At 73.1% G+C, this 85,665-nt stretch carries 75 protein-coding genes and 3 pseudogenes (1 of these 78 running past the window's edge); 47 read left to right on the top strand and 31 right to left on the bottom strand.

All coding sequences use genetic code 11. The annotated features are described in order from the left end of the window. Nucleotides 1-285: 285 nt before the first annotated feature. The 5 genes from COO58_RS24260 (at nt 286) to ung (ending at nt 5,257) form a co-directional block, all read left to right on the top strand. Nucleotides 286-1,755, top strand: a complete 1,470-nt coding sequence (locus tag COO58_RS24260) for an NAD(P)H-hydrate dehydratase (protein WP_098747296.1) — start codon at nt 286-288, stop codon at nt 1,753-1,755. Nucleotides 1,756-1,828: 73 nt separating this feature from the next. Beyond that, nucleotides 1,829-2,947, top strand: coding sequence for an alanine racemase (gene alr, locus COO58_RS24255; protein ID WP_091570271.1), 1,119 nt, complete (start codon nt 1,829-1,831; stop codon nt 2,945-2,947). Then, on the top strand, nt 2,944-4,029 hold the full coding sequence (locus COO58_RS24250; protein ID WP_091570275.1) for an alpha/beta fold hydrolase: 1,086 nt from the start codon (nt 2,944-2,946) through the stop codon (nt 4,027-4,029). Before alr ends, COO58_RS24250 begins: the two co-directional genes overlap by 4 nt. Continuing rightward, nucleotides 4,020-4,502, top strand: a complete 483-nt coding sequence (gene tsaE, locus COO58_RS24245; RefSeq protein ID WP_098747404.1) for a tRNA (adenosine(37)-N6)-threonylcarbamoyltransferase complex ATPase subunit type 1 TsaE — start codon at nt 4,020-4,022, stop codon at nt 4,500-4,502. Before COO58_RS24250 ends, tsaE begins: the two co-directional genes overlap by 10 nt. A 53-nt stretch (nt 4,503-4,555) precedes the next feature. Next, nucleotides 4,556-5,257, top strand: coding sequence for a uracil-DNA glycosylase (ung, locus tag COO58_RS24240; protein WP_098747294.1), 702 nt, complete (start codon nt 4,556-4,558; stop codon nt 5,255-5,257). Here the strand turns inward: ung and COO58_RS24235 are convergent. Beyond that, nucleotides 5,246-5,968, bottom strand: a complete 723-nt coding sequence (locus tag COO58_RS24235; RefSeq protein ID WP_098747292.1) for a helix-turn-helix domain-containing protein — start codon at nt 5,966-5,968, stop codon at nt 5,246-5,248. The two genes, ung and COO58_RS24235, sit on opposite strands and share 12 nt — an antisense overlap. Nucleotides 5,969-6,286: 318 nt before the next feature. Here COO58_RS24235 and tsaB point away from each other — a divergent pair, with 318 nt between their 5' ends. The 4 genes from tsaB to COO58_RS24215 are packed head-to-tail and all read left to right on the top strand — an operon-like array spanning nt 6,287 to nt 8,728. Beyond that, complete coding sequence (tsaB, locus tag COO58_RS24230) at nt 6,287-6,964, top strand: tRNA (adenosine(37)-N6)-threonylcarbamoyltransferase complex dimerization subunit type 1 TsaB (protein WP_091570288.1); 678 nt, start codon at nt 6,287-6,289, stop codon at nt 6,962-6,964. Then, nucleotides 6,961-7,404 carry a ribosomal protein S18-alanine N-acetyltransferase gene (gene rimI / locus COO58_RS24225; protein WP_091570292.1) on the top strand — a complete coding sequence of 148 codons (444 nt, stop codon included), beginning with the start codon at nt 6,961-6,963 and terminating at the stop codon, nt 7,402-7,404. Before tsaB ends, rimI begins: the two co-directional genes overlap by 4 nt. Before the next feature lie 5 nt (nt 7,405-7,409). Then, complete coding sequence (tsaD, locus tag COO58_RS24220) at nt 7,410-8,456, top strand: tRNA (adenosine(37)-N6)-threonylcarbamoyltransferase complex transferase subunit TsaD (RefSeq protein ID WP_091570297.1); 1,047 nt, start codon at nt 7,410-7,412, stop codon at nt 8,454-8,456. Between the two features lie 17 nt (nt 8,457-8,473). Beyond that, nucleotides 8,474-8,728, top strand: a complete 255-nt coding sequence (locus COO58_RS24215) for a hypothetical protein (protein ID WP_091570300.1) — start codon at nt 8,474-8,476, stop codon at nt 8,726-8,728. 45 nt (nt 8,729-8,773) lie between these two features. On the opposite strand, the gene COO58_RS24210 is transcribed toward COO58_RS24215, so the two are convergent. The 7 genes from COO58_RS24210 to COO58_RS24180 all read right to left on the bottom strand — a co-directional run bounded on the left by COO58_RS24210 (nt 8,774) and on the right by COO58_RS24180 (nt 16,059). Beyond that, nucleotides 8,774-9,511, bottom strand: coding sequence for a DUF4142 domain-containing protein (locus COO58_RS24210; RefSeq protein ID WP_091570304.1), 738 nt, complete (start codon nt 9,509-9,511; stop codon nt 8,774-8,776). 94 nt (nt 9,512-9,605) lie between these two features. Then, complete coding sequence (locus COO58_RS24205; RefSeq protein ID WP_091570309.1) at nt 9,606-10,781, bottom strand: ROK family protein; 1,176 nt, start codon at nt 10,779-10,781, stop codon at nt 9,606-9,608. 31 nt (nt 10,782-10,812) lie between these two features. After that, nucleotides 10,813-12,072: a sugar ABC transporter permease gene (locus COO58_RS24200; RefSeq protein ID WP_091570312.1), complete on the bottom strand. Its 1,260-nt coding sequence runs from the start codon at nt 12,070-12,072 to the stop codon at nt 10,813-10,815. Continuing rightward, on the bottom strand, nt 12,069-12,887 hold the full coding sequence (locus tag COO58_RS24195; RefSeq protein ID WP_091570317.1) for an ATP-binding cassette domain-containing protein: 819 nt from the start codon (nt 12,885-12,887) through the stop codon (nt 12,069-12,071). The genes COO58_RS24200 and COO58_RS24195 overlap by 4 nt, the downstream gene beginning before the upstream one ends. 104 nt (nt 12,888-12,991) lie before the next feature. Further along, entirely contained in the window at nt 12,992-14,095 is a 1,104-nt protein-coding gene (locus COO58_RS24190) for a sugar ABC transporter substrate-binding protein (protein WP_091570320.1), read from the bottom strand. Between the two features lie 195 nt (nt 14,096-14,290). Continuing rightward, entirely contained in the window at nt 14,291-14,770 is a 480-nt protein-coding gene (gene ybaK / locus COO58_RS24185) for a Cys-tRNA(Pro) deacylase (RefSeq protein WP_091576954.1), read from the bottom strand. 56 nt (nt 14,771-14,826) lie between these two features. Further along, a complete protein-coding gene (locus COO58_RS24180) occupies nt 14,827-16,059 on the bottom strand; it encodes a methyltransferase domain-containing protein (protein WP_098747290.1) in 1,233 nt (410 codons plus the stop codon). 254 nt (nt 16,060-16,313) lie between these two features. Between COO58_RS24180 and groES the strand changes: the two genes are divergently transcribed. The 4 genes and pseudogenes from groES to COO58_RS31280 form a co-directional block, all read left to right on the top strand. Beyond that, nucleotides 16,314-16,628: a co-chaperone GroES gene (groES, locus tag COO58_RS24175; protein ID WP_088998427.1), complete on the top strand. Its 315-nt coding sequence runs from the start codon at nt 16,314-16,316 to the stop codon at nt 16,626-16,628. A gap of 70 nt (nt 16,629-16,698) precedes the next feature. Further along, nucleotides 16,699-18,345 carry a chaperonin GroEL gene (gene groL / locus COO58_RS24170; protein ID WP_098747289.1) on the top strand — a complete coding sequence of 549 codons (1,647 nt, stop codon included), beginning with the start codon at nt 16,699-16,701 and terminating at the stop codon, nt 18,343-18,345. A 124-nt stretch (nt 18,346-18,469) separates the two neighbouring features. Next, a pseudogene (locus COO58_RS31285) lies at nt 18,470-18,904 on the top strand (molybdopterin-binding oxidoreductase); the annotation flags it as partial. Between the two features lie 222 nt (nt 18,905-19,126). Then, a pseudogene (locus tag COO58_RS31280) lies at nt 19,127-20,197 on the top strand (molybdopterin-dependent oxidoreductase); the annotation flags it as partial. A gap of 786 nt (nt 20,198-20,983) precedes the next feature. Here COO58_RS31280 and COO58_RS24160 read toward each other — a convergent pair. After that, entirely contained in the window at nt 20,984-21,367 is a 384-nt protein-coding gene (locus tag COO58_RS24160; protein ID WP_091576957.1) for a WhiB family transcriptional regulator, read from the bottom strand. Nucleotides 21,368-21,619: 252 nt separating this feature from the next. Between COO58_RS24160 and COO58_RS24155 the strand changes: the two genes are divergently transcribed. Continuing rightward, a complete protein-coding gene (locus COO58_RS24155) occupies nt 21,620-22,429 on the top strand; it encodes a response regulator transcription factor (RefSeq protein ID WP_091570335.1) in 810 nt (269 codons plus the stop codon). Between the two features lie 15 nt (nt 22,430-22,444). Here the strand turns inward: COO58_RS24155 and COO58_RS24150 are convergent, their stop codons facing one another. Next, a complete protein-coding gene (locus COO58_RS24150; protein WP_091570338.1) occupies nt 22,445-22,849 on the bottom strand; it encodes a DUF5319 domain-containing protein in 405 nt (134 codons plus the stop codon). Between the two features lie 197 nt (nt 22,850-23,046). Between COO58_RS24150 and guaB the strand changes: the two genes are divergently transcribed. The 4 genes from guaB to COO58_RS24130 all read left to right on the top strand — a co-directional run bounded on the left by guaB (nt 23,047) and on the right by COO58_RS24130 (nt 28,768). Further along, a complete protein-coding gene (gene guaB / locus COO58_RS24145) occupies nt 23,047-24,609 on the top strand; it encodes an IMP dehydrogenase (protein ID WP_091570342.1) in 1,563 nt (520 codons plus the stop codon). Between the two features lie 34 nt (nt 24,610-24,643). Then, the gene (locus COO58_RS24140) at nt 24,644-25,762 is read left to right on the top strand and encodes a GuaB3 family IMP dehydrogenase-related protein (RefSeq protein WP_091570345.1); all 1,119 of its coding nucleotides are present in this window, start codon (nt 24,644-24,646) and stop codon (nt 25,760-25,762) included. Nucleotides 25,763-25,831: 69 nt separating this feature from the next. Continuing rightward, nucleotides 25,832-27,220, top strand: a complete 1,389-nt coding sequence (locus COO58_RS24135; RefSeq protein ID WP_098747285.1) for a M1 family metallopeptidase — start codon at nt 25,832-25,834, stop codon at nt 27,218-27,220. Between the two features lie 90 nt (nt 27,221-27,310). Next, a complete protein-coding gene (locus COO58_RS24130; RefSeq protein ID WP_091570351.1) occupies nt 27,311-28,768 on the top strand; it encodes a M1 family metallopeptidase in 1,458 nt (485 codons plus the stop codon). A 4-nt stretch (nt 28,769-28,772) separates the two neighbouring features. Here COO58_RS24130 and COO58_RS24125 read toward each other — a convergent pair whose 3' ends face one another. After that, nucleotides 28,773-29,873 carry an LCP family protein gene (locus tag COO58_RS24125; protein ID WP_091570356.1) on the bottom strand — a complete coding sequence of 367 codons (1,101 nt, stop codon included), beginning with the start codon at nt 29,871-29,873 and terminating at the stop codon, nt 28,773-28,775. Between the two features lie 144 nt (nt 29,874-30,017). On the opposite strand from COO58_RS24125, the gene COO58_RS24120 reads away from it, so the two are divergent. Continuing rightward, nucleotides 30,018-31,700, top strand: a complete 1,683-nt coding sequence (locus COO58_RS24120) for an FAD-dependent oxidoreductase (protein ID WP_098747284.1) — start codon at nt 30,018-30,020, stop codon at nt 31,698-31,700. 119 nt (nt 31,701-31,819) lie between these two features. Beyond that, the gene (gene guaA / locus COO58_RS24115) at nt 31,820-33,376 is read left to right on the top strand and encodes a glutamine-hydrolyzing GMP synthase (RefSeq protein WP_091570365.1); all 1,557 of its coding nucleotides are present in this window, start codon (nt 31,820-31,822) and stop codon (nt 33,374-33,376) included. 7 nt (nt 33,377-33,383) lie between these two features. On the opposite strand, the gene COO58_RS24110 is transcribed toward guaA, so the two are convergent. Further along, on the bottom strand, nt 33,384-33,701 hold the full coding sequence (locus tag COO58_RS24110; protein WP_091570370.1) for a PspC domain-containing protein: 318 nt from the start codon (nt 33,699-33,701) through the stop codon (nt 33,384-33,386). Between the two features lie 144 nt (nt 33,702-33,845). Between COO58_RS24110 and COO58_RS24105 the strand changes: the two genes are divergently transcribed. The 3 genes from COO58_RS24105 (at nt 33,846) to COO58_RS24095 (ending at nt 37,084) form a co-directional block, all read left to right on the top strand. Continuing rightward, nucleotides 33,846-34,793: an NUDIX hydrolase gene (locus COO58_RS24105; protein WP_098747282.1), complete on the top strand. Its 948-nt coding sequence runs from the start codon at nt 33,846-33,848 to the stop codon at nt 34,791-34,793. Between the two features lie 128 nt (nt 34,794-34,921). Then, entirely contained in the window at nt 34,922-35,833 is a 912-nt protein-coding gene (locus COO58_RS24100; protein WP_098747280.1) for an NUDIX hydrolase, read from the top strand. Nucleotides 35,834-36,178: 345 nt separating this feature from the next. Further along, a complete protein-coding gene (locus tag COO58_RS24095) occupies nt 36,179-37,084 on the top strand; it encodes a phosphatidylcholine/phosphatidylserine synthase (RefSeq protein ID WP_091570384.1) in 906 nt (301 codons plus the stop codon). A gap of 64 nt (nt 37,085-37,148) precedes the next feature. Here the strand turns inward: COO58_RS24095 and COO58_RS24090 are convergent, their stop codons facing one another. From COO58_RS24090 to COO58_RS24080, 3 genes and pseudogenes are all read right to left on the bottom strand, one after another. Further along, nucleotides 37,149-38,396 (bottom strand): phosphatidylserine decarboxylase, encoded by a 1,248-nt coding sequence (locus tag COO58_RS24090; RefSeq protein ID WP_091570386.1) that lies wholly within the window; start codon nt 38,394-38,396, stop codon nt 37,149-37,151. Between the two features lie 539 nt (nt 38,397-38,935). Continuing rightward, nucleotides 38,936-39,119: pseudogene (locus COO58_RS31275) on the bottom strand (hypothetical protein); the annotation flags it as partial. After that, nucleotides 39,116-40,951, bottom strand: a complete 1,836-nt coding sequence (locus COO58_RS24080) for a PspC domain-containing protein (protein ID WP_098747278.1) — start codon at nt 40,949-40,951, stop codon at nt 39,116-39,118. The pseudogene COO58_RS31275 and the gene COO58_RS24080, both read right to left, overlap by 4 nt. A 176-nt stretch (nt 40,952-41,127) precedes the next feature. Here COO58_RS24080 and COO58_RS24075 point away from each other — a divergent pair, with 176 nt between their 5' ends. From COO58_RS24075 to COO58_RS24045, 7 genes are all read left to right on the top strand, one after another. Beyond that, nucleotides 41,128-42,378 carry an ATP-binding protein gene (locus COO58_RS24075; protein ID WP_091576960.1) on the top strand — a complete coding sequence of 417 codons (1,251 nt, stop codon included), beginning with the start codon at nt 41,128-41,130 and terminating at the stop codon, nt 42,376-42,378. A gap of 2 nt (nt 42,379-42,380) precedes the next feature. Then, nucleotides 42,381-43,058 carry a response regulator transcription factor gene (locus tag COO58_RS24070; RefSeq protein ID WP_091570399.1) on the top strand — a complete coding sequence of 226 codons (678 nt, stop codon included), beginning with the start codon at nt 42,381-42,383 and terminating at the stop codon, nt 43,056-43,058. Between the two features lie 564 nt (nt 43,059-43,622). Beyond that, nucleotides 43,623-45,263, top strand: a complete 1,641-nt coding sequence (locus COO58_RS24065) for an ABC transporter substrate-binding protein (protein ID WP_098747277.1) — start codon at nt 43,623-43,625, stop codon at nt 45,261-45,263. Nucleotides 45,264-45,421: 158 nt separating this feature from the next. Next, nucleotides 45,422-46,348, top strand: a complete 927-nt coding sequence (locus COO58_RS24060; protein ID WP_091570405.1) for an ABC transporter permease — start codon at nt 45,422-45,424, stop codon at nt 46,346-46,348. Then, on the top strand, nt 46,341-47,318 hold the full coding sequence (locus tag COO58_RS24055; RefSeq protein WP_098747275.1) for an ABC transporter permease: 978 nt from the start codon (nt 46,341-46,343) through the stop codon (nt 47,316-47,318). Before COO58_RS24060 ends, COO58_RS24055 begins: the two co-directional genes overlap by 8 nt. Before the next feature lie 25 nt (nt 47,319-47,343). Continuing rightward, the gene (locus tag COO58_RS24050) at nt 47,344-48,372 is read left to right on the top strand and encodes an ABC transporter ATP-binding protein (RefSeq protein WP_098747272.1); all 1,029 of its coding nucleotides are present in this window, start codon (nt 47,344-47,346) and stop codon (nt 48,370-48,372) included. After that, nucleotides 48,365-49,381, top strand: coding sequence for an ABC transporter ATP-binding protein (locus tag COO58_RS24045; protein ID WP_091570424.1), 1,017 nt, complete (start codon nt 48,365-48,367; stop codon nt 49,379-49,381). Before COO58_RS24050 ends, COO58_RS24045 begins: the two co-directional genes overlap by 8 nt. A 65-nt stretch (nt 49,382-49,446) precedes the next feature. Here COO58_RS24045 and COO58_RS24040 read toward each other — a convergent pair whose 3' ends face one another. After that, the gene (locus tag COO58_RS24040) at nt 49,447-49,800 is read right to left on the bottom strand and encodes a chorismate mutase (RefSeq protein WP_091570427.1); all 354 of its coding nucleotides are present in this window, start codon (nt 49,798-49,800) and stop codon (nt 49,447-49,449) included. 288 nt (nt 49,801-50,088) lie between these two features. Between COO58_RS24040 and pcrA the strand changes: the two genes are divergently transcribed. Further along, a complete protein-coding gene (gene pcrA, locus COO58_RS24035) occupies nt 50,089-52,482 on the top strand; it encodes a DNA helicase PcrA (protein ID WP_098747271.1) in 2,394 nt (797 codons plus the stop codon). A gap of 61 nt (nt 52,483-52,543) precedes the next feature. On the opposite strand, the gene COO58_RS24030 is transcribed toward pcrA, so the two are convergent. Next, nucleotides 52,544-53,311: a M23 family metallopeptidase gene (locus COO58_RS24030; RefSeq protein WP_369700216.1), complete on the bottom strand. Its 768-nt coding sequence runs from the start codon at nt 53,309-53,311 to the stop codon at nt 52,544-52,546. A gap of 261 nt (nt 53,312-53,572) precedes the next feature. Beyond that, a complete protein-coding gene (locus tag COO58_RS24025) occupies nt 53,573-54,286 on the bottom strand; it encodes a M23 family metallopeptidase (protein ID WP_091570434.1) in 714 nt (237 codons plus the stop codon). A 386-nt stretch (nt 54,287-54,672) separates the two neighbouring features. Between COO58_RS24025 and COO58_RS24020 the strand changes: the two genes are divergently transcribed. The 3 genes from COO58_RS24020 (at nt 54,673) to sucD (ending at nt 57,592) form a co-directional block, all read left to right on the top strand. Further along, complete coding sequence (locus COO58_RS24020) at nt 54,673-55,077, top strand: cobalamin B12-binding domain-containing protein (RefSeq protein ID WP_091570437.1); 405 nt, start codon at nt 54,673-54,675, stop codon at nt 55,075-55,077. A 446-nt stretch (nt 55,078-55,523) separates the two neighbouring features. After that, on the top strand, nt 55,524-56,702 hold the full coding sequence (sucC, locus tag COO58_RS24015) for an ADP-forming succinate--CoA ligase subunit beta (RefSeq protein WP_091570441.1): 1,179 nt from the start codon (nt 55,524-55,526) through the stop codon (nt 56,700-56,702). Nucleotides 56,703-56,704: 2 nt separating this feature from the next. Further along, complete coding sequence (sucD, locus tag COO58_RS24010; protein WP_091570445.1) at nt 56,705-57,592, top strand: succinate--CoA ligase subunit alpha; 888 nt, start codon at nt 56,705-56,707, stop codon at nt 57,590-57,592. A 54-nt stretch (nt 57,593-57,646) separates the two neighbouring features. Here the strand turns inward: sucD and COO58_RS24005 are convergent, their stop codons facing one another. Beyond that, nucleotides 57,647-57,916 (bottom strand): hypothetical protein, encoded by a 270-nt coding sequence (locus COO58_RS24005; protein WP_091570450.1) that lies wholly within the window; start codon nt 57,914-57,916, stop codon nt 57,647-57,649. A gap of 147 nt (nt 57,917-58,063) precedes the next feature. Here COO58_RS24005 and COO58_RS24000 point away from each other — a divergent pair, with 147 nt between their 5' ends. Continuing rightward, entirely contained in the window at nt 58,064-59,401 is a 1,338-nt protein-coding gene (locus tag COO58_RS24000; protein WP_098747270.1) for a DUF6350 family protein, read from the top strand. Between the two features lie 79 nt (nt 59,402-59,480). Here COO58_RS24000 and COO58_RS23995 read toward each other — a convergent pair whose 3' ends face one another. Beyond that, nucleotides 59,481-60,002, bottom strand: a complete 522-nt coding sequence (locus COO58_RS23995) for a DUF4190 domain-containing protein (RefSeq protein ID WP_098747269.1) — start codon at nt 60,000-60,002, stop codon at nt 59,481-59,483. A 148-nt stretch (nt 60,003-60,150) separates the two neighbouring features. On the opposite strand from COO58_RS23995, the gene purN reads away from it, so the two are divergent. From purN to COO58_RS23980, 3 genes are all read left to right on the top strand, one after another. Then, the gene (gene purN, locus COO58_RS23990; RefSeq protein ID WP_098747268.1) at nt 60,151-60,771 is read left to right on the top strand and encodes a phosphoribosylglycinamide formyltransferase; all 621 of its coding nucleotides are present in this window, start codon (nt 60,151-60,153) and stop codon (nt 60,769-60,771) included. Continuing rightward, on the top strand, nt 60,768-62,336 hold the full coding sequence (gene purH, locus COO58_RS23985) for a bifunctional phosphoribosylaminoimidazolecarboxamide formyltransferase/IMP cyclohydrolase (protein ID WP_091570469.1): 1,569 nt from the start codon (nt 60,768-60,770) through the stop codon (nt 62,334-62,336). The genes purN and purH overlap by 4 nt, the downstream gene beginning before the upstream one ends. Before the next feature lie 275 nt (nt 62,337-62,611). Next, the gene (locus COO58_RS23980) at nt 62,612-63,103 is read left to right on the top strand and encodes a hypothetical protein (RefSeq protein ID WP_098747267.1); all 492 of its coding nucleotides are present in this window, start codon (nt 62,612-62,614) and stop codon (nt 63,101-63,103) included. Between the two features lie 131 nt (nt 63,104-63,234). On the opposite strand, the gene COO58_RS23975 is transcribed toward COO58_RS23980, so the two are convergent. The 5 genes from COO58_RS23975 to COO58_RS23955 form a co-directional block, all read right to left on the bottom strand. Beyond that, nucleotides 63,235-64,263: an ABC transporter ATP-binding protein gene (locus tag COO58_RS23975; protein ID WP_098747266.1), complete on the bottom strand. Its 1,029-nt coding sequence runs from the start codon at nt 64,261-64,263 to the stop codon at nt 63,235-63,237. After that, complete coding sequence (locus COO58_RS23970; RefSeq protein ID WP_098747265.1) at nt 64,247-65,284, bottom strand: ABC transporter ATP-binding protein; 1,038 nt, start codon at nt 65,282-65,284, stop codon at nt 64,247-64,249. The genes COO58_RS23975 and COO58_RS23970 overlap by 17 nt, the downstream gene beginning before the upstream one ends. Before the next feature lie 7 nt (nt 65,285-65,291). Then, nucleotides 65,292-66,248 (bottom strand): ABC transporter permease, encoded by a 957-nt coding sequence (locus COO58_RS23965; protein ID WP_091570486.1) that lies wholly within the window; start codon nt 66,246-66,248, stop codon nt 65,292-65,294. A 72-nt stretch (nt 66,249-66,320) separates the two neighbouring features. Further along, complete coding sequence (locus tag COO58_RS23960) at nt 66,321-67,259, bottom strand: ABC transporter permease (protein ID WP_098747264.1); 939 nt, start codon at nt 67,257-67,259, stop codon at nt 66,321-66,323. A 90-nt stretch (nt 67,260-67,349) separates the two neighbouring features. Beyond that, nucleotides 67,350-68,948: an ABC transporter substrate-binding protein gene (locus tag COO58_RS23955; protein ID WP_091570494.1), complete on the bottom strand. Its 1,599-nt coding sequence runs from the start codon at nt 68,946-68,948 to the stop codon at nt 67,350-67,352. A 388-nt stretch (nt 68,949-69,336) separates the two neighbouring features. Between COO58_RS23955 and COO58_RS23950 the strand changes: the two genes are divergently transcribed. Further along, entirely contained in the window at nt 69,337-70,200 is an 864-nt protein-coding gene (locus COO58_RS23950) for a bifunctional methylenetetrahydrofolate dehydrogenase/methenyltetrahydrofolate cyclohydrolase (protein ID WP_091570499.1), read from the top strand. Between the two features lie 99 nt (nt 70,201-70,299). Next, nucleotides 70,300-71,250 (top strand): malate dehydrogenase, encoded by a 951-nt coding sequence (mdh, locus tag COO58_RS23945; RefSeq protein WP_098747263.1) that lies wholly within the window; start codon nt 70,300-70,302, stop codon nt 71,248-71,250. Between the two features lie 135 nt (nt 71,251-71,385). Here mdh and COO58_RS23940 read toward each other — a convergent pair whose 3' ends face one another. Further along, nucleotides 71,386-72,177, bottom strand: coding sequence for an MBL fold metallo-hydrolase (locus COO58_RS23940; protein ID WP_098747262.1), 792 nt, complete (start codon nt 72,175-72,177; stop codon nt 71,386-71,388). Between the two features lie 132 nt (nt 72,178-72,309). Here COO58_RS23940 and COO58_RS23935 point away from each other — a divergent pair, with 132 nt between their 5' ends. Continuing rightward, nucleotides 72,310-73,527: an NADP-dependent isocitrate dehydrogenase gene (locus COO58_RS23935; RefSeq protein ID WP_098747261.1), complete on the top strand. Its 1,218-nt coding sequence runs from the start codon at nt 72,310-72,312 to the stop codon at nt 73,525-73,527. A gap of 322 nt (nt 73,528-73,849) precedes the next feature. Here COO58_RS23935 and galT read toward each other — a convergent pair whose 3' ends face one another. The 4 genes from galT to COO58_RS23915 form a co-directional block, all read right to left on the bottom strand. Beyond that, nucleotides 73,850-74,923: a galactose-1-phosphate uridylyltransferase gene (gene galT / locus COO58_RS23930; protein WP_091570516.1), complete on the bottom strand. Its 1,074-nt coding sequence runs from the start codon at nt 74,921-74,923 to the stop codon at nt 73,850-73,852. Continuing rightward, nucleotides 74,920-75,708: a DeoR/GlpR family DNA-binding transcription regulator gene (locus tag COO58_RS23925; RefSeq protein WP_091570520.1), complete on the bottom strand. Its 789-nt coding sequence runs from the start codon at nt 75,706-75,708 to the stop codon at nt 74,920-74,922. The genes galT and COO58_RS23925 overlap by 4 nt, the downstream gene beginning before the upstream one ends. A gap of 179 nt (nt 75,709-75,887) precedes the next feature. Further along, the gene (gene cysC, locus COO58_RS23920; protein ID WP_091570525.1) at nt 75,888-77,417 is read right to left on the bottom strand and encodes an adenylyl-sulfate kinase; all 1,530 of its coding nucleotides are present in this window, start codon (nt 77,415-77,417) and stop codon (nt 75,888-75,890) included. A gap of 110 nt (nt 77,418-77,527) precedes the next feature. Continuing rightward, nucleotides 77,528-78,094: a DM13 domain-containing protein gene (locus COO58_RS23915; protein ID WP_098747260.1), complete on the bottom strand. Its 567-nt coding sequence runs from the start codon at nt 78,092-78,094 to the stop codon at nt 77,528-77,530. A 144-nt stretch (nt 78,095-78,238) separates the two neighbouring features. Here COO58_RS23915 and COO58_RS23910 point away from each other — a divergent pair, with 144 nt between their 5' ends. The 5 genes from COO58_RS23910 to COO58_RS23890 all read left to right on the top strand — a co-directional run bounded on the left by COO58_RS23910 (nt 78,239) and on the right by COO58_RS23890 (nt 82,286). Next, complete coding sequence (locus COO58_RS23910; protein ID WP_091570534.1) at nt 78,239-79,153, top strand: ABC transporter ATP-binding protein; 915 nt, start codon at nt 78,239-78,241, stop codon at nt 79,151-79,153. Next, nucleotides 79,146-80,024 (top strand): ABC transporter permease, encoded by an 879-nt coding sequence (locus tag COO58_RS23905; RefSeq protein WP_091570539.1) that lies wholly within the window; start codon nt 79,146-79,148, stop codon nt 80,022-80,024. Before COO58_RS23910 ends, COO58_RS23905 begins: the two co-directional genes overlap by 8 nt. Further along, a complete protein-coding gene (locus COO58_RS23900; RefSeq protein WP_091570542.1) occupies nt 80,021-80,980 on the top strand; it encodes an ABC transporter ATP-binding protein in 960 nt (319 codons plus the stop codon). Before COO58_RS23905 ends, COO58_RS23900 begins: the two co-directional genes overlap by 4 nt. Further along, the gene (locus COO58_RS23895; protein WP_091570546.1) at nt 80,980-81,690 is read left to right on the top strand and encodes an ABC transporter permease subunit; all 711 of its coding nucleotides are present in this window, start codon (nt 80,980-80,982) and stop codon (nt 81,688-81,690) included. The genes COO58_RS23900 and COO58_RS23895 overlap by 1 nt, the downstream gene beginning before the upstream one ends. Before the next feature lie 113 nt (nt 81,691-81,803). Beyond that, the gene (locus tag COO58_RS23890) at nt 81,804-82,286 is read left to right on the top strand and encodes a hypothetical protein (RefSeq protein WP_245666137.1); all 483 of its coding nucleotides are present in this window, start codon (nt 81,804-81,806) and stop codon (nt 82,284-82,286) included. Nucleotides 82,287-82,407: 121 nt separating this feature from the next. Here COO58_RS23890 and valS read toward each other — a convergent pair whose 3' ends face one another. Then, nucleotides 82,408-84,972, bottom strand: a complete 2,565-nt coding sequence (valS, locus tag COO58_RS23885; protein ID WP_098747258.1) for a valine--tRNA ligase — start codon at nt 84,970-84,972, stop codon at nt 82,408-82,410. A 118-nt stretch (nt 84,973-85,090) separates the two neighbouring features. Between valS and COO58_RS23880 the strand changes: the two genes are divergently transcribed. Then, a protein-coding gene (locus COO58_RS23880; RefSeq protein WP_098747256.1) for a hypothetical protein crosses the window boundary here: on the top strand, nt 85,091-85,665 show its 5' end (the start). The gene runs 946 nt beyond the window's last position; the window shows 575 of its 1,521 coding nt (coding positions 1-575); its start codon is at nt 85,091-85,093; its stop codon lies off the right edge, out of view.

The following is an 85,665-nucleotide window of genomic DNA, read 5'->3' as shown; positions in this document are numbered from 1 at the left end:
CTCCGGATCGACGTCGAACGGCTCCTCCACCACGTGCCCTCCCCGCCTCGGCCGGCCCCACCGGCCGGCTCCGCACGGCGACGACGCTAGGCGGAACGGCGGTGGCGTCGTCGACCCTGTGGACAACGGGCGAGGTTTTCCACAGGCGCGTTCGTGGGCCGGTTGCGGGCACCTGCCGCCGGTAGGGTGAGGCCTGATCGAGACCCGCACGCGGGCCCTCGGTCGACCGTCGGCACGGTGGTCGACACGCCGGACGGGCGGCACGACGAAACGGGACGGGGTGGCATGAGACCGGTGTGGCGGGTCGCTGACGTTCGCGCGGCGGAGGCGGGCCTGATGGCCACCCTCCCGGCCGGGGCGTTGATGCACCGGGCCGCGGCCGGGCTGGCCCGGCGGTGCGCGCTGCTGCTCGGCGACCGGGGCGGCGTCTACGGCGCCCGGGTCCTGCTGCTGGTCGGCTCCGGCGACAACGGCGGCGACGCGCTCTACGCGGGCGCGCACCTGGCCCGCCGGGGCGTCGCGGTCGCGGCGCTGCTCCTCACCCCCGGGCGGGCGCACGCCGATGGTCTGACCGCGCTGCGTGCCGCCGGCGGGCGGGTGGTCGACCGGCCGCCCGCCGTGGTCGACCTGGTGCTCGACGGCATCGTGGGCATCGGCGGCACCGGTGGTCTGCGGGAGACCGCCGAGCAGCTCGCGGCGAGCCTGGCCGAGCGTTGTGGACGCGACGGCACGCGCGCCACGGTGGTCGCGGTGGACGTGCCGAGCGGCGTCGCGGTCGACACCGGGCACGTCCCGCTGACCGACGCCGGCCGGCCCTGCGCCGTCCGCGCCGACGTGACCGTGGCCTTCGGCGCGCTCAAGCCGGCCCTGGTGGTCGGCCCGGCCGCCGCGCTGGCCGGGCAGGTCGAGCTGGTCGACATCGGGCTGACGCCGTGGCTGCGCGGCTCGCCCGCGCTCCGGGTGACCGAGTGGTCGGACGTGGTCGACTGGTGGCCCGCGCTCGGCCCGGCGTCGGAGAAATACTCGCGGGGCGTGGTCGGGGTGGCCACCGGGTCGGCCACCTATCCGGGCGCGGCGGTGCTCTCGGTCGGCGGTGCGCTGGCCGGTCCCACCGGCCTGGTCCGCTACGCCGGGGGCGCCCGCGCCGAAGTGGTCCACCAGCACCCGTCGGTGATCGCCACCGGCCGGGTCGCCGACGCCGGTCGGGTGCAGGCCTGGGTCTGCGGGTCCGGGCTCGGCACCGGCGAGGAGTCCGCCGCCGAGCTGCGCGCGGTGCTGGCCGCGCCGGTGCCGGTGGTGCTGGACGCCGACGCGTTGACCCTGCTCGTCGACGGCAAGCTGGCCGACCGGCTGCGCGGCCGGGACGCCCCGATCGTGGTGACCCCGCACGACCGGGAATACGCCCGGCTCTGCGGCGAGATGCCGGGGGAGGACCGGGTCGCGGCGGCGCTGCGGCTGGCCGCCTGGATGAACGCGGTGGTGCTGCTGAAGGGTGATCGGACGATCGTCGGCACGCCCGACGGGCGGGCGTACGTCAACCCGACCGGCACCCCGGTGCTGGCCACCGGTGGCACCGGCGACGTGCTGGCCGGGCTGCTCGGCTCGCTGCTCGCCGGCGGTCTGGCCCCCGAGCGGGCGGCCGCCGCCGCGGCGTACCTGCACGGGCTGGCCGGTCGGGAGGCGGCGCGCGGCGGCCCGGTGACCGCACCCGACGTGGCCGCCGCGTTGCGCCCGGTGCTGGCCCGACTGGGCTGATCCGGGCGCGGCCCGTGACGCCGGCCGCGCGGCTCACGGCCACGATGATCACCGGCGGAAGTAGGCTGGGGGTATGTGGCAGTCGGAGGTGCGCGTCGATCTCGACGCGATCCGGGAGAACGTGGCCCGGCTCAAGGCCGGCACCAGCGCCGAGCTGATGGCGGTGGTGAAGGCCGACGGATACGGGCACGGCATGGTGCCGGCGGCCCGCGCGGCGCTCGACGCCGGGGCGGACCAGCTCGGCGTCTGCACCCTGGACGAGGCGCTCCGGCTGCGCCAGGAGGGGATCACCGCGCCGGTCCTGGCCTGGCTGCTCGATCCGGGCCTGCCGCTGCACGACGGCATCGCGGTCGGGGTCGACCTGGGCTGCGCCAGCCTTCCCCAGCTCGACGAGATGATCGAGGCGAGCCGCCGGGCCGACCGCCCGGCCCGGCTGCACCTCAAGATCGACACCGGGTTGTCCCGGGGCGGGGCCACCGTGGCCGACTGGCCCACCCTGCTGGAGGCCGCCGCGAAGGCCCAGGCGGACGGTCTGGTCGAGGTGGTCGGCGTGTGGAGCCACTTCGTGTACGCGGACTCGCCCGGCCATCCCACCACCGACCGCCAGCTCGCCGTCTTCCGCGAGGGGCTGGAGATGGTGACCCGCGCCGGCCTGCGGCCCCGCTACCGCCACCTGGCCAACTCGGCGGCCACGCTGACCCGGCCGGACACCCACTTCGACCTGGTCCGTCCCGGCATCGCGGTCTACGGTCTGTCGCCGATCGCGGGCGAGCGGTTCGGCCTGCGGCCCGCGATGACGGCCCGGGCCCGGGTGATGCTGACCAAGCGGGTCCCGGCCGGCACCGGCGTCTCCTACGGCCACACCTACCTCACCGAGAACGAGAGCAACCTGGCGGTGGTGCCGCTGGGCTACGCCGACGGGGTGCCCCGGCACGCCTCGAACACCGGTCCGGTGCTGCTCGCCGGCGAGCGGCGGACCATCTCGGGGCGGGTCTGCATGGACCAGTTCGTGGTCGACTGCGGCGACGACGAGGTGGCCGCCGGGGACGTGGTGACGCTGTTCGGCAGCGGCGCGGACGGTGAGCCCACCGCCGACGACTGGGCCGAGGCGGTCGGCACCATCAACTACGAGATCGTGACCCGCTTCGGTGGGGTGCGGGTGCCCCGCGTCTACGACGGCGAGCGCGTATGAACCTGCGGGTGCCCCGTCCGCGCAGCGCCGCCGGCAAGGTCGCCGGCCTGGTCGGCGCGGCCGTCGGGGTGGCCGCGGCCGGGCTCGCGGCGGGCGTGGTCAGCGAGCGGGTGCTGGTCCGCCGGCTCAAGAACGACCCCGCCGACCGGTACGCCCACGAGGTCTTCGACCAGCAGCGCTACGACGAGGCGTACGAGCTGGAGATGCCGGACGGCACCGACATCCACGTCGAGGTGGTCGAGCCGACCCGGCCGGTCCCCGGCCGTCCGACGGTCGTGCTGGTGCACGGGTTCTGCCTGGACATGGGGACCTTCCACTTCCAGCGCAAGCTGCTCACGGAGCGCGGGGACTACCGGGTGGTCGCGTACGACCAGCCGGGGCACGGCCGTTCCGGGAGGCTGGAGTCCGGCGAGTACGACCTGGTCGCGCTGGGCCGCACGTTGCGCCGGGTGCTCGACGAGGTGGCGCCGGAGGGGCCGCTGGTGCTGGTCGGGCACTCGATGGGCGGCATGACCATCATGGCGCTCGCCGAGATATACCCGGAGCTGTTCGGCGACCGGGTGGTCGGCACCGTGCTGATGGCCACCTCCGGCGGCCTGGCCGCGGAGACGAAGCTGGTGGCCCCCGCGCTGCTCGGCCGGGTCGGCGCGCCGGTGCTCTACATGATGAGCAACGCCACCCGCTACGGCGGCACGGTGATCGACAAGGCCCGCAGGTCGACGTCGAACGTGGCCTGGCTGCTCACCCGCAAGTACGGCTTCGGCACCCCGAAGCCCAGCCCGGCCCTGGTGTCGTACGTCGAGACGATGAACTCCCGTACCTCGGCCGACACCGTCACCCGCTACCTGCGCACCCTGGCCACCCACTCGCGCTTCCCGGCGCTGGCCGCGTTGGCCGGCACGCCCGTGCTGGTGATCGTGGGGGACAAGGACATGATCACGCCGGTGACGCACTCCGAGGAGATCGTCCGGCGGTTGCCGCACGCCGAGTTCGTGAAGATCCACGACAGCGGGCACGTGGTGATGCTCGAGCACGCCGACGACGTCAACGCGGCGCTGGAAAGGTTCCTGGAATCCCTGTGACGGTGGAGCTGACGACCCTCGACGACACGCACCGGTTCGGCCGCCGGCTGGCCGGCGTGCTGCGCGCCGGCGACCTGCTGCTGCTCAGCGGCCCGCTGGGGGCCGGCAAGACCGCGCTGACCCAGGGCATCGGCGCCGGCCTCGGCGTCCGCGGGGACATCACCTCGCCCACGTTCGTCATCGCCCGGGTGCACCGGCCGGATCCGGCGCGGGGCGGCCGGGTGACGCTGGTGCACGCCGACGCCTACCGGTTGGGGGAGTCCGCCGACCCGCGCGCCGAGATCGACGACCTCGACCTGGACGCCTCGGTGGACGAGGCGGTCACCGTGGTGGAGTGGGGCGAGGGGATGGTCGAGCAACTGGTCGACGCGCACCTGCGGGTCCGCATCGACCGGCGCGACGACGACACCCGGGTGGTCACCCTGGAACCGGTCGGCGGCGACTGGGCGGCGAGGCTGGCGACCCTCGGCTGAGCGCTGTCGTACCCGCTGCCTAGAGTCCCGGGGACGACTGCGAAAGGTTGCCGATGCCCGACGACGCCCCCGCCCTCGACCTGTTGGCGCTCCTGCCCGAGCCGTGGCGGGAGGCGATCGCCCCGCACCTCGACCCGGCCCGCAGCGCGGCGCTGGCCGAGTTCGTCGCCCGGGAATACGCGACCGCCACGGTCTTCCCCCCGCTGGAGGACCTGTTCTCGGCCTACCGCCTGTGCGGGCCGGCGCAGACGCGGGTGCTCATCCTCGGGCAGGACCCCTACCACAAGGCGGGGCAGGCGCACGGGCTGAGCTTCAGCGTGCGCGAGGGCGTGACGGTGCCGCCGTCGCTGCGCAACGTCTTCAAGGAGCTGGGCGAGGACCTGGGCGTGCCGAAGCCGCGCAGCGGCAACCTCGACGGCTGGGCGGCGCAGGGCGTGTTGCTGCTCAACTCGGTGCTCACGGTCCGCCAGGCCACGCCGGGCTCGCACGCCAACCGGGGCTGGGAGGAGTTCACCGACGCCACCATCAGGGCGCTCGACGCGCTCGACCAGCGGGTGGTGTTCCTGCTCTGGGGCGGCTACGCCCGTAAGAAGGCGGCATTGGTCACCAACCCGCGGCACGTGGTGCTGGAGGCCGGCCACCCGAGCCCGATGAACCCGAAGGGCTTCCTCGGCAGCCGCCCGTTCAGCGCGGCCAACAAGGCGCTCGCCGACGCCGGCCTGCCCACCGTCGACTGGGAACGCTCAGCCGGCTGACCCGTCCGGCGTCGCGCCGTCGACGCGGCGCTGCCGGTACCGGCGCAGCAGCTCGGCCGTACGCCGGTCGGCCACCTCCACCTCGACCAGTGGCTCGACCGGGTACGTCCGGTCGCCGAGGCGGACCTCGACGGGCTCGGGCAGGTCCTCGCACATCCGGGCGCGCAGCTCGCCGTAGCGGGTGAGCCAGCGGTGCTCGCCCGGTTCGTTGGGTTCCGGGTGCACTCCGCCCCACTCCTCCCAGCGTGCGTTCCACCGCTGCGCGTGGGCCCGCTCCAGCCACTTGGTGAAGCGGGGGGCGTCCCGCCACCGCACCGCGATCTCGACCGCGTCCACCGGCAGCGGAGCGCCCTGGAGCAGGGCCGCCGTGCCGCCGGTCAGCACGTACGGCAGGTCGCCCAGGGCGTCGATGATCCGGTCCAGCCCGAGATCCGCGATCCGCTCGGGCAGGGCGGTCCCGGCCGCCTCGTCGAGCGTCGCGTCGAGGTGGCTGTCGAGCGGCTCCACCTCGATCCGGAGCTGGCGCCCGAGCGCGCCGAGCAGCCGTTCCACGGTCGGCAGGCTCGGTAGCCGGTCGCCACGCTCGATCCGGGCGACGGCGGCCTGGCTCAGGCCGACCCGCCCGGCCAGCGCCTGCTGGGTGAGCCCCGCGTGCTCCCGCTCGTGCCGGAGGGTGCGGGCCACCTGCCCGGCGAGGCGACTCTCGGTCATCCCGGGAGGATGGCACGTCGGTTCCGAGCGATATACCGCTCAGTCATAGATATGACCCAGCGGTATATCGCTCTCGAAGGGTGCCGTGACCCGACGGCGTCACCGTCCGGCGCGGGCGCGGGCGCGGGCGCGGGCGACGGCGACGGCGAAGGCAGGCGGCGGCGAGGAGCGGGCAGCGAGGGCGAGGGCAGGCGGCGGCGAGGAGCGGGCAGCGAGGGCGAGGGCAGGTGGCGGCGAGGAGCGGGCAGCGAGGGCGAGGGCAGGCGGCGGTGAGGGCGTGGCCTGACCGGCCGGGCGGGACGGCTAGGCTGGCTAACCGTGCTCGTACTCGTGGTGGACTCCTCGACGCCCGCGGTGACCGCGGCGCTGGTCGAGGTCTCGACGGACGGCGTCGCGGTCCGCGCGTCCCGGTGCACGGTCGACGCCCGGGCCCACGGCGAGTTGCTCGCGCCGCAGGTCGACGCCGTGCTGGCCGACGTGGACGCGCGCCCCGCCGACCTGGCCGCGATCGTCGCCGGGCTCGGCCCGGGGCCGTTCACCGGGCTGCGGGTCGGCCTGGTCACCGCCGCCACCATGGCCCAGGTGCTCGGCATCCCCACGTACGGTGTCTGTTCTCTCGACGGGATCGGCCACCCGGCGGCCGCCGGCGAGCCGGTGCTGGCCGCGAGCGACGCGCGCCGCCGGGAGGTCTACTGGGCCGTCTACGACGGCGCCGGCGAACGCGTCGCCGGGCCGGACGTGGCGGCGCCGGCGGTGGTCGCGGAGCGGGCCCGGGACCTGGCGGTCGGCGTCGCGGTCGGCGACGGCGCGCACCGGTACGCGGACGTGCTCGGGCTGCCGGTGCGGGAGGAGCCCCGGTACCCGGACCCGCTGGCGCTGGCCCGCCTCGCCGCCGAGCGGATCCGCGCGGGCGCCCCCGGTGAGCCGCTGACCCCGCTCTACCTGCGCCGACCGGACGCCGTCGCGGCCACCGGCCACAAGCCGGTCCTGCCGTGAGGATCGGCCGGTTCCGCTGGTGGCACGTCGAGGAGGTGCTGCCCCTCGAGGCGGACCTGTTCGGCGCCGAGCGGTGGTCCCCGGCGATGTTCTGGAACGAACTCGCGAACGGGCACTTCTACCTGGTGGCCACCGACGACGACGGCGCCGTGCTCGGCTACGCCGGGCTGGCCGTCTACCCGCCCGACGAGGCGTGGGTGCAGAACGTCGCGGTTCGCCGGGACGTCCAGCGTCGGGGTGTCGGCCGGCAGCTGCTGGAGGCGTTGCTCGCCGAGACGGCCCGGCGGGGCGTCCGCAACACGCTGTTGGAGGTCGCCGCCGACAACGCCCCGGCCCAGCGCCTCTACGCCACCCACGGCTTCGAGCCGATCGGCGTGCGGCGCGGCTACTACCAATCGAGCAACACCGACGCGCTGGTCATGCAGCGCACCGAGGACTGACGAGCATGGCTGACGAACCCCTGATCCTCGGCATCGAGACCTCCTGCGACGAGACCGGCGTGGGCATCGTGCGCGGGCACACGCTGCTCGCCGACGCGCTGGCCTCCAGCGTCGAGGAGCACGCCCGGTTCGGCGGGGTGGTGCCCGAGGTGGCCAGCCGGGCCCACCTGGAGGCGATCGTGCCGACCATGGACCGGGCGCTGCGCGAGGCCGGGGTCACCATCGCGGACATCGACGCGATCGCGGTGACCTCCGGACCGGGCCTGGCCGGCGCGCTGCTCGTCGGCGTCGCCGCCGCCAAGGGGTACGCGGTGGCCGCGGAGAAGCCGGTGTACGGGGTGAACCACCTCGCCGCACACGTGGCCGTGGACACGCTGGAGCACGGACCGCTGCCCGAGCCGGCGATCGCGCTGCTGGTCTCCGGCGGGCACTCCTCGCTGCTGCGCGTCGACGACCTGGCCCGGGACGTGGTCCCACTCGGCGCGACCATCGACGACGCGGCCGGGGAGGCGTTCGACAAGGTGGCCCGGCTGCTCGGGCTGCCGTTCCCCGGCGGACCGTACATCGACCGCGAGGCGCGGGCCGGAGACCCGGCGGCGATCGCTTTCCCGCGCGGGCTGACCGCCGCGAAGGACCTGGTCGGTCACCGCTTCGACTTCTCCTTCTCCGGGCTGAAGACAGCGGTGGCCCGGTGGGTGGAGGCGCGGCAGCGGGCCGGCGAGCCGGTGCCGGTGGCCGACGTGGCGGCGTCCTTCCAGGAGGCGGTCTGCGACGTGCTGGTCGGCAAGGCGCTGGACGCGTGCCGCAGCAGCGGCATCGACACGCTGGTGATCGGCGGTGGGGTCGCCGCCAACTCCCGGCTGCGGGCGATGGCCGAGCACCGGGCCGACAAGCACGGCGTCCGGGTGCGTACGCCCCGGCCGAAACTCTGCACGGACAACGGCGCGATGGTGGCCGCGCTCGGGTCGCACCTGGTCGCCGCGGGCGTCGCGCCGAGCCGGCTCGACCTGCCGGCCGACTCCGCGATGCCGCTGACCGTGGTCAGCGTCTGAACGGGGAGAGGACCGACATGATCGTCCGGATGTGGGAGGCGAAGGCCGAGTCGTACGGCTTCGCCGAGCTGATCACCTGGGTGTGCGAAACCGCGCTGCCCGAGTTCGAGCACGACCCGATGCACGTTTCCAGCGAGGTGTTCTCCTCCACCGACCACCGGCTGGTGGTCGTCTCCAAGTGGCGGAGCAACCCGCGTGAGCTGCCCGAGCCGCCCATGCGCCTGGTCGCCCGGCCGCCGCACAGCTGGGACTTCACCCAGGTCGACCGCTGACGGTACGAGAAGGGGCCCCGGTCGACGACCGGGGCCCGACACCCCTCAGGCGCGGCGCATCAGCCGCCAGGTCGTGTACCCGCCGGTGCCCAGCGCGATCAGGAAGACCGCCCACACGATCCCGGTGCCCACCTGGAGCCCGCCGCCGCTGCCCACGTTCGCCTGGGCGGCCGCGACCAGCGAGTCGCTCTGCGCCGGCGGGAGGGCGGGCGGCGGCAGCTGCTGCCAGCGGACCAGTCCGGTGCTCTCCAGCATGGTCATGTGGTCGTTGACGAACTTGTTGGCGTCCTCGGCGAGCTTGCGCACGATCGGATCCTTGGTGCTGGCCCGGACCGCGCCGATCACCGGGAAGATGTTGCCGTGGGCGACCCGGAGCCGGGTGACGAAGATCTGGTCGAACTGCGCGCCGTTGGCGTTCTGCATCTCGGTCAGCCAGCCCTTCTGCTGGGCCGTCGGGTCCGTCGGCAGGACCGCGCCCAACTTGTTGGCCGCCTCGACCACCAGCTGGTCCAGCACGCCGTGCTGGCGGGCGATCTCCGCGCCGACCTCCCGGACCCGGGGGGACTTGCCCTTCTCCGCGGCCATCGTCCCGGCCGGCATCTCCCAGAGCCCGGCCAGCCGTACGCCGTTGAGCAGCGTCATGTCGGCGGCGTTCATCTGCACGCCGGGGTTGGGCGCGGCCAGCGCCGCGCCGGGAAGGACGCCGATCCCCGCGCCGATCGCGACGAGCAGCAGGGTCACCCGGTGCGCCAGCCGGCGACGTGCGGATTCCAGCGATGCCATGGTTGGGTTGCCTCCTCGGTCCGGACCGCTTCGTGGGGTCGCGGACGGCCGAGCCCACCGGCCGTCCGCACACTGGTACGGATCGCCGGGCCGATCAGTTCAGCGGGTCGGCCAGGAGGCGTTCGAAGGCCAGTTCGGCCGCGCCGATCAGCGCCGCGTCGTCACCGAGTTTCGGGGTACGCAGGCGCACGTGCTCCAGGCACGCGGGCAGCCCGTTGGAGTTGAGCCGGCTGCGGACCTGGGCCGCGGCGGCCAGGTAGAGGTCGCGCATGGTGCCGCCGAAGATGACCATCTCCGGGTTGAAGATGTTGACCAGGTTGGCCACGCCGAAACCGAGCCAGTCGCCGGCCTGCCGCACCGCGCTCTGCGCCCGGGCGTCGCCCCGGTCGGCCGCGTCGAACACGGCCAGCAGGGCCTCCCGCCCGCGCGCCTCGGACCGGCCGGCCGCCCGCAGCAGCCCGTGCTCGCCGACCTCGGTCTCCCAGCAGCCGCGCCGGCCGCAGTCGCAGCGCACACCGTCGCGGACCACCACCATGTGGCCGACCTCGCCGCCGTAGCCGCCGTGCCCGGTCAACCGTCGGCCGCCGGCGATGATGCCCGCCCCCACGCCGACGTCGCCGTACAGGTAGATGACGTTGTCGCAGCCGGTCGCCGCGCCCCGGGCGTGCTCGGCGTACGCGGCCACGTCGGCCACGTTCCCCACCGTTATCGGCACGTCGATGCCCAGCTCGTCGGCGAGCGCCGCACCGATCGGCTCGTCCACCCAGCCGGTGGTCGGGCTGAGCCGGACCAGCCCGTCGTCGCGGCGCACCATGCCGCACACGGCCACCCCGGCGCCCACGCAGAACGAGTCCGGCGGCACCGAGTGGTGCATCTCCTTGACCGCGCCGGCCAGCAGCGGGGCGGCCTCCCCGGCGACCAGGTTGCGCGGCCGGTCCAGCTCCCGGCGGTCGAGCACCTCACCGCCGAGCCCGACCCGTGCGGCCCGCAGCCGGTCCACCTCGACGCTGTACGCGTACGCGTAGACCCGTCCCGACTCGGGCCGGACGACCAGTGACGGTCGCCCGGCCCGGCCGGTCTCCTTCGGCGTCCCCTCGCTGACCAGACCGGCGCCGGCCAGGTCCGCGGTCAGCGCGCCGATGGTGCTGCGGTTGAGCCCGAGCGCGGTGGTCAGCTCCGCGCGGGTGGTGGCCCCGTGCACGTGCACGTAGCGGAGCAATGCGCCCAGGTTCTGCCGGCGGATCTCGTCCTGGCTCGGTCCCGCGCGCATTGCCACTGCCATGGTGTGTCCGTACCCGGGGTCAGCGCACGCCGGTGGCGGCGGCGCGCCGTCGCGACAGCGCGTCGATGGTCGCCGCGGCGAGCAGCACCACGCCGGTGACCACGAACTTCACGCCCGAGCTGTACCCCATCAGTCCCATACCGTTGTCGATCACCGCGACCACCGCGCCACCGAGCACGGCGTCGAGGACCCGGCCCTTGCCGCCGAAGAGGCTGGTGCCGCCGATCACCGCCGCGCCGACGGCGTAGAGCAGTACGTTACTGCCACCGGTGTTGGGGTCGACCGAGTTGGCCCGGCTGGCCGCCACGATGCCGCCGATGGCGGCCATCCCGGAGCAGATGACGAACACGGAGATGCGGATCCGGTCCACGCTGATGCCGGCCCGGCGGGCCGCCTCGGCGTTGCCGCCGACGGCGTAGATGTGCCGGCCGTAGCTGGTGCGCTGGAGCACGAACGTCCAGACGACCAGCAGCAGCGCGATGATCGGCACCACGATCGGCACGCCCTTGAGCGAGACGACCAGCACGTTGCGGCTGCGCTCCAGGTTGAGCACGTAGACCGCGAGGCCGAGGATCACGGCGAGTCCGCCGATCCGGGCCGCGACCACCGCGATCGGGTCGGTGAGCAGGCCGCGGGCGGACCGGTTGCGGTGCCGCAGCAGCTGCACGGCCGCGTACCCGGCGACGGCCACCGCGGCCAGCGCCCAGCCCAGCGCCGGGGAGAGGTTGCGGTTGGCGATCGCGACCAGGGTGTCGTCGCGGACCGCGATGTTGGCACCCTCGTCCATGAGCGTCAGCACGACGCCCTGGAAGGCGAGGAAGCCGGCGAGGGTGACCACGAAGGACGGGATGCCGACCTTCGCGACCAGCAGGCCGAGCACGGTGCCGATGACCACGCCGGTGACGACGGCGGCGAGCACCGCCACGTACCAGGGGTAGCCGAGCACGGTGACCACGTTGGCCAGGATCGCGGCGCAGACGCCGCTGGCGAAGCCGGCGGAGAGGTCGATCTCGCCGAGCAGCAGCACGAACACCAGACCCATGGCGATCAACGTGACCGCGGCGCCCTGGGTGAACAGGTTCGCGAGGTTGCCGGCGGTGAAGAACGACGGGCGGGCGATCGAGAAGCCCACGGCGAGCACGAGGAGCATGATCACCGCGGGCAGGGCGCCGATGTCGCCGCCACGTACCCGGCGCCAGTAGTTGTTCACGTGGCTGCCCACGGTCGGCGCCGGGGCGACGCCGGCGGGGCCTTCCTTCTTCACGACGGTGGCGGTCATCGGACGGCTCCTGGGGTGGTGTCGGCGGGCGCGGCGCCGGTGCCGTTGCTGCCCGGTTCGCCGGCGAGGCCGAGGCCGCCGGAACGGCCGGCGGTGATCAGCTCGACCACCTGCGAGTGGGTGATGTCGGTGGTCTTCACCTGGGCGACCATCTGGCCGAGGTAGAGCGCGGCGATCCGGTCGGAGACGGCGAAGACGTCGTTCATGTTGTGCGAGATGAGCACGACGGCCAGGCCGTTGTCGGCCAGCCGGCGGACCAGCTCCAGCACCTGGGCGGTCTGCGCGACGCCGAGCGCGGCGGTCGGCTCGTCCAGGATGACCAGCTTGCTGTTCCAGAGCACCGCCTTGGCGATGGCGACGGTCTGCCGCTGGCCGCCGGAGAGGCTGGACACGTGCTGGCGCAGCGACTTCACGGTGCGGACGCTGAGGCCGGCCAGGGTCTCGGCGGCCATCTGCTCCATGGTCGGCTCGTCGAGCACGATGCCGCTGCGCTTCTCCCGGCCGAGGAACATGTTCTGCACGATGTCGAGGTTGTCGCAGAGGGCCAGGTCCTGGTAGACGACCTCGATCCCGAGCGCGGCGGCGTCCCGGGGGCTGCTGATGCTCACCGGCCGGCCGTCGAAGAGGAACTCGCCGGCGTCGGTGGGGTAGATGCCGCTGATGCACTTGACCAGGGTCGACTTGCCGGCGCCGTTGTCGCCGACCAGCGCGGTCACCTCGCCGGGGTGGGCGGTGAAGGCGACGTCACGCAGCACCTGGACGGGACCGAAGCTCTTGTCGATCCCGCGTAGCTCCAGCAGGGGGGTTGCGGACACGGGTGTCTCCTTTGGGCGGAGGGGAGGTCTCGGATCCCGTCCGGCGTGGGCGCCGCCCGACCCGGGTTTCCCCGTGCCGGGCGGCGCCGCCTGAGCGGGTTGGGTCAGCTCACGCCGGCGTCGGTGCAGAGCTTGGCGAACGCACCGGTGCAGAGCTCTTCCTTGGTGACGTAGTTGTCGGCCACCACGTCCTTGACGTTGTCCTTGTAGATGGCCTTCGGCTCCAGCAGCACGGCCGGCACGTCCCGGTTGCCCTCCGGGTCCTTGACGGTCTGGCCGGTCTCCTTCTTCTCGCCCTTGGCGAGCGCGATGGCCAGCTCGGCGGCGGCGTCCGCCTCCTTCTTGACCGCCTTGTAGACGGTCATGCACTGGTCACCGGCGAGGATGTTCTGCAGGCCCTCCTTGGTGGCGTCCTGACCGGTCACCGGGACCTTGCCGTTGAGCTTGTTCTTCTTGAGCACCGAGATGGCCGCGTTGCCCAGACCGTCGTTGGCGGCGAGCACGCCGTCGATCTTGCCGCCGGCCTTGGTCAGCTGCTGCTCGAAGATCGTGGCGGCCTGCGCGTTGTCCCAGGCCGGCACCGAGTCGTCGGCGACCTTGGTGTACTCCTTCGAGTCGAACTTCGGCTTGAGGACCGAGTCGTACCCGTTCTTGAACAGGGTGGCGTTGTTGTCGGTCGGCGAGCCGTTGAGGTACGCGATCGACGGGTTCTTGACGGCCTTGTCGGTCAGGCACTTGCTCAGGCCCTCGCCCTGGAGCTTGCCGACGGCCTCGTTGTCGAAGCTGACGTAGTACTGGGCGGAGCCGCCCAGGGTCAGCCGGTCGTAGTCGATGGTGGCGACGCCCTGCGACTTGGCCTTGTCGAGCACGGCCTTGCCGGTGCCGGAGTCCAGGTTGACGATCATCAGGACGTTGACGCCGTTGGTGATCATCTGGTCGGCGATGGTCTGGAACGCGGTCTTGTCGTTCTGCGCGTTCTGGATGTCCGACTCCACGCCGGCGGCGTCGAACGCCTCCTTGAGGAACTTGCGGTCCGCGCCCTCCCAGCGGGCGGAGGACTTGCTGTCCGGCAGGATCACGCCGATCTTCGGCTTCTTGTCGGTGGAGCCGCCGGCCTGGTCGGAAGAACCGCCGTTGTCACCACAGGCGGCCATGCTGCCGGTCGCGAGGAGACCGACGGCCGCGAAGGTGAGGAGTCCCTTGCGCATGTGCACGGGTCCTTTCGGGGGTGGGGGAGTAGAGGTCGATGTTTTGTTGTGTCCGGCAACGTATTCCGCGCTTCCCACGCTCCGCAAGAGTGCCGAGGTCAGAAGTTTGTTGGCGGCGGTAACAATTCAGCAACGCGGTTGTCACCCGGCCGACACCCACGGCGGAAACGCTCCCACCGTCCCGCTACGGGTGGTTCAACCGGCCGCGATCGGGGCGGTCCGCGCCCCGGTGAGCGCCACCAGGTCACCCGGCGCGAGCTGCACCTGCAGGCCGCGGCGGCCGGCCGAGACGTACACCGTCGGGTGTGTCGACGCGGAGGCGTCGACCACCGTCGGCAGCCGCCGGCGCTGCCCGAGCGGGCTGATCCCGCCCCGGACGTAGCCGGTCGCCCGCTCGGCCACCGCCCGGTCGGCCAGTGCGGCCCGCTTGCCGCCCACCGCCGCGGCGAGCGCCTTCAGGTCCAGCTCGCCGGTCACCGGCACCACGGCCACGGTCAGCTCGCCGTCCACCTCGGTGACCAGCGACTTGAACACCCGCTCCGGCGGCACCCCGAGCGCGGCGGCGACCAGCGCGCCGTAGTTCGGCGCGTCCGGCGAGACGTCGTACGGGTGCGTGCTGTGCGAGATCTTCCGCTTGGTCAGCAGCGCGGTCGCCGGAGTGCCCTGTCCCGCCATGGCGGTCAAGCTAACCCGGGCGCCGCCCCGCCGCGAGCCGAAACCGGAGGCAGCGGTCAGGCGGCGGCCGGCACCGGGCGGCAGATCAGCACGGTCGGCGCGCCGGCCACCCGGGTGAGCACCAGGCTGGCCGCCGCGTCGCCGGCCAGGCGCAGGTCGCGGCGCAGTCTCTCCGGCTCCAGCGCCGAACCGCGCTTGAGGATCTCCACCCGGCCGACCCGGCGCTCCCGCAGCAGCGCCCGCAGGCGCTTGAGCGAGAACGGCAGCACGTCGGTGACCTCCAGGCAGCGCGCGTACGGGGTGGGCCGGGCCGTGTCCGCGTAGAGGTAGGCGATCGACGGGTCCGCGAGGGTGGCGTCGAGGTCGGCGGCCAGCTCGGCGACCAGGTGCGCGCGCACCACTGCCGGGTCCGGGTCGTACAGGAACCGCCGGACCGGGCCCACCGCCGCGTCGACCGCGCCGCTGCCGGTCAGCTGACAAGAGGGGGCCCCGCCGCTACCGGAGGCGTTGACCGGGGGCCCTTCCTTCTCCCGCAGCACTGTGGCGCGGCGGGGGACGTCGGCCAGCTCGCCGCACCAGAGCGCGGCCTCCACCAGGTCCCCGTCGACGCTCACCCACTCCGCCTCGGCGCCGGCCGGGATCAGCGCGTGGTCCAGCCCGGGCGCCACCTTGACCACGGTGCGCGGCACCCGCTCGGCCAGCCCGACGACGAAGTCCCACGGCGGCGAGTAGGCGTTCGGGTCGAAGATGCGCCGACCGGTGCCGGCCCGCCGTCGCGCCGGGTCGCAGAAGGCCCCGTCGACCCGGCTCACGTCGAACGCGGTGGCGTCGCCGCACTCCACCGTGACCAGGTCGGCCAGCCCGGCCGCCTCGGCGTTCGCGGCGGCCATCGCCGCGGTGACCGGGTCGGCCTCCACCGCGTACACCCGGATGCCGGCGCGGGCCGCGGCGAGCGCGTCGGCGCCCAGCCCGCAGCCCAGGTCGGCGAGCGTGGTCACGCCCGCGGCGCGCAGCCGCACGGCCCGCCGGTCGGCGACCGCCCGGCGGGTGGCCTGCTCCAGCCCCGGCCGGGTGAGGAACATCCCGGCCGCCACCGCGCCGAACTTGCCGGCGGCCCGGCGGCGCAGCTCCGCCTGGGTCAACGCCGCCGCCGCGAGCCCGCCGGGGATCCCGGCCGAGCGCAGCGCGGCGGCCGCCGCCAGCGGGTCGCCGCCGGCCACCCGCGCCGCCGCGGCGAGCGCGGCCGACCCCTCGGGGGTACGCAGCGCGGCGAGCTGGTCGAGGTCCACCCGCCCATTCTCCCGACCCGCCTCCGGGCCGACACGGCGGGCGACGCGCTGGCACTCTCCTTGACGGAGTGCTAGCCGAGGAATAACCTGCGATTAGCACTCTCACCCTGAGGGTGCCAACGCCCGGGCCCCGTGCCCGGGGGTTGAGCGCCAGGCGGACCGGCACCCGCGACGACGGCCCCGCCCGGTGGCATGTGGCAGATTGACGCTGGTCGGCATGCCGACCGGTAACGACACCAAGTACCCGGGAGGGTATGCCCGTGACTACCGCGACCAAGGTTGCGATCAAGCCGCTCGAGGACCGCATCGTGGTCCAGGCGAACGAGGCCGAGACCACCACCGCCTCGGGCATCGTGATCCCCGACACCGCCAAGGAGAAGCCGCAGGAGGGCACCGTCCTCGCTGTCGGCCCGGGCCGGATCGACGACAAGGGCAACCGCGTGCCGGTCGACGTGAAGGTCGGCGACACCGTCCTCTACTCGAAGTACGGCGGCACCGAGGTCAAGTACGCCGGCGAGGAGTACCTGGTGCTCTCCGCCCGCGACGTCCTCGCGGTCATCGAGAAGTAAGCAACCGATCAGTGTCGTTGCCCCGGTCCGGCTCGCCGGGCCGGGGCAACGTCGCTTCGAAGGGATACTGATGGCGAAGATCCTCAGCTTCTCGGACGACGCCCGGCACCTGCTCGAGCACGGTGTCAACGCCCTCGCGGACGCGGTCAAGGTCACCCTCGGCCCGCGCGGTCGCAACGTCGTCCTGGACAAGAAGTTCGGTGCGCCCACGATCACCAACGACGGCGTGACCATCGCCAAGGAGATCGAGCTCACCAACCCGTACGAGAACCTCGGCGCGCAGCTGGTCAAGGAGGTGGCGACCAAGACCAACGACGTCGCCGGCGACGGGACCACCACCGCCACCGTGCTGGCCCAGGCCATGGTCCGCGAGGGCCTGCGCAACGTGGCCGCCGGCACCAACCCGACCGGCCTGAAGCGGGGCATCGACGCGGCGGCCGCCAAGGTCTCCGAGGCGCTGCTCGGCAAGGCCGTCGAGGTCGCCAGCAAGGAGTCGATCGCGCATGTCGCGACCGTCTCCGCGCAGGACTCCACCATCGGCGAGCTGATCGCCGAGGCGATGGAGCGGGTCGGCCGCGACGGTGTCATCACCGTCGAGGAGGGCTCGGCGCTCACCACCGAGCTGGAGGTGACCGAGGGTCTCCAGTTCGACAAGGGCTTCATCTCGCCGAACTTCGTCACCGACGTGGAGGGGCAGGAGTCGGTCCTGGAGGACCCGTACATCCTGATCACCACGCAGAAGATCTCGGCCATCGAGGAGCTGCTGCCGCTGCTGGAGAAGGTCCTCCAGAACAACAAGCCGCTGCTCATCGTCGCCGAGGACGTCGAGGGCCAGGCCCTGTCCACGCTGGTGGTCAACGCCATCCGCAAGACCATCAAGGTCTGCGCGGTCAAGGCCCCCGGCTTCGGCGACCGCCGCAAGGCGATGCTCCAGGACATGGCGATCCTGACCGGCGCCGAGCTGGTCGCCCCAGAGCTGGGCTACAAGCTCGACCAGGTCGGCCTGGAGGTGCTCGGCACCGCCCGTCGCGTCGTGGTCGACAAGGAGAACACCACCGTCGTCGACGGTGGCGGGCAGTCCTCCGAGGTCGCCGACCGGGTCGCCCAGATCCGCAAGGAGATCGAGGCCTCGGACTCCGAGTGGGACCGGGAGAAGCTGGCCGAGCGGCTGGCGAAGCTCTCCGGCGGCATCGCGGTGATCAAGGTCGGCGCGGCCACCGAGGTCGAGATGAAGGAGCGCAAGCACCGCATCGAGGACGCCATCGCCGCGACCAAGGCCGCGGTCGAGGAGGGTACGGTCCCGGGCGGCGGCGCCGCGCTGGCCCAGATCCTGCCGGTGCTCGACGACGACCTGGGCTTCACCGGCGAGGAGAAGGTCGGCGTCTCGATCGTGCGCAAGGCGCTGGTCGAGCCGCTGCGCTGGATCGCGCAGAACGCCGGCCACGACGGCTACGTGGTGGTGCAGAAGGTCGTCGCCCAGGAGTGGGGCACCGGCCTCGACGCCGCCACCGGCGAGTACGTCGACCTGGCCAAGTCCGGCATCCTCGACCCGGTGAAGGTGACCCGCAACGCGGTCTCCAACGCCGCGTCGATCGCCGGCCTGCTGCTCACCACCGAGAGCCTGGTCGTGGAGAAGCCGGCCGAGCCGGAGCCGGCCGCCGCCGGTGGGCACGGCCACTCGCACGGCCACGGCCACCAGCACGGCCCGGGCTTCTGACCCGAGGAGTACGGCCCGACGTCGGGGCACACCGCCGAGCCGGCGGTGTGCCCCGACGTGCTTACGGAACGCTGACGAGATTGGCAGCCGGCCCGCCCGGTCGACCAGACTGGACGGCGTGCGCATGATCTCCCGCCGCCACGCGGCGCTGGCCGGTGTCGTCGCCGCCGTGGTGGCGCTCGGCACCGCCGAGCCGGTGGCTGTCCTGACCGGCCCCCGGTCCGCCCCGCTGATCGCCGTCGGCGGTGTCGTCGTCGACCTGGTGCCCGAGCCGCTCAAGCAGTTCGCCATCGCCGTCTTCGGCACGTACGACAAGATCGCCCTGCTGGTCGGGACGGCGCTGCTGCTGGCCGGCTTCGCGGCGCTGCTCGGTTTGGCGGCGGCCCGGCGACTGGTGGTCGGCCTGGCCGGCATCGCCGCGTTCGCCGTGCTCGGCGTCGCCGCCGCGCTGACCCGACCCGGCGCGGACGCGTTCGACGCGCTGCCGTCCCTGGTCGGCGCCGGCCTCGGCGGGCTGACGCTCTGGGCGTTCGTCGCCGGCCCGTTGAGCCCGGACCCCGCAGGGGCCGACCGGAAGCGCCCCGGGCAGGGTCCGGACCGCGCCGGGGTAGACCGGGCGCGCGCCGGACAGGGGCCGGACCGCCACGAGGTCGACCTGGCCGACGGCGAGCAGGCCGGGGCGCCCCGTTCCACGCCCCCGCCACCCCCGCCACCCCCGGCGGCTGCCGCGTTCGCGCGCGAGGAGGAGACCCCGGGCGGCTGGGAGCCGGCCCGGCACGACGTTCCGGAGTCGCGACGCCGGTTCCTGCGGGGCGTCGGCCTGTTGACCGGCGCGGCGGCGGTGGCCGGGCTCGGCGGGCACTGGCTGGCCGGCCGGCGTGGCGTCTCGGCGGCCCGGGAGGCGGTGACGCTGCCCGCGCCGGCGACGCCCGCGCCGCCGGTACCGACCGGCGCGGACCTGTCGCTGCCCCGGCTCGCCCCCTACGTCACGCCGAACCGCGAGTTCTACCGGATCGACACCGCGCTGGTGGTGCCGCAGGTGGACCCGGTGACCTGGCGGCTGCGCATCCACGGCCGGGTCCGCAACCCGATCGAGCTGAGCTTCGACGACCTGCTCGCCCGCCCGATGGTCGAGCGGTACGTGACCCTGGCCTGCGTCTCCAACGAGGTCGGCGGTGACCTGATCGGCAACGCCCGCTGGCTCGGCGTACCGATCAAGGAGCTGCTCGACGAGGCCGACCCGGAGGAGGGCGCGGACCAGGTGGTCGGGCGCGCGGTGGACGGCTGGACCTGTGGCACCCCCACCTCGGTGCTGCGCGACGGGCGGGACGCGCTGCTGGCGGTGGGGATGAACGGCGAGCCGCTGCCGGTCCAGCACGGCTTCCCGGTGCGGATGGTGGTGCCCGGCCTCTACGGGTACGTCTCGGCGTGCAAGTGGGTCACCGAGCTGGAGCTGACCAGCTTCGCCGACTTCGACGCGTACTGGGTGCCGCGCGGCTGGTCCGCCCAGGGCCCGGTCAAGACCCAGTCCCGGATCGACACCCCGCGTGCCCGCAGCCGCCCGGCCGCCGGCCCGGTGACGGTCGCCGGGGTGGCGTGGGCGCAGCACCGCGGCGTCCGTCGCGTCGAGGTACGCGTGGACGGCGGCCCGTGGCGGGAGGCGACGCTGGCCCCGGCGGTGTCGACGGACACCTGGGTGCAGTGGTCGTGGCGGTGGGACGCCACGCCGGGGGAGCACACCCTCCAGGTACGCGCCACCGACGCGGCCGGCGAGACGCAGCCGGAGCGGCGCAGCCCGGTGGCCCCCGACGGCGCCACCGGCTGGCACACCGTCACGGTCACCGTCGCCTGACCGTCGCCTGGCCGTCGCCTGGCCGTCGCCTGACCGTCGCCTGGCCGTCGCCTGGCCGCGCCTGACCGTCGCCTGACCGTCGCCTGGCCGCGCCTGACCGTCGTTTGGCCGCGCCTGACCGTCGTTTGGCCGCGCCTGCCTGCGCCTGGCCGCGTCCGACCGCGTCCTGACCGCGTCTGGGCGTGCCTGGGCGTGCCTGATCAAGGCTCTGCACCGCGACGATCGGGCAGGTGCGGGCGCGTCGGTGGCATGCGGCGCGGGCGGCGTGCGGCAGTGCCTGCGGCGAAGCGCCTTTCGAGCTGATATCGCCAACGACTCAACCTCCGCCCGGCGGCAGGCCCTCGGCCGCCAGCTCCGGTACCCGGCCAGGTGAGTAAGCCGACCGCTTCGGCCCGGCTGCCGGCTCTCACCGCCAGCTCCGGTACCCGGCCAGGTGAGTAAGCCGACCGCTTCGGCCCGGCTGCCGGCTCTCCTCCCGACGGACACCGGAGGGCTCGGTCCGTCCGGTCGGTCTGGGTCGGTTGCGACGGGTGGCCTCGGGTGTTGGGTGGTTCGGTCTGGGTCGGTTGCGACGGCTGCCTCGGGTTCGGGTGGTCCGGTCTGAGTCGTTTCTGATATCAGCTCCAAAGGCGTCGCGGGAGGGAGTCGCCTGGTCCGGCGAGCGGCGGGAGACGTCTCGGAAAGCCGGCAACGCCGGCGGAGGGGTCGGCGGTGTGGACACGAGACGACGCCGCGCTCCATGGTCCGGAGCGCGGCGTCGGGACGTGCTTTTGGTCAGGCGACTGGTCAGGCAACCTTGCGCTGGTCCGGCACGGCGGTCTTGTGCGGCCGGCCGAGGCGCGCCTCCAGCCGGGCGATGTCCACCCGGCTCTGCCGGCGGTCGGCCAGGTCCTCCCAGCCGAGGGCGAGCAGCCGCAGCCGCTCGGACTCGCTGAAGCCGCCCCAGACGCCGTAGGGCTCGCGGACCGCGAGGGCGTGGGCGGCGCACTCGGCGCGCACCGGGCAGGCGCGGCACACGGACTTGGCGCCGGTCTCCCGGCGCAGTCGGGAGGAGCCGCGCTCGCCGTCGGGGTGGAAGAACTGGGCGCTGTCGCGGCCACGGCAGGCGCCGAGCCGCTGCCAGTCCCAGAGGTCGACGATGGGTCCAGGCAGCCTACGTACGTTCGACATCAGCACCCCTCCTCCCGCGCGGCACCGCGGAGAATGTTCGTGGCCAGCTACCGGGCGGCGGTCCGCGCGGGATGCCGGTTCCGGATGAACGACTCGGTACCCGAGCTGTCCCCGCCTCACACATCTGTGATCGAAAACCTCGGACAGTCGGCGGCATATGCCCCAGATGTCGGAAAAGTTCGAATGATTGCCCGGAACCCCCTCCCCGGCCGACCCCCACGTGGTCTGCTCTGAGTCGGAGAGGAGACCACAGTGCGTAGCGTTCTCGTGTGCGTTCGGACACCATTGGCGGCCCAGCATCTGACCTCCGCGGCGGCGCGGCTCGGGCTGTCCGGCGTCGTCCGGACGGCCGTCTCCGATCCCGAGGTGATGTTGCGGCTCGCCGAGCGTCCGGTAGACGTGGTGCTGGCCGACACCGCCCTCACCCGGCCGGACAGCCCCGGTTTCGTGCGTCGGGTGCTCGCCCGCGCGCCGCAGGCCGCGGTGCTGCTGCTCGGCCCGGAGGAGTCGGAGTCGGCGGCGGCCACGATCAGCGCCGGTGCGCGCGGTCTGATCCAGAACGCCGACCACGACCTGACCAGCGCGGTGGCGAAGGCGCTGCTGCTGCTCTCCGCCCCCGGGCGGACCAACCGGCACCGGGTGGCCGACCCGGCTCGGGACGCGGCGGCGGTCGGCGGGTCGACCCGGGCGGCATCGGGGCGTACCCCGGGCGGGCCCGGCTGGCCGGCGACCGCGACGGACGCCGCCGGCCTGCCCACCGTGGTGCCGGTGCAGCGCGGCGAGGACCCGAACGACCCGGCTGCGGACGGGGCCGAGGCGCCCCCGGCGGGTGGCGCCCAGCGGCCGGCGCGGACGCCGCGCAGCGCGGTCGGGCTCACCGAACGTGAGCTTCAGGTGCTGCTCGGCATGGCGGAGGGCAAGAGCAACGCGGAGATCGGGCGGGAGTTGTTCGTCTCCGAGGACACCGTGAAGACGCACGCCCGGCGACTGTTCCGCAAGCTGGGCGCCCGGGACCGGGCGCACGCCGTGGCGGCCGGGTTCCGGGCCGGTCTGGTCGCCTGACCCGCCCGGCGGCTGTCACTCCTCCGCGGAGTCGTCCGTGCCCTCGGTGAGCGTGTCGTGCACGCCGTCGGCGTAGCCGCGGGCGTAATCCCAGCTCACGTAGTGGTCCGGGTCGGGGTCGTAGGCCGGCTCGTGCACCCGGGGCCGCCCCGAGTTGAGCAGGTGGCGCAGGTTGCCCCGGAGCAGGTCCCAGTCGAAGTAGTGCGGCTCGCGGCAGTCCTCGCACTCGATCACCAGCCCGCGCACCCCGATCGGCTGGAGCAGGGCCTGGTAGATCTCCAGGTCGGCGAGATCCTCCAGGACGTCCTGCCGCTCGACCTCGGTCAGCGGGTCGAGCGCGTCCTCGTCGCCGGGATCGTGCAGGCCGGCAGCCGGATCGGCCGGGTCGCCGTTGAACGGGTCGATGGGCTCGTCGTGCACCCCCTCACCGTAGACCCCGCGCCGCCGGAAAGCCCGCCCACGGCCGTGCTGTGGCCCGGCCTACGCCAGGCCCGCCGCTGCCCGGGGCGGGGCAGGCCAGTGGGTACGATGAGGCGACGCGCCGTCACGCCGGCGCACGCCGGTGCCCGCGCGCGCCGCCTCGCTGCAGCCCGTTCGACCAGCTCAGGGGAGCAATCGTGGAGAATTCACCCAGCACCGAGATCCCGGCCGGCCGCGACGGCGGGGAGCTGGGTGGCCATCTGCCCGAGTTGCCGGCCGGTTCGGCCCGGGTGGTGCCGCTCGGGCTGACCTTCGACGACGTGCTGCTGCAGCCGGGCGAGTCGGACGTCGTGCCCAGCCGGGTCAACACCCGCACCCGCCTCACCCGCAACATCGAGCTGACCGTCCCGCTGCTGTCCAGCGCGATGGACACCGTCACCGAGGCCCGGATGGCCATCGCCATGGCCCGCCAGGGCGGCATCGGCGTGCTGCACCGCAACCTCTCCGTCGAGGACCAGGCGCTCCAGGTCGACCTGGTCAAGCGCTCCGAGTCCGGCATGATCACCAACCCGGTGACCGCCAGCCCGGACGACACGCTCCGTGACGTGGACGCGCTCTGCGGGCGCTACCGCATCTCCGGCGTGCCCGTGGTCGACGGGCAGGGCCAGCTGGTCGGCATCGTGACGAACCGCGACATGCGCTTCGTCTCCGACCCGGCCACGCCGGTCCGCGACATCATGACCCGGACGCCGCTGATCACCGCACCGGTCGGGGTGAGCAAGGACGACGCGCTCGACCTGCTGCGCCGCCACAAGGTGGAGAAGCTCCCGATCGTCGACGAGTCCGGCGCGCTGCGTGGCCTCATCACGGTCAAGGACTTCACCAAAAGCGAGCAGTACCCGGAGGCCACCAAGGACGAGGCGGGCCGGCTCCGGGTCGCCGCCGCGATCGGGGTCGGCGAGGACTCGTACAAGCGGGCCCGGACGCTCGTCGACGCGGGCGTCGACGTGCTGATCGTGGACACCGCGCACGGTCACCAGCGGGCGGTGCTGGAGATGGTCGGCCGGCTCAAGCGGGACGTGACCATCGACATCGTGGGTGGCAACATCGCCACCTACGCGGGCGCGAAGGCGCTCGTCGACGCCGGCGCCGACGGCGTCAAGGTGGGCGTCGGCCCGGGCGCCATCTGCACCACCCGGATCGTGGCCGGGGTGGGCGTCCCGCAGATCACCGCGATCATGGAAGCGGCGCGGGCGGCCCGGCCGGCCGGCGTCCCGGTCATCGGCGACGGCGGCATCCAATACTCCGGCGACATCGCCAAGGCGCTGGTGGCCGGCGCCGACACGGTGATGCTCGGCAGCCTGCTGGCCGGCTGCGAGGAGAGCCCCGGTGAGCTGATCTTCGTCAACGGCAAGCAGTACAAGGCCTACCGGGGGATGGGCTCGCTCGGCGCGATGCAGTCCCGCGGCCAGGTCAAGTCGTACTCCAAGGACCGCTACTTCCAGCAGGACGTGACCAGCGACGAGAAGCTGGTGCCCGAGGGCGTCGAGGGCCAGGTGCCCTACCGCGGCCCGCTCGCCCAGGTCGCCCACCAGCTCACCGGCGGCCTGCGGCTCGCCATGGGATACGCGGGCGCGGAGAGCATCGCCGAGCTGCACCAGCGTGGGCAGCTCATCCGGATCACCGCGGCCGGGCTCAAGGAGAGCCACCCGCACGACATCCAGATGACCGTCGAGGCGCCCAACTACCACACCCGCTGACCCCCCTCCACCCCCGAACACATCTGGAGTCCCCATGCGTGACGTGGTCGAGATCGGGCTGGGCAAGACCGCGCAGCGCGGTTACCACCTGGACGACATCGCCATCGTGCCGAGCCGCCGCACCCGGGACGTCGACGACGTCTCCACGGCCTGGCAGCTCGACGCCTACCCGTTCGGCATCCCCTGTGTCGGGCACCCCTCGGACGCGACCATGAGCCCCGCCTCCGCGGTGCGCCTCGGTCAGCTCGGCGGCCTCGGCGTGCTCAACGTCGAGGGCCTCTGGACCCGCTACGAGAACCCGGCCAAGATCCTGGAGGAGCTGGCCGGCCTCGGCGAGGACGCGCGGGCGACCAAGCGCCTCCAGGAGGTCTACGCCGAGCCGATCCGCCCCGACCTGATCGCCGAGCGGGTCCGCGAGCTGCGGGCCGGCGGCGGCACCGTGGCCGTCCGGGTGTCGCCGCAGCACACCCTGGCGCTGGCCCCGGTGATCCTCGACGCCGGCGTCGACATCCTGGTCATCCAGGGCACGCTGGTCTCCGCCGAGCACGTCTCCACCACCGACGAGCCGCTCAACCTCAAGGAGTTCATCGCCGACCTCGACCTGCCGGTCATCGTCGGCGGCTGCACCGACTACAAGACCGCGCTGCACCTCATGCGCACCGGCGCGGCCGGCGTGATCGTGGGCATCGGCGGCGACGACTGGTCCACCACCGAGTCGGTGCTCGGCATCCGGGTGCCGATGGCCACCGCCATCGCCGACGCCGCCGCGGCCCGCCGCGACTACCTGGACGAGACCGGCGGCCGGTACGTGCACCTGATCGCCGACGGCGACATGCAGACCTCCGGCGACATCGCCAAGGCCCTCGGCTGCGGCGCGGACGCGGTGATGCTCGGCGAGCCGCTGTCGCTCTGCGAGGAGGCCCCGGCCGGCGGCGCCTGGTGGCACTCCGCGGCCAGCCACCCGTCCCTGCCCCGGGGCGCGTTCGAGGTGGCCGGCGAGCCGCTCGGCTCGATGGAGCGGCTGCTGTTCGGCCCGGCCGACGAGCCGGACGGCCAGCTCAACCTCTTCGGCGGGCTGCGCCGCGCGATGGCCAAGTGCGGCTACCGCGACCTCAAGGAGTTCCAGAAGGTCGGCCTGGTCCTCGACCGCTGAGCGACCCGACGTGACGGCGCGGACGCGGGTTCGACCCCGTCCGCGCCGTCGCGCGTCTAGGCTCGCCGGGTGAGACGGGTGCGGTGGTGCGCGACCGTGCTGGCGGTGGCGCTGCTGGCGACCGGGTGTACCGGCGACGACCGGGGCGGGTTCCGGCCCGGCGCGGCGGACGCCGGTGACCCGTACGTGCCGGGGGCCGGCAACGGTGGCTACGACGTCGGGCACTACGCGCTGGACGTCCGCTACGACCCGGGCGACGACCGGCTCACCGGCACGGCCACGCTGACCGCGACCGCCACCGAGGCGTTGTCCCGGTTCCAGCTCGACCTGGCCGGCCTCGACGTCGACCGGGTCCGGGTGGACGGCGAGCCGGCGAAGCACCGCCACGACGACGCCGAACTGGTCGTCACCCCGGCACACGGGTTGCCGTCGGGCCGGCGGTTCACCGTCGAGGTGACCTATGGCGGGGTGCCGAAGCCGCTGCCCAACGCGGAACTGGGCGACGGTGGCTTCCACGCCACCGGAGACGGGGCGATCGCGCTCGGCCAGCCCGAGTCGGCCAGCACCTGGTACCCGGTCAACGACCATCCGTCGGACAAGGCCACCTACGACATCGCGATCACCGTGCCGGACGGGCTCGCCGCGCTGAGCAACGGCGTCCCGAAGGGACGGACGAGCAGCGGCGGCCGGACCACCTGGCGCTGGTCCGAGGGCTCGCCGATGGCCAGTTACCTGAGCACGCTGGTGATCGGCGACTACCGGGTCACCAGCGGCACCCACGCCGGTCGGCCGCTGGTCACCGCCGTCGCCTCGGCGTTGCCCGCGGACGGCCCGGCCGCCGCGTCGGTCGCCCGCACCGGCGAGGTCGCCGACTTCCTGGCCGCCCGCTTCGGGCCGTACCCGTTCGACGCGTACGGCGGAGTGATGGTGGCCGACGACCGGATCCGGTACGCGCTGGAGACGCAGAGCCGCCCGGTCTACGGGCCGGGATTCTTCCGGGGCGGGCCGAACACCGAGGTGGTCGCGCACGAGCTGGCCCACCAGTGGTTCGGCGACAGCGTCTCGGTGGCCCGGTGGAGCGACATCTGGCTGAACGAGGGGTTCGCCACGTACGCCGAGTGGCTCTGGGCCGAGCACGACGGCGGGCGGACCGTGGCGCGGACCGTCGCCGACCGGTACGCCACCACCGACTGGACCCGGCCCACCGTCGACCCGGGCCGGGCCGGGATGTTCGGCGACGCGGTCTACCAGCGGGGGGCGCTGGCGGTGCACGCGCTGCGCCGCGCGGTCGGCGACGACACGTTCTACCGGATCCTGCGCGGCTGGCTGGCGCAGCACCGGGACGGCAACGCCACCACCGCCGACTTCGTCGGGTACGCCGAGCGGACCGCCGGGCGGCCGTTGCGCGCGTTGCTCGACGCGTGGTTGGTCGGGGCGACCCCGCCGGGCCTGCCGTGACGCGGACGTGATCGCCGCTCGGTAGGCTGCCGCGGGCGGAGCGGGCCCGCGGGCGGGGCCGCCGTTCGGGCCCCGGGAGGGATCGAGATCATGGCGCGGCGCGGCGGACGACGAGGGCTCGGCCTGCTGGCCTGCGGGACACTGCTGCTGGCCGGCTGCGGATCGCCCGAGGCGGACCGGAGCGCCGCGGCGCCGACCGCGCCCGAGCCGTCGGCCACGCGCCGCTTCGCGCCCGGGGCGCCCGGCGCCGGCGACCCCTACTTCCCGGGCTACGGCAACGGGGGCTACGACGTCGCGCACTACACCGTGAAGGTGCGCTACGACCCGGACACCGACAAGCTCACCGGCACCACCACGGTGCGGGCCACCGCCACCACCGACCTGTCCACGTTCAACCTGGACCTGGCCGGGCTGACCGTCCGCTCGGTCACCGTCGACGGCGCCGCCGCCCGGCACGCCCGCGACGACGACGAGCTGGTCGTCACGCCCGCCACCGGCCTGACCTCCGGCAACGGTTTCGTGGCCGAGATCCGCTACGACGGTCGGCCGGAGGCGCTGCGCAACGAGGCGCTCGGCGAGGGCGGCTGGCTGCACACCGCGGACGGGGCGATCGCGCTCGGCCAGCCGGAGTCGGCGAGCACCTGGTACCCGGTGAACGACCACCCGTCGGACAAGGCCACCTACGACCTGGAGATCACCGTTCCCAAGGGGCTGACGGCGGTCGGCAACGGCGTGCCGAAGGGGCGGACGACCACCGGCGGCTGGACCACCTGGCGCTGGTCGGAGGGCTCGCCGATGGCGAGCTACCTGACCACTGTGGTGATCGGGAAGTTCCGCGTCACCACCGGGCAGCACAAGGGACGGCCGGTCTACAGCGCGGTCACCACCCGGGTGGCCGAGGGCGCGCCGGACCGGTCGATCGCCCGTACCGTCGAGGTCGCCGACTACCTGGAGAGCCTCTTCGGGCCGTACCCGTTCGACGCGTACGGCGGCGTGGTGGTGGCCGACGACCGGATCCGCTACGCGCTGGAGACGCAGAGCCGCCCGGTCTACTCCGCCGGCTTCTTCCGACAGGGCGACAACACCGACGTGGTCGCGCACGAGCTGGCCCACCAGTGGTACGGCGACAGCGTGTCGCTGCAGCGCTGGCAGGACATCTGGCTCAACGAGGGGCTGGCCACGTACGCCGAGTGGCTGTGGGCCGAGCACAGCGGCTCCTCGACCGTCCAGCGCACGTTCGAGCAGCAGTACGCCAACGCCCCCGGCCAGGTCTGGCGGACGCCGCCGGGCAAGCCGGGGGTGGAGAACCTGTTCGGCCGCTCGGTCTACGACCGGGGTGGGATGACCGTGCACGCGCTGCGGGTGGCGGTGGGCGACACCGCGTTCTTCGCCATCCTGCGCACCTGGGCGGCCGAGCGGAGGAACGGCAACGGCACCACCGCCGACTTCGTGGCGCTGGCCGAGCGGGTGTCGGGCAAGAAGCTCGGCAAGGTGTTCGACGCCTGGCTGTACGGCACCGAGCGGCCGGCCGCCCCGAAGCCGTTGTAGCGGCTCAGGTCTTCACGCGCAGCGTCGGGTGCGCGGCCAGGAACGTCTCGGCCCGCCCGCCGCGCAGCGCGGTGAGGAACTCCCGGCCCAGCGGCCGGAGCTGCTCGCCCCGGTACGCGCCGCCGCTGCCCACGCCGGCGCCGGGCAGCGCCACCAGGGTGAGGCGGTCGGATGGCAGGCCACCGAGGGCGTACGCGAAGTCGACCAGCTTCCGCCCGCCCCCGACGTACACCAGGGTCCGACCGAGCGCGGCGACGATCTGCTCGACGCGTTGCGGGTCGCGGGCGGTGCCCTGCTCGACGAGCTTGCGGGCGAGCGCCCGGAGCAGTTGCTGCTGGTGCCGCTGCCGGGTGTAGTCGCCGCCGGCGGTGTAGCGCTGCCGCGCGTAGTCGAGCGCCTGCCAGCCGGTCAGGTGCCGGGTGCCCTTCTCGTAGACCATCTGCGGGCCGGTGTAGCCGCCGCCGCCCAGCGGCCGCATCGTCCCGTCCGGCCGGCGGTGCCGGGAGGCGACCCGCTGGTCGACGTAGAGGTCGACCCCGCCGAGCGTGTCCACCAGCTTGTCGAAGCCGCCGAAGGTGATCACCGCGCCGGCGTCGATGCGCAGCCCGGTGTAGCGGGAGACGGTGGTGCGCAGCAGCTCGTACCCCTGCGCGGTGCTGGGGTGCCGCTTGTCGCCCGGCACCCGGCTGCCGTAGCTCATCGCGTGGGTGAGCTTCGTCCGGCCGCCCGGGTAGCGGGCCTTGGGGAAGGCGGGGATGTCGACCACCAGGTCGCGGGGGAGCGAGAACAGGTACGCCTGGCCCAGCCCGGCGGGCACGTGCAGCACCAGCACGGCGTCGGCGTGCGGCTCCCAGCCGGGGATGCTGACCCGGGTGTCGACCCCGACGAGCATCAGGTTGAGCGGCCCGGTCAGGTCGGCCCCGGGCGGTGGGGTCGGACTGGCGGAGGTCGGGGCCGGGGTGGGTGACGCCGGCGCCGAGGTGACCGGCGCGGCGGCCGGCTCGGGGGAGCGGTGCGCCACCAGCCGGGTGGTCACCACCGCCCCGGCGGCGACCAGCAGCACCGCCACCAGGGCGGCCAGGCCCAGCAGGCGTCGTCTCGTCACGGTCTCGTCCTCTCCCCGTCGGGTTCGACGCGCCGGGCGGGGCCCAAGGTTGCAGCGGCGGGAATCCCGGCGGTCGAAGCGCTCTGCATGATCTGCGAAAAACTCTTGCTGGCGCCATAGCTACCCGTCGGTAATGATGCGTTCATGCGCTACGACGTGGTCGTCATCGGATCGGGCTTCGGCGGCAGCGTCACCGCGCTCCGGCTGGCCGAGAAGGGTTACTCGGTCGGCGTGCTGGAGGCCGGCCGACGCTTCGCCGACGAGGAGTTCCCCCGCACCTCCTGGCAGGCGCGGCGGTTCCTCTGGGCGCCGAAGCTGGGTTGTTTCGGGCTCCAGCGGATCACCCTGCTCCGCTCCGCCGACCGCAGGAGCGGCGGCGGCGTGCTGGTGCTCTCCGGCGCCGGGGTGGGCGGCGGCTCGCTCGTCTACGCGAACACGCTCTACGAGCCGCTCGACGCGTTCTACGCCGACCCGCAGTGGCGCGACATCACCGACTGGCGCGACGAGCTGGCCCGCCACTACGACCAGGCGAAGCGGATGCTCGGTGTCACCACGTACCCGATCGTCACCGGCGCGGACCGGGCGATGCGGGCGGTGGCCGAGCGGATGGGGGTGGCGCACACGTTCCACCCGACCCCGGTCGGCGTGCACATCGGCCGCCCCGGCCAGCGCGTGCCCGACCCGTACTTCGGCGGCGTCGGCCCCGACCGCACCGGGTGCAGCCACTGCGGGTCGTGCATGACCGGTTGTCGGCACGGCGCCAAGAACACGCTGGTCAAGAACTACCTCTGGCTGGCCGAGCGGCTCGGCGCGCAGGTGCACCCGCTGACCACGGTGACCGCCGTCCGGCCGGACCCGGCGGGCGGCTACACGGTGCACACCGAGCGCACCGGGGCCTGGCTGCGCAAGCGACGCGCGGTGATCCACGCCGACCAGGTGGTCTTCGCGGCCGGCGCGCTGGGCACCCAGCGGCTGCTGCACGAGATGCGGGCCACCGGCGCGCTGCCGGCGCTCTCGCCCCGGCTGGGCGAGCTGACCCGGACCAACTCCGAGGCCATCCTCGGCGCCTCGGTGGCGTCCGGCGCGGCCCGGCGACGCGGCCTGGACTTCTCCGAGGGGGTGGCGATCACCAGCTCGTTCCACCCCGACCCGCAGACCCACATCGAGCCGGTCCGTTACGGCAAGGGCTCCAACGCCATGGGCCTGCTCCAGTCGCTGCTGGTCGACGGCGGCCCGCGCCGGGTCCGGCGCTGGCTGGGCAGCATCGTCCGGCAGCCGGGGCTGGCGGCACGGATGCTGTCCGTGCGCGGCTGGTCCGAGCGCACCGTCATCGCGCTGGTCATGCAGTCGGTCGACAACTCGCTGACCACCCGCTACCGGCGGGGCCGGCTGGTCTCCGGCCCCGGTCACGGCGCGCCCAACCCGACCTGGATCCCGGCCGGGAACGAGGCGGTCCGGATGCTCGCCGAGGAGATCGACGGCACCCCGGGCGGCGCGGTCACCGAGCCGTTCAACGTCCCGATGACCGCGCACATCCTCGGCGGCGCGGTGATCGGCGCCACCCCGGACGACGGCGTGGTGGACCCGTGGCACCGGGTGTACGGCCACCCGGGGCTGCACGTGGTGGACGGCGCGGCGGTCTCGGCGAACCTGGGCGTCAACCCGTCGCTGACGATCACCGCCCAGGCCGAGCGGGCCATGTCGTTCTGGCCCAACAGGGGCGAGGCGGATCCGCGGCCGGCGCTCGGCTCGGCGTACGCCCGGGTCGACCCGGTGCCACCGCGCAACCCGGCGGTCCCGGCCCACGCCCCCGCCGCGCTGCGGTGAAAGGAAGGGCCCCTTCTTAACGCCTCCGGTAGAGGCGGGGCCCCTTCTTAACACCCTGGGAGCGACGCGCCGCCGGGGCGCGTCCGCCGGGCCGGTGACTGTCGGTAGGCTTTGCGCACATGAGCACGCCTCGCCCCGTCCTCGTGGTGGACTTCGGAGCCCAGTACGCCCAGCTCATCGCGCGCCGCGTCCGCGAGGCGAGGGTCTACTCGGAGATCGTCCCGCATTCCATGCCGGTGTCCGAGATGCTGGCGAAGAACCCGGCCGCGATCATCCTGTCCGGCGGCCCGTCCAGCGTCTACGCCCCGGACGCCCCGCAGATCGACGCCGGCATGTTCGACACCGACGTGCCGGTCTTCGGCATCTGCTACGGCTTCCAGGCGATGGCCCAGGCGCTCGGCGGCACGGTCGCGCGGACCGGCAACCGCGAGTACGGCGGCACCCCGCTGCGCCCGCGCCTGACCGAGCCCGGTGTGCTGCTGCGGGACCTGCCGGCCGACCTGCCGGTGTGGATGAGCCACGGCGACTGCGTGACCGAGGCCCCGGAGGGCTTCACCGTCACCGCCGAGTCGGCGGGCGCCCCGGTCGCCGCGTTCGAGGACCTGGCCGGCCGCCGGGCCGGCGTGCAGTTCCACCCGGAGGTGGGGCACACCGCGCACGGTCAGGAGATGCTGACCCGCTTCCTCTACGACATCGCCGGCGTCGCGCCGACCTGGACGCCCGAGAACATCATCGACGAGCAGGTCGCCCGGATCCGCGAGCAGATCGGCGACAAGGAGGTCATCTGCGGCCTCTCCGGTGGTGTCGACTCGGCGGTCGCCGCGGCGCTGGTCCACCGGGCCGTGGGCGACCAGCTCACCTGCGTGTTCGTCGACCACGGGCTGCTGCGGGCCGGTGAGGCCGAGCAGGTGGAGAAGGACTACGTCGCGGCGACCGGCATCAAGCTCAAGGTGGTCGACGCGCGGGAGCGGTTCCTCGGCGCGCTCGCCGGGGTGACCGATCCGGAACAGAAGCGCAAGATCATCGGCCGGGAGTTCATCCGGGTCTTCGAGGCCGCCGCCCGGGAGATCGCCGCGCACGGCGACGTCGAGTTCCTGGTGCAGGGCACCCTCTACCCGGACGTGGTGGAGTCCGGCGGCGGCACCGGCACCGCCAACATCAAGAGTCACCACAACGTCGGCGGCCTGCCCGAGGACCTGAAGTTCTCCCTGGTCGAGCCGTTGCGCACGCTGTTCAAGGACGAGGTCCGCACGATCGGCCTGGAGCTGGGGCTGCCCGAGGCGATGGTGTGGCGGCACCCGTTCCCCGGCCCGGGCCTGGCCATCCGGATCATCGGCGCGGTCGACGAGGAGCGCCTCGCCGTGCTCCGCCGGGCCGACCTGATCGCCCGGCAGGAGTTGACCGCCGCCGGCCTGGACCGGGGCGTCTGGCAGTTCCCGGTGGTGCTGCTGGCCGACGTCCGCAGCGTCGGGGTGCAGGGCGACGGGCGCACCTACGGCCATCCGGTGGTGCTGCGCCCGGTCTCCAGCGAGGACGCGATGACCGCCGACTGGTCCCGGCTGCCCTACGACGTGGTGGCCCGGATCTCCACCCGGATCACCAACGAGGTCGCCGAGGTCAACCGGGTGGTCCTGGACGTGACCAGCAAGCCGCCGGGCACCATCGAGTGGGAGTGACGCCCGCTCAGGCGGCGGGCGGCGGCCCGGCCTGCGGCCCCGGCCCGGCCGGCGGGACCGGCGGCCAGCCGGGCGCGGTGCCCGGCGGGTGCGGCCAGGCGGGCGCGCCGGCCGGCTCCTCGGGCATCAGGAACCACATCACCGGGTACGCGAGCGCGGCCAGCCCGCCGGTGAGCACGGTGGCGGTCGCGAAGACCACCCGAACCAGGGTGGGGTCGAGCGCGAAGTAGCGGCCGAGGCCGCTGGCCACACCGGCGATCATGCGGTCGCTGACCGGCCGGCGGAGCTGCTTGTACGGGGCCTGGGAGGGGTTCGTGGAGGTCATGTCCCCACGGTCCCGCGCCGGTCGACGGGCGACCTCGGTGACCGCCCGGACGCCTACCCTGATCCGTCCCTGAGGCGCCAGCGGAGAGTCAGGAATCTGACTCTTTTCGATGGAGGTAACCCGGGCCGGGGAGAATTTGCTCCCGTGACCACCTCGCTGGAGCCGCTGCGCAGGATCGCGGCATACGCAGTTTGTGCTGATTCAAACGGCCGAGTGTTGCTGGTCCGCGCATCGGAGCGCTCCGGCACCCCCGGCACCTGGTCGCTCCCCGGAGGAGCGGTCGACCACGGTGAGGACCCGAAGCACACGGTCGTGCGGGAGACCGCGGCCGAGACCGGGCTCTCGGTGGCGGTCGCCGGCCTCCAGGACGTGCTCGCCGACATGCGGGCGCTGCCCGAGCGGCGCATCACGATCCACACCGACCGACTGCTCTACACTGTGTCGGTCCGGGGCGGGACGCTGATCGAGCGGGTCGACCGGCCGACCGACCTGGCCCGCTGGTTCACCCTCGACGAGGCCCGGGAGCTGCCGCTGCGGTCGTTCACCGCACGCGCGCTGGGCCTGCCCACCTCCACCGACGACATCGTGCCGGAGGAGGTCCCCGAGTTCCCCTCGTTCTACGCCGTCCCCGGCCCCGACGGGCTGCACCGGGCGCAGCGCTTCGCCGCGTACGCCGTGGTCACCGACCCGGAGGAGCGGGTGCTGCTGACCCGGGTGTCCGACGGCTACCCGGGCGCCGGCTGCTGGCACCTGCCGGGCGGCGGCACCGACTACGGCGAGCAGCCGGGCGCCGCGCTGATCCGGGAGCTGGTCGAGGAGACCGGGCAGACCGGCCGCCTGGTCGAGCTGCTCGGGGTGGCCAGCCACCGCGACGCCGCCTCGCTCGGCCCGGAGGGCTACCCGATCGACTGGCACGGCGTACGCGCCTTCTACCGGGTGGTGGTCGACCAGCCCGCGCCGCCCACCGTCACGGACGTCGGCGGCTCGACCTGCGAGGCCCGCTGGTTCCGCCGGGAGGAGCTCGGCGCCCTCCCCACCGACCGCCTCACCGAGGTCACGGCCGAAGCAGTCCAGGCCGCCCACCTCCTCTGACCCCCCACCCCGGCCCGCACCCACGGCCCCCACCCGGCGATCATGAAGTTGACGGCGCGAAATGTCCGTCTCGGTACCGCTAACCTCATGATCGACGGAGTGGTACGGCCGGACGGGGTGGGTGCGGGGTGCGGGAAGAGCGGCGGGTCGGGGCGTACGGGGTGCTGCGGGACTCCGACGGGCGGGTGCTGCTGGCGCGCGGGGCGGCCGGGTGCCCCTGTCCGGGGGTGTGGCAACTGCCCGGCGGCGGGGTCGAGCACGCGGAGCACCCGGCCGACGCCGTGGTACGCGAGTTCGCCGAGGAGACCGGGCTGAGCGTGGTGGTCGCCGGGATCCGGGCCGCCGTCGCCGACGTGTCCGTCTTCCGGGACGAGGGCGTCGCGCTGCACACCGACCGGCTGATCTTCGACGTCGAGGCCCGGGGCGGGCGGCTGCGCCCCGAACCGGGCGGCGGCACCGACGACGTGGGCTGGTGCACCCCCGAGGAGGCCGCGACCCGGCCGTTGATGCCGTTCACCGCCGAGCTGCTCGGCCTGCCGGTGACGCCGCTGCCGGCCGACCTGCCCCGGGCCCGGCCCGCCGAGCCGGCCGGTCCGGCCACCGACCGCCGGCAGCGTTTCGCCGCGTACGGGCTGGTCACCGATCCGACCGACCGGGTGCTGCTCACCATGATCGCGGACGGCTACCCGGGCGCCGGCCGGTGGCACCTGCCCGGCGGTGGCACCGACCACGGTGAGCAGCCGGCCGCCGGGCTGCTGCGGGAACTGGTCGAGGAGGCCGGGCAACTGGGGCGGGTGGTCGACCTGCTGGCAGTGGACAACCTGCACAATCCGGGCGCCCTCGGCCCGGAACGCCGCCCGCTGGACTGGCACGGCATCCGGGTGATCTACCGGGTACGCGTGGACGCGCCGACCGAGGCGGTGGTGACCGAGCAGGCGGGTGGTTCCACCGCCCGGGCCGCCTGGTTCGCGCCGGCCGAGGTCGCCGCCCTGCGGATGACCGACGTGGCGGCCCGGGCCACCGGACGGCGAGTGAGCTGAACCGCTCGCCGAGCCGGTCTGGGCCACCTCCGGTACAGTCGGGAGTTGGGATTGGTCGACGAAAACGGGCGTTGAGCCCGAGATGGGAATAAGTGAGCGGTTCGCGCGGTTAAGGGAGTTATAAGTACCGCCGGCAGCTATCGCCAAGCCCCTATCCCCTGTGCAATGGTGTACTCCGCAAATGGGCTGCCGGGCCCGAAAGGTCCGGCACGAGACAGCCGGACACCCGCCCCGACGTGGGCGGTCAGCCGATCCGGTGATGGAGGAAACGTGCCGAGAGCCCCATGGCGCCGGCGTCGTACGACTGACAGTCCGCGCCCCGCAGGGCGTCGCTGGGCGGGCCGGTTGCGCCGCAGCAGCACGTTCGCCCGCCAGGTGCTGCTGGTCCGGGTGGGCCGCCGTGACGGCGCCCCCGGGACCGACCTGGTCACCCCCGACCACCGCTACGCCGACCGCCAGCGGCTCCGCTACGGCCGGCTCGACGCCGAGATCGAGGCGGTCCGCCCGATCAGCCCGGTGCTCGTCCCGGCCGTGCCGGTCGACGAGTCCCCGGCGATGTCGATCCCGCTCCTGCCCGGCGAGCGCACCGCCGCCCGCCGTGCCAAGTTCGCGCTGGTCAACGCCTGCACCCTGAGCAGCCTCATGCTCGGCATGCTGGCCATCTTCCTGGCCATGCAGGGCGAGGTGCGGATCGCCGCCGTCTGCCTGATCGCGTGCGTCGCGTTCGACGGCCTCGACGGCGCCCTGGCCCGCAAGCTCGGCGTGGCCAGCCCGTTCGGCGCGCAGATGGACTCGCTGGCCGACATGTGCTCGTTCGGTCTCGCCGCGCCGGTGGTGGTCTACGCCTCGCTGGCCGGTTCGGTGCCCCCGGCCGCCGCCGCGGTCGCCTGTGCTCTGGTCGCCGCGTGCGCGGCGATCCGGCTCGCCCGCTTCAACGTCTCGCCCAAGGACGGCCGCTTCTTCTGCGGCGTGCCAACCACCATGGCGGCGGCGGTGCTCGCCCTGACCGTGGCGATCGGCGTGCCGGTCTCCGGTCTGGTCATGGTCGCCGGCGTGGCGCTGCTCGCCTTCGCCATGGTGTCGAGCTTCCCCTACGCCAAGCTCGCCCGGCTGCTGAAGCTGCCGCCGTGGCTCTGGCTGGCCCCGGTGGTCGGCGCGCTCGTCGACATCCGGCTCACCTTCGCCCTCGTGGTGGTGGGCTACCTGGTCAGCGGCCCGCTGCTCTGGCTGCACCAGCGCCGGGCCGCCTGACCCGGACTCGTACGACAGAAGGGGCGCCGCGCATCGCGCGGCGCCCCTTCTCGCGTTCTCGCGGTCAGCGCCAGCGGGCGATGACCGTGCTGCCACCGACCACCTTGTCGCCCGGCCCGACCAGCGGGTCCGCGGCGTCGGCCGGCAGGTAGACGTCGGTCCGCGAGCCGAAGCGGATCAGGCCGAAGCGCTCGCCCCGGGCCAGCAGCGAGCCGACCGGCGCCCGCTGCACGATCCGGCGGGCGATAAGCCCGGTGCGCTGGGCCACCACCACCGTGCCGTGGTCGGTGTCCAACACCGTGTACGCCGCCACGTTGTGCTCGGCGTCCGGCTTCATGGCGTTGACGAACCCACCGTCGGCGACGAAGTAGTCGATCACCTTGCCGGCCACCGGCGCGCGGTTGACGTGCACGTCCAGCACCGACAGGAACACCGCGATCCGCAGCCACTCGCCGTCGCCGAAGCGCTCGTCCTGCAACCGCTGCACGGAGAGGACCTGACCGTCCGCGGACGCGACCACCGCCGACGGGTCCTCCGGGACGTCCCGCTCCGGGTCCCGGAAGAACGCGGCCACCGGGGCGGCGGCCAGCGCCGGCAGCAGCCAGAGCCGGGACTTCGGCCGGGCGGCCCGGGCCAGGGCGGCCAGGCCGAGCGTGATGCCGGCGGCGGCCACGCCGTTGGAGTCGATGTGCATCTGTCGGGTCAGCGGCACGCTCGACGGCCGGTACGCCGGCGACAACGAGGCCGCCAGCGCGGCCGGCGCCGGGGTGAAGCGCAGGTGGTGCACGCGTACCGGCGGGGAGTTGCGCAGCACCACGTCGGTGCGGACGCCGTGCAGCACGCCCTGCCGGTCCAGCTCGGCGCCCGCGCCCTCGGTGCGGAACAGCGGCGCGGCGACGCTCAGCACCGCCCCGTCGGCCAGGTACTTCGACAGCCCGTCGACCGCGGCGCGGGCCTCCTCGGCGGTCCCGGTGAACGGCTCGGCGACGACGACCGCCGCCGCGGCGTCCGCCTCGGCGAGGGCGTCGACGACGCGTACCCGGTCGGCGACCCAGCGGCCCTGGGCCGTCACGTGCTCCCGCAGCGCGGCCGCCGCGGCGCCCTCCGCCGGCACCACGACGAGCCGGTCGCCGGGGAGCAGCGCCTCGATCGCCGCGGCCAGCACCGCGGACTCCGGGGTCGCGCCGACCAGCAGGCCGGCCTTGGGGTCGTTACGCCGGGCGAACTCGCTGACGAGCGTACGAGCGGCGCGCTCGCCGATGCGGACCGCACCGGACGGAGCGGTGACGCGCACGGCGGGGGACTGGGTCATGTCTGACGAGCTCCTGACGAGTGAGAGACGGACGGGACCGCCTCGGCGGCGGCCGACCGGCCGGGGAGCGCCCTGCGTGGTCGGGATGGCGGGGCCGGCCGGCGGAGGCGGGATCTCCACCGACCAGCATAGGCCGCGTCGTCGCGCTGCCGCACCGGCGCGGTCGGGCCGTCACCCGGCCCGGCCCGCCCGCGATCCGTCGTCGTCACCCGGGTCGAGCGGTGGCAGCTCGCGGGTGGCCGGTTCGGCCCGGCCCGCGGGCCCGCCGGTGCCCAGCTCCTCGGTCCCCGGCTCGGCCGGTGACCGGAGCGGCTCCGGGTCGGCGGGCCGGTCCGCCCACACCGGGGGTTCCGGGTCGGCGGGCCGGTCCTCCGACGCCGGCGTCGGCACGTCGGTCGTCGCGCCGGTGGGCCACTCGTCGGCCTCCGTGGGCACCGCCCGGCCGTCGACCGGTACGTCGTCGCGGTACGGCGCGGCCACCGTCGTCTCCGGTCCCGCGGTCGGGCCCGGCTGGTCGGACTGGTCCGCCCGGTCCGGCCCGCGACCCGAGCGCAAGGCCCCGACCAGCCCGAGCAGTCCGATCAGGACCAGCCCGCCGGCGAGGAACCAACCGACCGGCGGAACGGCCAGCCCGAGGATCCGGGCCAGCAGCCACCAGAGGGCCAGCCCGAGGAAGACGAGCCCGAAGGCGAACGACACGACGTCGGTGCGGTGGGCCTTCACCGGGTCACCTCCAGGTTTCCGGCGTTCACGTGGACGTAGAGACGCAGCTTGCCGCCGCCGGGGCCGTCCGCGCCGGCGTCGGTGCTCTCCCAGTGGCGGCCGTTGAGCCCGCCGGTGCGCCGGCCGAAGACCGTGGCCTCACCGGCGTTGACGTCCGCCACCGTGGTCACGTCCACGTCCGGCGGCACGACCACTGTCGCGTTGCCGAGGTTCACGTCGACGGTCACCTGGACGTCCTGCTTGTCGAAGTCGATGGCGCGCAGGTCGAGCACCGCGTCACCGAGGTTGTTCTCGTAGCGGTCGGCCAGGTCGCGCCGGTCGGTGGGGGCCCAGGTGACGTTCCCGTCGATGCCGCGGACCCGGTCGTAGGACTCGGCGACGGTGGCGACGCCGAGCGCCGCCGCGGTGACCAGACCGAGAGCGATCAGCCACCGGGCCCGGCCGAACCAGGTGCCCACGAGCAGCCCGAGGCCGATGGTGGCCAACACCGCGGCGAAGTAGCCGGCCGCGCCGACCGGAAAGACGTCGAGCAGGTCGAGCATCGCCACCAGGCCCAGCGCCAGGAAGATCAGCGAGAACGTGATCGCGCCGAGGGCCGAGCGCTCTTTCGGCCGCTTCGGCGGTCGCGGCGGTCGGATCGGCGCCGGGGAGGGGCGCGATCCGGCGTACGGGCCGTGCGGGGCGAACGGCGGGCGGTAGCCCCCCGGCGGCAGGGGCGCTCCCACCGGGGCCGGCGGTGGCACGGCCGCCGGATCACCGAGCGGGCCGCCCGTGGTGGGCGCGACCGGCCACGTCGGGGCCGCGCCGGAAACCGGCGGGGTGACCGCGGGCAGCGCGGCGGTCACCGGCTCGGGCCGGACCGGTCGGGCGCCGGCCGCGGCGGGCCAGCCCGGAGCGGACAACGGCGTGGCCGGGTAGCCCGGCTCGACCGGGGTGGTCGGTAGACCCGACCCGACCGGCGTGGCCGGGTAGCCCGGCGGCTCGGGCCAGGCGGACGGCGCGGGTGGGTAGCCCGGCTCGGCCGGGGTGGCCGGCGGGTAACTCGGTTCGGGGTGGGCCCCGGCCACCGACGGGCCGGTGGCGGTCGGCGGCGTGCCCTCGACCGGTCCGTGCGACGGGACCGAGGGGGAGGGTCCGCCGGCCCACGGCACGCCCGGGGCGGCGGACCCGGCCCAGGACCCGGGGGCCGGGCCGGCGGGGGAGGGCGCCGGCCAGGCCACCGGTGGCACCGGGCCCGGCGCCGGCCCGGGCGCGGGCGTGCCCGTCCGGCCCGCCGCGTCGCGGGGCTCGCGGTTGAGCAGCAGCGCGCCGCCGACCAGGATCACCGCACCGAGCAGGATGGCCCGGAAGCCGTCGGTGACGACGTAGGCGAAGCCGACCGCGACCACGAGGCCGAGCACGATCACGGTGATCGGGGACATGCTGGAGCGCCCACGGCCGAGCATCGACTCCACCGGCGAGGCGGTGTCCCCCTCGCCGGGGATGATCAGCCACGCGGCGACGTAGACGAGGATGCCGATGCCGCCGAAGAAGCCGAGCACGGCCAACAGGACGCGCCACAGCACCGGGTCGGTGTTGGTGGCCCGGCCGATGGCCGCGCAGACGCCGGCCAGGTAGCGGCCCTCCCGGGGGCGGACCAGCCCGTACCGGGTGGTGAAGCCGGCCGCACCGGGCGGTGGGGCGTACCCACCGGGTGGTGGATCGGCGAACGGCGCGCCGCCCGGCGGCGGGGTCGCGTCGTCGGCGGCGGATGCCGACCCCGGCGGGGGCGGCGGCGGATCGTCCTGTGCTGCCGCCCAGGGGCGGGGCGGACGGGCAGCGTCCTCGGTCATGACTCCGATACTGCTGCCCCGGCCGCCCGGCCGACCTCAGGACCCGACCCTGACCCCACCCTGAGATCCGCCGATGGTGAATGTCCGGGGCGTCCCCGTGGTCCGGGGCGTTCCCGCCGTGTGACGATCGGGTCGTCGGCCGTCGCCGGCATCTCGCGCCGACCCGGGAGCCTCCCATCAGCAGCACCGTCACGCCCCACCCGCCGCGCCTCTACCGGGCCACCGAGCACCGGTTGGCCGCCGGGGTGGCCGCCGGCATCGCCGACCACCTGGGCATCCCGGTGCTGCGGGTGCGGATGGCGTTCATGGTCCTGCTCGGGCTCAGCGGTCTCGGGCTGCTGCTCTACGCCGCCTTCTGGGCGGTGGTCCCGCCTCGCCCCGGCGACACCGCCGCTCCGCCCCGCCGCGACCTCACCCAACTGCTGCCGTTCGTGGCGATCGGGCTGGGCGTGCTGCTGTTGCAGGTGTTCGCCTTCAACTCGGTGGGCGCCGCCGGGACCGCCGGCTGGCTGGTGGCGATCATCGCGGTCGGCGCCGGCGTCATCTGGCACCAGTCCGGGCCGGAGCGCCGCCGGCAGTGGGGTGACTCGGCCGTGCCCTGGCTGGGCGCGGTGGTGGAGGAGAGCGACCGGCGGGCGTTCGTGCTCCGCTTCATCGGCGGCGGCGTGCTCGTCGCGGTCGGCATCATCGGCGTGGCCGCGGTCTACTCGCCGGCACAGAACTTCGACGCGGTGCTCAACGGCGTCATCTTCGCCCTGGTCGGGCTCGCCGGGGTGGGCGTGGTGACCGGCCCGGTGCTCTGGCGCACCTGGAACCAGCTCCGGTCGGAGCGGGAGGGGCGGATCCGCGAGCAGGAGCGCGCCGAACTGGCCGCCATGGTGCACGACCAGGTGCTGCACACGCTCGCCCTGATCCAGCGCAACGCCGGCGACGTCAAGACGGTGCAGCGGCTGGCCCGGGGCCAGGAACGGTCGTTGCGCAACTGGCTCTACAAGCCGACCGCCTCGCCGACCGAGCGGTTCGCGGCCGCCCTGGAGCAGGCCGCGGCCGAGGTGGAGGACACGTTCGCCATCACCGTCGAGGCGGTGGTGGTCGGCGACCGCGAGACCGACGAGCGGGTCGGGGCGCTGGTCGCCGCCGCCCGGGAGGCGCTGGTCAACGCGGCCCGGCACGCCGGGGTGCAGACCGTGTCGCTCTACGCCGAGGTGGAGCCGGAGCAGGTCAGCGTCTTCGTCCGGGACCGGGGCAAGGGCTTCGACCCGGATACGGTGGAGAATCACCGGCACGGCGTCCGAGGCTCGATCATCGGACGGATGAAGCGGCACGGCGGCCGGGCGGAGATCCGGTCCGAGCCCGGAGAGGGGACCGAGGTCCGGCTGATCCTGCCGATCAGCGGCTCCGGCGCCACCACGGAAAGGGACAGGTGACCATGTCCGAGCAGGAACCGGTCGAGGGCGCGACGCCGCGGGGTCCGCTGCGGGTGTTCCTCGTCGACGACCACGCCATGTTCCGCGCCGGCGTCCGCGCCGAGCTGGGCGCGCGGGTCGACGTGGTGGGCGAGGCCAGTTCGGTGGCCGAGGCGGTGGCCCGGATCGCGGCGACCCAGCCCGACGTGGTGCTGCTCGACGTGCACATGCCGGACGGCGGTGGCCGGGCCGTGCTGGAGGCGATGCGGCGGACCCACCCGCAGGTGAAGTTCCTGGCGTTGAGCGTGTCCGACGCCGCCGAGGACGTGATCGGCCTGATCCGGGCGGGTGCCCGGGGCTACGTAACGAAGACCATCTCGCCCGAGGAGCTGACCGACGCGATCCGTCGGGTGGCCGACGGCGACGCCGTGTTCAGCCCGCGACTGGCCGGGTTCGTGCTGGACGCGTTCGCGTCCCGGCCGGACGCGCCGGTCGCCGATCCCGAGCTGGACCAGCTCACCAACCGGGAGCGTGAGGTGCTCCGGCTGCTCGCCCGGGGCTACGCGTACAAGGAGATCGCCAAGGAGCTGTTCATCTCGATCAAGACGGTCGAGACGCACGTCTCCAACGTCCTGCGCAAGCTCCAGATGTCGAACCGGTACGAGTTGTCCCGCTGGGCCGCCGACCGTCGGCTGGTCTGACCCCGGCGGACCGGGTCACCTCGGCACCCTCGTCCGGCCGGTCGGCCGTGGCGTACGGCCGGCCGAGGCCGGCATCGTCCGGATGGTCAGAACCGCGAGCGTCCGTCGCGTACCGGCGTGGGCGGGGCACATCTCACAGCGCCGGACGTACGGGGTGGTCCCGGCAGGTCTGGGCACGTCTTTCCTGTTCAGAGCCGTGCGATCGGTGACGTTTGTGATCTTTTCTCAAGTATCGGCAACGTGGCGGGCAACTAACGGCTTGATAACGGCACCTTCACGGAAAGGGCCGGTGGGTGTCACAGTGGCAGCACCTCACCCCCCGGTGTGAGGCACCTCGTCGGGCCTGCCGACCACGTGACGCGCTCTTCGCGCCGCTGCGTGGTCGTCGACCCTGCGCGGTGTCCTCGTCGAAGGGTGTGGCGCCCGGCGATCGGTACCCCTGGGGTGTCCCGATTTCCTCTGCGGTAAACCGGCGATCTGTGGTTCGGGTCGTCGGCGGTGTCACCCCCCCAACGTGCGTGAAACCCACGACGGAACCAGGTTAGAAAGAGGAGGCCCCTCGGAATGAGAGTCTCGAAGCGGGCGAGCGGCGCCCTCGCGGTTGGCGCGGCATTCGCGCTCGTCGCGTCCGGCTGCTCCAGCGGGAACAGCGACGGTGGTGACGCCGGCGCCAGCAAGGACGGCGCCATCACGATCCACGGCGTTCAGCCGGAGAACCCTCTGGTTCCGGCCAACACCACCGAGACCGGTGGCGGCAAGATCATCGACATGATGTGGACGGGTCTCGTCGAGTACCCGAACAACGGCGGCGCGCCCCAGAACGCGCTGGCGGACACCATCGAGACCAAGGACTCGAAGGTGTTCAACATCAAGATCAAGCAGAACACCAAGTTCCACGACGGCACCCCGGTGAAGGCGAAGAACTTCGTCGACGCCTGGAACTGGGCCGCCTACTCGCCGAACGGCGCCGCCAACGGCTCCTTCTTCTCCGACATCCAGGGCTACGAGGACGTGGCCACCTCCGACCCGGACGGCGACGGCCCGCAGAAGGCCCCGCCGCCGAAGCAGGAGAAGATGTCCGGCCTGAAGGTCCTCGACGACTGGAGCTTCGAGGTCACCCTCGCCGCCCCGACCGCCGTCTTCCCGACCAAGCTGGGCTACAGCGCCTTCATGCCGCTGCCGGACGCCTTCTTCACCCAGAAGGCCGAGGACTTCGGCAAGAAGCCGATCGGCAACGGCCCGGTCAAGTTCGTGTCGTGGCAGGACAACGTCGAGATCAAGCTGACCCGCTTCGACGACTACACCCTGCGTGACAAGGTGAAGATCAAGGACGTCGGGATCAAGCTGTACCAGGACGAGAACGCCGCCTACAGCGACCTGATCTCCGGCAACCTGGACTTCATGGAGACGGTTCCGACCTCCGCGCTCGCCGGCGAGAAGTACAAGGCCGACCTCGGCGACCGGGCGCTGAACACCGTCACCCCGTCGACCGCGTTCATCGCCTTCCCGATCTACGACAAGCGGTTCGCGAACAAGGACCTGCGCAAGGCGGTCTCGCTGTCGATCGACCGGCAGGCGATCAGCGACAAGATCTTCTTCGGCACCCGCAAGCCGGCCGACAGCTGGGCCAACCCGCTGACCCCGGGCGCCCCGGCGGGCAACTGCACCTCCTGCAAGTTCGACCCGGCCCAGGCCAAGGAGCTGCTCGCCAAGGCCGGCGGCTTCACCGGTGAGATGGTCTTCTACTACAACGCCGACTCCAGCCACAAGGACTGGATGGAGGCCGTTGCGCAGCAGGTGAAGACCAACCTCAACATCAACGCGCGCGCCGAGGGTGTCCCCACCTTCGCGGTGTTCCGCCAGAACATCAACGCCTACAAGATGAAGGGCCCGTACCGCGCGGCCTGGCAGCAGGACTACCCGGACATCGAGAACTGGGTGAACCCGCTCTTCACCTCGACCGGCTCCTCGAACGACGGCAAGTACGTCAACCCGGCCGTGGACGCGGGCGCCAAGGAGGCCAGCGCCGCTGGCAGCCTGGAGGACTCGCACAAGAAGTTCGAAGAGGTTCTGAAGCTGGTCGACGAGGACGTCCCGACCATCCCGATCTACTTCTACGGCCAGCAGGCCGGCCACTCGGAGAAGATCAAGAAGCTCGAGCTCACCAACGTGGGCGAGCTGGACCTGAGCTCGGTCGAGCTCTGATCCGATCGGTCTGACCCCTGGGTCGGGCTCGCCGAACCCGGTGAGCCCGGCCCGGGGGCCGTTCCGCGACTGGGTGTCACCACGCCCACCCTCGCACCTGACCGCCATCCGTGTCGGCGTACCGTCGTCCGACGCCCCCTGTTCCTGGAGGCCACCCCATGGGCCGTTATCTGGTGAGACGGCTACTCCAACTCGTGCCGGTCTTCATCGGCACGACGTTCCTGATCTACTGGCTCGTCTGGTCGGTGCCCGGCGACCCGTTCGCCGGCAAGTGCGGTGAGCGGCGCTGCCCGCAGCAGTACATCGACTTCATGACCGACAAGTACAACCTGGATCAGAACATCTTCGTCCAGTACTTCACGTACATGCAGAACCTGCTGCAGGGCGACTTCGGCGAGACGTTCAGCGGTCGGTCGATCAACGACATCATCCTGACGTCGTACCCGAACACCATGAAGCTGGCCGTCGTGGCGCTGGCGATCGAGGCGGTCATCGGCCTCACCGCCGGTGTGCTGACCGGCCTGCGGCGCAACGGCTTCCTGGACAACCTGGTGCTCGTCTCCACGCTGTTCCTGATCGCGCTGCCGGTCTTCGTGGTCGGCTTCGTGCTGCAGTGGCTGTTCGGCGTGCAGTGGGGCATCGTCAAGCCGACGGTCTCCAGCGAGATGCGCTTCTCGGAACTGATCATTCCGGGCTTCGTGCTGGGAAGTGCCTCGATGGCGTACATCGCCCGGGTGGCACGCACCAGCATCGCCGAGAACCGGCGCTCCGACTACGTGCGCACCGCGATCGCCAAGGGCCTGCCGATGCGCCGGGTGGTCGGGGTGCACCTGCTGCGCAACTCGCTGATCCCGGTGGTCACGCTGCTCGGCACGGACCTGGGCGCCCTGATGGGTGGCGCGATCGTCACCGAGGGCATCTTCCAGATCAACGGAATCGGCCGACAGGTCTTCCGTTCGATCGTCACCAAGGAGAGCGCTACCGTTGTCTCCATCGTGATCGTGCTGGTGCTTGTCTACCTGCTGATGAACCTGCTGGTGGACCTGCTGTACGCAGCCCTGGACCCGAGGATCCGTTATGAGTGACCCCTCCACCGCATCGATCGTCAGCACCCCCCGTCCCGAGGAGCCGCGCGAGCTCGCGGCGTCGCCCGGCGCCGGGCTGCCCGAGGGCGCCCGCAAGGAGAAGCCGCGCGGTCTGCTCGGCGACGCCTGGCGTGACCTGCGTCGCAAGCCCCTCTTCTGGATCTCGGCGGCGTTCATCCTGCTGTTCGTCGTGATGGCGGCCTTCCCGTCGCTGTTCTCCTCGGGCGACGCCGTCAACGGCGACCTGTCCCGCAGCCTCGGCAAGCCGTCGGCGGACGCCTGGTTCGGCTACGACGTGCAGGGCCGGGACGTGTACGCCCGCACCATCTACGGCGCCCGGGCCTCCATCGTCGTGGCGCTGCTGTCGGTGCTGGGCACGATGCTCATCGGCGGGGCCATGGGCATGATCGCCGGCTACCGCGGTGGCTGGGTGGACTCGCTGCTCTCCCGGATCGCGGACGTCTTCTTCGGCCTGCCGTTCGTGCTGGGCGCGATCGTCATCCTGACCACGTTCAACGGCTCGGGCAGCAGCAACAGCAAGGCCCAGATCATGTTCCTGGTGATCATGTCGCTGACGGTGCTGAGCTGGCCGGTGGTGATGCGGCTGATGCGGTCCTCGGTCCTGGCCACGCGGGAGGCCGACTACATCGTGGCGGCGCGCGCGCTCGGCGCCGGCACCGGGCGGATCGTGCTGAAGCACCTGCTCCCGAACTGTCTGGCCCCGCTGCTGGTCTACGGGACCATCATGGTCGGGTCGTTCATCGGCGCCGAGGCGACGCTGTCCTTCCTGGGCGTCGGCCTGAAGAGTCCGGTTGTGTCGTGGGGCATCATGATCAGCGAGGCGCAGAACTATATCCGTGTCGCGCCGTTCCTGCTGTTCTTCCCTGCCGCGTTCCTCGTCGCGGCCGTGCTGAGCTTCGTGATGCTCGGCGAGGCGGTCCGCGAGGCCCTCGACCCGAAGCTCCGATAGGGGAACTGAGTTGTCCGACATTCTCGTGTCCGAGCAGTCCGCTCCGGGCGCCGACGGATCCGGCCGCCCCTCGGGCCGCCTGCTCGAGGTCGACGACCTGCGGGTGGAGTTCCGTACCAGGGACGGCGTCGCCAAGGTCATCAACGGGGTGACGTACCACGTCGACGCGGGGGAGACCCTCGCCGTGCTCGGCGAGTCCGGCTCCGGCAAGAGCGTCACCGCGCAGACCGTCATGGGCATCCTGGACACCCCGCCCGGGTTCGTCACCGGCGGCCAGGTGCGCTTCCACGGCAAGGACATGCTCAAGATGTCCGCCGAGCAGCGGCGTCGGATCCGTGGCGAGGGCATCGCCATGATCTTCCAGGACTCGCTCTCGGCCCTCAACCCGGTTTTCACCGTCGGCTTCCAGATCGCGGAGCAGTTCCGCATCCGCCGCGGCCTCAGCCGCGCGGACGCCAAGAAGCGCGCGATCGAGATGCTCGACCAGGTGAAGATCCCCAACGCCAAGGGTCGGTTCAGCAACTACCCGCACCAGTTCTCCGGCGGTATGCGGCAGCGGGCGATGATCGCCATGTCGCTGGCGCTCGACCCGGAGGTGCTGATCGCGGACGAGCCGACCACCGCGCTGGACGTGACCGTGCAGGCCCAGATCATGGACCTGCTCGGCGAGCTCCAGCGGGAACGGCAGATGGGCATGATCCTGATCACCCACGACCTCGGCGTGGTCGCCGACGTCGCGGACCGGATCGCGGTCATGTACGCCGGCCGGATCGTCGAGGAAGCCGACGTCTACGACCTGTACGGCAAGCCCGCCCACCCGTACACGCTCGGCCTGCTCAACTCGATCCCGCGGATGGACGAGAAGGGGCAGGAGCTCCGGACCATCAAGGGGCTCCCGCCGAACCTGATGAACATCCCGTCGGGATGCGCCTTCAACCCGCGCTGCCCGATGGCGCAGCCGGTGTGCCGGGAGAAGGTGCCGCCGCTGCTGCAGCTGGGCAACGGCCGGGCCAGCGCCTGCCACTTCGCCGAGGAGCTCGTGAACCGTGACTGAGAACATCATCGAGGTCCGTGACCTGGTCAAGCACTACCCCGTGACCCGGGGCATCGTGTTCAAGAAGACCATCGGGCACGTCAAGGCGGTCGACGGCGTCTCCTTCGACCTCAAGGCCGGCGAGACGCTCGGCGTGGTCGGCGAGTCCGGCTGCGGCAAGTCGACGCTCGCCCGGGTGCTGATGAACCTGGAGAAGCCGACCGCCGGTCAGGTGCTCTACAAGGGTCAGGACATCTCCAAGCTCTCCGGTGGCGCGCTGCGGCGGCTGCGCCGGCAGATCCAGCTGGTGATGCAGGACCCGTACACCTCGCTGAACCCCCGCATGACGGTGGGTGACCTGATCGGCGAGCCGTTCGAGATTCACCCCGAGGTGGCTCCGAAGGGCAGCCGGCGCAGCAAGGTCAAGGAGCTGCTCGACCTGGTCGGCCTCAACCCGGAGCACATCAACCGGTACCCGCACCAGTTCTCGGGCGGTCAGCGGCAGCGCATCGGCATCGCCCGGGCGCTGGCGCTGCGGCCCGAGGTGATCGTCTGCGACGAGCCGGTGTCGGCCCTGGACGTGTCCATCCAGGCGCAGGTGATGAACCTGCTGGAGAAGCTCCAGGCCGAGTTCGGCCTGTCGTACGTCTTCATCGCCCACGACCTGTCGGTCGTGCGCCACCTGTCCGACCGGGTCGCCGTCATGTACCTGGGCAAGATGGTGGAGGTCGGCACCGAGGACGAGATCTACGAGCGGCCGACCCACCCGTACACCCAGGCGCTGCTGTCCGCGGTGCCGGTGCCGGACCCGACGCTGCGGGAGAGCAAGGCGATCATCCGGCTCCAGGGCGACGTCCCCTCGCCGATCAGCCCGCCCTCGGGCTGCCGGTTCCGCACCCGGTGCTGGAAGGCGCAGGACCTCTGCGCCCAGGAGGTGCCGCTGCTCCAGATCCGGCCGGGCTCGGACCACCCGAGCGCCTGCCACTTCGCGGAGAAGCGGGAGATCGTCGTCACCCACGGCGCGGCCTGATCCCGACCGGACCGCCTGTCCGCGTCAGTCGACGCGGGCAGGCGGTCCGTCGTATCCGGCGCCGGTCACAGCGGGCCGCGGCCGGCGCGCAGCAGCAGCAGCGCGAGCTGGGTGCCGTCGGCGCCGAGTTCGGAGCGGAAGCGCTCCAGGATCTCGCGTTCGCGGGAGAGCACCAGCCGGGTCCCGCCGGAGGCCATCCGGGTCGCGCCGACCTCCTGGGAGAGCGCGGCGCGCTCCTGCCAGAGCGCGATCAGCGTCCGGTCGATCTCGTCGATCCGTCGCCGGATCTCCCCGATCCGCTCGGCCGCCGCCGAGTCGTCGGTGCCGGTCCGGGCCGCCGCGGCACCGGTCGGGTCACCGCCGGCCGGCCGGTCGTGCCGCGCCAGGCTGCCGCTGGACTCCACCACGTCAGTCATCATCGTCGTCCCTCTCGGGGCTCGGACCCGGTACCCGGATCCCGGGACGGAAAAGCCCCGGGCTCGGGGAGCCCGGGGCGTTTCGTAGGTCTGGATGATCAGGCGCGACCCACGGCTGCCGGACTCCCGGTGCCGTAGTAAAAGAAGCGCTGATCGAACACGCCGTCGAGTATGCCGACCGGCAGGGCGGGCGCGCAAGGAAACCGGCCAACAGGTGGGACGTGACGCCGCCCGCGCACCCGGGCGCGCGGGCGGGGAAGTGTCCGGCCGACGGCATAGACTCGGACTGCGATGCATCCTCTCTTCGACATTCCCGCGTCCCCGCCCGCGCCGGAGTCCCGGCCGACCCCGCCGCGCCGCTCCGGGGCCGCCCGGTCCGACCCGCAGGCCCTCCTCGACGGCCTGAACGGCCCCCAGCGCGACGCGGTGACCCACGCCGGCTCCCCGCTGCTGATCGTGGCCGGCGCCGGCTCCGGCAAGACCCGGGTGCTGACCAACCGGATCGCCTACCTGCTCGGCGCCCGGGACGTGCACCCCGGCGAGATCATCGCGATCACGTTCACCAACAAGGCCGCCGGCGAGATGAAGGAGCGGGTGGCCGCGCTGGTCGGCCCGCGCGCCCGGCTCATGTGGGTCTCGACGTTCCACTCGGCCTGCGTACGCATCCTGCGCGCCGAGCACGAGCACGCCGGCCTGAAGTCCACCTTCTCGATCTACGACGCCGACGACTCCCGGCGGCTGATGCAGATGGTCGCCCGCGAGCTGGACCTGGACCCGAAGCGCTATCCCGCCCGGGGCCTCGCCGCGCAGGTCTCCAACCTGAAGAACGAGCTGGTCGACCCCGAGGAGTTCGCCGGCCGGGCCAAGGGGCCGAACGAGCGGGCCCTGGCCGAGGCCTACACGCTCTACCAGCGGCGGCTGCGTGAGGCGCACGCGCTCGACTTCGACGACCTGATCATGACGACGGTGCACCTGCTCCAGTCCCACCCGCACGTGGCGGAGAGCTACCGGCGCCGGTTCCGGCACGTGCTGGTGGACGAATACCAGGACACCAACCACGCCCAGTACGTGCTGATCAAGGAGCTGGTCTCCGGCACCGAGGGCGTCCCGCCGGCCGAGCTGTGCGTGGTCGGTGACGCCGACCAGTCGATCTACGCGTTCCGCGGCGCGACCATCCGCAACATCCTGGAGTTCGAGCGGGACTTCACCGACGCCCGCACGATCCTGCTGGAGCAGAACTACCGCTCGACCCAGACCATCCTCAACGCGGCCAACGCGGTGATCGACCGGAACACCTCGCGCAAGCCCAAGCGGCTGTGGAGCGACGCCGGCGCCGGCGAGCAGATCGTCGGCTACGTCGCCGACACCGAGCACGCCGAGGCGGACTGGGTGGCCCGGGAGATCGACCGGCTGGTCGACGGCGGCGACACCCGCCCGGGCGACGTTGCCGTCTTCTACCGCACCAACGCCATGTCGCGGGTGTTCGAAGAGGTCTTCATCCGGGTCGGCCTGCCCTACAAGGTGGTCGGCGGGGTGCGCTTCTACGAGCGCAAGGAGGTCCGCGACGCGCTGGCCTACCTGCGGGCGGTGGTCAACGACGACGACACGGTCAGCCTGCGCCGGATCCTCAACACCCCGCGCCGGGGCATCGGCGAGCGGGCCGAGGCCTGCGTCGAGGCGCTGGCGTCACAGGACCGCATCTCCTTCGGCGCCGCGTTGCGCCGCGCCAGGACGGCGCCGGGGATCTCCACCCGGGCGGCCAACGGCATCGCCGAGTTCGTCGCGCTGCTCGACGAGGCGCGTGAGCTGGCCGCCACCGGCACCCCGGAGGAGGTGCTGGAGGCGCTGCTGACCCGCTCGGGCTACCTGGCCGAGCTGGAGGAGAGCCTCGACCCGCAGGACGCCGGCCGGGTGGACAACCTCCAGGAGCTGGTGAGTGTCGCCCGGGAATACACCGAGCGGATCGAGGCGCTGGGCGCCGACGACGAGCGGGCCACCCTGGCCGGTTTCCTGGAGCAGGTGGCGCTGGTCGCCGACGCCGACCAGATCCCCTCCGACGACCCGGACCATCAGGGTGTCGTCACGCTCATGACGCTGCATACGGCCAAGGGCCTGGAGTTCCCGGTGGTCTTCCTGACCGGCCTGGAGGACGGCGTCTTCCCGCACCTGCGCTCGCTCGGCGACACCCGCGAGCTGGAGGAGGAGCGACGCCTGGCGTACGTGGGCATCACCCGGGCCCGGCAGCGCCTCTACCTGTCCCGGGCGGTCACCCGGTCGGCCTGGGGCGCGCCGGCCTACAACCCGCCGTCGCGGTTCCTGGAGGAGTTGCCGCCGGAGCTGGTCCGGTGGGAGCGCACCGAGGGCTCGTACACCTCGTGGGGCGGCGGTGGGGGCGGCGTCGGCGGCCGGGCGGACCGGATGGGCCGCGGCGGCTTCGCCGGTGGCACCCCGAAGGCGACCGAGCTGGCCAAGCGTCTGGGCGTGGACGCCAGCCGGTTGTCCACCGCGAGCGAGCTGAAGCAGGCGCCCAAGGTCTCGGCCGGCGACCGGGTCAACCACCAGCGCTACGGCCTGGGTCGGGTGCTGGCGGTGGAGGGCGCCGGCCCGGGCGCCCGGGCCCAGATCGACTTCGGCGACCAGACCATGTGGCTGGTGCTGCGGCACGCCCCGATCGACAAGCTCTGACCGACGGGAGGGGCCCGGTCCGGCGTGCCGCCGGGCCGGGCCCCTCCTTGTGCCGTGGCCGTCAGCAGGCCACGTCGACGCCCCGGGCGCGCAGGAACGGCGCCGGGTCGATCTGGTTCCACATCGCGCCCTGGTGCACCTCGAAGTGCAGGTGCGGTCCGGTCGCGTCACCGGTCGCGCCCTCGTAGCCGATGACCTGGCCGGCCCGGACCTTGTCGCCGACGTCGACGAGGAGCCGGCTCTGGTGCGCGTAGTGCGTCAGGTAGCCGTTGTGGTGGTCGACGAAGACCGAGTTGCCGTAACCGTCACCGACGTCGCCGGCCTTGACCACGGTGCCCGCCGCGGCGGCCCGGATCGGCGTGCCGGCGGGCATGGCGAAGTCGATGCCCGCGTGCAGGGTTCCCCACCGCTGCCCGTAGCAGGAGGTGATCTCGGCGCCCTTCATCGGGATCACCCAGCCGGGCTTCGGCGCGGCCTTCTTCTTCGGCTTCGGCTTCACCGTCTTCCTCGGCTTCGGGGCGGCCGCGCTCGGGCTCGGGGACGGGCTGGCCGGGGTGGCCGACGGCGTGACGGGACTGACCGACTCCCGGGCCGAGCGGTCGGCGCGGGCGGCGTCCTCCGCGCGTGCCCGCGCGTCGAAGTCGACCGCCGCCGGCGCCGGGGTCGGTTCATCGGTGGTCGCGACCACGACACCGCCAAGGCCGAGCCCGAGCAGGGCCACCGCGCCGGTGACCAGGTATACGGTGCGCCGTGCCCGGCGGGGGCGCCGGTGGCGGGCGGGGGCGTTGTCCGGGGTGTTGCCGTTCGGGGTGGGACTGCTGTGTTGCACGGGGACCTTCACCAGTCGAGGGGCACGTGACCTCGAAATACTGGTGTCAGCGGCGGGGCGGCCGGGCCGGCGGGTCTCCCGGCCGGGCCGGTCCGGGCCGGCGTCCTGCCCGGGTTGACGCCGCTTGGGTGGTTCCCCGGAAGAGACGATCACCGGCCGGTGTGGGCCCGCTCACATCCGCAACTGTGATCCAGCAGACTTGCCGACAGACGAAACCGCCCGGATCACGGGATCCGGGCGGTCATCGGGCGGTGCGGAGGGTCAGGACGCGGCCACGTCGCCGTAGAGTGCCTCGGTTTCGAGCTTGATGTCCACTCCGCGCTCCTGGAGCCACGGCACCGGGTCCAGCGGCTGGCCGTTGACATGGACCTCGAGGTGCAGGTGGGAGCCGTAGGAGTGGCCGGTGTTGCCGACCAGGCCGAGCTGATCGCCGGCCTTGACCTCCTGGCCCTCCTTGACGGTCACCGCGGAGGAGTGGCCGTAGATGGCCTCGCTGCCGTCGGAGTGCTTGACGATCACCGCGTAGCCGTAGCCGCCGAACCAGCCGGCCTTGGTGACGGTGCCGGAGTGGATGGCCTTGTAGGGCGTGCCCTCGGGCGCGACCAGGTCGATGCCGGTGTGCAGCTTGCCCCAGCGCACGCCGTAGGGCGACTTGAAGTCGTAGCCGTGCAGGGGGAGGAGCCAGGGGTCCTGCTCGCTCGCGGCGGCGTCGGTCGACCGGTCGTCACGGGTGGCGCGGTCGGCGCTGTCGGCCCGGGCCGCGGCGTCCTGGCTGGCGACCGAGGCCTGCCGGAGCTCGTCGAGGACCGAGGGGCTGACGCTCTTGGCGTCGGGGAGGGCGTTCGCGCCGAGGGCGACGATGCCGGCGCCGACGAAGGCGGTGGTGACGACCGCCGCGTAGCGGCTCCGCGGGGGGGTGGGTACGCGGCGACGGCCGCGATATCGATCGGGCTCAGACGACAGGCGCTGGCGCACGCACACCCTCCGTTGTCGGGGATCCGATGCGACTCCGGACCGTTCGGTGAAGCTCCGCCGAACCTCCGGTGTCGCGTCGTCACCCGTCCGTGGACTCGATGACAACCGTGGACACGTTAGCCAACCGCCACTCCTGTCACAAGCCGAAGCGCCGAACTGGCGTTTCGTTATGTCCAATTCCATCCGAGCTTGTCATATCTCGTGCCGCTGGTCGGATGGCCCGTCAACTGTCCGTTCGTCGCGGACAGTGACCGATCGGCGGAGGTGTCCGACTTCCGGCGTACGAGGTCGGGCGGTAGTGCGCGGCCCGGCTTCCCGCCCCGCGCCCGGCCGGGTTACCGTTCGTTCAGGTCAGCAGTGCCGGTGCCGGTGAAAGGTGTGCGCAGATGAGCTCTCGAATCCGGGTCGTCGTCGCGAAGCCCGGCCTGGACGGCCACGACCGGGGCGCGAAGGTCGTCGCCCGTGCCCTGCGCGACGCGGGCATGGAGGTCATCTACACCGGTCTGCACCAGACGCCCGAGCAGATCGTCGAAACGGCCATCCAGGAGGACGCGGACGCGGTCGGTCTCTCCGTGCTCTCCGGCGCGCACATGACCCTGTTCAAGCGGGTCCTCGAACTGCTCGCCGAGCGCGAGGCGGCGGACATCGTGGTCTTCGGTGGCGGCATCATCCCCGAGGCCGACATCCCGGAGCTGGAGCGGCTCGGCGTCGCGAAGATCTTCACCCCGGGCGCGACCACCGGGTCGATCGTCGACTGGGTGCGGGAGAACGTCGCCCAGCCGGTCGGCTGACCGGCCGGTCTCCGCGGGCCCGGTCCCGAACCCGGGCAGGGGGAGGGGCCGGACGCACCCCTCACACGCCCGGCCCCTCTATGCACGATGCCCCGCCGCCACCCCTCGACCGACAGGGCATCGGCCGCTCCCGCCGTCGCGCTTGACCAGCGCTCCGACATCAGACTCAACGACGCCCCCGACGGGGGGTTACGCCCGGCTCCGGACATCCCCCGGACGGCTGACGCCGCGCGCTCCGGCGGCCCCCGTCCGTCGCTCGGCCGTCCACCCCGGCGACGACGGCTGTGCATTACCGCACACCGCGCACCCGCTCGGTTGCCGCTGGTTCCCATCTCGTTAGGCTGCGGCAAATGGCCTGTCTGTTCTGATGACAGGCGTCAAACTGATTTTCCAACGCTGGTGGCGGCGCGACGGCGCGCCGCGGAGACGGGACGGGACGCGCAATCGTGGACCTGTACGAGTACCAGGGGCGGGACCTGTTCGAGCGGCACGGCTTGCCCGTGCTCGCCGGCGGCGTCGCCACTACCCCGGAGGAGGCCCGCGCGATCGCCGAACGCCTCGGCGGTCGGGTGGTCGTCAAGGCGCAGGTGAAGGTCGGCGGCCGCGGCAAGGCCGGCGGCGTGAAGCTGGCCGAGGGCGCGGAGGAGACGGTGGCCCGGGCCACCGACATCCTCGGCATGGACATCAAGGGTCACACCGTCCACAAGGTCATGATCACCGTGACCGCGGACGTGGCCGAGGAGTACTACTTCTCGTACCTACTCGACCGGGCGAACCGCACCTTCCTCTGCATCGCCAGCGTCGCCGGCGGCATGGACATCGAGCAGGTCGCCGCCGAGACCCCGGACCGGGTCGTCAAGGCGCCGATCGACGCCAACACCGGCGTCGACGAGGCCAAGGCGCGCGAGATCGTCACCGCGGCCGGCTTCCCGGCCGAGATCGCCGACCAGGTCGTCGACGTCGCGGTCAAGCTGTGGCAGGCGTTCGTCGCCGAGGACGCCACGCTGGTCGAGGTGAACCCGCTGGCCACCACCAAGGACGGCAAGCTGCTGCTCCTGGACGCCAAGGTCACCCTGGACGAGAACGCCGGGTTCCGGCACCCGGACCACGAGGCCCTGGTCGACCAGGCGTCGGTGGACCCGCTGGAGCAGGCCGCCAAGGCCAAGGACCTCAACTACGTCAAGCTCGACGGCGAGGTCGGCATCATCGGCAACGGCGCGGGCCTGGTCATGTCCACGCTCGACGTGGTCGCGTACGCCGGTGAGCGGCACGGCGGCGTCAAGCCGGCCAACTTCCTCGACATCGGCGGCGGCGCGAGCGCCGAGGTGATGGCGAACGGCCTGGAGATCGTCCTCTCCGACCCGTCGGTGAAGAGCGTCTTCGTCAACGTGTTCGGCGGCATCACCGCGTGCGACGCGGTCGCCAACGGCATCGTGCAGGCGCTGGCGCTGCTCGAGCAGCGCGGCGAGAAGGCCACCAAGCCGCTCGTGGTCCGCCTCGACGGCAACAACGCCGAGGCCGGTCGGGCCATCCTCGACGGCGCGGCCAACCCGCTCATCCAGCGGGTCGACACCATGGACGGCGCGGCCGAGCGGGCCGCCGAGCTGGCAGCTGCGGGGGTCTGACAATGGCTATCTGGCTGACCAAGGACTCCAAGGTCATCGTGCAGGGGATGACCGGTTCCGAGGGTTCCAAGCACACCCGGCGGATGCTCGCGGCGGGCACCACCGTCGTCGGCGGCGTCAACCCGCGCAAGGCCGGTACCACCGTCGACTTCGACGGCACCGAGCTGCCCGTCTTCGCCTCCGTCGCGGACGCGATGAAGGAGACCGGGGCCGACGTCACGGTCATCTTCGTGCCGCCGCAGTTCACCAAGGCCGCCGTGGTCGAGGCGATCGACGCCGGCATCGACCTGGCCGTGGTGATCACCGAGGGCGTACCGGTGCACGACACCGCCGCGTTCTGGGCGTACAACGTCGCCCAGGGTGAGCGGACCCGGATCATCGGCCCGAACTGCCCGGGCATCGCCTCGCCGGGCGCGTCCAACGCCGGCATCATCCCGGCCGACATCACCGGCTCCGGCCGGATCGGCCTGGTCAGCAAGAGCGGCACGCTGACCTACCAGATGATGTACGAGCTGCGCGACATCGGCTTCTCCACCTGCGTCGGCATCGGTGGTGACCCGATCATCGGCACCACCCACATCGACGCGCTGGCCGCCTTCGAGGCGGACCCGGAGACCGACGCCATCGTCATGATCGGTGAGATCGGCGGCGACGCCGAGGAGCGCGCGGCCGAGTTCATCAAGGCCAACGTCACCAAGCCGGTGGTCGGCTACATCGCCGGCTTCACCGCCCCGCCCGGCAAGACCATGGGTCACGCCGGCGCGATCATCTCCGGCTCGGCCGGCACCGCCGACGCGAAGAAGGCGGCGCTGGAGGCGGTCGGCGTCAAGGTCGGCAAGACCCCGACCGAGACCGCCAAGCTCATGCGGGAGATCATGTCGGGCCGCTGAGCGGTCGCACGACGTGCCGAGGGGGTCGACCGGGTCCGGTCGGCCCCCTCACGCTCAGCGGTACCAGTACGGGTAGTAGTAGCTGCCCCGGGCCCGCACGATGGCGCTGGCCACGATGTTGACGACGCCGAACGCGATGGCCAGCCAGCCGAGCAAGGGTGACTTGCCGTTGCGCCGCGCGTCGCGGATGGACAACCACCCGAAGACGATGCCCAGGATTCCGCAGCAGAGCAGGCCGAGCACGATGCCGAGAACGCCCCAGAGCGTGGTCCGGTCCCGGCCGGCGGCCGGTGGCGGCGGTGGCGGCGGATACGGAGCGTTCACGGCTTCCTCCGAGCGGTCGGTGCCGCGACAGGAAAGGTCGCGTCTGAAGCCGAGGCTAGACGGATCACCACCGCCGATCCGGGGGTTCGGCGAACTCGCCGCGGTATCGGACTGCCGTCCTTCGTGCGGCGTGCCAGAGTAGACGCGATGTCACGTGTCACCCCTGACCAGCCCCGCCGCTCGGCCGCCGGTCCCGGCGCCGGTGCCCGGCCGCCCGGCCGTGCCCGCCCCGGTGTCCGCGTGCCCGCGCCCCGGGCGGGCGAGCCGTCCCGCAGCCGGGCGCCGCTGCCCGTCGCCGCCGGGGTGGCCGCGCTCTGGGCCGCGGTGACCTCCTGGCTGCCGGTCACCGTGGTGCTCGGCCTGGCCCAGCTCAGCGAGGACGCGGGCTCGCTCGGCGGCGCGGTCCGCGCCGGCCTCGCCGGCTGGCTGCTCGGGCACGGGGTGCCGCTGCAGACCGCGGCCGGGCCGCTCGGCCTGGCGCCGCTCGCGCTGAGCGCGCTCGTCGTCTGGCGGCTCACCCGCGCCGGGGTGCACGTCAGCCGCGCCGTCGGGGCCCGCGGCGGCGGCTCGCCCCGGCAGGCGCTCACCGTCGCGGTCGCCGTCGCCGTCGGATACGCGCTGCTCGGCGCGATCGCCGCGATCGCCGTCGGCGCGGGCGGCCTGCGGGTCTCCCCGGTCACCGCCGCGCTCACGTTCGCCGCGTTCGCCGCCCCTGCCGCCCTGGTCGGCGCACTGCGCACCACCGGGGTGTGGGGGCTGCTGGCGCGGCGCTGCCCGCCGGCCGTGCGGGACGGGCTGCGCACCGGCCTGGTCGCGGCGCTGCTGCTGTGCGGCGCGGGCGCCGGCGCGGCCGGGCTGGCGGTGGCCACCGGCGGCGGCGACGCGGCCGACATGATCGGGGCCTACCGCACCGGGGTGGCCGGTCAGGCCGGCATCACGCTGGTCAGCCTCGCCTACGCGCCGAACGCCACCGCCTGGTCGGTCAGCTACCTGCTCGGTCCCGGGTTCGCCGTCGGCACGGACACCGCCGTGCGCACCAGCGAGGTGTCGGTCGGCGCGTTGCCGGCCGTACCACTGCTCGCCGGTCTGCCGCGCGGGCCGGTGGACGGGCTCGGGTCGGGGCTGCTCGCGGTGCCCGTGCTGGCCGCGATGGCGGCCGGCTGGCTGCTCGCCCGGAGGCTGCTGCGGGTGGCGGCCGAGGAGCGGGCCGAGGTCGGGTGGGCGGCGCTGCTGGTGCCGGCGGCGCTCGCCGGGCCGGTCGCGGGCGCGCTGCTGGGGCTGGTCGCGGCGGCCTCCGGCGGCCCGCTCGGCGGTGGTCGGCTCGCCGAGATCGGTCCGGCGCCCTGGCCGGTGGCCGGCGTGGCCACGCTGGTGATCGCCGTGGGTGCGGCGCTCGGCGCCGCCGCCACCCGCACCCTGACCCGTCCCACCGCCCCGCCGTCCCGCCCGGCGCCCCCGCCCCGCGCCACCCCCGCCGCCCGCTGACCCCGCCCGTCCGGGAGGTGGGCCGGGAACGCGCGAGGGGGCGCCCGGCGGTCGCCGGACGCCCCCTGCACGGAGCCGGTCAGGAACCGAAGTTGCCCATGTTGATCGCGGCGCCGGCGATGGCGCTGATGATGCCGACGACCACACCGACACCACCGCAGATCAGGGCGGCCTTGGCCTGGCCCGGGTTGCTGGCCTCGCCCGCCTGGACCTTCTTCTGACCCATCACGCCGAGCACGATGCCGACGATGCCGGCCGGCACACCCAGCAGCGGGCAGCACAGGCCGAGCACGATCGAGGCGATGCCGACGATCATGCCGACGAGGCCCATGGTGTTGTTCTGACCCTGCCCCTGGCCCGGGCCGGCCGGGTAGCCGGCGGCCGGGTACTGCGGCGCGGCGCCGTACGGCTGCTGCTGCTGCGCGTACGGGTCCTGGCCGTAGGGCTGGCCGGAGGTGGGCTGGCCGTAGGGCTGACCCGAGGTCGGCTGCTGCCCGTACTGCGGCGCCTGCGGCGGCTGGGCGTACGGGTCGTGCGGCTGTGCGGTCGGGTGGTTCGGCTGCTGGCCGTACGGGTCCTGACCGGGGTATCCGGGCTGCATCGAGGTGCTCCTCAAACTGGGGGTCCATGGTCGGGTGCGCACGGCACCGGGCGACGGCAGCGTATCGTGTCGCCGCCATCGGGGAGATCACCAGCGGCGCGCCCGCCCGCGGACGGGACGCCCGGAGGGCACCGATAGGGTTGTCCGCGTGACCGAGCCCGCGTCCGTCGCCCGCCTCGTCGTCCTCGTCTCCGGTTCCGGCAGCAACCTCCAGGCGCTGCTGGACGCCGCCGCCGACCCCGGATACGGGGCCCGGGTGGTGGCCGTGGGCGCCGACCGGGACGGCATCGCCGGCCTGGACCGGGCCGCCGCGGCCGGCGTGCCGGCCTTCGTCGAGCGGCTCAAGGACCACCCGACCCGTGCCGACTGGGACAAGGCCCTCACCGCCCGCGTCGCCGACCACCGGCCCGACCTGGTCATCAGCGCGGGCTTCCTGAAGCTGGTCGGTCCGGAGTTCCTCACCGCGTTCGGCGACCGCTACCTGAACACGCACAACACGCTGCTGCCGGCGTTCCCCGGCATCCACGGTCCCCGCGACGCGCTGGCGTACGGCGTGAAGGTCACCGGGGCCACGTTGTTCTTCGTCGACGCCGGGATGGACACCGGCCCGATCGTCGCCCAGGTCGCCGTTCCGGTGCGTGACGACGACGACGAGGAGACGCTCACCGAGCGCATCAAGTCCGCCGAGCGCCGCCAGCTCGTCGAGCAGGTCGGCCGCCTGGTCCGTGAAGGTTGGACGATCACCGGCAGAAAGGTCACCATCCCGTGAGCACCACTCAGGACGCCCGCCCGATCCGGCGCGCGCTGGTCAGCGTCTACGACAAGACCGGCCTGGTCGAGCTGGCCCGGGCCCTGCACGAGGCGGGCGTGGAGATCGTCTCGACCGGCAGCACCGCGTCGACGATCTCCGGCGCGGGCGTGCCGGTGACGCCGGTCGAGCAGGTCACCGGCTTCCCGGAGATCCTCGACGGACGGGTCAAGACCCTGCACCCGAAGATCCACGGTGGCCTCCTCGCCGACCTGCGCAAGGACGCGCACGCCGCGCAGCTCGACGAGCACGGCATCGCCGGGATCGACCTGCTGGTCTCCAACCTCTACCCGTTCCAGGCCACCGTCGCCTCCGGCGCCGACCTCGACGAGTGCGTCGAGCAGATCGACATCGGCGGGCCGGCCATGGTCCGGGCCGCCGCGAAGAACCACGCCTCGGTGGCGGTGGTGACCGACCCGGCCGCGTACCCGGCGGTGCTCGCCGCGCTCGCCGACGGCGGCTTCACCCTGGCCCAGCGGCGCGCGCTCGCCGCCCGCGCGTTCGCCGACATCGCCGACTACGACGTGGCCGTGGCCGACTGGTTCGCCTCCACCGTGGCCCCGGCGGAGGACGGATGGCCGCGGTTCGCCGGGTCGGCGCTGCGCCGCCAGGCCGTGCTGCGCTACGGCGAGAACCCGCACCAGACGGCGGCCCTCTACACCGACCCGGGCGCGCCGGCCGGCCTGGCCCAGGCCGAGCAGCTGCACGGCAAGGAGATGTCCTACAACAACTACGTGGACGCGGACGCCGCCTGGCGGGCCGCGCACGACTTCCCCGACCAGCCCGCGGTGGCGATCATCAAGCACGCCAACCCGTGCGGCATCGCGGTCGGCGCGGACGTGGCCGAGGCGCACCGCAGGGCGCACGCCTGCGACCCGGTCTCCGCCTTCGGCGGGGTGATCGCGGTGAACCGGCCGGTGAGCGTGGAGCTGGCCGGGCAGGTCGCGGAGATCTTCACCGAGGTGCTGGTGGCGCCGGGCTACGACGACGGCGCGCTGGAGTTGCTGCGGGCCAAGAAGAACATCCGGCTGCTGCGGGCGCCCGCGTTCGCCCCCCGGCCGGCCGAGTGGCGGCAGGTCGGCGGCGGCGTGCTGGTGCAGATGCGGGACGCGGTCGACGCGCCCGGCGACGACCCGGCCAACTGGACGCTGGCCACCGGCGACGCGGCCGACGAGGCCACGCTGCGCGACCTGGTGTTCGCCTGGCGGGCGGTACGCGCGGTGAAGAGCAACGCGATCCTGCTGGCCCGCGACGGCGCCACCGTCGGCGTCGGGATGGGCCAGGTCAACCGGGTCGACTCGGCGCGGCTGGCGGTCAGCCGGGCCGGCGACGAGCGGGCGCGGGGCTCGGTCTGCGCCTCGGACGCGTTCTTCCCGTTCGCCGACGGGCCGAAGATCCTCATCGACGCGGGCGTCCGGGCGATCGTGCAGCCCGGCGGCTCGATCCGCGACGAGGAGACCATCGCGGCCTGCAAGGAGGCCGGCGTGACCATGTACCTGACCGGCACCCGGCACTTCTTCCACTAGATCCTGGTTCCCCGGGGGTCGAGCGGCCCCGCAGAGAGACGGTTCAGATCTGAGCGATATACCTCAGAGGCATATTCATGACTCTGAGGTATATCGCTTCACGCACCCCGGTCCCGCCGGCCGCGACACGCCGGCAGGGCCGGTGGCGGAACGCACCGGCTCCAGGTGGCCCCGCCGTACGTGCGCCGTTGCCGGCCGCCCTGGCCGGTTGCTAGCGTGTGCCCGGCGACAACGATCGACCGTCTCCACTGTCCATGAGCCCCGGCAGGTGTGCCATGCGCGTACGCGACCGGTTGACCGCCGTCGTCGTCACGTTGGCGTTCGTCCTGGCCGCGTTCGGCGCCGCCGTCGGCCTGCCCGCCGTCGGCCTGCCCGCCGTCGGCCTGCCCGCCGTCGGCGCGAGCGCCGCCGGGCCGTCCACCGCCGGTCCGTCCGCCGCCGGGCCGTCCGCCGCCGGGCCGTCCACCGCCGGTCCGGCCGATGCCGGCCCGGGTGCCGCCGTACCCGCCCGGGGTTGCCGGGCCTTGCCGGTCGCGTCGCTCGGCGCGTACCCGCAACGGCCGTGCGCGGAGCTGTCCGGTGGGTGGTGGGGTGAGCGGCGCGGCGGCCTCGCCTACGGCGACGGGCCGGACGAGCCGCTCCCGGCCGCGCCGCCGAGCGTCGCCGGTCCGATCGTGTCGGCGCGGCTCGTTCCCGGCCGTCGGCCGCCGGCCCGACCGCTGCCGCCGCCCGGCGTGCCGGCGGCGCGGGCGCCGCCCACCGCCTGAGCCGCGCCGGAGCCTGCCGCGTCGACCCGGCGGCACCGCCGCTGCCCGCCGTCGCCCACGGGGGCGCGCCTCACGCACCCCGTCCGCGTCTCGCCGAGGCCTCGTCCCCACTTCCTCCGGGGGACGGGGCCTCAGACGTCCGGGCGCACCTCGGCGAAGTGACAGGCGCTGGGGTGCGGGTCCGCCGCCCGGGGCACCGTCTGCGGGTCCTGGGTGGCGCAGACCTCCTCCGCCTTCCAGCACCGGGTGCGGAACCGGCAGCCCGACGGCGGGTCGGCCGGACTCGGCACGTCCCCGCTCAGCCGGATGATGCTCCGCTCCGTGCGGGCCTCCGGGTCGGGCACCGGCACCGCCGAGAGCAACGCCTGGGTGTACGGGTGGGTGGCCCGCCGATAGATCTGCTCCTCGGTGCCGATCTCGACGATCCGACCCAGGTACATCACCGCCACCCGGTCGGAGATGTGCCGGACCACCGACAGGTCGTGGGCGATGAAGATGTACGAGAGCCCGAACTCGTCCTGGAGCTGCTCCAGCAGGTTGATCACCTGGGCCTGGATGGAGACGTCCAGGGCCGACACCGGTTCGTCGCACACGATGATCTCGGGCCGCAGGGCGAGCGCGCGGGCGATGCCGATGCGCTGCCGCTGACCGCCGGAGAACTGGTGCGGATAGCGGTTCAGGTGCTCCGGGTTGAGCCCGACCACGTCCAGCAGCTCCCGGACCCGCTGCCGGCGGCTGCCCTTCGGGGCGGCCTCCGGGTGGATCGCGAACGGCTCACCGATGATGTCGCCCACCGTCATCCTCGGGTTCAGCGAGGTGTACGGGTCCTGCATCACCATCTGCATGTTCCGGCGCAGCCGGCGCAGCTCCGACCCGGACGCCCGGAACAGGTCCTTCCCCTCCAACGTGGCCCGGCCGGAGGTCGGCGTCTCCAGCCGCATCAGCAACCGGGCCAGGGTCGACTTGCCGCAGCCGGACTCGCCGACCACCCCGAGCGTCTCGCCACGGCGCAGCTCGAAGCTCACCCCGTCGACCGCCCGGATCGCGCCGATCTGCCGCTTGAACAGCACCCCCTGGGTGATCGGGAAGTGCTTCACCAGGTCGTCGACGGCGAGGACGGTCTCGCCCCGGACCTTGGTGGAGTCAGCCGGCGCGGTCATCGTGGACCTCCTGCGCGAAGTGGCACGCGCTGGTCCGGCCGTCGCCGAGCACGAGGTCGTGCGGCACCTCGTCGACGCAGACCTGCTGCGCGTACGGGCAGCGGGGGTGGAACGGGCAGCCGGAGGGGATCCGCATCAGGTTCGGCGGCAGCCCCCGGATCGTGGACAGCGCCCGGCCGCGCACGTCGAGCCGGGGGATCGACTCCAGCAACCCCTTCGTGTACGGGTGGGCCGGCGCCCGGTACAGCGAGCGGACGTCGGCGTGCTCGACGATCCGGCCGGCGTACATGACCGCGATCCGGTCCGCCACGCCGGCGACCACGCCGAGGTCGTGGGTGATCAGGATGAGCGCCATGCCCAGGTCGCGCCGCAGGTCGGCCAGGAGGTCCATGATCTGGGCCTGCACGGTGACGTCGAGCGCGGTGGTGGGCTCGTCGGCGATCAGCACCTTGGGGTCCAGCGCCAGCGCCATGGCGATCATGACGCGCTGCCGCATGCCGCCGGAGAACTGGTGCGGGTAGTCGCCCAGCCGGTTCGCCGCGGCCGGGATGCGGACCAGGTCCATCAGCTCGACGGCGCGGCGGCGCGCGTCGGCCCGGGACAGCCCGGCCCGCTCGCGCAGCGACTCACCGATCTGCCAGCCGACCGGGAAGACCGGGTTCAACGCCGACAGCGCGTCCTGGAAGATCATCGCGATCTCCGTGCCGCGTACCTGCCGGCGCTCCTCCTCGGAGCGGGTGAGCAGGTCCCGCCCCTGGTAGAGGATCTGACCACCGCGTACGTGCGCCGGTGGGGTGTCCAGGATGCCCATGATCGCCTGGGCGGTGACCGACTTGCCGGAGCCCGACTCGCCGAGCACGGCCAGCGTCTCGCCGGCGTCCAGGTGGTAGGTCACCCCGTTGATCACCCGGGCCACGCCCTCCCGGGTGCGGAACTCGACGTGCAGGTCCCGTACCTCCAGCAGGTGCCCGCCGGGCGGGGTGGGGGAGGCCGGCGTGGGCCGGACCGCGTTCTGCGTCATCAGGAAGTCACCGGAGCTTCGGGTCGAAGGCGTCGCGGACCGCGTCGCCGAGCATGATGAAGGCGAGCACGGTCAGCGCGAGGAAGACCGACGGCACGATCAGCGGGGTCGCCGACTCCCGCATGTGCACCCGCCCGGCGTCGATGTCGATGCCCCAGGAGATGGTGGGCGCCTTCAGGCCGATGCCGAGGAAGCTCAGCGTCGCCTCGGCCGCGATGAACGAGCCGAGCGCGATGGTGAGCACCACGATGGCCGGGGCGAGCGCGTTCGGCAGGATGTGCCGCCACATGATCCGGCCGTTGCCGGCGCCGAGCATCCGGGCGGCGGCCACGTAGTCCTGCTCCCGGGCGGTGATGACCGAAGAACGCACCACCCGGGCCGCGGTGGTCCAGCCGAGCAGCGCCAGCACCAGGATGACCGCGAAGAGCCGGACCGTCTCGCCGCTGGTGCTCACCCGCTTGAGCAGCACGATCGCGGCCAGCAGCAGCGGGATGCCGAGCACGATGTCGATCACCCGGGAGAGCACCGCGTCGACCCACCCGCCGAAGAAACCGGCGAGCATGCCGACGACCAGCGCGATCACGCCGGTGATCAGCGCGGAGAACGCGCCCACCAGCAGCGAGGCCCGGGCGCCGTAGACCGCCCGGGCGAACGTGTCGCAGCCCTGGAAGTCGTACCCGAAGATGGCCCCGCCGGACGGTCCGGCGTGCTGCCGGGAGAGCACGCAGTCGCGCGGGTCGTTCGCGGTGAACAGCCCGGGGAAGGCGGCCATCGCGGCGACCAGCACGACCAGCAGCAGGCTGATCCAGAAGACCGGGTTGCGGCGCAGGTCCCGCCAGGCGTCACCGGCCAGGCTGCGCGACCGTCCCGGCCGGCCGGCCCGGTCGGGGGTGCCGGGCTCGCCGGAGACGCCCCGCCGCGCCGACTGGTCCTCCGTCGCCGCCACGGTCTCGAAGTCACTCATGCCCGCGCCTCGCTCCGCTCGGCGCGGTCACGAGCGACCGGGCACGCTGCGTCGATGATTCGTTCGCTGCGCTCACTCATAGCGGATCCTCGGGTCGAGTACGGCGTAGAGCACGTCCACCACCAGGTTGGACAGCAGGTAGACGACGACGAGCACGCTGACGATGCCCACCACCAGCGGGCCGTCCTCGGTGCGGATGCCGCGGAACAGGTTGAAGCCGATGCCGGGGATGTTGAACACGCCCTCGGTGATGATCGCGCCGCTCATCAGGTTGCCCAGTTCCACGCCGAGGAAGGTGACCACCGGGATGAGCGAGTTGCGCAGCACGTGCACGCCGACGATCCGCCGCCGGACCAGGCCCTTCGCGCGGGCGGTGCGGACGTAGTCGGCGCGCAGGTTCTCGGTGACCGAGGTCCGGGTCAGCCGCAGCGCGGTGGCCAGCGAGAGCGAGCCGAGCACGATGCCGGGCAGCAGCAGCGCCCAGAAGGAGGGCTGGGCGCCGGCGGTGGGCGGGAAGATCGGCCAGCGTACGCCGAGGAAGTACTGCGCCAGCGGGGCGAGCACGATGGTCGGGATGCCGAGCACCAGCAGCGTCAGCACCAGCGTGGCGTGGTCGAAGACGCCGGCGCGCCGGATGGCCGCGAGCACGCCGGCGGTGACCCCGAAGATCACGGTCACGGCCAGCGCGATCAACGCCAGCTTCACGGTGACCGGCCAGGCGGCGGCGAGGATGTCACTGATCTGCCGCCCGGTCAGCGACTGGCCGAGGTCGCCCCGGACCAGGCCGCCGAGGTAGTTGACGTAGCGGTAGAAGAAGCCGCCGACGCCGGTCGCGTCCAGGTGGTACTTCTCGGTCAGGTAGGCCCGCTGGGCCGCGGTGACCGGCCGCTCCCCGGCGAGCGCCTGGATCGGGTCACCCTGCCCGGCGAACATCAGCGCGTAGACGATCAGCGTGGTCCCGAAGAAGGCGAGGACCATCTGGAGCAGCCGCCGCAGGATGAACCGGAACATGCTGGCAAGTTTGCCGAAAAGGGGCGAACTACGTGCCAATGCGAGGGCCGGGCCACCCGGTGGGGGTGGCCCGGCCCTCGACGGGGTGGGTCAGGCGCGCTCGATCTTCAGCAGGTCGACCCGGTCGAAGAGGTCCACGTGGACGTTCTTGACCTTGGTGGAGTGGCCGAAGTTGTTCTGCCCGTACCGCAGCGGGATCACCGGCAGGTCCTGCGCGAGCAGGTCCTCCGCCGCCTGGTACTTCTTGATCGCCTCGTCCTCGGTCGCCGCGCGGGCGCCCTCGGCGAGGAGCTTGTCGAACTCCGGGTTGCTGTAGCCGTAGTAGTTCGACGAGCCGTTGGTGCTGTACAGCGGGCCCAGGTAGTTCTCCATGGACGGGTAGTCCATCACCCAGCCCATCCGGAACAGGCCGACCGACTGCTTCTGCTTGAGCTTGGTCAGCAGGTCCGCGAACTTCGGCTCGGCGTTGCCGACGCACTCCACGCCCAGGTTGGCCTTCAGCTGGTTGCAGGTGGCGTCGATCCAGTCCTTGTGGCCGCCGTCGCCGTTGTAGGACAGCTCGATCTTCTTCGGGCCGCCCGCGGCCTCGTACATGGCCTTGGCCTTGGCCGGGTCGAACGCGCCGGCGGTGCCGATGGTGTTCTCCCGGTAGCCGGCGACCACCGGGGAGACGAACGAGCGGGCCGGCTGCTGCGAGTCCTTGAAGATCGACTTGGTGATCTCGTCCCGGTCGATCGCCATCGAGATGGCCTTGCGCACCTCGGGCTTGCTGAACTCCTTCTGAAACGTCGGGAAGGCCAGCACCTGAAGCGACGACGCCGGGCTCTGCTGGAACCGGTCGCCGAGGTCGGTGGCGGCGGTCGACAGGTTCTCGGTCGGGATCGTCTTGATCACGTCGAGGTTGTCCGACAGCACGTCCGCGTACGCGGCGGTCGGCTGCTGGTAGATCCGGAACTCGACGCCGCCGACCTTGGGCTGCTGCCCCGGGAAGGCGTCGTACTTCTCCACCTCGACCTTGGCGTCGTGCTGCCAGTTGCCCTTCATCTTGAACGGGCCCTGGCCGATCGGCGCCTGCTCGTACCCCTCGGCCAGCACGCCGGGCGCGGAGAAGGCCGCCTTGGGCAGCGGGTAGAAGGCGGTGTAGCCGAGCATGGTCTTGAAGTCCACGTACGGCTCGGTGAGCGTCACGGTGAAGGTCAGGTCGTCGACCTTCTTCAGGCCGCTCAGCGTCTGGGCCTTCGGCTTCTCGCCCTGGAGGTCCGCGTAGCCGGCGACCTTCTCGAAGAAGTAGCTCGAGTTCTGGCCGTTCGGGGCGTACGCGCCGTAGTTCCACGCGTCCAGGTAGTTGTCGGCGGTGACCTTCTCGCCGTTGTGGAACGTGTAGCCGGGCTTCAGCTTGATCGTCCAGACCTTGTTGTCCGACGACGTCACCGACTCGGCCGCCACCTCGTGCGGCTTGTTCGCCTCGTCGTAGTCGACCAGCGGGCTGAACAGGGCCGACAGGACCTGGGAGCCGCTCGTCTCGTTGGTGTTGGTCGGCACCAGGTGCTGCGGCTCGGCGATCTCGATCCGCACGGCCGCATCGGGGTCGCCTGCGCCACCGCTGCCGCCGCCCGAGCCGCAGGCCGCCAGGCCCAGCGTCACCGCGAGCGGGAGAGCGGTCCAGGCCGCGAGCCTACGAACACGCATGGAGTCTCCTCATCTCCTCACGCTGCGCTGTCGTCCCGGCGCTGGGTGACTCTGCGCAACGAGCCGTAACGGTAGGTCGCGAGACGGCGACTCGACAACGTGTGCGTTGCGGAGCGGTAACGGTGCGTGCCCCCCGGCCTTGTCGCTACGGCTTCCGCCTGCTAGCTCCGGCCCTCTGGGCGGCATCTTTTCGAAGATGTGCGGCCGGCTCGGGTGTGAGTGGCCCGGATCGCGTGCGCTGCCACGGGCGTCCGGTCCGTCCCGCGCCGGGGTCGGCCGTCCGTTTCTCCAGCCCTCCCGGTGACGCTGCGTGACTTAACGCACGTTGCGGAGCGTCATCGTCGGCCGTCGTCGTCCGGTCCGACCACCGACGTGAGACGATCACGGCGTGACGGCGACGATCCTGGACGGCAAGGCCACGGCGGCGGAGATCAAGGACGAGTTGCGGGAGCGGGTCAAGGCGCTCGCCGAGCGCGGCATCACCCCCGGGCTCGGCACCGTGCTGGTCGGGGAGGACGCCGGCTCCCAGGCGTACGTCAACGGCAAGCACCGCGACTGCGCGGAGGTCGGCATCGCCTCGCTCCGCGTCACGCTGCCGGCCGACGCCGGCCAGGAGCGCCTCGACGCGGCGCTGGCCGAGCTGAACGCCGACCCGGCCTGCCACGGCTACATCGTCCAGCTCCCGCTCCCGAGCCACCTGGACACCCAGCGGGCGCTGGAGTCGATCGACCCGGACAAGGACGCCGACGGCCTGCACCCGGTCAACCTCGGTCGACTCGTGCTCGGCTACGACGCCCCGCTGCCCTGCACCCCGCGCGGCATCGTGGAGCTGCTGCGCCGGCACGACGTGCCGCTGCGCGGCGCGAACGTCGCCGTCGTCGGCCGGGGCAACACGGTGGGTCGGCCGCTGGGCCTGCTGCTGACCCGGCGCAGCGAGAACGCCACCGTCACGCTCTGCCACACCGGCACGCTCGACCTGGCCGCGCACACCCGGGCCGCCGACATCGTGATCGTCGCCGCCGGGGTGCCGGGGCTGCTCACCGCCGACATGGTCACCCCCGGCGCGACAGTGGTGGACGTCGGCATCACCCGAGTGATCGGCGAGGACGGCAAGGGGCGCTACACCGGCGACGTCGACCCGGAGGTGGCCGAGGTGGCCGGCCGGCTGGTGCCGATGCCGGGCGGCGTCGGCCCGATGACCCGCGCCATGCTGCTGACCAACGTGGTCGAGCGGGCCGAGCAAACGGGCTGACCACCCAGGCAGGTCATAACCGTCCGCCCCTGGCCCGATCGGTGCCAGGATGGCTGATACGGTCCGGAAAACCGACTGGTATCAGGGAGTGGGACGACCATGGGTAAGAAGGTCACTGTCGTCGGCGCCGGCTTCTACGGCTCGACCACCGCACAGCGCCTGGCCGAATACGACGTCTTCGACACCGTCGTGATCACCGACATCGTGGAGGGCAAGCCGGCTGGTCTCGCGCTGGACCTCAACCAGTCCCGCGCGGTCGAGGGCTTCGAGACCACCGTCGTCGGCGTCACCACCGGCCCGAACGGCGAGGGTTACGAGGCCATCGAGGGCTCGGACGTCGTCGTCATCACCGCCGGCCTGCCGCGCAAGCCGGGCATGAGCCGGATGGACCTGCTGGAGACCAACGCCAAGATCGTCCGCCAGGTCGCCGAGAACGTCGCCAAGTACGCCCCGAACGCCGTCGTCATCGTGGTGTCGAACCCGCTCGACGAGATGACCGCGCTGGCCCAGCTCGCCACGCAGTTCCCGAAGAACCGGGTGCTCGGCCAGGCCGGCATGCTGGACACCGCCCGGTTCACCAACTTCGTCGCCGAGGCGCTGAGCGTACCGGTGAAGTCGGTGCGGACCCTGACCCTGGGCTCGCACGGCGACACCATGGTCCCGGTCCCGTCCAAGAGCACGGTGAACGGCAAGCCGCTGCGCGACGTCATGCCGGCCGAGCAGATCGAGGAGCTGGTCGTCAAGACCCGCAACGGTGGCGCCGAGGTCGTCGCGCTGCTCAAGACCGGTTCGGCCTACTACGCGCCGTCCGCCGCCGCGGCCCGGATGGCGAAGGCCGTGGCCGAGGACTCCGGCGAGGTCATGCCGGTCTGCGCCTGGGTCGACGGCGAGTACGGCATCGACGGCGTCTACCTGGGTGTCGAGGCGGAGATCGGCGCCGAGGGCGTGAAGCGCGTCGTCGAGACCGACCTGGACGCCGACGAGTTGGCCGCTTTGAAGGAGGCCGCCGAGGCCGTCCGCGCCAAGCAGGGCGACGTCGCCTCCATGTGACCCGAGCATCACCCCGGAAGGGGCGGCCGGCTTCCGCCGACCGCCCCTTCCCCCCTTTCCGCCCTACCCCACCCGCCTCGGTGATCAAGGAGTTCGGGTCGGGCTTCGCGGGGAATCGAGACGCCAACTCCTTGATCAACTCGCCGGGGGGTGAGGGGTGAAGGGGGTGGGGAGGTGGGGGGTGGCCAGGAGGACGGGGGAGAGGGTGCGCAGGGTGGACTCGCGGGAGGCGCGCGCCCGGGGCGGGTCCTCCTCGTGGGCGTAGGGGAGGGACGGGTCGACCAGCTGGATCGAGTGGACCAGCAGGTCGCCGGTGACCAGGAGACGGTCGTCGCCGTGCTCCACCAGCACCGACTGGTGGCCGGGGGTGTGGCCGGGCGTGCTCAGCACGCGTACCCCGGGGGTCAGTCGGGTCTCGCCGTCGAGCACCCGCAGCCGGCCGGCGGCGCGCAACGGCCCCAGCAGCCGGGCCGGCAGGTCCGGGTGGAACAGCTCCAGCGCGTCCAGCTCCGCGCGCTGGACCAGATGGTCCGCGTTCCCGAACAGCGGACCGGCCCAGCCCACGTGGTCGCTGTGCAGGTGGGTGAGCACGACCGTGCGCACGTCCGCCGGGTCGATGCCGGCGGCGGTCAGCTCGGCGGGCAGCCGGCCCGGCACCGGCGCCCAGCTCGCGGCGAGCGCGTCCGCCGGGCCGATGCCGGCGTCGACCAGGGTGACCGGGCCGTTCCCGGCGCGCAGCGCGAACGCGCGGAAAGGCAACCACCAGCCGCCGTCCGGGCCGACGGCGTCCGGGTCCCGCCGGTCCGCCTCGCGCCACTGGGCGTCGGTGGCGCCCGGGAACGCCTCCTCGCGGGGCTGGAAGAAGGGACCCGCGCCGTCGAGCAGTGCGGTGACCGTGATAGACCCGACCGTGTGCGTCAGCGGCATCCGGGAAGGATGCCATCGCGACCCGTTCCGGGCGATCCCGTTTCCCGGGGTGAGGCCGGCTGGGGCGCCCCGGTCAGTTTGCAGTACGCTCGTACTGCTTGAGCACGTGTCCCCCGAGAGGAGCGCCGGCCGATGGCGAAGATCAAGGTAAACAACCCGGTCGTGGAGATCGACGGCGACGAGATGACCCGGATCATCTGGAAGCAGATCCGGGAGCAGCTGATCCTGCCCTACCTCGACGTCGACCTGCACTACTACGACCTGTCGATCCAGCACCGCGACGCCACCGACGACCAGGTCACCGTCGACGCCGCCAACGCCATCAAGGAGCACGGCGTCGGCGTCAAGTGCGCCACCATCACCCCGGACGAGGCCCGGGTGGAGGAGTTCGGCCTGAAGAAGATGTGGCGGTCGCCGAACGGCACCATCCGCAACATCCTCGGCGGCGTGGTCTTCCGCGAGCCGATCATCATGTCGAACGTGCCGCGGCTCGTCCCGGGCTGGACCAAGCCGATCATCATCGGCCGGCACGCGCACGGCGACCAGTACAAGGCCACCGACTTCGTCGTCCCCGGCCCGGGCACGGTCACCATCACCTACACGCCGGCCGACGGCGGCACGCCGATGGAGATGGAGGTCGCCAACTTCCCCGGCGGCGGCATCGCCATGGGCATGTACAACTACGACGAGTCGATCCGGGACTTCGCCCGCGCCTCGTTCCGGTACGGCCTGGACCGCAACTACCCGGTCTACATGTCCACCAAGAACACCATCCTCAAGGCGTACGACGGCCGGTTCAAGGACATCTTCGCCGAGGTGTTCGAGAACGAGTTCAAGGCCGAGTTCGACGCCGCCGGCCTGACCTACGAGCACCGGCTCATCGACGACATGGTCGCCGCCGCGCTCAAGTGGGAGGGCGGGTACGTCTGGGCCTGCAAGAACTACGACGGTGACGTGCAGTCCGACACCGTCGCGCAGGGCTTCGGCTCGCTCGGCCTGATGACCTCGGTGCTGCTCTCCCCGGACGGCCGTACCGTCGAGGCCGAGGCCGCCCACGGCACGGTCACCCGGCACTACCGGCAGTACCAGAAGGGCGAGAAGACCTCGACCAACCCGATCGCCTCGATCTACGCCTGGACCCGGGGCCTGGCCCACCGGGGCAAGCTGGACGGCACCCCGGCGGTCACCGAGTTCGCCAACACGCTGGAGCAGGTCATCGTGGAGACCGTCGAGGGCGGTCAGATGACCAAGGACCTCGCGCTGCTCATCTCGCGGGACGCCCCGTGGCTGACCACCGACGAGTTCATGAACGCGCTCGACGAGAACCTGGCCCGCAAGCTCTCCGCCTGACGTGCAAGGAAGGGCCCCTTCTTAACGCCTGGCGTTGTAGAAGGGGCCCTTCTTAACACCTCAGGGCCTGGGCGCGACACCCGACTGGCGTGACTTCGCTCGGTGCGCCCTCGTTGACCCTGGTGGACGAGATGCCAGTCGCGTCCAGGAAGGTCGGCCGCGGTCACGCGCCGACCAGCCGACCTTCGTGGCTGCTGAGCGCAGCCAGCCGTCCCTTCCCTGCGGGGGGCCCTGTCCCGGGCCCCCCGCGCCCTCACGCCTTGCGCCGGTGTTAAGAAGGGGCCCTTCCTCTACCGCAGGCGTTAACAAGGGGCCCTTCCTTTCACGCGGCGCGGAGGAGTTCGGCGGCGCGTTCCGGGGCGATGTCGTTGATGAACACGCCCATGCCGGACTCCGAGCCGGCCAGGTACTTCAGCTTGTCCTTCGCCCGCCGGATGCTGAACAACTGCAGGTGCAGGTGGCCCAGCTCCCGGTCGATCCGCACCGGCGCCTGGTGCCAGGCGGCGATGTAGGGCATCGGCAGGTCGAAGAGCCCGTCGAAGCGGCGCAGCAGATCCAGGTAGAGCGGCCCGAAGGCGTCCCGCTCGGCGTCGTCGAGCGCCGGGATGTCCGGCACCGGCCGGTTCGGGGCCACGTGCACCTCGAACGGCCAGCGCGCCGCCGCCGGGACGTACGCGGTCCAGTGCTCGTTGCTCGTCACCACGCGTTCGCCGGCGGCGCGTTCGGCGGCCAGCACGTCGGCGTAGAGGTTGCCGCCGGTGCGGTCGGCGTGCCGCCGGGCGGCGGCCAGCATGGTGCGGGTCCGCGGCGTGACGAACGGGTACGCGTAGATCTGGCCGTGCGGGTGGTGCAGCGTCACCCCGATCTCCACGCCCCGGTTCTCGAACGGGAAGACCTGCTCCACGCCGGGCAGCGCGCTGAGCGCGCTGGTGCGGTCGGCCAGCGCGTCCAGCACGGTCCGCACCCGCCGGGGGGAGAGCCGGGCGAACGAGGCGTTGTGGTCGTCGGTGAAGCAGACCACCTCGCACCTGCCGCGCCCGGGGCGGACCGGGGTGAACGGGGTGATCTCGGCCGGCTCGTCGGCCACCCGCTGGCTCAGCGAAGGGAACCGGTTCTCGAAGACCACCACGTCGTAGTCGGGCGCCGGGATCTCGCTGTGCCGGTCGCCCCGGGACGGGCAGAGCGGGCACTGGTCCGCCGGGGGCAGGAACGTGCGGGTCTGCCGGTGCACCGCCACCGCCACCCACTCGTCGGTCAGCGGGTCGTACCGCAGCTGCGAGGCCGGCGGCGGCGGGGGCAGATCCCGCCGGTCCGGCTGGTCCCGCACCGCGTCGTCCCGCTCGTCGAAGTAGATCAGCTCCCGGCCGTCGGCCAGTTCGATCTGCGTACGCTTCACTCCGCCCCCTTCGTCGCCGGCGCCGTCACCAGCTCACCGACCCTGTCCTCGAGTACCCGCCGTGCCTCGGGTGCCAACCGGTCGTCGGTGACCAGCACGTCCGCCGCGTCCAGGCCGACGATCGAGGAGATGCCGACCGTGCCCCACTTGGTGTGGTCGGCGAGCACCACCAGCCGGTCGGCGGCGGCCACCAGCGCCCGGTTCGTGTCCGCCTCCATCAGGTTGGGCGTGGTGAACCCGGCCCGCTCGCTGATCCCGTGCACGCCGAGGAAGAGCAGGTCCAGGTGGAGCGCGGCGATGGCAGCCACGGCCAGCGGGCCGACCAGCGCGTCGGACGGCGTGCGCACGCCGCCGGTGAGCACCACGGTCTGGTCCGGGCGGCCACCGACGTGCAGGATCTCGGCCACCGGCAGCGAGTTGGTGACCACGGTGAGCCCGGGTACGTCCACCAGGCGACGGGCCAGCTCGGCGGTGGTGGTGCCGGCGGAGAGCGCGATCGCGGCGCCGGGGCGGACCAGCCGGGCGGCGTGGTCGGCGATCGCCGCCTTCTCGGCGGACTGGCGGACCGACTTGGCGGAGAATCCGGGCTCGTCGGTGGAGCTGGGTCCGGCGAGCGTCGCGCCGCCGTGCACCTTGGCGAGCAGGCCCTGCTCGTGCAGCGTCTCCAGGTCCCGCCGGATGGTCATGTCGGAGACGCCGAACTCGGCGGCCAGCTCGGTGACCCGGACGCCGCCGGCGGCGCGGACCCGTTCCAGGATGGTGGTCTGTCGTTGCCGCGCCAGCATCCCTGGTCACCTCCCGAGCCTCGCGACCGGGCACGCGACGATGCGCACTCACGCGGTCGAACGTATTTCAACAATAACGAACACTAGCGTGCGGGCGGGGCGGATGCGAGACCGCCGCCGTCCCGGAACGGGACGACGGCGGTCGGAGGGCGCGTGACGGGGGAGACGGCGGCCGGCGGTCAGGCGGGCTGGAGGCGCGGTTCCACCCAGCCGGTCTCGGTGAGGTGCTCCATCACCCGCTGGACCGCCTCCTCGACGGTCAGGTCCGAGGTGTCCACCGCCAGGTCGGCGTCGGTCGGCTCCTCGTACGGGTCGTCGATGCCGGTCATCCCGGTGATCAGGCCGGCCCGGGCGCGGGCGTAGAGGCCCTTGCGGTCGCGCTGCTCGCAGACCGCCAGCGGGGTGGCCACGTGGACCAGGAGGAAGCCCGCCCCGGCCGCCTGGGCCATCTCGCGGGCGGTCGCCCGGGCGGCCGCGTACGGCGCGATCGGGCAGCAGATGCCGACCCCCCGGTGCCTTGCGATCTCGGCGGCCACCCAGCCGATCCGGCGCACGTTCAGGTCCCGGTCGGCCTTGCTGAAGCCCAGCCCGGCCGAGAGTTCCCGCCGCACCACGTCGCCGTCGAGCAGCGTGATGGTCCGGTCGCCCTGCTCCCGCAGCGCGTCGGCCAGCCCGCGGGCGATCGTCGACTTGCCCGAGCCGGAGAGACCGGTCAGGAAGATCACCAGCCCGCGGTGCCGCCGGGGCGGACGGGCCCGGGCCAGCTCCCGGGCCACCGCCGGCGGCGTGTGCCACTCGGGCAGCGGGAAGCCCCGGTCCAGCAGGTCGTCGATCTCGTGCTGGCCGAGCGCCAGCCGCCGGTTGCGCGGCGGGATGTCCTCCCGCCAGCGCCACTGCCCGTCCCGGTTGTCGTACGCCAGCTCGCGCGGCACCAGCACCCGCAGGCCGGCGCCGGAGAGCATGCCCTCGGTGGAGAGCAGGTGGGTCACCCCGTAGGCGGCGGCCACCCGGGCCCGCAGCAGCGCGTCGCTGATCTCGTCGCGCCGCCGTGCCAGCGGCACCGCCACCAGGGTCGCCGGCGGCATCCGGTCGCGGGCGGCGAACACGGTGCGCACCAGCGCCTCGGCCGGCAGGCCGCCGGTCGTCTCCTCGCCCACCGGGATCAGCACCAGCAGGTGCGCCCCCAGGGTGCGGGCCGCGTGCGCGATCTGGGCCAGCTGCGGGCGGTGCAGCGGGCGGTCGGCGAAGACGCCGAGCACCCGACCCGGCGGCAGCAGGCCGCGTACCTCGTCCGGGCTGCGCCGCAGGCGCTGGAACGGCCCGTGGCCGCCGTCGCCCAACCGGCGGACCGCGCCGCCCACGCCGACCGTGCCCTCGCGGACCGGCCAGGCGTCGACCACGTCCATGGCCGCCACCGGGGCGCCCTCGCCGTCGGTGAGCACCAGCGCCCGGCGGGCCGGGTCGGCCAGGTCGAGCCCGTCGGCGAGCGCCGCCGGCACCTGGAGCGTCACCGGCACCGGCCAGGGCGTGCCGTCGGCGAGCCGGCCACGCCGGCCCAACGACGCCAGGTCGGCCCGGGTCATGAAACCGGTCAGCGGCGTGTACGCCCCGGTCAGCAGTAACTCGAGATCGGCCAGCTCAGCGGGTCTCGGCGCGTACGACGGCGCATCCCGCAGAACATCCTCGGGCAGGACCCACCCGTTGCTCATCGAACCCCCAACTCACCGGCCGGCACACAGTTTCGCAGCCCACCGGCGATCGGTCGAGAGCGCCACTCCACCTCCCGGCCACCCGACCGTCGGCCGGGTGTCGCCGCGGCTCAGCCGGCGGCGGTCAACGCCGCCGCGCCGAACGACACGGCGAACCGCTCGCACCAGATCGAGACGCTGGTCAGCCCGGTGAGATCGGTGCCGGCGGGGATCGCGTACGCCTGGTCGCCGCGGTTTCCCTTGAGCGGGCCGAGCGCCACGTGCCGGCCGTCGTCGAACACGCGCCAGCCGGACGGACCGGTCCGAACCGGCTGGTCGGTCAGCCAGACATGAAGATCCGGACCGTTGGAGGTGTTCAGCCCGACCAGTTCCAACCGGTGCCGCCCGTCCACGGTCCGGACGATCCGTGCGGTGCCCCGGGTCTCGTGCTCGTGGCTGACGAACGCACCGCTGCCGACCAGCACCGGGCCGGCCGGCGTGGGCGTCGACGTGGGCGCGGACGCCGAGGCGGGCGCGGACGCCGGCGTGGCCGTGGGCACCGCCACCAGCTCCTCGTGCACCTCGGTGTCGGTGACCAGCTTCCATGGCTGGAACCAGTAGAGGGCGGTGGCCGCCCCGACGGCGAGGACGGCGAGGACGACCCAGGTCAGCGGGGCGCGCAGCAGGCGGATCGGCATGCGTCGAGTCTCCCGGCGCCGGGCCGCGCGGTCACCGGTCCGGGCGCTTACGGAAGCCTTACCGACGGTGTCGGGGCGGAATCAGGGGCAACCCCGAGCGTTTCCCGGTGCCCCGACCGGCCCGCACTTCCTAGGCTGGGCGGCGTGACACTGCTCGCGACCGAGTCGCTGACCAAGACGTACGGAGGCCGGGTCACCGCGTTGGCCGACCTCACCGTGTCGGTCGAGCCGGGGATCATCGGGCTGGTGGGCGCGAACGGCGCCGGCAAGTCCACCCTGATCAAGATCCTGCTGGGTCTGCTCCCACCGACCAGCGGCCGGGTGCAGGTGCTCGGCCTCGACCCCACCACCGACCCGGCCGCGGTCCGCGCCCGGGTCGGCTACATGCCCGAGCACGACGCGCTCCCGCCCGACCTCTCCGCCGCCGAGCTGGTCACCCACCTCGGCCGGATGAGCGGGCTGCCGCGCACGGTCGCCCGGGAACGGGCCTCCGAGGCGCTGCGCCACGTCGGCCTGCACGAGGAGCGGCACCGGGCCGTCGGCGGTTACTCCACCGGCATGAAGCAGCGGGTCAAGCTCGCCCAGGCCCTGGTGCACGACCCCGACCTGCTGCTGCTCGACGAGCCCACCAACGGCCTCGACCCGGCCGGCCGGGACGCCATGCTCGCCCTGGTACACCGGATCGGCACCGAGTTCGGCATCTCCGTGGTGGTCTGCTCGCACCTGCTCGGCGAGGTGGAGCGGATCTGCGACACGCTCGTCGCCATCGACGGCGGGCGGCTGCTGCGCGCCGACCGCGTCGCCGCCATGACCACCGCCACCGACGTGCTCGCCGTCGAGGTGAGCGAGGGTACGGAGGAGCTGGCCGCCCGGCTCACCGCGCTCGACCTGCCGGTGTCCCGCGACGGGCGGCTGCTGCTCGTCCCGCTCGCCGACGACGACACCTACGACCTGATCCTCGGCGCGGTCGCCGAGCTGGACCTGCCGCTGCACCGGCTGGACCAGCGGCGGCACCGGGTGGCCGAGCTCTTCGCCCCGAGGGAGCCCAGCCATGTCTGACGCGACCGGAGTCATCCACGACATCGGCTACCAGCGCTACACCGGGCCGCGGCTGGGCCGCCGGCAGGTGTTCGGCGCGCTCTACGGCCACGGCGTGCGGACCGTCTTCGGGCTGGGCCGCAGCGCCAAGGCGAAGATCTTCCCCTGGCTGGTGGTCGCCGTGGTCACCGTGGTGGCCGCCGGGTTGACCGCGGTACGCAGCCAGATCGGCGAGGTGGTGATGACGTACGCCCAGTTCGCCGACGCGATGAGCTGGCTGGTCATCTTCTTCGTCGCGGTGGCCGCCCCCGAGCTGGTCTCCCGTGACCTGCGCAGCGGCGTGCTGCCGCTCTACTTCTCCCGGCCGCTGCCGCGCGGCGACTACGCGCTGGCCAAGCTGCTGGCCCTGGGCACCGCGCTCTGGCTGCTGCTCGGCGGCCCGCAGCTGGTGATGTTCCTCGGCGCCGCGTTCACCACCTCGCGGGGCCTGCGCGGGGTCTGGGACGAGCTGCTCGACCTGCTGCCCGGCCTGCTCTACGCCGGGTTGTGGGCGGTGGTCTTCGCCTCGATCGGCCTGCTCGTCGCCTCGCTCACCGGCAAGCGCGCCTTCGCCGCCGGCGGCATCGTGGCGGTGTTCCTGATGACCGCGCCGGTCGTCGGCGTGCTGTCCATCATGCCCTCCCGGACGGTCAACGAACTGGCCTTCCTCGCCTCCCCGTCGACCCTGGTCGGGGGCGTCGGCAACTGGGCGCTGGGCGACCGGCTGACCCAGGGGCGCGGCGGCATGCCGATCGGCGACTTCGGGCCGGTCTACGCGGTCGTCGCCGTGCTGCTGGTCGCCGCCTGCGTCAGCCTGCTGCTCCTGCGATACCGGAAGGTGGCCGCCCGATGACGGCGCTGCGCACAGAACCGGCGGCCACCGTGCCCGCCGCCACGACCAGCACACTCGACCTGGCCGGCGTGTCCCGCTGGTACGGCAACGTGGTGGCGGTCAACGACGTCACCATGCGGCTCGGCCCGGGCGTGACCGGCCTGCTCGGCCCCAACGGCGCCGGGAAGACCACGCTGCTGCACATGATGGCCGGCTTCCTCGCCCCGTCCCGCGGCACGGTGACCCTGGACGGCGAGCCGACCTGGCGCAACCCCGGCGTCTACCGGCGACTCGGGCTGGTCAGCGAGCGGGAGGCGGTGCACACGTTCCTCAGCGCGTACGAGTTCGTGCTGGCCAGCGCGAAGCTGCACCGGCTGCCCGACCCCGAGGCGGCGACCCGGCGCGCGATCGAGCTGGTCGAGATGGAGAGCGCGCAGGACCGGAAGATCGGCACCTACTCCAAGGGCATGCGGCAGCGCACCCGGGTCGCTGCCGCGCTGGTGCACGACCCGCAGGTGCTGCTGCTCGACGAACCGTTCAACGGGATGGACCCCCGGCAGCGGCTGCACATGATGGCGCTGCTGCACCGGCTCGGCGACGACGGCCGGACCATCCTGTTCAGCTCGCACATCCTGGAGGAGGTCGAGCAGGTCTCCGGCACGGTCCAGGTGATGGTCGCCGGCCGGCTGGCCGCCTCCGGCGACTACCGGACCATCCGGCGGTTGATGACCAACCGGCCGCACGTCTTCGCGGTGCGGTCCACCGATGACCGGGCCCTGGCGGTGGCGCTGATGGCGGAGGCCTCGGTCTCCGGCGTCGAGCTGGGCCGCACCGGCCTGACCGTCAAGGCCGGCGACTACGGCGCGTTCACCCGGGCGCTGCCCCGCATCGCCCTCCGCCACGGCATCCGGGTCCGGCAGCTGCTGCCGGAGGACGAGTCGCTGGAGAGCGTCTTCTCGTATCTGGTGGAGGCCTGATGTCGACAGTCACCTGGATCACCGCTCGCGGTCTGTTCGGCCGGAGCCGGTTCCTCATGCTGCTGCCGTTACCGCTGATCCTGATCGGCCTGGCGGTGCTCTGCCGGGCGCTCGGCGTGGACCCGGGCCAGTGGGGGCCGCCGGTGCTGGTCGGCCTGGGCCTGGCCGTGGTGCTGCCGGTGGTCGCCCTGATCGTGGGCACCGGCGTGCTCGGCGCCGAGATCGACGACGGCACCGTGGTGCACATCCTCACCAAGCCGCTGCCCCGCTGGCAGATCGTGCTGCCCAAGCTCGTGGTCGCGGCCGGGGTCAGCGCGGTCACCGTCGGCGTCCCGATCTACGTCGCGGGCGTGCTGGCCGACTCGGTACGCCTCGGGCTGGCCCTGGTCGCCGCGTCCGCGGCGGGCGCGCTGGCGTACTCGGCGCTGTTCCTGGCGCTCAGCCTGGTGACCCGGCGACCGGTGCTGCTCGGCCTGGTCTACGTGCTGATCTGGGAGGGGCTGCTCGGCCGGTTCGTCACCGGCACCCGGGTGCTCTCGATCCAGCAGTGGGTGATCGCGCTGGCCGACCGGATGGCGCCCACCCCGCTGCTCGGCACCACCGTCTCGGTGCCGGTCGCGGCGGTGCTCACCGCGCTGGTGGCGGTCGGATTCACCGTGCTGGCGATCGACCGGCTCCGCTCGTTCAGCGTCGCCGGCGAGACCAGCTGAGACCCGGACGGGGCCCGGCTCCGACGCCTCCCGGCGGCGGAAAAGGGTCCCGTCCGGGTCCACCCGTTCTGTTAGGTTGCGGCGGCGACACCATCAGACACGGGGAGAAGACCTTGCGTTCAGTTCGACTCGCCCTGCTGGCTCCGGCCGCGGTGGCGATGATCGTCATGTCCGGCTGCACCGACGGCGACGACACCACGGCGGCGGAGCCGGCGGGTTCGTCCGCGTCCGCGCCGGCGACCCCCTCGGCGCCCTCGGCGTCACCCACCCCGGCCGGCCTCGACGCCGCCACCCGGACCACCTGCGCGGCCGCCGACAAGGACGTCACGGCCGCCCTCAAGGAGGTCGCCTCGGCGGAGAAGATCGGCCCGCCGGCCGGGCACTCCGCGGTGAGCGCGCAATACTCCGCCGGCGCGGCGACGCTCTACACGCACGCGTTCACCAGCAGCGACGAGGTCAACGCCGCGGTGAAGGACGTCGCGACCGAGATGTCGGACCTGGCGGACACCTGGGCCAAGGCGCCGAAGAAGGCGCCGAGCAAGGCGGATCTCACCGCCGCCCGGGACAAGCTGAAGGCGACCTGCGCGGCCGCCTAGGCCTGCACCGCCGCGACGGTGCGGCCGGCGCGAAGCCGGCCGCCCCGTCGCGTGCCCGCCCCGGTGCCGGCCGTGCCGTCGGCGGCCGCGCCGGAGCACGGCCGCCCCGTCGCGGCCGTGCTCAGAACGCGCAGGCGACGACCAGTTCGGTGGTGCGGTCGGGCAGCAGGTCCAGCTTGGCGATCCGGCCGGCCGCGCGTAGGTCGTCGGCGACGGTCGTGAGCTGCTCCAGCAGGGCCGCCGGCCCGAGCGCCTCGGCCAGCGGCACCTCCGCCCGCATCGACAGCTTCCGCTCCGACTTGGCCCGGCGGACCTGGCCCAGCGCGTCGGCGGCCAGCCGCAGCAGCTCCGGGTCGCCGGGCGCGGCCATCGCGCGGCCCACCTCGTAGGTGGTCGGCCACGGCGCGCGGTGCACCGAGCCGTACCGCCACCAGGACCAGACCTCCTCGGTCACGAACGGCAGCACCGGGGCGAACAGGCGCAACTGCGCCGACAGGGCGGTCGCCAGCGCCGCCCGGGCCGAGTCCGCCGCCGGCCCGGTGCCGTAGGCGCGCTCCTTCACCAGCTCGATGTAGTCGTCGCAGAACCGCCAGAAGAACGCCTCGGTGGCCATCAGCGCGGCGGTGTGGTCGTACCCGTCGAAGGCGGTGGTCGCGGTCGCGACGACGCCGGACAGTTCGGCGAGCATCGCGGTGTCCAACGGCTCGCTCACCGGGGCCCGCAGCGCGTCGGCGGCGCCGAGACCGAGCGCGAACCGGGACGCGTTGAGCAGCTTGGTGGCCAGCCGGCGGCCCACCTTGACCTGGGCCGGGTCGAAGGCGAGGTCCGTGCCCGGCTTGCCGTTGGCGGCCCAGTAGCGGACCGCGTCGGAGCCGTGCTGCTCCAGCAGTGCCATCGGGGTGACCACGTTCCCCTTGGACTTCGACATCTTCTTCCGGTCCGGGTCGAGGATCCAGCCGGAGAGCACCGCCGTCCCCCAGGGCAGCGCACCCTGCTCCAGGTGGGCGCGGACCACGGTGGCGAACAGCCAGGTCCGGATGATGTCGTGCCCCTGCGGGCGCAGGTCCATCGGGAAGACCCGGCCGAACAGGTCCGGATCGGTCTCCCACCCGCCCACGATCTGTGGGGTCAGCGACGAGGTGGCCCAGGTGTCCAGCACGTCCGGGTCGCCGACGAAGCCGCCGGGGAGGCCGCGCTGCGCCTCCTCGTAACCGGGCGGCGGCGCGCTGGTCGGATCGATCGGCAACATCGCCTCGTCCGGTGTGAGAGGGTGGGTCCAGTCCGGCTCGCCAGCGTCGTCGAGCCGGTACCACACCGGAACGGGCACGCCGAAGAACCGCTGCCGGCTGACCAGCCAGTCACCGGTGAGGCCTCCCACCCAGTGCTCGTAGCGGTGCCGCATGTGCTCCGGCACCCAGCGCAGCTCGCGTCCGCGGGCCAGCAGCTCCTCGCGCAGGTCGGCGTCGCGGCCCCCGTTGCGCAGATACCACTGCCGGGTCGAGACGATCTCCAGCGGCCGGTCGCCGCGCTCGTAGAACTTGACCGGATGCGTGATCGGGCGCGGCTCGCCGACCAGGTCGCCGGCGTCGGCCAGCAACTCCACCAGCGTCCGCCGGGCGCCGTTGACCGTCTGCCCGGCCAGCGCCGCGTAGGGCTCCGCCGGCACGCCGGCCGGCGGCTCCGGCAGCAGCCGTCCGTCCCGGCCGATCACCACCCGGGTGTCCAGCCGCAGCTCCCGCCACCAGGTCACGTCCGCCAGGTCACCGAACGTGCAGACCATCGCGATGCCCGTGCCCTTGGCCGGGTCCGCCAGCGGGTGCGCGCGCACCGGCACCTCCACCCCGAACACCGGGGTACGCGCCGACGCGCCGACCAGGTCCGCGTACCGCTCGTCGTCGGGGTGGCAGACCAGCGCCACGCAGGCCGGCAGCAGCTCCGGGCGAGTGGTGTCGATCAGCACCTCGCGGCCGTCCGGGCCGGTGAACCGCAGCCGGTGGTACGCGCCCGACCGCTCCCGGTCCTCCAGCTCCGCCTGGGCCACCGCGGTGCCGAAACCGACGTCCCAGAGCGTCGGCGCCTCGGCCTGGTAGGCCTCGCCCCGGGCCACGTTGCGCAGGAACGCCCGCTGGCTGGCCGCCCGGGCCGCCGCGCCGATCGTGGTGTACGTCAGCGACCAGTCCACGGACAGCCCGAGCCGCCGCCACAGCGCCTCGAAGACCTTCTCGTCCTTCACCGTGAGCAGCTCGCACAGCTCGATGAAGTTGCGCCGGGAGATCGCGGTCGGGTCCTTGCGGGCCGCGTCGTCCACCGGCGCGGCCGGCGGGCGCCAGTCCGGGTCGTACGGCAGCGCCGGGTCGGGGCGCACGCCGTAGACGTTCTGCACCCGGCGCTCGGTGGGCAGCCCGTTGTCGTCCCAGCCCATCGGGTAGAAGACCGTCCGTCCGCGCATCCGCTGGAACCGGGCCACCGTGTCGGTGTGCGTGTAGGAGAAGACGTGCCCCATGTGCAGCTCGCCCGACACGGTGGGCGGCGGGGTGTCGATGGAGTACACGTCCGCCCGCTGCTTCGCGCGGTCGAACGCGTACGTGCCGTCGGACTGCCAGCGGCGCGCCCAGGTCTCCTCGAGGCCGTCCAGGCTCGGACGGTCGGGGACGCCGGCGCGGGCCGTCCTCGTCGTGTCGGTCATCAGCCGATGGTAGGCAGCCGGGCCGGGTCGCTCCACGACATTCGGGTGGTCGGGGACAGCGGACCGTGTCCCGGGTGTGACAGCATCTGCCCTCCACGGATGCGGGGGAGGCACCACGATGGACGGAAGCACGCGTACGCCACCGGCCGCCGCCACGGTGGCCGGGGCGGTGGCGGCGGTCGCGGTCGGGGCGTACTTCGGCACGCGCGGCCTCGCGGTGGCCCGCCAGGCCGGCTTCGCCGACCTCGTCCAGGGTTTCCCGACCGGGTCGTTGCGGCTGAGCGGCACGCTCGTCGCGCTGGGCGCGGGCGCGCTGCTGGCCGTGGTCCTGGCCGCCGTCGCCGTGGCGGACCGGTTGCCCGGCTGGCCGGTCGCGCTGGCCGGCCTGGCGCTGGACTACCTGGCCGGCGAGGTGGGCCTCCGGCAGGGCGCCGGTCTGGTGCCCCAGCAGCCGCCCACCGCCGAGGGCGTGCTGGCCGTGCTGGCGGCGGCGGTCGGGGCGGGGCTGGCGCTCGGCGGGGCGCTGTCGGCGGTGGCCCGCTCGGCGCCCGCGCGGCGCTGGCCGGTCGCCGCCGCGCTCGCCGCCGGTCTGGTGGTCGGTCCGGGCGTGGAGGAGCTGTTCCGTCTGGCGGCGGGCGACGGCGTCGCGAGCGGCGGCCGGGGCTGGTCGGCGCAGGTCGGGGTCAGTGTGCT

Origin of the sequence: Micromonospora sp. WMMA1996 (assembly GCF_002573675.1) — a bacterium.
GTDB classification, from domain to species: domain Bacteria; phylum Actinomycetota; class Actinomycetes; order Mycobacteriales; family Micromonosporaceae; genus Micromonospora; species Micromonospora sediminicola.
Note: the sequence above shows the minus strand (reverse complement) of the source record. Positions and strands in the feature narration are given on the sequence as shown.

Bases quoted from the DNA above. Each gene is read 5' to 3' on its own strand.
- groES (WP_088998427.1), top strand. From the start codon at position 16,314: ATGCCCGTGACTACCGCGACCAAGGTTGCGATCAAGCCGCTCGAGGAC.
- COO58_RS23925 (WP_091570520.1), bottom strand. From the start codon at position 75,708: ATGCTGGCGCGGCAACGACAGACCACCATCCTGGAACGGGTCCGCGCC.
- guaA (WP_091570365.1), top strand. From the start codon at position 31,820: ATGAGCACGCCTCGCCCCGTCCTCGTGGTGGACTTCGGAGCCCAGTAC.
- ybaK (WP_091576954.1), bottom strand. From the start codon at position 14,770: ATGGCGGGACAGGGCACTCCGGCGACCGCGCTGCTGACCAAGCGGAAG.
- COO58_RS23940 (WP_098747262.1), bottom strand. From the start codon at position 72,177: ATGCCGCTGACGCACACGGTCGGGTCTATCACGGTCACCGCACTGCTC.
- cysC (WP_091570525.1), bottom strand. From the start codon at position 77,417: ATGAGCAACGGGTGGGTCCTGCCCGAGGATGTTCTGCGGGATGCGCCG.
- COO58_RS23960 (WP_098747264.1), bottom strand. From the start codon at position 67,259: ATGTTCCGGTTCATCCTGCGGCGGCTGCTCCAGATGGTCCTCGCCTTC.
- COO58_RS24090 (WP_091570386.1), bottom strand. From the start codon at position 38,396: ATGACCCAGTCCCCCGCCGTGCGCGTCACCGCTCCGTCCGGTGCGGTC.
- COO58_RS24055 (WP_098747275.1), top strand. From the start codon at position 46,341: ATGAGTGACCCCTCCACCGCATCGATCGTCAGCACCCCCCGTCCCGAG.
- tsaD (WP_091570297.1), top strand. From the start codon at position 7,410: ATGGCTGACGAACCCCTGATCCTCGGCATCGAGACCTCCTGCGACGAG.
- COO58_RS24260 (WP_098747296.1), top strand. From the start codon at position 286: ATGAGACCGGTGTGGCGGGTCGCTGACGTTCGCGCGGCGGAGGCGGGC.
- COO58_RS24190 (WP_091570320.1), bottom strand. From the start codon at position 14,095: ATGCGCAAGGGACTCCTCACCTTCGCGGCCGTCGGTCTCCTCGCGACC.
- COO58_RS24140 (WP_091570345.1), top strand. From the start codon at position 24,644: ATGCGTGACGTGGTCGAGATCGGGCTGGGCAAGACCGCGCAGCGCGGT.
- COO58_RS23955 (WP_091570494.1), bottom strand. From the start codon at position 68,948: ATGCGTGTTCGTAGGCTCGCGGCCTGGACCGCTCTCCCGCTCGCGGTG.
- COO58_RS24215 (WP_091570300.1), top strand. From the start codon at position 8,474: ATGATCGTCCGGATGTGGGAGGCGAAGGCCGAGTCGTACGGCTTCGCC.
- COO58_RS24065 (WP_098747277.1), top strand. From the start codon at position 43,623: ATGAGAGTCTCGAAGCGGGCGAGCGGCGCCCTCGCGGTTGGCGCGGCA.
- COO58_RS23975 (WP_098747266.1), bottom strand. From the start codon at position 64,263: ATGACCGCGCCGGCTGACTCCACCAAGGTCCGGGGCGAGACCGTCCTC.
- COO58_RS23965 (WP_091570486.1), bottom strand. From the start codon at position 66,248: ATGAGTGACTTCGAGACCGTGGCGGCGACGGAGGACCAGTCGGCGCGG.
- alr (WP_091570271.1), top strand. From the start codon at position 1,829: ATGTGGCAGTCGGAGGTGCGCGTCGATCTCGACGCGATCCGGGAGAAC.
- COO58_RS23995 (WP_098747269.1), bottom strand. From the start codon at position 60,002: ATGCAGCCCGGATACCCCGGTCAGGACCCGTACGGCCAGCAGCCGAAC.
- COO58_RS24070 (WP_091570399.1), top strand. From the start codon at position 42,381: ATGTCCGAGCAGGAACCGGTCGAGGGCGCGACGCCGCGGGGTCCGCTG.
- pcrA (WP_098747271.1), top strand. From the start codon at position 50,089: ATGCATCCTCTCTTCGACATTCCCGCGTCCCCGCCCGCGCCGGAGTCC.
- COO58_RS24235 (WP_098747292.1), bottom strand. From the start codon at position 5,968: ATGACCGAGAGTCGCCTCGCCGGGCAGGTGGCCCGCACCCTCCGGCAC.
- ung (WP_098747294.1), top strand. From the start codon at position 4,556: ATGCCCGACGACGCCCCCGCCCTCGACCTGTTGGCGCTCCTGCCCGAG.
- COO58_RS24200 (WP_091570312.1), bottom strand. From the start codon at position 12,072: ATGACCGCCACCGTCGTGAAGAAGGAAGGCCCCGCCGGCGTCGCCCCG.
- groL (WP_098747289.1), top strand. From the start codon at position 16,699: ATGGCGAAGATCCTCAGCTTCTCGGACGACGCCCGGCACCTGCTCGAG.
- sucD (WP_091570445.1), top strand. From the start codon at position 56,705: ATGGCTATCTGGCTGACCAAGGACTCCAAGGTCATCGTGCAGGGGATG.
- valS (WP_098747258.1), bottom strand. From the start codon at position 84,972: ATGACCGACACGACGAGGACGGCCCGCGCCGGCGTCCCCGACCGTCCG.
- COO58_RS23935 (WP_098747261.1), top strand. From the start codon at position 72,310: ATGGCGAAGATCAAGGTAAACAACCCGGTCGTGGAGATCGACGGCGAC.
- COO58_RS24205 (WP_091570309.1), bottom strand. From the start codon at position 10,781: ATGCGCGCGGGACCGAGCCAGGACGAGATCCGCCGGCAGAACCTGGGC.
- COO58_RS23980 (WP_098747267.1), top strand. From the start codon at position 62,612: ATGCGCGTACGCGACCGGTTGACCGCCGTCGTCGTCACGTTGGCGTTC.
- COO58_RS24020 (WP_091570437.1), top strand. From the start codon at position 54,673: ATGAGCTCTCGAATCCGGGTCGTCGTCGCGAAGCCCGGCCTGGACGGC.
- COO58_RS24060 (WP_091570405.1), top strand. From the start codon at position 45,422: ATGGGCCGTTATCTGGTGAGACGGCTACTCCAACTCGTGCCGGTCTTC.
- COO58_RS24040 (WP_091570427.1), bottom strand. From the start codon at position 49,800: ATGATGACTGACGTGGTGGAGTCCAGCGGCAGCCTGGCGCGGCACGAC.
- COO58_RS24080 (WP_098747278.1), bottom strand. From the start codon at position 40,951: ATGACCGAGGACGCTGCCCGTCCGCCCCGCCCCTGGGCGGCAGCACAG.
- COO58_RS23915 (WP_098747260.1), bottom strand. From the start codon at position 78,094: ATGCCGATCCGCCTGCTGCGCGCCCCGCTGACCTGGGTCGTCCTCGCC.
- COO58_RS24130 (WP_091570351.1), top strand. From the start codon at position 27,311: ATGGCGCGGCGCGGCGGACGACGAGGGCTCGGCCTGCTGGCCTGCGGG.
- COO58_RS24250 (WP_091570275.1), top strand. From the start codon at position 2,944: ATGAACCTGCGGGTGCCCCGTCCGCGCAGCGCCGCCGGCAAGGTCGCC.
- COO58_RS24000 (WP_098747270.1), top strand. From the start codon at position 58,064: ATGTCACGTGTCACCCCTGACCAGCCCCGCCGCTCGGCCGCCGGTCCC.
- mdh (WP_098747263.1), top strand. From the start codon at position 70,300: ATGGGTAAGAAGGTCACTGTCGTCGGCGCCGGCTTCTACGGCTCGACC.
- COO58_RS23895 (WP_091570546.1), top strand. From the start codon at position 80,980: ATGTCGACAGTCACCTGGATCACCGCTCGCGGTCTGTTCGGCCGGAGC.
- COO58_RS23905 (WP_091570539.1), top strand. From the start codon at position 79,146: ATGTCTGACGCGACCGGAGTCATCCACGACATCGGCTACCAGCGCTAC.
- COO58_RS24210 (WP_091570304.1), bottom strand. From the start codon at position 9,511: ATGGCATCGCTGGAATCCGCACGTCGCCGGCTGGCGCACCGGGTGACC.
- COO58_RS24120 (WP_098747284.1), top strand. From the start codon at position 30,018: ATGCGCTACGACGTGGTCGTCATCGGATCGGGCTTCGGCGGCAGCGTC.
- COO58_RS24160 (WP_091576957.1), bottom strand. From the start codon at position 21,367: ATGTCGAACGTACGTAGGCTGCCTGGACCCATCGTCGACCTCTGGGAC.
- COO58_RS23900 (WP_091570542.1), top strand. From the start codon at position 80,021: ATGACGGCGCTGCGCACAGAACCGGCGGCCACCGTGCCCGCCGCCACG.
- COO58_RS24110 (WP_091570370.1), bottom strand. From the start codon at position 33,701: ATGACCTCCACGAACCCCTCCCAGGCCCCGTACAAGCAGCTCCGCCGG.
- COO58_RS23970 (WP_098747265.1), bottom strand. From the start codon at position 65,284: ATGACGCAGAACGCGGTCCGGCCCACGCCGGCCTCCCCCACCCCGCCC.